This window comes from Cribrihabitans pelagius (genome assembly GCF_048820915.1).
Taxonomy (GTDB): Bacteria; Pseudomonadota; Alphaproteobacteria; order Rhodobacterales; family Rhodobacteraceae; genus Cribrihabitans_A; species Cribrihabitans_A pelagius.
The window spans coordinates 1-82,280 of the sequence record NZ_JBMERR010000012.1; the positions used below are offsets into that span (position 1 = coordinate 1).

The following is an 82,280-nucleotide window of genomic DNA, read 5'->3' on the forward strand; positions in this document are numbered from 1 at the left end:
CGCCAGCACCTCGCCATCTTCATCGACAACACAGATCGACACGGATTTGACGGACACGTCCAGACCAACATAATGCAACATGGTCGTTCTCCTTCACGGCTGGTTTTGCTGAGGCCGATCTTATCGGGCCTCGTTCGCCCTGGGAGAGCGGCCGCCGCAAACACACCATGTCATTCGTTGGCCTGTTCGAATTGCAGCTTTGTTGTGTGAAATAGGTTCCGGCTCACCTGAGGTATTGTACACGTCGACGGCAACGGCGATGCTGCAAAGATGGCCACCGAAATCGAGTTCTCTTTTGCAGCACTGAATGATTCAGCGCGACGGCACATTCGCGTGTTTCAGATACACCAGTTCCTTGATCGTTTTGCGATGGGACTGACAGTCGCCGTTGTTGCTCTGGCATTGACTGACCGTGGCATGGACCTCTTTCAAATCTCGCTTCTCTTCGGAGTCTACTCGCTCACGACGATGGCAATGGAGCTGCCGTTTGGCGGGCTCGCCGACAGCATTGGCCGCAAGCCGGTCTTTTTGACGGCGGTCGTCGCCAGCTTGATTTCGCTCGTGCTCTTTCTCTCGACGAGTGATTTCTATGTTCTGGCGCTTTCCTTTGCATTCATCGGTTTTGGACGCGCGCTTCGATCGGGCACGCTTGATGCGTGGTTTGTCGAAACTTTCAAGGCCACCGCGCCTAATGTGGATGTCCAGCCCGCACTGGCCAAAGCGCAATGGGCCAATGCCGTAGGGCTGGCCATTGGCGCCGTCTTGGGAGGCCTACTGCCCGATATTTTGGGCCTGGCCGCGAAAAGCCTTGGGTTCAGCATCTATGATGTGTCCTACGTGGCAAGCTTCGGTGTAATGTTGGGCGTGTTTGTTTTCACGATGTTGGCCATTGTCGAAAAACCGCGTCCGATGAACGTCACTGCTCTCATGCACGGCTTCGGTAATGTCCCAACGGTGATAAAGGACGCGAGCCTTTTGGCTCTTAAACATCCCGCTCTGTCGATACTTCTGGCGGCGTTGGCGTTCTTTCTGATGGCAACCAACCCTGTCGAGGTGATCTGGCCGACCCACGCAAAACCCATGTTAGATGAGGGTTACGCAAACACGGTCATCGGTGTCGTCACTGCGACCTATTTCTTCTCCATCGCTTTCGGCGCATCTCTGTCTCCGCACATCAGCCGGATCTTCAAGCGGCGGCACGTCATGACGCTGGCGGCGACCTTTGCTTGCTTGGCAGGCGTTCAGATCGCATTGGCATTGCAAGGCAGTATCATCGGCTTTGTGACAGTATTCGTCCTGTACTCTGTGATCCTTGGTGTCAGCGAAACGCCCGCCAGCAGCATTCTGCATCGCTGTGTGGAAGACCGTCAGCGGTCGACCATGCTATCTCTGAGATCGCTGATACAACAGTTGGGGGCCGCATTGGGCCTGGTGTTGGCCGGAACTGTCGCTGAAATTTACTCTACACCTATCGCATGGACTGTCGGTGCGGTGTTTCTTTTCACTGCAGTGTTACTGATCTTGGTGTTGGTCAGACGGCTGGCTGTAGAAGCCGACAGCTGACATTAGTGCGCGATGCAGCATAGATTAAGCTGCACCGAAGCGGTCATCGGCTCCGAACCCCGGTATCGCTCATGTGCACAACGAAATGCAAAGGGCTGGGGCGCTGCGGCGCCCCTTTGTCCTTCGGGGTCTCAGTCGCTAAAAGACTCGGCCCGGAAGGGCTTTTGCCGGCGTGGAACAAGGCCGAAGGCCGCTGCTCACCGCCGCCGCGCCCCATCGCGGCGGCGATTTGGCCAAAGCTGGCCGGTCCTTCGGAAAGGCGCACGGACTCGGCGGGGATAGACTGCCAGCCACTTCCGTCGGGATCGCCCCCGCACGTCGGCAACGCGCGGCTCTGCGCGTGCAGGCCCAGGCCGTTTTCTATCGGCGTGCAAATGCGCTTCGTGAACACTTTCTGGTCACGCTGCGGCCGGTGCGGAGACCCCAGCGCACAAGAGACCGGCGGCAGGTTGCTCCGCCGCCGGCCATTTCGCGTGCATGGTGCGCCGCCTTACTGCTGCAGCGCGGCCGGCTCCACATCGGCAATCTCGCCCCAATTGGTGTCCGCCTTCTCAATGAAGCCGGGGATGTCGCCTTCCCAGCGGTCCTGAATGTCTTCGGAGATGTTCAGGTACAATTCGCCGTCGACAATCTTCCACACGGTCGGGTCACCGTCGAACTTGAAGCCCATCGCCGCGCCAAAGGCGCAGTAGCCGCCGTATTCCGGCAGGTAGGCGTCCGGGTTCTTCTCGAACGCCGCCTTGTTCTCTTCCGAGGCAAAGCGGTAGGTGGCCTCCTCATGGGTGCTGGTGATCTGCCAGTTGCCCTTCTGCGGCGCCCCTTCGGTGAAATAGGCGACCGGGTCGTAGCCCTGAAGCGCCAGTCCGGTGGAGGAGGCGTTGAGTTCGACCCCCGCTGCCATGGCCGACGCCGCCAGCGATGCGGAAAGCGCAAGACCGCCCAGCAGTGTTTTGAAGTTTGACATAGGTCCCGTCCTTGTCTGACCGGCCCGCGCGCATGTCAAATGGGATGCGCCCGCGGCCGTGTTACACTCTCTCGTGCAGCGGTAATTGCCGGCACGGACCCGATGTGGGCGAAGTGCCGTTCACGTTCAAAGCAACTCAATTTGACTGTGCGGTGAGCGGGGCAGCCCTGTGCAGCCGCGCGCAGAATAAAAGCGCCCCGGGGCGGGGCGCTTCCAAGATGGCCGACAGGAGCAAGGGGGGGGGGGTTACTTCTGCCCGATCCGCGGCTCCGTGCCCGCGCGCAGCCGGGCGATGTTGGCGTTGTGGCGGACAAAGACGGTGACCGCCAGCACCGCCGCCAGCGCCACCACCTCCGGATAACCCAGAAGCCAGCCCCAAAGCGGCGCCGAAGCGGCCGAAACCAGCGCCCCCAGCGAGGAGATCCGGCTCAGCGCCGCCGCCGCCAGCCAGGTGAGGCAGGCGGCAATGCCCGCAGGCCACGCGAGCGCCAGCATCAGCCCCAGGAAGGTCGCCACGCCCTTGCCGCCCATGAAGCCCAGCCAGACCGGGAAGCAGTGGCCGAGGAAGGCGGCAAGCCCCGCGATCTGCGCCGCATCGCCGCCGGCCAGGGAACGGGCCAGCAGCACCGCCGCCGCGCCCTTGCCGCCATCCAGAAGCAGCGTCAGCGCCGCGGCGGCCTTGCTGCCGGTGCGCAACACGTTGGTGGTGCCGATGTTGCCCGAGCCGATCTGGCGCAGGTTGCCCAGCCCGAAGGCACGGGTGACCAGCAGGCCAAAGGGCACCGAGCCCAGAAGATAACCCGCGCCGGCCCAGAACAGCAGCAGCGCGGGGGCGGTCTCAAAAAGCGGCATCAATCTCTCCGGTAAACAGTTTCGCCCGCCACATAGGTAGCCAGCACCCGGCCCTGCATGCGCTGGCCGTCAAAGGGGGTGTTCTGCGATTTCGAGCGCAGCTTGAAGCGGTCCAGCACAAACGGCACATCCGGGTTGAACAGCACCAGATCCGCGGGCGCGCCCGCGGCAAGCCGCCCGCTTTCCAACCCCAGCCGCCTGGCCGGGTTCAGCGCCATCGCGCGGAACAGCGCGGGCAGGTCCAGATGGCCTGCATGGTAGAGCCGCAGCGCCGCGGGCAGCAGCGTCTCCAGCGCCACGGCGCCGGCCGCAGCCTCCTCGAAGGGCAGGCGCTTGCTCTCCTCGTCCTGCGGCGTGTGCATCGAGCTCAGCGTGTCGATCAGCCCGCTCTTCAGCGCGTCCACCACCGCCAGCCGGTCGTCCTCGGACCGCAAGGGCGGCTTCACCTTAAAGAAGCTGCGGTAGCCCGCCACGTCCAGCTCGTTCAGCGTCAGGTGGTGGATCGAGGTGCCCGCGGTGATATCCAGCCCGTTGGCCTTGGCGCGCTCCAGTGCCGGCAGGGCGCGCGCAGTGGTGATCTGGTCGGCGTGGTAGCGCGCGCCGGTCATCTCCAGAAGCGCGATGTCGCGGTCGAGCCCCATCCGCTCCGCCATCGGCGAGACCGCGGGCAGTCCGTAAAGGGCGGCAAGCTTGCCGCTGGTGGCCGCGGCACCCTTGCTCAGCCCCGGCTCCTGCGGATGCGCGATCACCAGCGCGCCGCAGGATTTTGCATAAGCCAGCGCCCGGCTGAACACCTTGGTGTCACTCACTACGTGATCGCAGTCGGAGAACGCCACGGCGCCTGCATCCATCAGGAAGCCGATCTCGGTCATCTCCCGCCCCGCGCGCCCCTTGGTCAGCGCCGCCATCGGCAGCACGTTAACCGGCGTGTCGGCCTGGGCGCGGCGGGTGACGAATTCCAGCGTCTCCGGGCTGTCGATCGCAGGCGATGTGTCGGGGCGGGTGACGATGGTGGTGACCCCGCCCGCCGCCGCTGCCAGACCGGCGGATTTGTAGCTTTCCTTGTGCCGCTCGCCCGGCTCGCAGACCTTGACGCCGATGTCCACGATGCCCGGCGCGAGGCACTTGCCGCGGCAGTCGACATGGGTCACGTCTTCTGACCTGATGTTTCGCGCGCGCAACATTTGGTCAGCATCGCTGTCTCTTTCACCGCGGGCGGCAATGCGGCCGTCCTGCACCAGCAGAAAGCCGGGCGCGTCGCTGCCGCTTTCGGGGTCGATCAGACGGGCGTTCAGAAAGAGGGTGGTCATTGCGGCGGGGTCCTCTCGAACTGTCCGGCTTGGTCAAATTTCCGGGCTTGGCTACTGCGCGGCATTCAGAACACCAGCGCCCAGATGAGCACCGCGATCAGCGCCATCACTATTGCGAACAGCGTGGCGCCGATGCGGCGCGCCTTTTCGCGGGCGGCGCGGGGCGGCAGGGGAGGTGCGGAATAGAGTTCGGCGCTTTCGGTGCTCAGCGGCGCCGACTCCCAGTTGGTTTGCCGCTCGCCATACGTGCCCTTGAGGGTGATGCTCTGTGCCGGCGTCAGCCGGACTTCGCGGCCGGCAAAGGCGCGGGAGCGGATCAGCAGCACGTGGCCCTCCAGCGCCTCCAGCATGGCACGGTCTTCTTCGACCTGCGTCTGCGGCACGCCGAGGCCCTCGGTCAGGTAGCCCGCAAGGCCGATGTCCTCCAGATCCTCCGCCGGAAAGATCTCGACCTGCTCCATGTCCGGTTCGATGCCGGAATTCTCCAGCCCCAGCACCTGCGCCAGCGCGCCCGGTTCCTTTAGGAAGGCAGCCTGCTCGGGGCGCATCTCCAGCGCGAACAGCCGCACCACGCCGCGCTCGCCTGCCGGGATATGGATGACCTCTGCCATTGCCCTGCCTCCGCCTCAGACCGCTTTTGCCTGGCTTGCGGCCTGCCGCTCAGTGCGCAGGTTGCGCGCCAGCAGGTCCATCGCCGCCATCCGCACCGCAACGCCCATCTCCACCTGCTCCTGGATCACCGAGCGGTTGATGTCGTCGGCGATGGTGCCGTCGATCTCTACCCCGCGGTTCATCGGACCGGGGTGCATGACGATGGCGTCGGGCTTGGCGAGCGCCAGCTTCTCGGCGTCGAGCCCGTAGCGGTAGAAATATTCGCGCTCGGACGGGATGAACCCGCCGTCCATGCGCTCCTTCTGCAGGCGCAGCATCATCACCACGTCGACGTCTTTCAGGCCCTCGCGCATGTCGTCAAAGACCTCCGCACCGAACTCGGCGAAATGGCCGGGCACCAGGGTGGGCGGGCCGATCAGGCGGATGCGGTTTTCCATCTTGCCGAGCAGGATCAGGTTGGAGCGCGCGACGCGGGAATGCGCGATGTCGCCGCAGATCGCGATGTTGAGCCGGTGCAGCCGGCCCTTGGCGCGGCGGATCGTCAGCGCATCGAGCAGGGCCTGCGTCGGGTGCTCGTGCCGCCCGTCGCCCGCGTTCAGCACCGCGCAGTTCACCTTCTGCGACAAGAGGTCCACCGCGCCGGAATGCGGATGCCGCACCACCAGGAGATCCGGGTGCATCGCGTTCAGCGTCATCGCGGTGTCGATCAGGGTCTCACCCTTTTTGATCGAGCTCGCCTGCATCGCCATGTTCATCACATCCGCGCCCAGCCGCTTGCCCGCCAGCTCGAAACTGGCCTGGGTGCGGGTGGAGTTTTCGAAGAACATGTTGATCTGGGTGAGCCCGGCCAGTGCGTCGGAATGCTTTTCCGGCCGCCGGTTGAGGTCGACGTAGCTGTCCGCCAGATCGAGGACCGCGGTGATCTCCTGCGGCTTCAGCGGCTCGATTCCCAGAAGGTGGCGGTGTTCGAAGGACATGGGGGCGGCTCCGCGTGATTTGCGGGGAGTTATAGGCGGGCCAGGCGCTTGCGGCAAGGCGCTGGGCGCGGCGGGCGCGCTGCGCCGCAGGCGGCAGGAGCGAGGGGTCGGCCCGTCGCGCTCCCCGGAGTATTTCTTACAAAGAAGAATGGCTTGATTGTGAAGGGGCGGGGTCCGAGAGGTGTTCCGCTCGGCCTGCGGGCGGGGTAGCTTGTGCGCATGGAATCGGCATTGGATTACTGGAGCGCCCGGGCGCTGTTGGAGTGGCAGGCGGAGCTGGGCGCGACCGAGGCGCTGGGCGATGCGCCGGTGGACCGCTATGCGCTGGAACAGGCCGCCCCGAAGCCGAAGCCCGGCGCGGCTCCGCCCCGGCCTGCGAAGCCCAAGCCGGTGGACCCGGCGATGGCGGCGCAGAAGGCGGCGCGGGCGGCCGCCTCGCTTGACGCCTTGCAGGCGGCGCTAGCGGGGTTTGAGCATTGCGAGCTGAAGAAGGGCGCGCGCAACCTGGTCTTTGGTGACGGCACTCCCGGCGCGCGGGTGTTGATCGTGGCGGAAGCGCCCGGGCGCGAGGAGGATCTGGAGGGCAAGCCGGTGGCGGGCCGGGCCCTGGACCTGCTGGACCGGATGCTGGCGGCCATCGGCCTCAGCCGGGCCGAGAACGTCTACCTTACCAGCGTGCTGCCCTGGCGGCCGCCGCAGAACCGCGATTTGCTGCCCGCGGAGATCGCGATGCTGACGCCCTTCCTGGAGCGTCACGTCGAGCTTGCGGCGCCGCAGGTGGTGGTGCTGATGGGCAACCTTGGCTGCCAGGCGGGGCTTGGCAAGCGCGGCATCACCCGGCTGCGCGGGCAATGGGGCAAGGCCTGGGGCAAACCTGCGCTGCCAATGCTGCCCCCCGCGGAGCTGATGGCGCAGCCGCGGTTGAAGCGGCTGGCCTGGGGCGATCTGTTGGAGCTGAAGGCGCGGCTGGGAGCCCTGACCTGAGGAGGTAGCTATGAAGATCCTTGCCTTTTCCGACCTGCATCTTTCCGCCCCGCATGCGGCGGCGATCGTGGCCGCCAGCGCGGGCGCCGACCTGGTGATCGGTGCGGGGGATTTCTGCAACATGCGGCAGGGGCTGGACCGGGCGGTGGCGATGCTGGCCGGGCTCAAGGCGCCCATGGTGGCTGTGCCCGGCAATGGCGAAAGCGCGGAGGAGCTGCGTGCTGCCGGGTTTCCGGACACCACGGTGCTGCACGGTGAAGGAACGGATTTCGAAGGGGTGCGCCTGTTCGGCCTTGGCTACGGGGTGCCGGAGACGCCGTTTGGCGGCTGGTCTTGCGATCTGGGCGAGGTGGAGGCAGCGGCGATGCTGGCGGCCTGCGATCATGCGGATATCCTGATCTCCCATTCGCCGCCCAAGGGTGTTGCCGATATGACCTCGGGCGGGGTCTCGGTCGGTTCCAAGGCGGTGCGGGCGGCGGCGGAGCGGGTGCAGCCGCAGCTTCTGCTCTGCGGCCATGTGCATGACTGCTGGGGCAGGCGCGGGCGTATCGGCGGCACCGAGGTGGTGAACCTCGGCCCCGGCATCACCTGGTTCGAGGTGGCGCCATGATCGATCCGGTCACGCTTCTGGCCTTCATCCCGGCGGCGCTGGCGCTCAACCTGACGCCGGGGGCGGACATGATGTTCTGCCTGGGCCAGGGGCTGCGCTCGGGGCGGCTGCCGGCGGTGGCGGCGAGCGCCGGGGTGGCGGCGGGCGGCATGGTGCATGTGACGCTGGCGGGGCTGGGGCTCGGCGCGGCAGTGGCCGCGATGCCGGGGCTGTTCGATGTGATCCGCTGGGCCGGCGTTGCTTACCTGCTCTACCTTGCCTGGGGGGCGCTGCGGCATGGGCCCGCCAAGGGAAAGGCGCTGGCGGTGCCTGCGCGGCGCGCCTTCCGGGCCGGGTTCTTCGTGAACCTCACCAACCCCAAGGTGATCCTGTTTGTGCTGGCCTTCGTGCCGCAGTTCGTGCGCCCCGAAGCGGGGCCGGTGCTGGCGCAGTTCCTTGTCTTTGGCGCGGTGCTGGCGCTGGGCGGTTTTGCGGTGAACGGGCTGGTCGGCGTCTTTGCGGGCCACGCCGGGCAGCGGCTCACCGGGTCGCCTGTCTTTGCGCGCTGGCTGGGCCGCGTTTCGGCCGGAATTTTTGCAGGGCTGGCGCTGCGGCTGGCCATCATGGAAAGGGCGTGACAGGAAATGTCCCGGATTGACGAGAGCCTGGAATTCATCCCGGTGCGCATCGCGGTGCTGACCGTATCCGACAGCCGCACGCTGGAGGACGACCGCTCGGGCCAGGTGCTGGCGGAGCGGATCGAAGGCGCGGGCCATGTGCTCGCCGACCGCCGCATCATCGCCGACGAGCGCGCGGAAATCGCGGCGCAGCTGCGCGCCTGGGTGGCGGATCCGGAAGTGGATGCGGTGATCTCCACCGGCGGCACCGGGCTTACCGGGCGCGACGTGACGGTGGAGGCGCACCGCGACGTCTATGAAAAGGAGATCGACGCCTTCGGGACTGTCTTCACCATCGTGTCGATGCAGAAGATCGGCACCTCGGCGGTGCAGTCGCGCGCCACTGCCGGTGTGGCGGGCGGCACCTATCTGTTTGCGCTGCCCGGCAGCCCCGGCGCCTGCAAGGATGGCTGGAATGAAATCCTGTCAAAACAGCTCGATTACCGGCACCGCCCCTGCAATTTCGTGGAAATCATGCCAAGATTGCAGGAACATTTGCGGCGGAAGTGATCCGCGCGTGCGTGTAAGCCCGTACATTCGCAGGGGCCCCGGCGGATCGCATCGCGGGCGCTGCCGCTTGCCGCAGGGCCGGGTGCCGGGAAACCGGCCCCGGGAGGGGCGCCACCGGAAGGGAGCCAGATGCGCTTTTTGCGACGCAGTGTGACAGGAGTATTCCTCGCCGCGGTGGCGGTGGGGCTGATGCTGTTTGCGGCCCGGCTGGTGTTTGACGCGATCGAGGCGCAGCTCGGCGCCGAAGACCGGGTGCCTCCCGCGCGCGAGCGGGTGTTTGCGGTCAACGTGGTGACCGCGGAGCTGGGCACGGTGGCGCCCGAGCTCACCGCCTTTGGCCGGATCGAGAGCCGCCGGACGCTGGAGCTGCGCGCGGCGGTTTCGGGCCGCATCGTCAAGCTGGCGAAGAGTTTCGAGGAAGGCGGCCGCGTCGAGGCGGGCGAGGTGCTGGTGCAGATCGACCCGGCGGATGCGCAGGCGGCGCTGGACCGGGCCGAGGCGGACATGATGGACGCCCGCGCCGAGGCGCGCGATGCGGAGCGGGCGCTGGCGCTGTTGCAGGATGAACTGCGCGCGGCAGAGGATCAGGCCGCCCTGCGCGAGCGCGCCTTTGCCCGGCAGGAGGATCTGCAGGGGCGCGGCGTCGGCACCGCCGCGGCGGTGGAAACCGCCGAACTGGCTGCCGTGCAGGCGCGTCAGGCGGTGATCTCGCGCCGGCAGGCGGTGAGCCAGGCCGAGGCGCGCGTGGATCAGGCGGCCACCCGGGTGGCGCGGGCGCGGATCGCTCTCGGCGAGGCAAAGCGCGAGCTGAAGGACACCACCCTCACCGCCGCCTTCAGCGGCACGCTGCAAGCGGTCAGCCTGGTCGAGGGGCGGCTGGTCTCGGAGAACGAGAAGCTGGCGGAGCTGGTCGATCCGGGCCTGCTGGAGGCCGCGTTCCGGGTCTCCACACTGCAATATGCGCGGCTGCTGGACGAGGACGGCCGGCTGATTCCCGCCCCGGTGCGGGTGACGCTGGATGCGGCCGGCGCGGGGCTCACCGCCACCGGGCAGCTGTTGCGGGTGAGCGGTTCAGCCGGGGACCGGCAGACCGGCCGCATGGTCTATGCCGCTCTGGACGCGGCGCCGGGGTTCAAGCCCGGGGATTTCGTCACCGTCGCGGTGACCGAGCCGGAGGTCACCGCGGTTGCGCGTCTGCCGGCTTCGGCGCTGGGCTCGGACAGCACCGTCCTGGTGGTTGATGGCGAGGGCCGGCTGGAGGCGCTGCCGGTGGAGCTGCTGCGCCGCCAGGGCGATGACGTGCTGGTGCGCGGCACCGGGCTGGCCGGGCGCGAGGTGGTGACCGGGCGCACGCCGCTTCTGGGCGCTGGCATCCGGGTGCGGGTGCTGCGCCAGGGCGCCGAGGTTCAGCTGCGCCCCGGCATGATCGAGCTCGACACTGCGCGAAGGGCGCGGCTGGTGGCGCTGGTTGAAAACACGGGCGGGCTGGAGCCTGCTGAAAAGGCGCGGATGCTGCGCCAGCTGGACGCGGCTCAGGTGCCCGCCAAGCTGGTGGCGCAGCTCGAAGCGCGGGCGGGGGGCTAGGCGATGGCGCGCGCGCTGCCGCCCCGGGCTGGCGGGCTGTTCAGCTATTTCACCCGCCACCGCACCGCGGCCAACCTGCTGCTGGTGCTGCTCCTGGTGTTGGGTGCCGCCGCGATGCCCAACATGCGGGCGCAGTTCTTTCCCGATGTGATCGTCGAAAATGTCAGCGTCAACGTCGAGTGGGAGGGTGCGGGCCCCGGGGATGTGGACAGCGGCATCGTGCAGGTGCTGGAGCCGGTGCTGCTGGCGGTCGACGGCGTGTCGGAGACTTCGGCGGTTTCGCGCGAGGGCGGGGGCTCGCTCACCCTGGAATTCGAGCCGGGCTGGGACATGTCGCGCGCCGCCGCTGACGTGCAGAGCGCGGTGGACAGTATCACGACTTTGCCCGAGGAGGCCGAGGAGCCCAAGGTGCGCCGCGGCGGCTGGCGCGACCGGGTGACCGATGTGGTGATCACAGGCCCGGTGGCGCCGCGGCAGCTGGCGCTGTTTGCCGACGAGCTGGTGGTGCGGCTATTCGAGGCGGGCGTCACCCGCACCTCTATCCGCGGCGTGGCGGCGCCGCAGACGGTGGTAGAGGTGCCCTCGGCCAGCCTAATCACCCATGACATCACGATGCGCGAGATCGCCGCCGCCATCGCCGCCGAGGCCGATGCCGACCCGGCAGGCGACATCGACAGCGCCAATGCCCGGGTGCGCACCGGCAGCGAGAAACGCGCGCCCGACGCGCTGGAACGCATCGTGCTGCGCACCGACCCCGATGGCTCGGTGCTGACGGTGGGCGATCTGGCGCAGGTGCGCGTCGAAGGCCCGGATCGCAACCGTGCCTATTTCGCGGGCGGCAACCCGGCCGTTTCCATCCGCGTGGACCGCGCAGGCCAGGGCAACGCCATCCGCCTCCAGGCCCAGGTCGAGGACGTGGTGGAGGCGCTGCAGGCGAGCCTGCCCGAAGGCGTGAGCGCCAGCCTGATCCGCACCCGGGCAGAAAGCATCACCGACCGGCTCGACCTCCTGGTCGACAATGGCCTGATGGGGCTGGGGCTGGTGCTGGCGCTGCTGTTCCTGTTTCTCAACAGCCGCATCGCCTTCTGGGTGGCGGCGGGCATCCCGGCAGCGATGTTTGCCGCGGTGGCGCTGATGTATGCGGCGGGGATCACCATCAACATGGTGAGCCTGTTCGGGCTGATCCTGACGCTTGGCATTGTGGTGGATGACGCCATCGTGGTGGGCGAGCACGCGGATTTCCGGGTCCGCCGCCTCGGCGAAAGCCCGGTGGAGGCGGCCGAGAACGCCGCCCGGCGGATGGCGATGCCGGTGTTTGCCGCCTCGCTCACCACCATTATCGCTTTTTTCGCGCTGACCCTGGTGGGCGGGCGCTTCGGGGAGCTGATCCGCGACATTCCCTTCACCGTGATTGCGGTGATGGCGGCCTCGCTGGTGGAATGCTTCCTGATCCTGCCCAACCACCTGGCCCACGCGCTGGCCCACGCCCAGGCCCGGCACTGGTACGACGTGCCCAACCGGGTGGTGAACCGCGGCTTCCGCTGGCTGCGTGATCATGCCTTCAGGCCGCTTATGGCAGGCGTGGTGCAGGCGCGCTACGCGGTGCTGGCGGGGATGCTGGTGATCCTGGCCAGCCAGCTGGCGCTGTTCATCGGCGGCGATGTCAAATGGCGCTTCTTCAACGCGCCCGAGCGCGGGTCCGTGACCGGCAATTTCGCCATGGCCGAAGGCGCCAGCCGGGCCGACACGATGGCGATGATGCGCGAGATGCAGCGCGCGGCCGAGGAGCTGGGCGCCGAATACGAGGCCCGCTTTGGCCGCAATCCCTTGAGCTTCGTGATGGCGGAAACCGGCGGCAACGCAGGCTGGGGGCTGGCGGGGGCCGAGACCAAGGATGCGGACCTTCTGGGCGGTATCTCGATCGAGCTGATCGACGCCGACCTGCGCCCCTATTCCAGTTTTGCCTTCGTGGCCGAGCTGCAGGAGCGGGTGGTGCAGCATCCGCTCGCCGAGACGGTCTCGTTCCGCGGCTGGCGCTCGGGGCCGGGGGGCGACACGCTCGACGTGCAGTTCTACGGCGCTCAGGCCGCGGTGCTGAAGGGCGCGGCGGAGGATCTGAAGTCGGCGCTGCTGCGCTTCCCCGAGGTTTCCGCGGTGCAGGACAGCCTGGCCTACGACAAGGAGGAGGTGCTGCTGGACCTCACGCCGCAGGGGCAGGCGCTGGATTTCACCATCGCCGAGCTCGGCCAGGCGCTGCGGGCGCGGCTCAACGGGATCGAGGCCGCGACCTACCCGGACGGGCCGCGCAGCGCGGCGATCCGGGTGGAGCTGCCAAAGGGCGAGCTGACCGCCGATTTCCTCGAACGGATGCTGATGCGCGCGCCGGGCGGCATCTACGTGCCGCTGGCCGATATCGTCTCGGTCAGCCAGCGCACCGGCTTTTCCACCGTGCGGCGCGAGAACGGGCTGCGGGTGATCAGCGTGACCGGCGACGTCTCCGAGGACGATCCGGCCCGCGCCGAGGCGGTGATGGAGGCGCTGAAGGCGGAGATCCTGCCGGAGATCGCCAGCAGGCGGCAGGTGGAGTGGCGGCTGGGCGGCCTTGCCGAGCAGGAGCAGACGTTCCTGCAGGAGGCGGGCACCGGGCTGATCCTCTGCCTTACCGGCATCTACCTGGTGCTGGCCTGGATCTTTGCCAGCTGGGTGCGGCCCCTGGTGGTGATGTCGGTGATTCCCTTTGGCCTCGTCGGCACCATCTGGGGGCATTACATGTGGGAGGTGCCGCTTTCCATGTTCACGGTGGTGGGGCTCTTGGGGATGACCGGCATCATCATCAACGATTCCATCGTGCTGGTCACCACCATCGATCAATATGCCGAGGACCGCGGGCTGATCCCCTCCATCATTGACGGGGCGGCGGACCGGCTGCGGCCGGTGATGCTGACCACGATGACCACGGTGCTGGGGCTGGCGCCTTTGCTGTTCGAACGCTCGCAGCAGGCGCAGTTTTTGAAGCCGACGGTGATCACACTGGTCTACGGGCTGGGCTTCGGGATGCTGCTGGTCTTGCTGCTGGTGCCCGCGCTGATGGCGATGAGCCAGGACGTGCTGCGCCCGGCGGCGGCGCTGCGGCGGGCGCTGCGCGGCGGCGGGTCAAAGGGGAGCGCGCGCACCGCAGGGGGGCTGCGCTGGCTGGTGCTGGGCACCGCGCTGGCCGAACTGGCCTGGCTCACGCTGACTCTGGGCTGGGCGATGGCCACCGGCGCGCTGAACCCGGCCCTGCGCGGGCTGGCGCCGGTAATGGCGCGGGCCGAACCGGTGACGGCGGGCTTGCTGCTGTTCCTCGCGGGCGCGCTGGTGATCGCGCTGCTGGCCTATCTGGGCGGCGGCCTCGCCTACCGCATGAGCGCGCGCCAGCGGGCCTGAGCCAGCCGCGCCACCGCCGCCACCTGGTCGAGCAGGTCGAAACCCGGTGCCTCCAGCGTGGCGACGGGCACCCAGGCAGCCTGAACCGCATCATCCTGCGGCCGCGGTGTGCCGGAGGCGTAATCGCACAGCACCGCGGCCAGCAGGTAATGGCTCTGCACCGCGCCCGCCGCGTCGCGGGTGATCACGTCGATATTGGTGAGGTACTCCAGCGGGCGGGCGGTAACCCCGGTCTCCTCATGGAGTTCGCGCGCGGCGGCCTGCATCGCGGTCTCGCCTGCCTCCACGTGACCGCCGGGAAAGCCCCACCAGCCCGCCATCGGCGCCTTGCCGCGCTGCACGAGAATCACCTCGCCGTCCTCCGGGCCGCCATCGCCGGAAGGCCGGCGGCAGACCACCGCTATGGCGCCCAGCACCGGTCGTTGTGCGGCTGCCGGGACGGCGGCGGGGGCGTTGCCTTGCGCGCTCATCCGGCGCTGCAGCCGCGGATATCCACGGAGCGGTCGCGGCCCAGCACGGTGATGCGCAGGCGGGAGCGGTCGAGTGCGGCTGCAGCGGCGCCGTCCGCAGGCAGGAACTCGGTCTCGGCCACCAGGGTGCCGCCCTCACGGCGGGAGCTGGTGCTGCCTGCGTGGAAATGCGGCGTGCCGGGCTCGATCACCGCGACCTCCTCGCCTCCGGCCGGGGGCATGGCAATGCGGGCGGTGACGCTGAGCCCATAGCGCGAGGGGCGCACCGCGCAGGCGGCATCGCGCACCCCGGCCTCGCGCGCCGAGAAGGGCCGGCTGGCAAGCGCCGCCGCGATCGCAGGGTTGCGCCCCGCGCCCGGGTCGAGCGTATGGTCGAAGGCGAGCTCGGCCGGGACGCAGACATCCTTGCACACCCCCAGCTCCATCCGCCCCCTGAGCCGCACCGGCGCGCCGGGGTGGGCGGGCGTGATCTCCACCGGCAGCACCAGCGCATCGTGATAGCCTAGTGTGCGCACGCCCGCGGTCAGGAACACTTCGGGCGCGGGCCAGGTGAAGGCGGCAGCGGCGACGTTCTGCGAGCCTTTCCAGCTGAAGGAAGGCGGGATGCCGGCCTCGCCCGGTGCGCGCCAATAGGTCTTCCAGCCCTCGGCCAGGGTGATTTTCAACGCGCTCTGATAGGTGCCGCGGGCGGTCATGCCGCCGTCCAGCACCTCGATTCGCACCAGGTCCCCCCCGGGCAGGCCTGCGGCGCGGGCGCCCGAGGCGGGCAGCAGGGAAAGGCAGACGGCCGCGACTGCGGCGGCGGCCCGGGTCAGCGCAAGGGTCAGCTTCTGTCTCATGTGTGCATTGATGCGCCGGACGGGCGGATTTGCCAAGCCGCGCCGCGGTCATCTTTCCGTGTGCGCGGGGAGGATTTGCCGGGCGGGATTTGCAGGGCCGGGCGGGGCTTCGCGGAAGATTTGACGGGCGCGCCCGGGCGGACCGCCGCCGCGGCCCTTGCGCGCGGGCCTGCCGGGCGGCATGGTGGGGGCAGGCAGCGGAGTAACGGATGCGCATGGAACTGACTGGTAAGCTCTTGATTGCAATGCCCGGGATCGGCGATCCCCGCTTTGAGCACGCGGTGATTTTCCTGTGCTCGCAGGGCGAGGACGGCGCGATGGGGCTGATCGTCAACAAACCCGCGGCCGGTGTGGCGCTGGGCGAGCTGCTGGAGCAGCTGGATATCGGCGGAGAGGACAGCCCGGCGGCGGCGCTGCCGGTGCGTTTTGGCGGGCCGGTGGAGACCCAGCGCGGGTTTGTGCTGCATTCGGATGACTATGTCTCCGACGTGAGCTCGCTGAAGGTGGCGCCGGGATTCTCGATGACCGCGACGCTGGACATTCTCGAAGACATTGCCCGCGGCGCCGGGCCGGAGCAGCTTCTGGTGCTGCTGGGGTATGCCGGCTGGGGGCCGGATCAGCTGGAGTCGGAGATCGCGATGAACGGCTGGCTGACCACGGATGCGAGCCCTGAGCTGGTGTTCGGCACCGAAGATGACGCGAAATGGGGCGCTGCGCTGAAGACGCTGGGCGTCGATCCGCTCACCCTTTCGGCCAGCGCCGGGCATGCCTGAGCCGCCGGGCCGGGAGCAGGACAGCAGCAACCATTGTGTGACACGGCAGCGGGGGAGCGCTCCCGCCAGGTGTGCGGCCATCAGAAATGGCCTGCACCTGTTGGGCCGGGCGCCGCGCTGACGCGCGGCGGTGTGGTGGCCGGCAAGACCATTTCCCGGGAGGCTAGCGGACCCGGCAGAGGATTGCGGAGGTCTCTGGGCTGGAGCCTGTGCCCGCTGTTGTGCCCGTGGTCTTCCCCGTGCTCCCGGCGGTGCTAGTGCCTGTCCAGGATGAGCTGACAGCATCGTCCGGGCCCGAACCGCCGCTGGCCCTCGGGGGCCTGTCCGGCGGTTGCCGGCGCGGGCCAGATTGGGCCCGGGAAAGATGAGGCGCCGGGTCTGCAGGCGCACCTGAAGTTCTGGACGTGCGGCTTCCCGAAAGGGCAGCCGGTGACTGCAAACAGGGCGCCGGGGAAGGGCGGGCAGTGCAGAAGCGGCTGACCCGCTGAAGACGGGCTCCCAGGGCACCGCTTGCGAAGGGCAAGGCGCCGGCTTCTGTCCCGGCGGTGGCGCGGCAGGGGCGGCAGGGGCGGACCGCCAAAGCTCCGGCCCAAGCCCCTAACCTGAATGGACAGGCCTTTGCCCGGACGGCTGCCGCGGCGGGTTTGGCCCGGCACTTCCGGTCCGCTGCCGGCCCCCGTTGCGCCGCAGGCGCCGCCGCGCGGCGGCGCGGCGCCCGGCCCAACGCTTTGCGGCCTGCCTCTGGCAGGCGGGAAAGGGGCGGGAGCGTTTCCGTTTGCAGCGGGGCGGCCGGGCTGCGGGCGCGCGGCAGCCTGTTCAATCCCGCGGGGCGGCGGCGCGGCGGAGGCGGTCGTTGATGGCGGCCCCGAGGCCGTGCCCGGGCACCGGGGCGACTGCGATCGGCAGGCCCATGGCGTCGAGCCGGTGCAGGTGGCCGAAGAGATTGGCCGCCGCCTCGGCCAGGTCGCCGGTTTCCGAGAGGTTGAGGTCGCAGGGCCCCGCCCCGAAGCCGAGGAACAGTTCGCCATCCGCGGGGCCTGCCGCATCGAGCCGCACCGGTGCGGCGGGGGCGTAGTGCGACAGCAGCTGGCCGGGGGCGGTCAGCGGGTCTTGGATGTCGCGCCGCACCAAATTGCGGCCCAGCACGGCTTCCACGTCTTCGGCTGCGAGGCCGCCGGGGCGCAGCAGCATGGGCTCCGGGCCTGCCAGACCGATGATGGTGGATTCGACCCCGACACCGCAGGCGCCGTCGTCGAGAACCGCGGCGATGCGCCCGCCGAGCCCGGCCTCGACATGCGCGGCCGTGGTCGGGCTGATCCGCCCGGAAGGGTTGGCCGAAGGCGCCGCCACCGGCCCGTCCAGCGCAGAGAGCAGCGCCTGCGCCGCCGGATGCGCGGGCACACGGACGCCGAGCGTCGAAAGCCCCGCCGTCACCAGCGGCGAGATCCCGTGGCCTTCCCGCAGGGGCAGCACCAGCGTCAGCGGGCCGGGCCAGAAGGCTGCGGCGAGCGTCTCGGCTGCCTCGCTCCACTCCACGTAGCGCCGCGCGGCCTCGGCCGAGTGCACATGCGCGATCAGCGGGTTGAAGCTGGGCCGGCCCTTGGCCTCGTAGATTGCGGCCACCGCGCTGCCCTGGCGCGCATCGGCGCCGAGGCCGTAGACCGTCTCGGTCGGGAAGGAGACCAGCTCACCGGCCTGCAGAAGCGTGGTGGCGCGGGCAATACCCTCTGCCGTGGCGGCAAGAATTTCGGTGTTTTTCTGGGTCATGCGGGTGACGCGGCGTTTTGGTTGATTGCACGGGGCGCCCGATTAGGTAATCGGACAAGCCATCGACCATACCGGTCCCGGCCCGGGATGCCAAGCGTCCGGGCCGCACGACCGCCTATCAGGACGCCAAGAGAACACCCATGACTTTCCGTGCCCCCGTTTCCGAATATGAGTTCCTGCTGAAACATGTGATCGGCTACAGCGCGGTTGCGGCGACCGAGCGCTTTGGCGAGGCCTCGCCCGACATGGCCGAAGCCATCCTGAACGAGGCCGGCCGCATGTGCGGCGAGGTTTTGGCGCCGCTGCAGCGCGGCGGCGATCTGCACCCGGCGCATCTGGAGAACGGCGTGGTGCGCACCTCGCCTGGCTTCGGGGACGGCTGGAAGGCCATCGCCGAAGGCGGCTGGATCGGCATGAGCGCGCCGCAGGAGCATGGCGGCATGGGGCTGCCGATGACGGTGACCACCGCGGTGAACGAGATGATGGCGGCGGCCTGCCTGTCGCTGCAACTGGCGCCCTTGATGACCCAGGGCCAGATCGAGGCGCTGGAGCACCACGCGTCGGATGCGCTGAAGGAATTGTATCTGCCCAAGCTGATCTCGGGCGAGTGGTCCGGCACCATGAACCTTACCGAGCCGCAGGCGGGCTCGGACGTGGGCGCACTCAGCTCCAAGGCGGAGCCCAATGGCGACGGCACCTACGCGGTCACGGGCCAGAAGATCTTCATCTCCTGGGGGGACAACGACTTCTGCGGGAACGTCTGCCACCTGGTGCTGGCGCGGCTGCCGGAAGGCGTGCCGGGGACCAAGGGCATCTCGCTGTTCCTGGTGCCCAAGTACCTCCCCGATGAAAACGGCAACCCCGGCAAGGCCAACAGCCTCAAGGTGGTGAGTCTGGAGCACAAGATGGGCCTGCACGGTTCGCCCACCTGCGTGATGCAATATGACGGCGCGACCGGCTGGCTGGTCGGCGAGCCGCATGGCGGCATGGCGGCGATGTTCACGATGATGAACAACGCGCGTCTGGGCGTCGGCGGGCAGGGTGTCGGCGCGGGCGAAGGCGCCTATCAGCAGGCGCTGGGGTATGCGCTGGAGCGCAAGCAGGGCAAGACGCCCTCGGGCACCATCGCCGACCATGCCGACGTGCGCCGGATGCTGATGGAGATGAAGGCGGAGCTGTTTGCCGCCCGCGCCATCATGCTGGCCTGCGCCCAGGCGATCGACATGGCCTCGGCCACGGGTGAGGCGGAGTGGAAGACCCGCGCTGCTTTCCTGACCCCGATTGCCAAGGCCTTCGGCACCGACACCGGCATCCGCGTCGCCGAGACCGGGGTGCAGGTGCATGGCGGCATGGGCTTCATCGAGGAATCGGGTGCTGCGCAGTATTACCGCGACGTGCGGGTGACCGCGATCTACGAGGGCACCAACGGTATCCAGGCGATGGACCTGGTGGCGCGCAAGATGATGGACGGCGGCGAGATGGCGAACCGGCTGATCGACGAGATCGAGGAGCAGGCCGAGCGCGCGCGCCCCACCCATCCGAACATGGCGGAAGCGGTCTGGCAGGCCTGCGAATCCCTGCGCGAGGCGACCGAATGGCTGACCGCGCAGAGCGACATGCAGAACCGCTTTGCCGGTGCCGTGCCCTACCTGCGTGCCTTTGCCCGGGTGCTGGGCGGCCATTTCCACCTCGCCGCGGCGCTGGCCGATCAGGGCGGGCCGCGTGAGAAGCTCGCGCGCTTCTACATCAAGCGCATCCTGCCGGAGCACGCCGCGCTGCTCGCCCATGCGCAGGAAGGCGCCGAGGGCACCATGGCGCTGAGCCTTGATGAGCTGGCCACCGGATGACGTCGGTTCCCGAGGTCTCGCTGCATACGCCCTGGCAGGAACCGCCTGCCCCGGGCGAGGCGATCGAGGTGGCGGAGGGCGTGCTCTGGATGCGCCAGCCGCTGCCGATGAAGTTGGACCACGTGAACATCTACGCGCTGGATGACGGCGGCGGCTGGACCGTCATCGACACCGGTTTCAACACCCGCAAGAGCCGCGCGATCTGGGAAGACCTTATGGCGGGGCCCCTGCGGGGCAAGCCGGTGACCCGTGTCGTCGCCACCCATCACCACCCGGACCACATTGGCCTTGCAGGCTGGTTTCAGAGCGCGCACGGCGCCGAGCTGGTCACCACCCGCACCGCCTGGCTGTTTGCCCGGATGCTGACGCTCGACGTGCAGGAGAGCTGGCCCGAGGAGACCCTGGCCTATTACCGCAGCGCCGGCATGGACCCGGAGATCTACGCAAAGCGCGTGGCGGAGCGGCCGTTCAACTTTGCCGACACCGTCTACCCGATGCCGCTGGGCTTCACCCGGGTCCAGCAGGGCGATGTGATCCGCATGGGCGGGCGCGACTGGGACGTGCACATGGGCAACGGCCACGCGCCGGAACATGCGACCTTCTGGAGCCGGGACGACCACCTGGTGCTGACCGGCGACCAGATCCTCTCCTCGATCAGCCCCAACATCGGCGTCTACGCAACCGAGCCGATGGCCGACCCGTTGGGCGAATGGCTGGAGGCCTGCGAGCGGCTCTCGGCCCTGGCGCGGCCCGAGCATCTGGCGCTCGGCGGCCACAAGCTGCCGTTCACCCGGCTGCCCTTGCGGATGCGGCAGCTGATCGGCAACCACCACGGCGCGCTGGAGCGGCTGATGGAGCACCTGGGCGAGCCGCGCACCGCGGCCGAGTGTTTCGCGCCGCTGTTCAAGCGCCGCATCGGCGAAGGCGAATACGGTCTTGCGCTGGTGGAGGCGGTTGCCCATGTAAATCATCTGTACCACACCGGTCAGGCCGCGCGCTGGCAGCGCGGGGACGGGGCCTGGCTTTATCAGCGCAAGGGGTGAGGCCGCGCCCCGCAGGAGGGGAAGCTATGGAAGACGGAAAGCAACGGGCCCAGCCCGGCGACGAGATCGCAACCACCGCCGAAATCGCGGAGGCCGCGGTGCTGCCTTGCGTGCACGAGGTGCATGCCGACCCCGACGCCTGCGCCGCCCTGACCAAGGTGCCGGAGAAACTTCAGCAGGAGGCGAAGCACAAGAGCCCGGCGCGCTGGGCCTACGAGCGGCTGGTGCTCTATATCCAGAACTTCGAACAGCAGCTGGACGGTGAACACGAGGTGGCGATGGGCTTTGCCAGCGGCGGCACCGGGGTGATGCGGATTGAGGGTCTGGGCTATTTCGATCCCGATATCATCACATTCTACAGCGGCGGGGACGGTGCGCGCAGCCAGCTGGTACAGCATGTGAGCCAGCTGAACGTGCTGCTTCGTTCGGTTCCCAAGGCACAGAAGGAAGCGCCGCCGCGGCGTATCGGCTTCCGCCTCGCCAAGGACCTGACGGCGGAGTGAGCCCGGCGGGCAGCCGCGATTCGCTCTGCATTCCGGTGCCGCGGCGGCAGGCCCGTTGCTGGCCCGTCATTACCCCGTAACGATGGCGTCACGGGTTCGGGAAATCTGCCGGATGCGCCCGAATGACGTGGTGACAGGGGGCGGCAAATCCAGTAAGCAGCGGCAAAATTCGATACGCATGAGGAAATACCAGATGGCTGAACACCAGCATGGCTCCATGGACAGCAGCGTTCAGGAAAAGACCTATGCCAGCTTCATCACCTTCCTGACCCGCGGCTCCATCGCGCTGATCGTGGTGGTGCTGCTCCTGGCGATTTTCGCCGCCTGAGCGGCGCGGCCTGAATTGGGCTGACCCCGGTGTCAGAATACCTTTTGCCAGACCCGCAGGCGCCCGCGGCGCCGCTGCGGGTTTTCTCTGCGCATTTGCGGGGGCGGGCCGCGCTGTGCCTTGGCGCGGGCCTTGTAGCGCTGTCGCTTGCGGGCTGCGCCGCGCCGCAGCAGCCCAATGCCGATGCGGTGGCGCTGCAAAGGGTGGCCTACCGCCATCCGGGCCCGCCCGCGCTCACCCTTTACACAATGGTCAACAACCGCACCGGACGGGGCGGGCACGCCTCTCTGATGGTAAACGCGCAGGAGCGGGTGCTGTTCGATCCGGCGGGTTCCTTCTATGCCGCGGTGGTGCCGGAGAAGAACGACGTGCTTTATGGCATCACGCCCGCGGTAGAGAAGGCCTACCGCGGGGCGCATGCGCGCAGCACCTACCGCGTGGTGGTGCAGCGCGTGGAGGTGACGCCGGAGCAGGCGGCGCAGGCCTACAGGCTGGTGACGTCGAACGGCCGGGTGCCGGGCGCGTTCTGCGCGCAGGCGGTCTCCGGCATCCTGCAGCAGGTCCCCGGCTTCGAGGGCGTCGGGCGGACCTTCTACCCCGAGGCGCTGTCCGAACAGTTCGGCGCGCTGCCGGGGGTGGAGACCGAGGTCTACCGGGAGAACGACAGCGGCGATTTGCAGGAAGGACTCGCCAAGAGCGACGCGGCGCTGCGCGCGGGCGGCTGAGGGCCGGCGGCCCCGGGGCGGGCACCCCTCGGACGATCTGCGGAGATCAGGCCGCGCCGGGAGACCGGGGCGGCTTCTTTGTTTGCGGCCGGTGAAACAGCGGGTGAGTGGGCAAGCGGAGAAGCCGCGATTGACCTGCAAGCAAGTAAGCCGCTCAACCCCGGGAGATAAGCCGCGCGCCGGCGGCGCGGGCGGAGGCGATCCGAACGGAAATGGCTGGCAGTTTATCCCGGCCGATTCCGTATGCCCTGTCGGGGGCGCGCCCAAAGGCAGCCAAATCGCCGCCGCGCGGGCGCGCGCCGGCGATGCGCGGCGGCCTTTCGGCCTTGTCCCGCCCGGGGTGCAGCAGGCTAGAGGATGCGCTCCCGCGCCTGTTGCCCGCGCCTCAGGCGCAGGCAAAGCAGCCTTGGGCCGGGCGCCATGCTGGCGCATGGCGGGGCGCGCGTGGCGGGTGCCGGGGGTGCTCCGCCGCCGCGCGTCAGCCTGCGAGATAGAGCAGAACCAGCGCCACGCCGCCGGTGGCCAGCGCCACCAGCACGTTGCGGCTGATATAGCCGGCCGCGAAGGTCGCGGCGGCGGCGGCGAAATGCGGCAGGCTGGGTTCGCCGCCGGTGGGCGCGGGCCAGACCGCGAGCGGCACCACCAGCGCCGGGATCACCGCCACCGCGGTATAGCGCAGGTGGCGCATCAGCCAGGCGGGGATTTCGCGCCCGCCCATGAAGCCGATGAAGACGAAGCGCAGCACGTAGCTGCCGAAGGACACACCCAGGATCACGGTCCACAGGAGCCAGGCGGGGATCTCGGTCATTCTGCGGCCTCCGGGTTGGGGGTGCGGGCTTCGGCCGCGGCCTTGCGGCGCTCGAGCCAAATCTCGGCCTGGGCGCCCGCGATCATGCCGGCGATACCGGCCACGATCAGCCCGAGGTTATAGGGCAGCGCTGTGGCGGGCAGGGCGGTGGCGACGGCGACGAAACAGGCCACCACGTGGGCGGGCGTCCTCAGCATCGGGCCGATCATCGCAAGGAAGGCCAAGGGCAGCACGAAATCCACCCCCCAGCTCTCCGGGATGCGGGTGCCCGCGAGCGCCCCCAGCACAGTGGCAGACATCCAGACCGGCGCCACGATGCCGCAGGTGCCGAAGAAGTAGGCCAGCCGCTGTGGCAGCGTCATCCTCGGCGCCTTCTCGAACTGCACGATGGAGAGCGCATAAGACTGGTCGACCACGAAATAGGCGGCTATCGCGCGCTGCCACATCGGGGCACCGCCGAGGTAGGGCGTGAGCGAGGCGGAATACATCGCCATCCTGAGGTTCACCGCCAGTGCCGACACCAGGATGATCAGCACCGGCGCCTGCTCCTGCATCAGCTGCAGCGCGGTGAGCTGGGCCGCACCCGCAAACACCGCCATCGAGAACGCCAGCGCCTCACCCGCGTTCAGCCCGGCCTCCGCCGCGAGCACGCCGAAGAGCGATCCGAAGGGCGCGGCCATCAGCAGGAAGGGGGCGCTGTCGCGAAAGCCTTTCCAGAAGGCCGATTTGGGAGTGGTGATTGCCATGCGCGCGTCCTAGATTGCCTGCACCCGGCCTAAGGCGGACGCAGGAGGTTTGCAATTGGTGAGTGCAGATATCATGGCGGAATATCTGATTGCCCCCGATGTTTCCAACCCGCGGCTGACGCGGCAGGTGCAGGGGTTCGACCAGACCGGCGCCGCGCAAGCGATCGCGGTGGTGGAGGAGCGGCCGCTGACCATCTTCCTCAACAGCCGCGAGATCGTCACCGCGATGACCATCGGCGACTACCCGGAGTATCTGGCGCTGGGGTTCCTGCGCAATCAGGGCATGCTGGGCGACGAGGACGAGGTGACGCGGGTCGACTACGACGATGACCTGGAAACCGTGGTGGTGCGCACCGCGGTAGAGACCAGCCACGAGGAGAAGCTGAAGAAGAAGACCCGCACCTCGGGCTGCGCGGTGGGCACGGTTTTCGGCGACATGATGGAGGGGCTGGAAGGGCTGAAGCTGCCCGAGGCGGAGCTGCGCACCTCCTGGCTCTATGCGCTGGCGCATAAGATCAACCGCACGCCCTCTCTGTATCTCGAGGCCGGCGCCATCCACGGCACCGTGCTGTGCCAGAGGGACCGGCCGCTGGTCTACATGGAGGACGTGGGCCGCCACAATGCAGTCGACAAGATCGCGGGCTGGATGCTGTCGGAGCGGGCGGAGGCCGCGGACAAGATCCTTTACACCACCGGGCGGCTGACCTCGGAGATGGTGATCAAGACCGCGCTCATGGGCATTCCGGTGCTGGCCTCGCGCTCGGGCTTCACCGCTTGGGGCGTGGAGATCGCGCGGGAGGTCGGCCTCACGCTGATCGGCCGGATGCGCGGGCAGCGCTTCATCTGCCTTGCGGGCGAGGAGCGGCTGTTGCGGGATATCGACCCGGCGGCGGTGCCCGCAGAGGAGAAGAAACACAGAAGGAAAGGCGCGGATGGCTAACAGGGGAGCCGAATTTCACACGAAATTCGGGCCGGAAAACGCGCGTTTTCCGGCGCCGGAGGAGATGGCATGACGGAACGCAAGCCTTTGGGCGTGATCCTCGCAGGCGGGCAGGCGACCCGCATGGGCGGCGGTGACAAGGGGGCTCTGGTCGTGGGCGGCCGCAGCATGCTCGACCGGGTGATCGTCCGGCTCGGCCCGCAGGTGGAGCGGCTGGTTCTCAACGCAAATGGCGATGCGGCGCGATTTGCCGAATACGGGCTGCCGGTGGTGGCAGACAGCCTGCCGGACTACCCGGGGCCGCTTGCCGGCGTGCTGGCGGGCATGGAGTGGGCGGCCGCGCAGGGCGCCAGCCATATTGTCACGGCCGCCGCCGATACGCCCTTTTTCCCGGAGGATCTGGTGGCGCGGCTGACCCGCGCCGCCGAGCGCGCCTCGACCCCGATTGCGCTGGCCGCGACTTATGAGGGCGGGCGCGCCAATCGCCACCCGACCTTTGGCCTCTGGCCCGTGAACCTGCGGGCGGACCTGCGCGCGGCACTGGAGGGGGGCTTGCGCAAGGTGGTGCTCTGGACCGACAAGCACGGCGCGGCCACTGCGGCCTTTGAGGACGGCGCGTTTTTCAACGTGAACACGCCGGAGGACCTGACCGAGGCGGAGCGCCGCGTTGCCGAGGGGCAGGTATGAAGGTCTATGGCGTCACCGGCTGGAAGAACAACGGCAAGACCGGGTTGATGGAACGCCTGGTCGCGGAGATCACGGCGCGGGGCTTCACTGTCTCCACCGTGAAACACGCCCATCACGCGGTGGACGTGGACCAGCCCGGCACCGACAGCTTCCGCCACAGGCAGGCGGGCGCCTCGGAAGTGGTTCTGGCCTCGGGGCGGCGCATCGCCTTGATGCAGGAGCTGCGCGGCGCGGCCGAGCCAACGCTTGCGGAAATCCTCGCCCGGATGCAGCCGGCCGATCTGGTGCTGGCCGAGGGCTACAAGCGCGAGCCCCACCCCAAGATCGAGGCGCACAGGCAGGCGGCAGGCACCAAGCTGATCGCCAGGGGTGATGCCAGCATCCGCGCAGTGGCGAGCGATGCGCCGGGGGCGCTGGAGCCGGGCGCGGGGCAGGTCGTCTTCCATCTCGACGACACCAGGGCTATTGCCGATTTCATTCTGCATGAGGTGGGGCTGTGAGCGCTTTTCCGGCCCCTCTCTTTGACACTGTGCTGGTGGCCGACTGGACTGCCGGCAAGCGTCGGCCGAAGCGCGAAAGCCGGGACGCGATCTGGCTGGGCGCCGCGCGCAGCGGCATCGCGGAACCCCCGGTCTACTGCCGCAGCCGGCAGGAGGCGGAGGCCTGGCTCTCGGACTTTCTCGCCCGCGAACGGGCCGCCGGGCGGCGGGTGCTTGCGGGGTTCGACTTCCCCTTTGCCTGCCCCCGGGGCTTTGCCCGAAGGATCACCGGCTCGGACAGCCCGTTTGCGCTCTGGGCCTGGCTGGAGGCGCGTATTCAGGACAGCCCGGACGGCAGCAACAACCGCTTCGACGTGGCGTCGGAGTTGAACCGGGCCTTCCCCGGCGAAGGCCCCTTCTGGGGCAAGCCGGAGGAGGGGCGATGGCCCGATATCCCCTACCGCAAGTCCGGGATCACCTACGCAGAGGTAGGCGAACGGCGGCAGGCGGATCTCGCGGCCCAGGCGGCGTCCTCCTGCTTCCAGCTGTTCTTCAACCCGACGGTGGGCAGCCAGATGCTCATGGGGCTGCCGGTCTTGCAGCGTCTGCGGCAGGAACATGGCGTGGCGGTCTGGCCATTCGAAGGCACGGGAGACGCTCCGGCGGTCTTTGCCGAGCTCTGGCCCGGGCTGATCGAGCCCGCGGTCAAGGCCGCCCTGGCGGAGGCGGGGCCGGAGGAGATCCGCGACCGGGTGCAAGTCAGTCTGCTGTCGCAGGCGCTGTCGCGGCTCACGCAGGAGGAGCTGGCGGAGATGCTGGGCGTATGCCCGCCGGAAGCCAAGGAGGAGGGGTGGATCTTGGGCACCGGTCACAAGGACAGGCTGAACGCGCTGGCGGGGGATGCAAGCCAGCCTTTGGCTCCGCCGCCGCTCGGCAACGATTGCTTTGCCTTGCCGGCCGGCGTGGACTGGACCCCGGTGGACGAGGCGCTCGCGCGGCTGAGGGAGCGGCTGCGCCCGGTGACCGGGCAGGAAAGCGTGCCGCTTGCCCAGGCGCTGGGCCGGGTGCTGGCCGCGGATGCTGTGGCGCGCCGCGCCAACCCGCCGCTGCCCAACACCGCAGTCGACGGCTATGGCTTCCGGGGGCCGCTGCCCGAGGGCCCGCATGTTCTGCCGCTGGTCGAGGGCCGGGCCGCCGCCGGGGTGCCGTCTGCGGGCGAGGTTCCGGCGGGCCATGCGATCCGGGTGCTGACCGGGGCGGCGCTGCCCGCGGGCGTGGACACTGTGGTGCTGGAAGAGGACGTGAACAGCAACGGGTGCCGGATAGCCCTCAACGGCCCGCTGAAGCGCGGCGCCAACACCCGCAAGGCGGGCGAGGACGTACGCGAAGGCACGGTGATCCTGTCCCGCGGCCGGGTGGTGACGCCGGCCGATCTGGCGCTGGCCTCGGCTTGCGGGCTGGCGGCGCTCGACGTGCATCTGCCGCTGCGCGTGGGAGTGCTCTCCACCGGGGACGAACTGGTGGAGGCGGGCGCGACAGCGGCGCCGGGGCAGATCTATGACGCCAACAGGCCGATGCTGCTGGGGCTGATCCGGCAGCTGGGCTTCACCGCCATCGACCTCGGCCGGGCACCGGATAACCGGGCTGCGCTGCGGGAGAGGCTGGATGCCGCGGCGGGGCAGGCGGATGCGATCCTCACCTCCGGCGGCGCCTCGGCGGGGGACGAGGACCATGTCTCGGCGCTCCTGCGCGAGGCGGGCGCGCTGCAGCACTGGCGCATCGCGCTGAAGCCGGGGCGGCCGCTGGCGCTGGGTATGTGGCAGGGCACGCCGGTCTTCGGGCTGCCGGGCAATCCGGTGGCGGCGCTGGTCTGCACGCTGATTTTCGCGCGCCCGGCGATGGGGCTGATGGCGGGAGCGGGCTGGCGCGAGCCGCAGGGCTTCGAGGTGCCGGCCGCGTTTGCAAAACGCAAGAAACCCGGGCGGCGCGAATATCTGCGCGCCCGCATCCGGCAGGGCCGGGCCGAGGTCTTTACTTCTGAAGGCTCAGGGAGGATCAGCGGGCTGAGCTGGGCCGAGGGGCTGGTCGAATTGGGCGACGGCGCCGCGGAAATCCGCCAAGGCGACCCGGTGCGCTTTATCCCCTATGGCAGCTTCGCCATGTGAGGGCTGGGCAAGGGAGCCGCTCCCGCCCGTTGCCCGCCCGTCATTTCATGACGGGCAGCCGCCCGTTGGGCCGGGCGCCGCGCTGACGCGCGGCGGGCCATCGCAATCCAGCCCCGTGCCACTTCCTGATCACTACTTTCTGACCGGAAATACCCCCGCCGGAGGCAGCGCCCGCCAGGGCGCTCCCGCCCGATCTACGTCAGTCGAAGGTCCCCGCGACCCGGCCCAGGAGCATGAAGGCGCGCGCCGTGCGGGTGCCGCTGAGGGCGGAGATCTCGCTGTCGGTGGCACCAGCTTCGAACTCCGCGAACATCTGGTCGAAGCGGCGCAGGAAGTGGTGCGCGGCGTCGCGGAAGATCGGGTCCTGCTTCATCCGGGCCGCGGCCAGCGACAGCGAGGCGCGGTCGCGCACGCCGCCAAGCGCCGCTACCGCGCGGCCGCGCGCACCTTGCGCGAACTGGCGCCAGACCTCGGGGCGGGCCATGTCGGGGTGCAGGTCGTCCATATAGATGCCGTCCTGGCTGACCAGGGTGAGCACGTCCTGCGCGGCCTGGATCACCTGCGCCGCCTTGCGGTCCTTGAGAGCGGCGCGCAGGGCGGTGAAGCCCGCCTGGTCCTCGGCGGTTTCCGGGAAGTTCAGGGCGCGGATGAACTGCTCCGTCGGCAGAGGCGGGGCGGTGTCTGCGGCCTCGGTCCCCAGCGCCAGCGAGCCCTGGCCGGCCGCGGCCATCTCGGCGGCGCGTTCGGGGATCGGCGGGCGCGGCGGCATCCGGCGGCTGGTGTGGAAGGTGGCCAGCGCGGTTTCGGTCTTGCGCGCCGCTTCAGCCAGCGCATCGAGTTTGCGGCTGACCGAGGGCTCGGCCACCGCGGCATGCTGCTGTGCCTGGGTGAGGTAGGTCTGGCGCAGCCCGTCGATGGCTGCCTGGAGCTGTTCGCTCTCCTCCCGCATCACCCGGGCCGAGCGGGCCGCCGAGGCCGCGACCCAAAGCATCGCCAGCGGCAGGATCACCGCCAGAAGCACCGTGATCTGATCGGCCCATTGCACCAGCCCGCCGTCTTCGGCGGAGAAGTAGTAGAGCCCGCCCGCGAGCAGCAGCCAGAGCGCGCCGAGCACGATCGCGGCAAGTTCCGCCGCTCCGGGGCCGGAAGCGGCGCCGGCCGGCTCGAAGCCGCGCAGCGGCTGGCCCGCCGGGCTGCCCAGCCCGCCGTGTCCGGTGCCGGGGCCCTGGGCACCGCGGAGGGCGCTGCTGGCGGCCTGGCCAGGCTGCGTCTCCGAGCCGGGACCCTGACCGTGCCCGGGGCCGGTGCCGTCTGGATATGCGCCTGCTGGACTCTGGCCGGACATGGGCCGCTCCCGGTTGCTGCTAGGGGTCAGGAAAAGTCGATCTTCAGGATCTCGTAAGCGCGCTCGCCGCCGGGCGTGCGCACTTCCACACTGTCGCCTTCTTCCTTGCCGATCAAGGCGCGCGCGATGGGGGATTTGATATTGAGCAGCCCGGCCTCGATATTGGCTTCATGCTCACCGACAATCTGCCAGGTCTTTTCTTCGTCGGTGTCCTCGTCCACCACGGTGACCTTGGCGCCGAACTTGATGGAGCCGGAGAGCTTCGCCGGGTTGATCACGTCGGCCAGCGACAGGATGCCTTCGAGCTCCTTGATGCGGCCTTCGATGAAGGACTGCTTTTCGCGCGCCGAGTGGTATTCGGCGTTTTCCGAAAGGTCGCCCAGCTCGCGCGCTTCGGCGATGGCCTGGATGATCGCCGGGCGTTCGACGGATTTCAGGTTTTTGAGTTCGCTCTCCAGGGCGCTGTGGCCCTTGGGGGTCATCGGGATCTTGTCCATAGGTGTGGTCCAGGTCTTTTGTCTGTGCGTTCTTCAGGAAAACCGGAGCCCCGCAGCAGGCAGCTGCGGGGCGTCCGGTTCAGTTGCAAATACCTGACCCAATCCCGGGCCGGATTTCAAGTGGGGGGCGGGGGCCTGCGGCGGGCAAATCCGGCAAAGACGCGGGATTTCACGCCGGCAAAGCGCCCATGCCCCGGAGAATGCGCGGAAAAATGCCGTGGTCCGGGTCGGGCCATCCACAAAAGAAGATCATTCATCATATTGCACCGCCTCGTATTCGACGCCGTTGTCATCGAGGAAATAGAAGCGGCGGCCAGGTTCGTAGTCGGCGTGATTCACTGGCTCGAATCCTGCCTTCTTCACCGCCGCTTCGGTTGCGTCCAGGTCCGCGACCACCACGGCGAGGTGGTTGAGCGCGCCCTTGCGGGAGTAGCGCGGCGCGGCCTCGCCCGGCGCTTCGGCGGGGCGGAACAGGGCCAGGTAGCTGTCGGGGCCGCCCACATGCACGGTGTAGCCGCCGTTTATCGCCGGGCCCTCCCAGCGGATGTGCCAGCCGAAGACCTCTCCCATCCAGGCGGCTGTGGCTTGCGGGTCGGCAACGGTGATGTTGGCATGTTCCAGTTGTGCGCTCATCTGCGGCTCCTTTTCGATGTCTGATGCCTCTTGATACGACTCACGCTAATTTCTAAACCTAACTTGAGCTCAAGCATTTTTTCAGAGGAGGGCGCAGAAGGTGGCGGCGCAGGCAGGGATCTCCATCGGCTATCTGGCTGAGCGCACCGGGCTCGCGGTATCGGCGATCCGCTATTACGAGGCGCAAGGCCTGGTGGAGCCCTGGCGCAACGCAGGCGGGCAGCGGCGGTTTCACCGCGCCGACATCCGGCGCCTCAGCTTCGTGATGATCGCGCAGCAGTTCGGCTTCTCGCTGCCGGAAATCCGCGGTCTGCTGAAAAGCCTGCCCGGCGGGCGCACGCCGACTCCGCAGGACTGGGCGGCGATCTCGGAAGGGTTCCGCGCGCATCTGGACCAGCGAATCGAGACGCTCACCAAGTTGCGCGACAATCTGGACGGCTGCATCGGCTGCGGCTGTCTGTCGCTGCCCAAATGCGCGCTCTACAACCCCGCCGATGCGGCAGCGCAGAAAGGCAAGGGCCCGCGCTATCTGCTGGGCGACCGGCCAGAGGCGGGCAACGGGGCGGAAAACGATGCCTGAATGACGAAAACAGGCGTTCATTTTGCCGCAGAACCCTGTTCTACAGGGGCCTGACGCAGAGTTTGGATTGACCAGCACGGCCGCCAAACGCTAAGCACCCGCGAAAGAAAATTACGCCCTTCCGGTGGGGCCGGTAGCGAAATAGCCAAGGAGCACCTCTATGGCCGAGATTGAACGCGAAGCGATGGAATATGATGTGGTGATCGTGGGGGCCGGCCCCGCCGGTCTCTCGGCCGCCATCCGCCTCAAGCAGCTGGACGCCGATTTGCAGGTGGTCGTGCTGGAGAAGGGCTCGGAAGTGGGCGCGCATATCCTGTCGGGCGCGGTGCTGGACCCCTGCGGCCTCGATGCGCTGATCCCGGACTGGAAGGAAAAGGGCGCCCCGCTGAATGTGCCGGTGGAGGAAGACAACTTCTACATGCTGGGCGAGGCGGGCCAGGTCCGCATCCCCAACTTCCCGATGCCGCCCCTGATGAACAACCACGGCAACTATATCGTCTCGATGGGCAACGTCTGCCGCTGGATGGCGGAGCAGGCCGAGGAACTGGGCGTGGAGATCTTCCCCGGCATGGCCTGCTCGGAGCTGGTCTATGGCGCCAACGGCGAGGTTAAGGGCGTGGTTGCGGGCGAGTTCGGCCGCAATCCCGATGGCACCCCCGGCCCGTCTTACGAGCCCGGCATGGAGCTGCACGGCAAATATGTGTTCCTGGGCGAAGGCGTGCGCGGCTCGCTGTCCAAGGAAGTGATCGCCAAATACGGCCTGTCGGACGGCAAGGAGCCGCAGAAATACGGCCTTGGCATGAAGGAGATCTGGGAGATCGACCCGGCCAAGCACAAGGCGGGCCGCGTCTCCCACACCATGGGCTGGCCGCTGGGCGGCAACGCGGGCGGCGGGTCGTTCATCTACCACCTGGACAACAACCAGGTCTATGTCGGCTTCGTGGTGCACCTGAACTACAAGAACCCGCATCTGTTCCCCTACATGGAGTTCCAGCGCTTCAAGCATCATCCGATGGTGGCGGAGCTTCTGAAAGGCGGCAAGCGCGTGGCTTACGGCGCGCGGGCGATCACCGAGGGCGGCTGGCAGTCGCTGCCCAAGCTGGTGGCGCCGGGTGTGGCGCTCCTGGGCTGTGCCGCGGGCATGGTCAACGTGCCGCGCATCAAGGGCAACCACAACGCGATGCTGTCGGGCAAGGCCGCGGCGGAAGCCGCTTATGCCGCGATCAAGGCGGACCGCGCCGGCGACGAGTTGGCGGCCTACGAGGCGGACGTGCGCGAGGGCGCCATCGGCGAGGACCTGAAGAAGGTGCGCAACGTGAAGCCGATGTGGTCCAAGTGGGGGCTCACCGCGTCCTTGATGCTGGGCGGACTGGACATGTGGACCAACACCTTCGGCTTCTCCCTGTTCGGCACCCTCGGCCACGGTAAGAATGACGCCGAGGCCACCGAAGAGGCCAGCAAGCACAAGGAAATCGACTACCCCAAGCCCGACGGGGTTCTGTCGTTCGACCGGCTGACCAACGTCTCCTTCTCGATGACCAACCACGAAGAAAGCCAGCCCTGCCACCTGCGGCTCGGCAACCTCGACACGCCGGTGCGGGTCAACCTTCCGAAATACGCAGAACCCGCGCAGCGCTACTGCCCGGCAGGCGTCTACGAAGTGGTGGAAAAGGACGGTCAGCCGGAGTTCGTCATCAACTTCCAGAACTGCGTCCACTGCAAGACCTGCGATATCAAGGACCCCTCGCAGAACATCACCTGGACCACACCCCAGGGCGGCGACGGGCCGAATTACCCGAACATGTGATCCGGACCCGCCGGAACCGGCGGTGTTTTGCCGGAAAACAGGGGGCGGCCAGGCGGCCGCCCCATTGCGTGCAGGGGCCGCGCGCACTACGATTTCCCTTGAGCAGTGATATAACACGTAGAGGGAGGCCCCGCGTGCCCCGATCCTTTTTTCGCCCCTTCCGAGGCGCGGCGCTGGCCGCAGTGGCCGCTATCTCCGCCGCAGGGCCCATGGCCGAAGCAGGCGGGCTGGCGGGCTCCTACCTGGCCGGGCGGGCGGCCATTTATGACGGCGATTTCGTCTCCGCCGCGCTCTATTATTCCCAGGCGCTGGCGCGTGATCCGCAGAATCCGGTCTTGATGGAGAACCTGGTGTTCGCGCAGCTGGCGATGGGCCAGATCGACGCCGCGGTGCCGGTGGCCGAGCGGCTGTGGCAGATTGGCGCCCGCAGCCAGGCCGCCAACATCGTGATGGCAGGCAATTTCGCCCGCCGCGGCGACTTCCAGGCGATCCTGGACCGCGACTTGTCGCGCCACGCGATCCACCCGCTTGTCGACGGGCTGCTGGAAGGCTGGGCGCATATGGGCGCGGGCTCGGTCTCCAGCGCGCTGAAACGCTTCGATGAACTGGCAGACGACGGCAGCCTGCGCCCCTTCGTGCTCTACCACCGGGCGCTGGCGCTGGCCTCCGCCGGGGACTACGGCGGCGCCGAGGAGCTGTTTGCCGCGGATGACGGCCAGCTCACCGGGCTCAGCCGCCGCGCCGCCATCGCACGGGTGCAGATCCTGTCGCAGCTGGGCCGGACCGAGCAGGCGCAAACGGTGCTGGGCGAGAGCTTCGGCAGCCGTCTCGACCCCGGGCTGGAGCGGCTTGCCACCGCGCTGGAGGCGGGCGAGACCCTGCCGTTTACCATCGCGCCAAGCGCGCGCGACGGCGTGGCGGAGGTGTTCTTTACCCTCGGCGCGGCACTCAACGGCGATACCGCCGACGACTACGTGCTGATGTATGTGCGCATGGCCGCGGCGCTGAGCCCTGACCATGCGGATGCGATCCTGCTCAGCGCCGGCCTGCTGGACCGGCTTGGCCGCTACGAGCTGTCGGTCGCGACCTATAAGCAGGTGCCCGCGGGCCACCCCGACCATCACGCCGCCGAGCTGGGCCGCGCCGAGGCGCTGCGCCGCGCCGCCAAGCCCGATGCCGCGATCGAGGTGCTGGAGCAGCTGTCGCGCGACTACCCCGACCATGCCGGCGTCTACGTGAGCCTGGGCGACCTGTTGCGCCAGCAGGAGGGCTACGCCGCCGCCGCCCGCGCCTACGACAAGGCGCTGGCCGCCACGCCCGAGGACGACGGCAGCCGCTGGTTCCTGCTCTACGCCCGCGGCATCTGCCATGAGCGGCTCGGCCAGTGGGAGCAGGCCGAGGGTGACTTCCGCGCCTCGCTGGCGCTCGACCCGGACAGGCCGCAGGTGCTGAACTACCTTGGCTATTCGCTGGTCGAGAAAAGCAGCAAGCTGGATGAAGCCTTGGAGATGATCGAGCGCGCCGTCGCCGCACGGCCCGACAGCGGCTATATCGTCGACAGTCTGGGCTGGGTGCTCTACCGGCTCGGCCGCTTCGAAGAGGCGGTCGGGCACATGGAGCGCGCGGTGGAGCTGATGCCGGTGGACCCGGTGGTGAACGACCACCTTGGCGATGTCTACTGGGCCGTGGACCGCAAGCGCGAGGCGGAGTTCCAGTGGAAGCGGGCGCTCTCCTTCATCGACCCCGAAGACAGCGATGGCGAGGCCGACCCGGAGCGGATCCGGCGCAAACTGAAGGTTGGGCTGGACGCAGTGCTGGCGGAAGAGGGCGCAGCCCCTTTGAAGGTGGCCAATGGCGGTTGAGGCGTTTGCGCCCGCCAAGATCAACCTCACTCTGCATGTGACCGGCCGCCGCGCGGACGGCTATCATCTGCTGGATTCGCTGGTGGTCTTTGCCGATGTGGGCGACCGCATCACAGCCGCCCCGGCAGAGGCGCTGAGCCTCTCGGTGGAGGGGCCAATGGCGGCGGGGGTGCCTGCTGACGGGGGCAACCTGATGCTGCGCGCGGCCCGGCTGATGACGGGCGGCAGTCCGCGCGGCGCGGCGCTGCGGCTGGAAAAGCACCTGCCGATGGCAGCGGGCATCGGCGGCGGCTCCTCGGATGCGGCGGCGGCGCTGAAGGCGCTGTCCACGCTCTGGCAGCAGCCGCTGCCCGCAGCCGGAGACGTTCTGGCCCTGGGCGCCGACCTGCCGGTCTGCCTCGCAGCACCAATCCCGCAGCGGATGCGCGGCACCGGCGGGCGGCTGGACCCGCTGCCGCCCCTGCCGGACTGCGGGCTGTTGCTGGTGAACCCGGGCGTCGCGGTGCCGACGCCCGCGATCTTCAAGGCGCTTGCGCAGCGCGAGAACCCGCCCATGCCCGAAGACCTGCCGTGCTGGCAAAGCGCCCGCGAACTGGCGGAGTGGCTGGCGCAGCAGCGCAACGACCTGCAGGCCCCGGCCGAAGCGCTGGCGCCGCAGATCTCCGGCGTGCTGGCCGCGCTTAGACTGACGCAATGCCTGCATGCGGGAATGTCCGGATCCGGCGCCACCTGCTTCGCGCTCTATCCCAGCCGTGCCTGTGCAGAGGCTGCGCAGACCCGGATCGGCAGCACCCGCCCGGAGTGGTGGGCCGCCGCAGGCAGCTTGCTCTGACACAGACCAGGGAAGCGCTCCCGCGCACGGGACAGCGCCTCTCCGAGGCTTGCCCGCCCGAGGGCCGGGCGCCGCGCTGGCGCGCGGCGGGGGCCGCGCGCGGGACCTGATCCTCTTCTTCTTGCCAAAAATATCCCGGGGGTGAGGCCCAGGGGGCCGAGGGGGCAGAGCCCCCCCACTTCCCTGTCAACAGCCCGGACCGAAGAAGGCTTCAGTTCAGCCTGGCGACCACGTAGCCCGCCAGGTCGTGCAGCACCTCGCGCAGCGGATGCTCCGGCAGGACCGCGAGCGCCGCCTTGGCCTTCTCGGCCCATCGGAGCGCGTCCTGGCGGGTTGCCTCCAGCGTGCCGTATTTCGCCATCAGCGTGAGCGCCTGCTCCAGGTCGCCGTCCTGCTGGCGGCCCTTCTCGATGGTGCGGCGCCAGAAGACGCGCTCTTCGTCCGTCGCCTGCGCCACCGCCTTGATCACCGGCAGAGTCAGCTTACGCTCGCGGAAGTCGTCCCCCACGTTCTTGCCGGTGGCCTTGCTGTCGCCCTGGTAATCCAGCAGGTCGTCGGCGATCTGGAAGGCGATCCCAAGCGCGTCGCCGTAAGCGTGCAGCGCCTGCACCTGGGCTTCGGGCGCGCCCGCGATCACGCCGCCAACTTCGGTCGCAGCCGAGAACAGCGCCGCGGTCTTGCCGCGCACCACTTGCAGGTAGATGTCCTCGTCGGTTGCCAGGTTGGAGGCCGCGGTCATCTGCAGCACTTCGCCCTCGGCAATCGTTGCGGACGCATTGGCGAGGATGTCGAGCACCCGCAAGGACCCGGTCTCCACCATCAGCTGGAAGCTGCGGGCAAAGAGATAGTCGCCGACCAGCACGGAACTCTTGTTGTCCCACAACAGGTTGGCGGTGGGGCGGCCGCGGCGCTGGGCGCTTTCGTCGACCACGTCGTCATGCAGGAGCGTTGCGGTGTGGATGAACTCCACCGTCGCGGCGAGCCGGATGTGATGTTCGCCCTCGTAGCCGCAGAGCCGGGCTGCGGCCAGCGTGAGCATCGGGCGCAGGCGCTTGCCGCCGGCCTCGACCAGATGCGCGGTCACCTCGGGGATGCGGGGGGCGTGGCGGGAGGCCATCCGGGTGCGGATCAGCGCGTTCACCTCCTCCAGTTCCTGGCTCAGCGCGGCGGCCAGCATCTCGTGCGGCTTCTTGTTCATGACTTGGTCCATCACATTCCTGCTTGCAAGCCTCGACAATGCGGCGGCCTTGCCCTTAGATCCATCCCATGAAGGAACTCCTGCGCAGCACCGATCCAACCGTCCTGGCCTTTGCCTCAGCCCTTCTTGAGGGAGAGGATATAGACTGCTTTCAAATCGACGTAAACATGAGCGTCCTGGAGGGCAGCATAGGCATTCTGCCGCGGCGGCTGATGGTGCGGGCGGCGGATTATGACGCCGCACTTGTGGTGATGGCGGATAACGAAATCCCGCTGGGCCGGTGACAATGGGACAATGAGCCAGTTTCCGGAAAATGAGTTGAGCCGCAACGGTTTCCTGGGCGGCCGGGTGCAGCTGTGGCAGCCGCTGAAGGGCTACCGTGCCGGGGTCGATCCGGTTCTGCTGGCGGCTGCGGTGCCCGCGCGGGCGGGGCAAGCGGTCCTGGAGCTGGGCTGCGGCGCGGGGCAGGCGCTGTTGTGTCTTGCGGCGCGGTTGCCGGGGCTGGATCTCGCAGGGGTGGAGCTGCAGCCCGCCTATGCCGCGCTGGCGCGGCGGAACGCGGCGGAGAACGGTGCGGCGCTTACCGTCTGGGAGGCGGATCTGGCAGCGCTGCCAGCGGACTTGCGGCAGCGCCGTTTCGACCATGTGATCGCCAATCCGCCCTACTACCGGGCCGGTGCTCACAGCCCGGCGCAGGACGCGGGCCGCCGCACTGCGCTGGGGGAGGCGACGCCGCTGGCTGACTGGATCGGCACGGCGGCGCGGCGGCTGGCGCCGAAGGGGTATCTGCACATGATCCAGCGCGCCGACCGGCTGCCGGAAATGCTCACGGCCTGCGAGGGGCGGCTCGGCTCGGTGGAGGTGCTGCCGCTGGCGCCGCGCGCGGGGAAGGCCGCGGAGCTGGTGATCCTGCGGGCGCGCAAGGAGGGCCGGGCGGCCTTCCGGCTGCATGCGCCGCTGGTGCTGCATGAGGGCGCGCGCCACGACGGCGACGGCGAGAGCTACCGGCCTGAGGTGCGCACCGTGCTGCGCGGCGGCGCGGCGCTGGACTGGCCGTGAGTGGACCCTGAAACGCTTGCCGGAAGGTGCGGCGGGCCGTTGAAAACGCCCTTCTCCGCGGGCGGCTGATATGGGGGGCGGCACCGTCCGGTTCAACCGGTGCGGCATTTGGTGCGGGGGTGCTCTGCCGGCATCCGCTGTTCTGCGCAACAATATGAGCAATGAACGGCCTATACGAATATTTCATGACAAAAATGCTGCGGCTGCGGCGTGACAGGCGGCAGTTCTTGTGCTCCACTCAAAACGTTCAACAATCTAGCTCAATGAAGGAGGAGTGCCATGAGCCTCAGCTCGCACCTGACCGAACTTAAGAAGAAGCACGAGCACCTGAGCATGGAAGTGGAACACGCCCAACGGTCGCCGAGTACCGACGGGTTGCAGATCGCAAAAATGAAAAAGCAGAAGCTCAAACTGAAGGAAGAGATTGAGCGCCTGGCTGCCGAGACAGCCTGAGGTTCCCGCCGGGCCAAGCCCCGGGGTTAGAAGCGGAGGGCCAGCCGGCTGCGGCGGCCCTCTTTTTTGTGCCTGTCCAGTCAGGCGGTGGCGCTGGACCGCGCCGCCACCAGCGCGCCGAAGGTGATCAGCGCCGCCGCCAGCGCCAGGCTCCAGGAGGCTGTGGCGATACCCGCAAGCACCAGGATCAGCGTCGACAGCAGCGGGGCCGCATAAGAGCTGGTGCCGAGCATCTGAATGTCGCCCTGTTTCACGCCGATGTCCCAGACGTAGAAGGCCAGCCCCACCGGCCCCAGTCCCAGCAGCAGCGTCGCGCCCCAGCCCAGGGTGCCCGCGGGCCAGACAGTATCTTCGAGCGCGAAATGCAACCCCCAGGAAGCCGCGGCGGTGGCCAGGCAGAAGACCGCAACCGAGCTGGTCGGCGCATGGCCGACCCGGCGCGACAGGACCGAGTAGCTGGACCAGGTGAGCGCGCAGAGCAGCGCGAGCCCATAGCCCGGCAGGTATTGCGCCTGAAACCCCTCGCCGCCGCCGGAAATGATGGTGGCAGCACCGCCAAAACCCAAGGCCGCACCGATCAGATGGCCGGGCTTCAGCCGCTCGCCCGGCAAGAGGCCGGAAAACAGCACGATCAGCAGCGGCCAGAGATAGGCAATCAGCCCGGCCTCGGCCGCAGGCGCCAGGCGCAGGGCGGAGAAGTAGAGCGCGTGATAGCCGAACAGGCCAACGGTGCCGAAGGCGTAGACCTTCATCGGAACTGCGCGCAGCTGCCCCAGCTTGCCGGCGGCGGCGGTCCAGATCAGCCCTAGGGTGCCGCCGATGGTGAAGCACAGCGCATTCAGCAACAGCGGCGGCGCCGGTTCCGAGCCAACGGTGAGCAAGGCAAGCAGCGACCACAGAAGGACAGCAATGAAGCCGGTAGCGGTCGCGCGGGTCTTGGTCATGGCGGGGGAATGTCCTCGACTGGGATGATCTCAAATGCTTCCGAGACGTAGGCGGTTTTCGCGATCTCGGCAACAAACCAATCGCGGAAGGCGGCGATCTGGGGCCGGGATTCGGTGCCCGGCGCGCAGAGGAAGCGGAAATGCGCCTTGGTCTCAATCGCAGTCTTGAAGGGGGCGACCAGGCGGCCTGTGTGAAGGTCCGTCACCGCCATGCCGCGCCGCCCCAGCGCCACGCCCGCGCCTGCCAGCGCCGCGTCGATGGCATGGTCGGCCTGGGAAAAATGCGCGCCATGGGTGGGGGTGAAGTTGATGCCCTGGCTGCGGAACCAGGCGGGCCAGTCGCAGGGCGGGTCCAGGAAGGCCACCGATTCATCAAAGATCAGCGGTGCCTCCACCAGGCTTCCGGGCGTGGTGTAGCGCTCTGCCAGTTCGGGCGTCATCACCGGTGTCATCCACTCCGGCGGCACCTCGACCGAGTAGAATTCGCCCTCCTCGCCATAGCCGAAACGAATCGCCACATCGATGTCGTCGCGCTGGAAGTCGAGTATCCGCAGGGTGGCGGAGAACCTGAGGTCGATCTCCGGATGCGCGCGGGCGAACTCGTACAGCCGCGGCGCCAGCCATTTGGCGGTGAGCCCGGGGCCGGCCGTCACCGTCAGCGTGGTGTTGTCCTGCAAACGCCGCGTGGCGCGCCAGGCGGCGGTGAGTGCTGCAAACCCCTCGGTCATGCCGGGCTGCAGGGTGCGGCCCGTCTCGGTCAGCTCCACCGCCCGGTTCAGGCGGCGGAACAGCGCATCTCCCAGGTGCTCCTCCAGCGACTTGATCTGGAAGGAGAGCGCGGCGGGGGTCACGTTCAGCTCCTCCGCTGCCTTGGCAAAGGACATGTGGCGGGCAGCGGCCTCGAAGGCGCGCAGGGCGGTGAGAGGGGGCAGGCGGTCGCTCATGGTCACTTAAGTACAGCTTAACTGAGTTGGTGAAAACTCTCGTTTGTAAGCTTTCCGGGCTGGGGGCATATTGGTCACAGGTAAGAGATCCTAACTCAAACGGAGGCCGGCATGCTGGAATATTCTGCTCGATCGGACATCAAGGCCGGTCTGGCCCGCGCCCATGAGGCGCGCGGGGCTGTGCTGAAACAGGCATGGAACTGGCTGGTTGCCAGGCGCGGGCTGCGCGGGGGTCTTCGTCCGAAAGTTTCCCGCTGGGCCTGAGCGCTGGGTCCTTACGGGATAGGAAAAGGGCCGGTCCCGATGGACCGGCCCTTGCCGTTCTGGCTGTTATAACAGCTTAGACGAAGAACTGCGCGCCGTTGGCGGAGATCGTCGAGCCGTTGACGAAGCCCGCGTCGTCGGAGGCCAGGAAGGCCACGCAGCGGGCGATTTCCTCGGGCTCGCCCAGGCGGCCGGCCGGGATCTGGCTGATGATCGACTCGCGGACCTTCTCCGGCACCGCCATCACCATTTCCGTCGCGATATAGCCGGGGCAGACCGCGTTGGCAGTGATCCCTGCGCGCGCGCCTTCCTGCGCCAGCGATTTCACGATGCCGAGGTCGCCCGCCTTGGTCGCGGCATAGTTCACCTGTGCAAACTGCCCCTTCTGGCCGTTGATCGAGGAGATCACGATGACGCGGCCGAACTTGCGTTCGCGCATGCCGGGCCAGACCGGGTGCACGGTGTTGAAGACCCCGGTCAGGTTGGTGTCGATCACCTCGTGCCACTGTTCCGGGGTCATCTTGTGGAAGGGGGCGTCGCGGGTGATGCCGGCATTGGCGACCACGATGTCGATCGGGCCCAGGTCTGCCTCGACCTTGGCGATGCCGGCCTTGCTTTCGTCATAGCTCGCGGCGTTCCACTTGTAGGTCTTGATGCCGGTTTCCTCGGTGAACTTGGCGGCCGCGTCGTCGTTGCCCGCATATGTCGCGGCGACCTGACAGCCCTGTTCCTTCAGCGCCTTGGAAATCGCTGCGCCGATGCCGCGGGAGCCGCCGGTGACGAGTGCGATACGTGCCATTAGAGAATCCTCCTCATATTTCCCTTGGTAATCTTGCTATATTCTTGGTTGTGTTTGCGCAACTATATTGCGCGCCCATACTTGCTGCGCTGCCGCAAAAAAATGCCGCACCCCGCCCCTTAGCGCGGGCGTGTAACAAAAAAAGGACGCCCGATGGGCGTCCTTCGATATCAGCGCTGCGCCGCAATTCAGGGACGCTCCACGCACATGGCGACACCCATGCCGCCGCCGATGCACAAGGTGGCGAGCCCTTTTTTGGCGCCGCGCCGCTTCATCTCGAACAGCAGCGTGTTCAGCACCCGGCAGCCGGAGGCGCCGATCGGGTGGCCGATGGCGATGGCGCCGCCGTTCACGTTGACGATCGCCGGATCCCAGCCCATGTCCTTGTTGACGGCGCAGGCCTGGGCGGCAAAGGCTTCATTGGCCTCGACCAGGTCCAGATCGGCGACCGACCAGCCGGCCTTCTCCAGCGCCTTGCGCGAGGCATAGACCGGGCCCACGCCCATGATCGCCGGATCCAGGCCGGCGGTCGCGTAGGAGGCGATGCGGGCCAGCGGCTCGATGCCGCGGCGCTCGGCTTCATCGGCACTCATCAGCAGGGTGGCGGCGGCGCCGTCATTGAGGCCGGAGGCATTGGCCGCGGTGACCGTGCCGTCCTTGGTGAAGGCAGGGCGCAGTTTCTGCATCGCTTCCATGGTGGCGCCGTGGCGGATGTACTCGTCCTGGTCCACCACGGTCTCGCCCTTGCGGTGCTTGACGGTGAAGCCCGCGATCTCGTCGGCGAACTTGCCCGCCTTCTGCGCCGCTTCAGCCTTGTTCTGCGAGGCAACGGCAAATTCGTCCTGCTGGTCGCGGGAGATCTGCCACTGCTCGGCCACGTTTTCGGCGGTCTGGCCCATGTGGTAGCCGTTGAAGGCGTCCCAGAGGCCGTCACGGATCATCGTGTCGATGTATTTCATGTCGCCCATCTTGTGGCCCGCGCGCAGATGCGCGGCATGGGGGGAGAGGGTCATGTTCTCCTGGCCGCCAGCCGCCACGATGGAGGCATCGCCGAGCTGGATGTGCTGGGCGCCAAGCGCGACCGCGCGCAGGCCCGAGCCGCAGACCTGGTTGATGCCCCAGGCGGCGCTTTCCTTGGGCAGGCCTGCGTTGATGTGGGCCTGGCGGGCCGGGTTCTGGCCCTGGGCCGCGGTGAGCACCTGGCCGAGGATGGTTTCCGACACCTCGGATTTGTCGATGCCCGCGCGCGCCACCACCGCTTCCAGCACCGCGGCGCCAAGGTCGTGGGCCGGGGTGTTGGCGAAGGCGCCGCCAAAGGAGCCGACGGCGGTGCGCGCGGCGGATGCGATTACAACATTGGTCATTGATCTGGGTCCTCTGCCATCAATTGTCTGACGGAAAAGCGGCAGCGCGCCGTGCAGGGCATCGGGCGCAGCGGCCGGGTTTCCTCCCTTATCCGGATGCAGGCATAACGCGTTGCTGCACCTGCAGCAATGGACAGGGTGTCTCATGCCGCGTGGCGGTGTCAACCGCGGCAAGCGAAGCAGGGGCGGGGAAATCCGCCAAGCGGCGGTGCGGGGGCAGTTTGCCGGGCGTATGGGAACGCCTCTGGCACGCGCGCCTTGAAACGCGCGCGGCTTCCGGCGGGAGTATTTTTCCAAAGAAGAAGCGGCGGCTGCGCGGGGAAGTCCAAGGGCTTTGCGCGGCGTACCGGCAGAAGGGGCTTTGCTGCCGGTACGCGGCTGGCGGCACGCGGCATCCGGGAAAAGGCGGTGGCGAGGGCGGAACGCGCGGCCTGGCTGGCACGGCTGCCTGCTGCAGGCTTGCAGGAAAGAGGAGAGTTGCGCGCAAGCCGCGGAGGAGGACGGCAGGCTGCATCTGCCGCCGCGCTGGCCGGGGCAATAACGGAGCAGTACCGGGGCGGTGCCGGGGCTGCCCCGCCGGCGCGGCGCGTGCGGGCCCTTGGTCCTGCGTCTAGCTGCCGCTGCGCTGTTTCAGTGACTCGACCCAGGGCGGCGTTACCGAGGGGGCGCCATAGAGGAAGCCCTGCAGGCAGTCGACGCCGATGGAAACCAGAAACTCGGCCTCCTCCGGCCGTTCAACCGATTCGGCGACGGTGAGCATGTCGAACTGCTTGGCGATGCTGACCAGCGCCCGCACCACCGCCTGGTTGTCGTGATTGGCGTGCACGCCGCGCACGAACTGGCCATCGATTTTGACCGCATCGAAGAAGAACTGGCGGAAGTGGCCGATCGCCGTGGTCCCGGCACCGAAATTGTCCAGTGCGAAAGCGATGCCGTGCTGCTGCATCCGGCCCATGAAATCGGTGACCAGCTCGGGCGCGGCCATGGCGGAGCTTTCGCCGATCTCCAGCACCAGCCGCTCTCCCAGGGTGGAATCGCGCTTGAGGATGCGCTCCAGCACCCGGGTCCAGGGCTCATAGCCGATCGAGCGCGCCGACATGTTGACCGACAGGCGGATGCCGGGGAACCGCTCCAGCGCCTGCAGCCCGTGTTTCAGCGCCAGGCAGTCGAGCTCGCGGCCAAGTTCCTTGTCTTCGACCAGATGGAAGAAATCGCGGGCCGGGATCACCCGGCCGGTGGCGTCCAGCACCCGGATATAGCCTTCGTAGAAGGCGGTGCCATGCGGCGGCATCGCCTGCATTACCGGCTGGTAGGCCAGCACGGTCTGATTGTGGCGCACCGCCTCCGCCACCATGTCGAGCGTCGAGCGGTCGCGGGTGGTCACCGCCGCGCTGAGCGGGTTGTCGGCCCCTTCGGGCATGTCTGCGGCATGGAGGCGCTTGCTCATCGGTGTTAGGTTCCCTGTTCCGGCCCGGGCAGGCCGCAGTATGCGGCTGCCTGCACTCTGGCGCAAAAGGGTTGCCGTGGAATTAAGCGCAGCATTTTTGTCAAATTTTCCGCAAGGCCGCGCCGGGCCCGCCGCGGGGCGGCTCAGCGGCGGGGAAAGCCCGGAGTGCCTGCGTCTTCGGGGTGGCGCGCAAGATGCCTGGCCTTGATCGTGCCGGAGGTGTCGCGGCTGCCGTCGTGGCTGTAGCCGGGCGGTGCCAGCGCGTACGCCAGACGCTGCCGCCAGCTCAGCCCCGGCTGGCGCATGTCGGCGAACATGCCCGCCCATTCGTGGAAGGCCACCCGCAGCGGGTTGAAGCTGGCAATGTTGCGGACCAGGCCGAAATCCGGCTTGTCGCGGTCCTGCTCGGGCACGAAGGTGCCGAACATCTTGTCCCAGATGATGAAGACGCCCGCGTAGTTGCAGTCGAGGTACCGCGGGTTGCGGCCGTGGTGGGCACGGTGGTGGCTGGGGGTGTTCATCACCGCCTCGAACCAGCGCGGCAGGCGGGAGATCGCCTCGGTATGAATCCAGAACTGGTAGATCAGGTTCAGCCCGCCCACGAAGAGCACCAGCGCCGGGTGGAAGCCCAGGAGCACCATCGGCGCCTTCACAATGATCATGAAGGTGAAGGTGCCGGTCCAGGTCTGCCTGAGCGCGGTGGTCAGGTTGTAGTGCTGACTGGAGTGGTGATTGACATGCGAGGCCCAGACCCAGCGCACCCGGTGGCCCAGCCGGTGCACCCAGTAGTAGCGCAGGTCGTCGAGCACGAAGCAGAGGACGAGCGCCCATGCCGAGGTGCCGAGGTCCAGCGGTGTGAGCCGCCAGAGGAACATCAGGAACCCCCAGGCGAGGAAGCCGAGCAAGAGCCCTTCGGCGACGCTGCCCGCCCCCATAATGAGCGAGGTGGCAGCATCCCGCGTCTCGTACCGGCCGCCGCGTTTCTTGAGGGTGATCCACAGAATCTCGGCCAGGATGGCGGCGATGAAGAAGGGCACCGCAAGCTGGGTGGCATCGGGGAAGGTGAGGGCGTCCGTCATGCGCGGGCTCCGGATGCGGGGGCAGGGGCAGGGCGCTGGCAGGCCGGTGAGAGGCAGGCCGAAGGCAGGCGGGCAAGCCAGGCGCCGCGCTCCTGATCCGTGAGCCGAATGGTGACGCCGGGGGCGGCGAAATCAGCAAACACCACCCGCAGCCCGGCCGGGACAGCGGATATACGCGCGCCCTCTAGGCTGTGCGCGGCGGTGTCGGCGCCGAAGGCCCAGAGCAGGCCTGTGTCGGCAGCAGCGGCATTCGGCCCGGCGCCCGTGCGGGGCAGCAGCAGCGCCGCGTCCCTTGCGGCATTGACCAGAACCTCGCCAGGGCCGGCTTCGGGGCAATGGCGCAGCCAGGCGCGGCGGGCGCTTCCGGCGTCCAAAACCGCCCGCTGCGACCAGCCGGTCAGATGCAGCAGGACGGCAATTGCAGAGATCCCGCCGGCCACCAGGGCCAGCAACAGCAACAGTGGCATGATGTCCTCCCGCCGCCAGAGTGGCGGCGGGGCCGGCCGCCTGTCAAAGGTGGCGTGGGGTCAAGCTGGTGCCGCCGGGGTGCCGGGCCGGGTATAGCCGCATGAAGCGGGTTGGCAAGGCACAGCCAAATAAGCAAGCAAAGCGCAGCCAAGCGGGGTCAGCCAAGCAGGGTCAGCCAAGCGGGGTCAGCCAAGCAGGGTCAGCCAAGCAGGGTCAGCCAAGCAGGGTCAGCCAAACTGGGTCAGGCTGGCGGGGTCAGCGGGCGGACTCAGCCGGCGAGCGGCACCTGCGGCGGCTCGGCCAGCACCTCCATCCGCACCACGCGTTCGACAAAGGGCACCAGCCCCTCGGGGCCGGAGGCGCGGTCCTTCAGGTGGATGCAGAGATCGGGGCGCTGCTCGGCAATGATTCCGATCAGGTCGCCGCGGATGCGGTCGTCGAGCCCGGCGCCCATGATCACGCATCTGATACGGGGCTCGGTCTCCAGCTGACGCACCACCTCGGCGTGGTCATGCGCGCCCAGCCATTCGATCGGCAGATGCTCCAGCTCGCGCGCCACATTGCCAATCACATGCGGCAGCTTGCCGATCAGCAGCACAACAGGTTTCATCTTTCGCTTCTCCTCTTTCCGCGGCGGAGGCGGGCGGCAGCGAGGCTGCCCGCCAAACCAAGAGGATAGTGCGATTTGCCGGCGGGTCAGCCCGGCGGCGGGTGCCGGGCGCGCCGCCACGGCAGGGGCGGCAGGCGCGGTTCAGCCCTCGATCATCTTTGAAACGATCGCCTTGGCGCTCTCCGAGTTCCACTCGGCATCGCCCAGCAGCCGGGCCACCTCATGGCCGTCGCGGTCCAAGAGCACCGTGATCGGCAGTCCGATCACCGCCATCTCGCGCGCCAGCGCCTGTTTCGGGTCCTGGTGGCGGGGCAGATTGGTGACGCCGATCTCGTCAAAGAACTTCTGGATGCCGGCGGGCGTGTTGCGCCCCGTCGCGATGGTGAGCACTTCGAAGTCAGCGCCGCCCAGCTCTTCCTGGAGTTCGGCCAGCTGCGGCATCTCCTTGCGGCAGGGCGCGCACCAGGTGGCCCAGAAGTTCAACAGAACCACCTTGCCCTGATAGTCGGCCAAAGTCGCGGTGCCGGCCTCATCGGCCAATTGGAAGGCCACTTCGGACACCGGTTTGGGCTCGGAATGCACCACCAGTTTTCTCATGTCCCCCTGGCGCAGCGCCTCCAGTGCGGGACCATCGGCGGCAAATGCCGCATTTGCACCCACGGCAAGGGCCATATAAAGGGTGAGCTGACGAAACAGACGCATTTTATCTCCGGGGTTTCACCACAATGACAGATCAATCCTCGAACCAGATGTGGGGCGGCCGCTTTGCCGCCGGCCCGGACGCGATCATGGAGGCGATCAACGCCTCGATCGGGTTCGACAAGCGGATGGCTGCACAGGACATCGCAGGCTCCAGGGCCCATGCGGCGATGCTCGCCGCCACGGGTGTGATCAGCGATACCGATGCCGAAGCCATTCGGGAAGGGCTGCTCACCGTTTTGTCAGAGATCGAGGGCGGAACTTTCGAATTCTCCACCGCGCTGGAGGATATCCACATGAATGTGGAGGCCCGCCTGAAGGAGATCATCGGCGAGCCCGCGGGCCGTCTGCACACCGGCCGCTCGCGCAATGACCAGGTGGCGACCGATTTCAAACTGTGGGTGCGCGACCAGCTGGACGCGGCCGAAGCGGGCCTGCTGGCGCTGATCCGCGCATTGCTGACCCAGGCCGGGGCGGGCGCCGATTGGGTGATGCCGGGTTTCACTCATTTGCAGACCGCGCAGCCGGTGACCTGGGGCCACCACATGATGGCGTATGTGGAGATGTTCGGCCGCGATCTGTCCCGGGTGCGCGATGCGCGGGCGCGGATGAACGAATGCCCGCTGGGGGCGGCGGCGCTGGCCGGCACGTCCTTCCCGATCGACCGGGAGATGACGGCAAGCGCGCTGGGCTTTGACCGCCCGGCGGCCAACTCGCTGGATGCGGTGTCGGACCGCGATTTTGCGCTGGAGTTCCTGTCCTGCGCCTCGATCTGCGCCATGCACCTCAGCCGCTTTGCCGAAGAGCTGGTGATCTGGTCCTCGGCGCAGTTCCGCTTTGTCACCCTGTCGGACCGCTTTTCCACCGGCTCCTCGATCATGCCGCAGAAGAAGAACCCCGACGCGGCCGAGCTGATCCGCGCCAAGGTGGGCCGCATCTTCGGCGCAAACACCGCGCTGATGATGGTGATGAAGGGGCTGCCGCTGGCCTATTCCAAGGACATGCAGGAAGACAAGGAGCAGGTGTTCGACGCCGCCGACAACCTCATGCTGGCGCTGGCGGCGATGGAGGGCATGGTGCGCGACATGACCGGCAACCGCGACAGCCTGGCGGCGGCGGCCGGCTCCGGCTTTTCCACCGCGACCGATCTGGCCGACTGGCTGGTGCGGGTGCTGAAGGTGCCGTTCCGCGATGCCCACCACGTGACCGGGACCTTGGTGGCGATGGCCGAGGCGCGCGGCTGCGACCTGCCGGAACTGTCGCTTGCGGACATGCAGGGCGTGCACGAAGGGATCACCGAAGACATCTTCACTGTGCTGGGGGTGGAAAACTCGGTAAACTCGCGCCAGTCCTATGGCGGCACCGCGCCCGATCAGGTGCGCGCTCAGGTGGCACGCTGGCAGGAGATCCTGGGCTGAGCGCCGGAGGAATTGTGCCGGGGAGCGCCTGGGAGAATATCCGGCCGCGCATCCTGGCAGATAAGGGAGACACGCCGATGACCCGTTTGCTGCTGGTCCTGGGAACAGCCCTCGCACTCAGCGCCTGCGGCGCCGATGGCGAGCCGGTGCGCCCGAGCCTCAACGCAGGCATCGGTGTGGGCGGCGGCGGTGTGCATGCGGGCGGCAGCGTCGGCCTGCACAAGGGGCCGCTCAACGTCTACCTCGGGTTCTGAGGGCGCTTGCGCGCTTGAGATTGCCGGAAAGGAGAGCGGGATGAAACCGGCGATTGCGATACTTGCCCTGCTGGCTCTGGCGGCCTGTGAGAACGGCGGGGCAGGGGCAGACCGGGGGCAGGACGCCCCGGCCGGCGGCGTGAGCGTCTCCGGTTATGCTCGCATCGGAGCATCGCACACATTCTGACTGGGACCTGCCTCCTGTCGGCTGAGACCGGAGGCAACGGGTGGCTCCCGCGCCTGAAGATGCTCCCTGCGGGATCATATTGCAGCCTTGGGCCAAGCGCCGTGCTGACGCCCGGCGCGGGATGTGCCCTGTCGAAGGGGAAGCGGGTTGAAATTGCGCGCTGACAGATTTCCGGACGGTTTTCCGCTGCGACGCGCTTGAGGAGCAGAATTGCCCTCAAGCGCCTTGTCCAGTCGTATCCAGATAGCGCGTCAAGGGTGAACGGCGTTGCGCGGCCCTTTACCCGCTGGCGGGCCGTAGCGCCCGCCGCGCGCCAGCGCGGCGCCCGGCCCAACGGGAGCGGGGGCATCTGTGATGCGCCTCGCGACGGGCGGGAGGGGCCGCCATGGGCATAACGCCGCGCCGCCGGACCACCGGAATCATTTGATCCATCCGACCCTTTTGCCCTAAACGCGGGCCATGGATCACTTTCTCTACCGCGACGGCGCGCTCTACGCCGAGGATGTTCCCGTCACCGAGATCGCCGCGGCGGTGGGCACCCCCTTCTACGTTTATTCCACAGCCACTCTGCTGCGCCATTTCCGCCTCTTCGACGAGGCGCTGGAAGGCACCGATCACCTGGTCTGCTACGCGATGAAGGCGGCCTCCAACCAGGCGATCCTGAAGACCCTCGCACAGGCGGGCGCGGGGATGGATGTGGTAAGTCAGGGCGAATACCTGCGCGCCAAGGCCGCGGGCGTGCCGGGGGAGAAGATCGTCTTCTCCGGTGTCGGCAAGACCTCGGAGGAAATCCGCACCGCACTGAGCGGCGGCATCCGCCAGTTCAATGTCGAAAGCGAGCCCGAGATGGAGGTGATCAGCGCCATCGCGGTCGAGCTGGGCACCGTCGCGCCCGTCACCATCCGCGTGAACCCGGACGTCGACGCCAAGACCCATGCCAAGATCGCCACCGGCAAGTCCGAGAACAAGTTCGGCATCCCGATCTCCCGCGCGCGGGAGGTCTATGCCCGCGCTGCCGCCCTGCCGGGGCTGGAGGTGATCGGCATCGACGTCCACATCGGCTCGCAGCTGACGGAGCTGGAGCCGTTCCGTCTCGCCTACCAAAAAGTGGCCGAACTCACGGAAACCCTGCGCGCCGAAGGCCATGACATCCGCCGGCTCGACCTCGGCGGCGGCTTGGGCATCCCCTACGAGCGCTCCAACACCGCGCCGCCCCTGCCGGTGGAATACGGCCAGCTGATCAAGGAGACGCTGGGCCATCTGAACTGCGAGATCGAGATCGAGCCGGGCCGGCTGATCGCGGGCAACGCCGGGCTGATGGTTTCCAGGGTGATCTACCTGAAGCAGGGCGAGGGCCGCGATTTCCTGATCATCGACGGCGCCATGAACGACCTGATCCGCCCCGCCATGTACGAAGCGCACCACGACATCGTGCCGGTCGCGGAACCCGTGCCGGGCGTGGAGAGCCAGCCCTATGACATCGTCGGCCCGGTCTGCGAGACCGGCGACACCTTTGCGCGCCAGCGCGCCATGCCGCCGGTGGCGCCGGGGGATCTCATCGCCTTCCGCAGTGCCGGCGCCTATGGCGCGGTGATGGCGAGCGAGTACAACTCCCGCCCGCTGATCCCGGAAGTGCTGGTGCACGGGGATCAATTTGCGGTCATCCGCCGGCGCCCGGACTTTGACGAAATGATAAACCGCGATACCATCCCCGAATGGCTCTGACGCGTTCCGGCGCGGGCCATCGGCAGGGGAGCCCCGCATGGCCCGCAACATGGACCGCAACATGGACCGTACCACGGCCCGCAATCTCGGCATCGGCGACGCGCTGAAGCGACTGAGGCGCCCCCTGGCCCTGACCCGGGCCGGGATGGCGGCGGAGCGGAGCTTGCGCGCCTTCTGGCCGCTGGTCTCGGTGCTGATGGCGGCGCTGGCGGCGCTGATGCTGGGGCTGCACGAGCTCCTGCCGGTGGAGGCGGTCTGGACGGGCACCGTTGCCACGGTGCTGGGCGCACTGGCGGCGCTGGGCTGGGGCCTCTGGCGCTTTCGTTGGCCCAGCCGGGCGGCAGCGCTGGCGCGGCTGGACGAGACTCTGCCGGGCCGGCCGGTCAGCACGCTTCTGGATCAGCAGGCCATCGGCGCGGATGACCCCGCCTCGGCGGCGCTTTGGCAGGCGCATCGGCGTCGCATGGCCGAGGCCGCGCGCCGCGCCCGTGCGCCTGCGCCCGATCTCAAACTCGCGGCTGCCGACCCCTTTGCCCTGCGCTACGTGGCGGCGCTGGCGCTGGTCGTGGCACTGCTGTTCGGCTCCTTCTGGCAGGTGGCCTCGGTCCGCGGGATTGCGCCCGGCGGCAATGGCACGGCGCTGGGCGGGCCCGCCTGGGAGGGCTGGGCGGAGCCGCCCGCCTATACCCGCCTGCCGGTGCTCTACCTCAACGACCAGGCGGCAGGCCCGCTGGAGCTGCCCGCGGGCAGCGCGGTGACGCTGCGCTTTTACGGCAAGACGGGGGCGCTGACGCTGGCGGAGACCGTCTCGGGCCGCGCGGGCGAGGTGCGGCCGGCCGCCGCGCCGATGCATGAATTCGAGGCCGCGCGCTCCGGCACCCTGGAGATCGCAGGCCCCGGCGGGCGCAGCTGGCAGGTGGCGGTGATCCCCGACCAGCCGCCCAAGGCCGCCGCCGCAGGCGATCCCGAGCTGGATGCGGGCGGCGAGACCGCGATTGCCTATTCCGCCAGCGACGATTACGGCGTGGCGGGCGGCACACTCACCATCACGCTGGACCTTGCCGGCGCCGAGCGGCGCCACGGGCTCATCATCGACCCGGACGCCCGCGACCACATCGTGGTCGACCTGCCGCTGCCGATCTCGGGCAGCCGCAAGGCCTTTACCGAAACCCTGATCGAGGATTTCGCCCAGCACCCCTGGGCCAACCTGCCGGTCACCTACCGCTTCACCGTGCGTGACGAGGCCGGGCAGGACTTCACCGCGCCTGCCTATAACGCGCCGCTGGTCGCCCGCCGGTTCTTCGACCCGCTGGCGGCGGCGGTGGCGGAGCAGCGGCGCGATCTGTTGTGGTCGCGCGCCAATGCGCCGCGGGTGGCGCGTATCCTGCGCAGCCTGTCGCACCGGCCCGAAGGCGTCTTCCGCGACTACGGCGACTACCTGCGGCTGCGCAGCATCCTGCGGCGGCTGGAAGGCTATATCTCGGAGCACTCGCTCCCCGCGCCGCGGCAGGAGGAGGTGGCGGCCGCGCTCTGGGATCTGGCGCTGCAGATGGAGGAGGGCGACATGGGCGACGCGCTGGAGCGGATGCAGCGCGCCCAGGAGCGGCTTAGCCAGGCGATGCGCGACGGCGCCAGCGACCAGGAGATCGCCCGCCTGATGCAGGAGCTGCGCGAAGCCACGCAGGACTACTTGCGCCAGCTCAGCCGCCAGGCCGAGGCCGGCCCGGAGCAGCCGGGCGGCGGCGACCAGAACACGATGACGCTGAGCCAGGACGACCTGCAGGCGATGATGGACCGCATTCAGGAGCTGATGGAGCAGGGCCGCATGGCCGAGGCCGAACAGGCCCTGCGCGAGTTCCAGCAGATGATGGAGAACATGCGGGTGACCCGCTCCCAAGGCGGGCAGGGCGGTGATGCGGGCCGCGAGGCGATGGAGGGGCTGGCGGAAACCCTGCGCGAGCAGCAGGGGCTGTCGGATCAGGCCTTCCGCGATCTGCAGGAACAGTTCAACCCCGGCGCCCAGAGCGGCGAAAGCCAGGGCAACGAAGGCCGCGAGGGCGGTCTGGGCCGCGGCCAGAGCCATCAGGACGGCGGCCAGCAGGGCACGGGCCGCGGCAGCGATGCCGGCCGCGGCGAGGGCGGCAGCCGCCAGAACCGCGGCCCGGACGGCAGTTTCCAGGAACCGGACGCGGGCAGCCTCGCGGATCGTCAGGAGGCGCTGCGCCGGCAGCTGCAGCGCCAGCAGCAGGGCCTGCCCTTTGCGGGCGGCGAGGCGGGCGATGCCGCGCGCGAGGCGCTGGACCGCGCAGGCCGCGCCATGGACGGTGCCGAGGACGCGCTGCGCGGCGGCGATCTGGCCGATGCCATCGGCCGTCAGTCCGAAGCGATGGAGGCGCTGCGCGAAGGCATGCGCAGCCTGGGCGAGGCGCTGGCGCAACAGCAGCAGGGCCAGCCGAACGGGCAGGGCCAGCCCTCGGCCACGGCGCGCGGCGACCGGATGGACCCGCTTGGCCGCAGCAGCCGCGGTACATTGGACGGCGGCGAAGTTGGCGAAGGCCAGGCCTACCGCCGCGCCTGGGATCTGCTGGAGGAAATCCGCCGCCGGGCCGGCGACCGCGAGCGCGGCGATAGCGAACGCGGCTATCTGCAGCGGCTGCTCGACCGCTTCTGACTCCGGCCGGGTGCGCCAGCCGGGCGGATGGCGCGCAAGGGCTGCAGCCCGGCGGCTTCCGGGGCAGGCCGGCCGAGCCGGAAATCTGGCGCTTCGAGGGGGCTACTACGCCGCGGTGAGGGATTTCACCTGCACGTCCAGCCACAGCCGCAGCTGATCGACCCAGGCAACATAGCTCTCAAGCGCGCTGCCGGCCTGCGGCAGACGCTCGGCGATCACCGGCGCATTGGCATAGACCATCACCAGCGCCAGCATCACCAGAAGCGACAGGGTGAAGCCGCGGGCAAAGCCGCCCTGGCTGCGGCGCCGGCCCCCGGCCTCGGCCGCCCCGGCTGCGGCGGCGCTTTCGCCCGCGCGCAGGGTGGAGTTGATCTCTTCGATGTCGGGCAGCAGGTCGCGGCGGGAGCCGGACGCGGCGGCCTCGGTCTCCAGCCCGTTGCGCTGCCAGGTCCGGTCCTGCGCTGCGTCCGCGGGCCGGTCCCCGCGGGGGCTGCGCGCTATCCGTTCCGGGTGCTCACTGCGGTCCGGACGGCGCGGGCGCGCGGGCGGCTCGCCGGGCATGGCGTCGAGACCGAGATCGGGCTGGGTTTCCAGCGCCTCCGCCTCCGCCTCCGCGGCGCGCAGGGCGGCCTCGCGGGCGGCTTCCTCGCGCAGGATGTCCGAAAGATCCGGGTCAAGCCCGCGCGGCCGCGGGGCAGGCGGCTCGATTGCGGGCCCGGCAGAGTTCCCGGCGGCGGAGTCCGGCAGGGCGGTTTCCGGCGCGGGCGCGGCCCTTTCCTCCTGCTCCGGTTCGGCGTGCTCCGGGAGCGGGCTGCCGGGCTGGCCCGGCCCTGCCTCCGCTTCCTCCGCGGCGCCGGGCTGGAACCAGGTCTGGTCGCATTCCGAGCACTGCACATCCCGGCCCTCGGCAGGAATGACGTCATCCGGCACTTCGTACTGGGCGGCGCAATTCGGACAGGTCAGGCGCATCGTGCTCTCCTCGGCGCGGCGCCCGGGCGGCCGCCGGCAGGTTGTTTTCCAGCGATCATAGGTAGTTCCGCCCCGCCATAAAAGGCCCAATCGCGCCCGCGCCCGGCCGCCCTCCGCCGCGGCGGCACACCCGCAACAGCGCCCCATTGAAACTGCCGGGGCCTTGGGGCACAACGGCACGGCATGACAAGGGGGCAGCGGTGATCGAGCTGGACGAAGTGGGCTACAATTACGGCGGCGGCGAGTTGCTCTCCGGCGTCTCGGTGCGGCTGGCGCCGGGCTCGTTCCACTTCCTGACCGGCCCCTCCGGCGCGGGCAAGACCACGCTCCTTAAGCTTTGCTATGGCGCGCTGACCCCGACAGCAGGGCGGGTGCGGGCCTTCAACATGGACGTGAAGGGGCTGGACCGCGACCAGATGGCCTATCTGCGCCGCCGTGTCGGCGTAGTGCACCAGGACTGCCGCTTCCTCGACCATCTGCCGGTGATCGAGAACATCGCCCTGCCGCTCACGGTTTCGGGCCGCGGGCTGTCGGAAGAAGACGCCAACCTCCGCGAGCTGCTGAACTGGGTCGGCCTTGCCGAGCGCGCCGATGCGCTGCCGCCGGAGCTGTCCGGCGGCGAGCGGCAGCGGGCGGCGCTGGCGCGCTCCTTGATCCTGTCGCCCGACGTCATCATCGCGGACGAGCCCACCGGCAACGTCGACTGGGAGATGTCGCAGCGGCTCTTGCAGCTTTTGGTGGAACTGAACCGGATGGAGAAGACCATCCTGGTGGCCACCCACGATTTGTCGCTGATCCGCGCCGCCAAGAACCAGGTGCAGGCGCGGGTGCTCAGGATTTCGGGCGGGCGGCTGCATTCGGCGGGGGCCGACCTGTGAGCGGCGGCGGGCTCGCGCGGCTGCGCCAGCTGATCCTGGGCGATGCCCAGGCCGACCGGGTGGTGCCGCCGAGCGGCTTCACCGCGCATCTCACGCTGTTTGCCGCGGGCGCCATGGCTTTCCTTGCGGTCTTTGCGCTGGCGCTGTCGCTGGCCTCGGGGCGACTGGCGGACCGCTGGGCCTCGGAACTGGCGCGCGCCGCCACGCTGCGGATCAACGCGCCCGCCGAACAGCGCGCGGCGCAGACCGAGGCGGCGCTGGAAATCCTGCGCCAGACGCCGGGCGTCGCCGAAGCGCGGGCGCTGAGCGCCGAAGAACAGGCCGCCCTGCTCGCGCCCTGGCTCGGCTCCAGCTTGCCGGCCAAAGACTTGCCGGTGCCGCAGCTGATCGAGGTGACGGCGGATGATCCGGGCTATGACGCCGCCGGGCTCAGGCTGCGGCTGCAGGCCGAGGTGCCGGGCGCGGTGCTGGACGATCACGCCCGCTGGCGCGCGCCTCTGGTCGATGCGGCCCGTGCGCTGCGCCGGCTGGCCTGGGCCTCGATCCTGCTGATCGGCGGCGCCACCGCGGCGATGATCACGCTTGCCGCCAATGCCGCCCTGGCCGCCAATGCCCAGGTGATCGAAGTGCTGCGGCTGGTTGGCGCGCTCGACAGCTATATCGCCCAGGCCTTCGTGCGCCGCTTTACCCTGCGGGCGCTGATGGGCACCGCCGCCGGGGTGGTGCTGGGGATGGCCGGGGTCTGGCTGATGCCTGCCGCCTCGGAAGAAGGCGGCTTTCTCACCGGGCTTGGTTTTCAGGGCTGGGGCTGGCTGGCGCCGCTCATGATCCCGCCGCTGGGCGCGCTGGTGGCCTTTGCCGCCACGGCCCGCGCGGCCCGCAAACGTTTGGGGGAACTCTCGTGACATCCGCATTCCAGTGGCTGCGCTCGGCCCTGTTCGAATTCCAGATCTACCTGGCAATGCTGGTCATCGGGCTGGTCTTTGCGCCCTGGGCGCTGGTTTCGCGCCGCGGGGCACGGGTTGCCTGCAAGAGCTATTGCCGCTGGGTCCTGTGGAGCGCGCGCTGGATGGTCGGCATCCGCAGTGAGGTGCGCGGCCCGGTGCCCGGGGGCGAGGTGATCATCGCCGCCAAGCACCAGAGTTTCCTCGACATCCTGATTATCTTCAATGCGGTGCCCTCGGCCCGCTTCATCATGAAGCGCGAATTGCTGTGGACGCCGGTGATCGGCATCTACGCCAAGCGGCTGGGCTGTGTGCCGGTGAACCGCGGCAAGCGCGGCGCCGCCATCGCGCGCATGGTGAAAGGCGTTGCCGCCGAAAGCCGCGAACCCGGCCAGCTGATCATCTATTCGCAAGGCACCCGCGTGGCGCCGGGGGTGAAGCAGCCCTACAAGGTCGGCACCGCGGTGCTGTATCAGGCGCTGGAGCAGCCTTGCGTGCCGGCCGCCACCAACGTGGGCCTGTTCTGGCCGCGCAAGGGGCTGATGCGCAAGCCGGGACTGGCGGTTGTGGAGTTCCTGCCGCCGCTGGAGCCGGGGCTCGGCCGCAATGAATTTATGGCGTTGCTGGAAGAGCAGGTCGAGCGGCGCTCGGATGCATTGATGCGGGAAGCGGGGTTTGAGCCTGATGGAATATATCAGCAATCTTGACGAGCTGGAGGCGCTCTACGGGGAACCGGGAGCGCCTTCCTTACGCAAGGTGGCGGCGCGGATGACGCCGGCCTACCGGGAGTGGATCCTGGCCTCAAAACTCTGCGTGCTGGCCACAGTTGGCCCCGAGGGCACCGACGCAAGCCCCCGCGGCGATGACGGCCCCGTGGTGGCCGAGCTCGACCCCGGCACGCTGGCGCTGCCCGATTGGCGCGGCAACAACCGGATCGACAGCTTGCGCAACATCGTGCGGGACGGGCGGGTGTCGCTGATGTTTCTGGTGCCCGGCTCGAACAATGTGGTGCGCGTGAACGGCAGCGCCCGGCTCACCGGCGATGCGGAGCTGCGGGCGCGGTTCGAACGCGCAGGCAAGCAGCCCGCCACGGTGATCGTGATATCAATCGCGGAAATCTACATGCAATGCGCCCGCGCGCTGATGCGGGCCGGCACCTGGCGCGGTGCGGATGAAAGCGCAGGCCTGCCCAGCATGGGCGCGGTGCTGGCCGAGATGACCGAAGGCGCGGAAGGCGGCGCGTCCTACGATGCCGCCTGGGGTGCACGGGCGGCCAAAACGATGTGGTGAGGCCCGCGGCGGCGCGGGCCAAGGAAATTGCAATTTCCTTGTAAAAAGTCCTGCAAAGACTTTTGTCTGCCGCCCGCGGGCGTGCAGACAGGCCGGGTTTAGCTCAGGAAATCAGCGCGCCAATCAGGATCTGCGGCTCCACATCGGTGAAATTCGCAATATCCGCCATTACCGGCCCGGAGGCCTTCATCGCGGCCTTCATGTCCTCCTGCGTGGCAAAGAGCAGCGTTGCCACCGCGTGGTAGGGCGCGGGCGTCTCCGGCCCGCCGGAGAGCCCCCGGACCGCAATGGCCCGCTCGAGGTACTGACCCATATGCCGGCCCACAAGCTCCATATGCGTCTGGGCGTAATAGGCATGGTCAAAGCGGCTGTCTGGAAGGGCGGGGTAGAAGACTTGCAGTGACACGGTCATGGCGGTGCTCCTCCTGGCTGTGGTCCCGGACAGTAGAGCCGGTGCCGCACCTCGCGCCAAGGAAAACGTGCTCGATGGGGCGGGCTCGCCCGATCTGCCGGGCAGGCGGGCCTCTCGCCTGAAAGCGAAAAGCCGCGCACCGGCGGCGCGCGCGGGGGCGAACCGAAGGGGAAAGATTGGCAGTTTATCCCGGCCAGATCCGTACACCCTCTCGAGGGACCACCCAGCCGCAGCCAAATCGCCGCCGTGTGGGGGCGTGGCCTGCGATTCGCGGCGGCCTTCGGCCTTGTCCCGTGCTGGGGAGATTCAGGGCGAACCGGACATCCGGCGACCCGGAAAGGAAAAAGGCAGCTCCGGGGGAGCTGCCTTTCAGTGCGCCTGCGCCGGATCAGCTGTGAATGGCGCCGCTGCCGCAGGCGAGGGCTGCCTCGCGCACCGCTTCCGAGTAGGTCGGATGCGCGTGGCATGTCAGCGCCACATCCTCGGCCGAGGCGCCGAATTCCATCGCCACGCAGAGCTCGTGGATCAGGTCGCCTGCTCCGGGGCCGATGATCGCGGCACCGAGAATGCGGTCGGTTTCCTTGTCGGCAATGATCTTCACGAAGCCGCCCTCGGCCTGGTGCACCGCCTTGGCGCGTGCGTTGCCCATGAACATGAATTTGCCGGTCTTGATCTTGCGGCCCTCGGCCTTCAGCGCATCCTCGGTGGCCCCCACGGTCGCCACTTCCGGGGTGGTGTAGACCACGCCCGGGATCACGCCGTAGTTCACATGGCCATGCTTGCCCGCGATTACCTCGGCCACGGCCATGCCCTCGTCTTCGGCCTTGTGCGCCAGCATCGGGCCTTCGATCACGTCGCCGATGGCATAAACGCCCTTCACATTGGTGGCCCAGGTCTTGTCCGTGGCGATCTGGCCGCGCTCGGTCATCTTGACGCCAAGCGCGTCGAGACCCAGCCCCTCGGCATAGGGTTTGCGCCCGGTGGCGACCAGCACCACGTCGGCGTCTAGGGTTTCTTCTTCGCCGCCCTTCTTGGCCTGGTAGGTGACCTTGGCCTTGCTCTTGGTGGTCTCCACGCCCTGCACCGCGGCGCCCATGATGAACTTCAGCCCCTGTTTTTCCAGGATCCGCTTGAAGCCGCGCTGCACGTCCTTGTCCATTCCGGGGCAGACCGCATCGAGGTATTCGACCACGGTCACATCGGCGCCGAGGCGGGCATAGACCGAGCCCAGCTCCAGCCCGATCACGCCCGCGCCGATTACCACCATCTTCTTGGGGATCTTCGGCAGCTCCAGCGCGCCGGTGGAGGAGACCACCTGCTTCTCGTCGATCTCCACGCCGGGGATCGAGGCGGGGACCGAGCCGGAGGCGATCACGATGTTCTTGGCCTCGTGGGTGTCGTCGCCGACCTTCACCTTGCCAGCCTCGGGGATCTCGGCCCAGCCCTTGATCCAGTCGATCTTGTTCTTCTTCATCAGGAACTCGACGCCGCCGGTGTTCTGGCCGATGACCTCGTCCTTGTAGGCCTTCATCTGGTCCCAGTCGACCGAAGGGGATTTGCCCTTCAGGCCCATCTTGGCAAAGTTGTGCTCCGCCTCGTGCAGCAGGTGGGTCGAGTGCAACAGCGCTTTGGAGGGGATGCAGCCGACGTTGAGGCAGGTGCCGCCGAGGGTCTCGCGGCCCTCCACGATGGCGGTTTTCAGGCCCAGCTGGGCGCAGCGGATGGCGCAGACATAGCCGCCGGGGCCGGCGCCGATTACGATCACGTCATAAGAGGCCATTGTCAGGTCCTTTCTTCAGATTTGGCGTGGTCCAAGCGGGGTGAGTCCCCTGCACCCCATAGGCTGCGGGCCTACACCGGCTTGGAATGGTTTGACAGGAAGAGTTTCGGCCCGGGAGCGATGCGCCGGGCGCAGGACGGGGAGGGGGCGCTGCCCCCGGCCCTGGCGGGCCTCCCCCGGAGTATTTTCGGCAAGATGACAGGTCATAGGAGCGCCGCCATCAGCATGAGGGCGGTGGCGAGGTAGCCGGCGCTCCAGATCAGGCTGCGCCAGGGCACCCAGCCGAAGGCATAGGCCGGGACGTAAGCGAGGCGCGCGCCGAGGTATGCATAGGCGCAACCCGTGGTGAGGGGCGAGCTCTTGTCTGCCAGCGTGACCGCGAGGCAGGCGATGGTGAAGAGGATCAGCCCTTCGAAGTGGTTGTTCATCGCGCGGTAGAGCCGCGCGGTGCGGCGGGAGACCTGATCCTGCAAATCGCCGCCCAGCCGGTCCCGGTCGCGGGGGCCGAGCGTCTTGCCCTGGCCAAGCTCCAGGTTGGCAGGCACCGCCATCAGGGCGATCTGGGCCACCTGCAGGAGCGCAGCGAGGGTGAGGGCGGTGAGTTCGGGGGTCATTGGTGCCCTTGCCAGTAAGACTCGATCATCCAGAGGCGACCTGCGGTTTCCGCTTTGATCGCGTCTATGAGGTGCTGGTAGCTCTCCGAATCCATCGTGGTCCAGTTTGTATTACCGCATGTGCGAATTGCCGCTTTCAGGCCGGGCGGGCCATGCCGCTTCAATTCGGATAACAGCACGCGATCAATGGGCGGATGCATGGCATCAATCTTTGACGGTGTCTGCCCCAGCTGGTCCTGGAGACAGCGGAAGTCACTCAGGTAGAGTGACTTTAGAAAAACGTTGATCAGCTTGGCGGCACGGCCGTGCGAGAAACCCGCGAGGCCGGAGGCTTCTGCACAACCGATTAGTTGCTGACGCCAGCGCGCGTGGCAATCGTCGAACTCCAACGGTTCGGGCAAACTGCCCATCCCGATACAAAAGCGCTCACACCCGGCCGCGCGAAGCAGCTGTGCAGCTTTTCCCACGGTGAGCCCCTTCATCTGACGGTTTGCGGCCCGGCCCGCTGCCCAAGCAGCGAACCGGAAACGATGTTCAGACGGTTTGTAGGCGTCTAGGGACAAAGCTGCACCGTGCTACTGAACCTGCGTCCGCCTTACAGATCCATCAGCAGGCGGCGCGGGTCTTCCAGCGCTTCCTTGACGCGGACCAGGAAGGTCACGGCGCCTTTGCCGTCGACGATGCGGTGGTCGTAGCTCAGCGCCAGGTACATCATCGGGCGGATCTTGATCTCGCCGTTGATCACCATCGGGCGCTCCTGGATTTTGTGCATGCCGAGGATGCCGGACTGCGGCGGGTTCAGGATCGGCGAGGACATCAGCGAGCCGTAGACGCCGCCGTTGGAGATGGTGAAGGTGCCGCCCTGCATCTCCGCCATCGACAGCTTGCCGTCGCGGGCGCGCTTGCCCTTCTCGGCGATCGCCTTCTCGATTTCGGCAAAGGACATCGTGTCGGCGTCGCGGATCACCGGCACCACCAGGCCCTGCGGAGTGCCCGCGGCAACGCCCATGTGCACGAAGTTCTTGTAGACGATGTCGGTGCCGTCGATCTCGGCGTTGACTTCGGGCACTTCCTTCAGCGCATGGCAGCAGGCCTTGGTGAAGAAGGACATGAAGCCGAGGCGCACGCCGTGCTTCTTCTCGAACTGCTCCTTGTACTGGTTGCGGAGTGCCATCACCTCGGTCATGTCCACCTCGTTGTAGGTGGTCAGGATCGCGGCGGTGTTCTGGGCGTCCTTCAGGCGCTTGGCGATGGTCTGGCGCAGGCGGGTCATCTTCACCCGCTCCTCGCGCGCGGCGTCATCGGCCGAGACCGGGCCGCGGACCTGGGCGGCAGGGGCGGGGGCTGCGGCGGCGGACGCGGATTTCGCGGCGGCGACGGCGGCGGCCACGTCTTCCTTCATGATGCGGCCGTCGCGGCCGGTGCCCTTCACATCGGCGGCGTTCAAGCCGGCTTCGGCCATCGCCTTCTCGGCAGAAGGCGCGTTGGCGACGTCCTTGCCTTCGGCAGCCGCGGGGGCAGGCTCAGCCGCGGCTTCGCCGTTGCCGGACTTGGCGGCGGGCTTGGCCGCGCCCGCGCCGCCCGTGATCACGCCGAGCTTGGCGTCGGCGGTCACGGTTGCGCCCTCTTCGGCGCTGATTTCCGCCAGCACGCCGGCCGCGGGTGCCGGCACCTCGACGGAGACCTTGTCGGTTTCCAGCTCACAGAGCATCTCGTCCTGTGCGACGCTGTCGCCGACCTTCTTGAACCAGGTGGAGACGGTGGCCTCGGTTACCGATTCCCCGAGCGCGGGCACCATGACGTCCGTGCTGGCGCCGGCTTCGCCTGCATCTCCGGTGCCGGAGGCTTCGGGCTCAGCAGCGGGGGCTTTTTCGCCGCGCGGCTTCACGACTTCAGGGCCTGCAGCGTCGGACTCGGCAATGTTGGCGAGCAGCGCATCGGCGCCGACGGTTTCGCCTTCGCCCGCGACGATGTCCTCCAGGCGGCCGGAGGCCGGGGCGGGCACCTCGACGGTGACCTTGTCGGTCTCCAGCTCGCAGAGCATTTCATCGGCAGAGACCTGATCGCCCGGCTTCTTGAACCAGGTGGCAACCGTTGCTTCGGTCACGGATTCGCCCAGGGCGGGCACGCGCACTTCGGTGGTCATATCAAATACTTCCTCAGATGCTCAGCGCTTCGTTCACGAGCGCCTCTTGTTGGGCTTTATGTTCGCTGGCCAGGCCGGTTGCGGGCGAGGCCGAGGTCGCGCGGCCGACATAGATCGGCCTTGTGTGCTTGGCGCCGATCCGGGTCAGCACCCATTCGATGTTGGGCTCGATGAAGGTCCAGGCGCCCTGGTTCTTGGGCTCTTCCTGGCACCAGACCATTTCCGCCTGCTTGAAGCGTTCCAGCTCCTTCACCATGGAGATCGCAGGGAAGGGATAGAATTGCTCTATCCGCATCAGGTAGACGTCGTCGATGCCGCGGGCGTCGCGCTCTTCCAAGAGGTCGTAGTAGACCTTGCCCGAGCACATCACGACGCGCTTGATCTTGTCGTCCGGCACCAGCTGGGTGTCGGAGTTGCCGTGCTGGGCGTCATCCCAGAGCACCCGGTGGAAGCTCGAGCCGGTGGTGAACTCCTCGGTCTTGGAGACCGCGAGCTTGTGGCGCAGCAGCGACTTCGGCGTCATCAGCACCAAGGGCTTGCGGAAGGTGCGGTGCAGCTGGCGGCGCAGGATGTGGAAGTAGTTCGCGGGCGTCGTGCAGTTCGCGACGATCCAGTTGTCCTGGCCGCACATCTGCAGGAAGCGTTCCAGGCGCGCAGAGGAGTGTTCCGGCCCCTGGCCCTCGAACCCGTGCGGCAAGAGGCAGACGAGGCCCGACATGCGCAGCCACTTCGACTCACCCGAAGAGATGAATTGGTCGAACATGATCTGGGCGCCGTTGGCGAAATCGCCGAACTGCGCTTCCCAGAGCGTCAGCGCGTTGGGCTCGGCCAGTGAATAGCCGTATTCAAAACCCAGCACTGCGTATTCGCTCAGCGCGGAATCGATCACCTCGTATTGCGACTGGCCGGCGCGGATGTTGTTGAGCGGGTAGTAGCGTTCCTCGGTCTCCTGGTCGACGATGCCGGAGTGGCGTTGCGAGAAAGTGCCGCGGGTGGCGTCTTGGCCGGCCAGGCGCACCGGGTAGCCCTCCAGCATCAGCGAGCCGAAAGCCAGCGCTTCGCCGGTGGCCCAGTCGATGCCTTCGCCCTTCTCGAACATCTTGGCGCGGGCATCGAGGAAGCGCTTCACGGTGCGGTGCACCGGGAAGCCTTCGGGCAGGCGGGTCAGCGCCTGGCCGATTTCCTTGAACGTCTCCGGCTCGACTGCAGTGCGGCCGCGCTGGTAGTCGGCGTCCTGCTTGTCCAGATGCGACCAGCGCCCGTCAAGCCAGTCGGCCTTGTTGGGCTTGTAGTTCTTGCCGGTCTCGAATTCCTCGTTCAGCATCGCCTGGAAGGCGGCCTTCATGTCCTCGATCTCGCCTTCGGGGATCAGGCCATCCTTCACCAGCCGCTCGGTATAGAGCGACAGCGTCGTCTTGTGGCCCTTGATCTTCTTGTACATCAGGGGGTTGGTGAACATCGGCTCATCCCCCTCGTTGTGGCCGAAGCGCCGGTAGCAGAAGATGTCGAGCACCACGTCCTTGCCGAACTTCTGGCGGAACTCGGTTGCCACCTTGGCGGCGTGCACCACCGCTTCCGGGTCGTCGCCGTTGACGTGGAAGATCGGCGCCTCGACCACCAGGGCGTTGTCGGTCGGGTAGGGGGAGGAGCGCGAGAAATGCGGCGCGGTGGTGAAGCCGATCTGGTTGTTCACCACAATGTGCATGGTGCCGCCGGTGCGGTGGCCGCGCAGGCCCGAAAGCGCAAAGCACTCCGCCACCACGCCCTGGCCCGCAAAGGCCGCATCGCCGTGCAGCAGGATCGGCAGCACCGAGGTGCGGCTCTTGTCGCCGAGCTGGTCCTGTTTGGCGCGGACCTTGCCCAGCACCACCGGGTTCACCGCTTCCAGGTGCGAGGGGTTGGCGGTCAGGCTGAGGTGCACCTCGTTGCCATTGAACTCGCGGTCGGAGGAGGCGCCGAGGTGGTATTTCACGTCACCGGAGCCGTCCACGTCCTCGGGCTTGAAGCTGCCGCCCTGGAATTCGTGGAAGATCGCCCGGTAGGGTTTCTGCATCACGTTGGCGAGCACCGACAGGCGGCCGCGGTGCGGCATGCCGATCACGATGTCCTGGACGCCAAGCGCGCCGCCGCGCTTGATGATCTGCTCCATCGCCGGGATCAGGCTTTCGCCGCCATCCAGGCCAAAGCGCTTGGTGCCGGTATACTTGACGTGCAGGAACTTCTCGAAACCCTCGGCCTCGACCATCTTGTTGAGGATCGCCTTGCGGCCCTCGCGGGTGAAGCGGATCTCCTTGTCGTAGCCCTCGATCCGCTCCTTCAGCCAGGCGGACTGCTCGGGGTCGGAGATATGCATGTATTGCAGCGCGAACGTGCCGCAGTAGGTGCGCTTCACGATGCTGACGATCTGGCGCATGCTGGCGACCTGCAGGCCGAGCACGTTGTCGATGAAGATCGGGCGGTCCATGTCGGCCTCGGTGAAGCCGTAGGTTCTGGGGTCCAGCTCCGGGTGCGGGGTCTCGGCGCGCATGCCCAGCGGGTCGAGGTCGGCGGCCAGGTGGCCGCGGAAGCGGTAGGCGCGGATCAGCATCAGGGCTCGGATCGAATCCAGCACCGCGCGCTGCACGTCCTTGTCGGAGATCTCGACGCCTTTCTCGGCCGCCTTGGCCTTTATCTTCTTGCCCGCAGCCTCGGCCTCGACCGGGTCGGGCCACTGGCCGGTGAGCGCGCCGGTCAGCTCGTCCGCGGGGGCGGGCGGCCAGTCGGGCCGGGCCCAGGAGGGGCCGGTGGCCTCGGCCTTCACGTCCAGTTCGGTGTCGCCCATGCGGCGGAAGAACTCGCCCCAGGCGGCGTCCACTGCATTCGGGTCATTGGCGTACTGGGCATAGAGCTGCTCCAGATACTCCGCATTGTGCCCCTGCATGAAAGAGGAGGCGTGGAAGAGGTCGTTGGGGCTTTGGTCGGTCATGAGGTTACCTCTAGCGGATTAGGACCGTATGGGTTTTGGCCGGGGCCACGCCCCGCAATCTGGGCTGCGGGGGTATTCATTCTGTTAAACCGCGCCTGCCTGCGGGAGGGCGGCGGCCGCAATAGACCGGCCCGGGGCATCAGACAGAAGCGCCCGGCGGGGACCGCCGGGCCGTGCCTGCCGTGCAGATGCCCCGCAGGCACGCGGTCTTACTTGCCGATCGCCTTCAGCACGGCTTCGCCCAGGCCCGCCGGACTTTCGGCGACGACGATGCCTGCCGACTTCATCGCCTCGATCTTGTCCTCGGCGCCGCCCTTGCCGCCGGCCACGATGGCACCGGCATGGCCCATGCGGCGGCCCGGAGGGGCGGTGCGCCCGGCGATGAAGCCAGCAACCGGCTTCGAACGGCCCTTCTTGGCTTCGTCGGCCAGGAACTGCGCGGCTTCCTCCTCGGCGGAGCCGCCGATCTCGCCGATCATGATGATGCTCTCGGTCTCGTCATCGGCCAGGAACCACTCCAGCACGTCGATATGCTCGGTGCCCTTGATCGGGTCGCCGCCGATGCCCACGCAGGTGGACTGGCCGAGGCCGACATCGGTTGTCTGTTTCACGGCCTCGTAGGTCAGCGTGCCGGAGCGGGATACAACCCCGACCGAGCCGCGGCGGTGGATGTGGCCGGGCATGATGCCGATCTTGCAGGCATCGGGGGTGATCACGCCGGGGCAGTTCGGGCCGATCAGGGTGGACTTGGAGTTCTCCAGCGCCCGCTTCACCTTCATCATGTCGAGCACCGGGATGCCCTCGGTGATCGCCACGATCACTTCCATCTCGGCGTCGATCGCCTCCAGGATCGAGTCGGCGGCAAACGGCGGCGGCACGTAGATCACCGAGGCGTTGGCTTCGGTCTTGGCCTTGGCTTCATGCACGGAGTTGAACACCGGCAGGTTCAGGTGCGTCTGGCCGCCCTTGCCGGGGGTCACGCCGCCGACCATCTTGGTGCCGTAGGCGATGGCCTGCTCGGAGTGGAAAGTGCCCTGCGAGCCGGTAAAGCCCTGACAGATGACCTTGGTGTTTTCGTCGATGAGGACTGCCATGATGTCGGTTCCTTCAAGCGGTATGTGTCTGTTGGTTCTGTGGGGTGGCCAATGAACGGCCGTCGAAGCGGATTTTTTCGAGGGTGGCCCGCCCCAAGACCACACTGGGAAGTATTCGAAAGCCGCCGCGGAACTCGTAGTTTCCGCGCCGGAGTTTCTGGCGCAGCAGCGGCCAGCCCCTGGGCCGGTGCCGGGTCGGGCCGATGGCGTGTTCGCCGGGGGCCTCGTTGCCCTGTTCGGCAAGCGCAGGCTGGACCTGATAGACCTTGATGCCGCGCGCAGGCTTGGAGGCATCGAAGTTGAACAGGAGGTTGTCCAGCGTGATCTCGAACGGGCGGCTGTCCAGCAGATGCTGCGCCGCCCGGCGCGAGATCGCGTAGGCCGCGCCGCCCGCATGGCGCGACAGCAGCCTGCGCACCTCGCGGCCCATGTGGGTGAAGCCGCCCTTGCCAAGAGCCACCTGCAGTTTTTTAGCCCGCCAGCGCTCGAACTTGACGATGCCGGCATCTTGCGGCCACCAGGACAGGTCGTTCAGCCAGGCGCCGGTGTCGGGCGACAGGAAGACGTCGTCCTCCAGGATCAGCGCCACGTCGGCGTCCGAGGCCAGCAGCGCCTCCCAGGCCTTGGCATGGCTGAGCGTGCAGGCCATGTCCTTGGTCTGGAAATAGCCCCAGTTGCCCTCGGAGCGGCACTGCTTGAGCATCTCCTCGCGGCTGACTTGGGTGCTGTCCACCGCATCGATGCGCACAGCAGAAAGCCCGGCCTGATCCAGCTCCCGCTGCATCAGCTCCGCCCGGCCCGTGGCCTGCCGCAAGCCTATGAGGTAGACAGCTGCTTTCATGGGGTCAGTCCCTCAGTCCTTCACTTTCAAATCTGAGCCCGCCGTTCCGGTGCCGCTAGCATTCGCCCACTCGGAGTTGTAGATGCCCTTTGAAAGGCCGCAGCTCTTTTTGGCGATGCCGGTGTTTATGTTGGTGAGGACTGCCAATTAAGGGGCTCCCGGGCTATCTCTTGGAGATTGTGTAATAGGCCACGCCACCACGGGCGCCGCCCTCAATGCCGAACTTGGTGCGGCCAATTTTTACTTCGTACCATTTGCCGCCGCCGATCGCGCTCTTGCGAAGGCGGGCAACACCGCCGGTTTTGCCTGCAAAGCCTGATGCAATGCTTAGGATCTCCGCTTGGGAGGGCGAAGCCGCGCCTGCAAAAGATACCCTGCAATACCGCCCCGGATCGTATTCAGCGCCGGCTCCCCTTATACTGTTCGCCGAGTACACCGTTGTTTGAGCAGCACTTTCGATGGCGTATTGCTCCAGCACCGGGGCATTGTTTATGCAAACTTCCCGGAAAATGTCTGCTTCGCGAGAGGGGGCAGGCCCAACGTAAGATGCTGCAATTCCGGTGTGCGCATCGTCGGCGCCTGCTGCCTGAAAGCTGTTTGCCACAGGGGAAATTGCGGCGGGCGCCGGTTGCGAGAATGCGGATGGAATGAAGGTGTCAGTGGCAGGGTCATATCTCCCGCCAGCAGCCGGCGATGCAGTTGCGCCCGGGGCACTTTGGTCCGGGGCCTCGTAATCCGTTGGACCAACGCTCAGCGGGCTTGTTCCAGCGGTGTAACCGCTGGAACAAGCCGCGCCCATCAGTGAGAGGCACATTACCGGAAGAAAGCCGAACCGCATACCGATCAGCCCTTCACCGCCTTCACGATCTTCTCGGCGCCGTCCTTCAGGTTGTCGGCAGCAATCACGTCGAGGCCGGAGGTGTTGATGATCTCCTTGCCTTTCTCGACGTTGGTGCCCTCAAGGCGGACAACCAGCGGTACCTTCAGGCCGACTTCCTTCACCGCGGCGACCACGCCCTCGGCGATCACGTCGCAGCGCATGATGCCGCCGAAGATGTTGACCAGGATGCCTTTGACGTTGGGGTCGGAGGTGATGATCTTGAACGCTTCGGTCACCTTCTCCTTCGTCGCGCCGCCGCCCACGTCGAGGAAGTTGGCAGGCTCGGCGCCATAAAGCTTGATGATGTCCATGGTCGCCATCGCGAGACCCGCGCCGTTCACCATGCAGCCGATCTCACCGTCGAGCGCGATGTAGTTCAGGTCGTACTTGGAGGCTTCCAGCTCCTTGGGGTCTTCCTCGGTGGTGTCGCGCAGCTCGGCCATGTCGGCGTGGCGGTAGATCGCGTTGCCGTCAAAGCTGAGCTTGGCGTCAAGCACCTTCAGGCTGCCGCCGTCGGAGACGATCAGCGGGTTGATTTCCAGCATCTCCATGTCCTTCTCGACGAAGGCCTTGTAGAGCTGGCCCATCAACTGCACGCACTGCTTGATCTGCGCGCCTTCCAGGCCCAGCGAGAACGCGATGCGACGGCCGTGGAAAGCCTGGTAGCCGCTGGCCGGATCGACCGAGAAGGAGAGGATCTTCTCCGGCGTGGCTTCCGCCACTTCCTCGATGTCCATGCCGCCTTCGGTGGAGCAGACGAAGGAGATGCGCGAAGTCTGGCGGTCGACCAGCAGTGCCAGGTACAACTCGCGTTCGATGCCGGAGCCGGCCTCGATGTAGATGCGGTTCACCTGCTTGCCCGCCGGGCCGGTCTGATGCGTGACCAGAGTGCGGCCCAGCATCTTCTTAGCTTCCTCAGCGGCTTCCTCGACCGATTTGGTCAGGCGCACGCCACCCTTCTCGCCCGCGCCGGCTTCCTTGAAGGAGCCCTTGCCGCGGCCGCCTGCGTGGATCTGTGCCTTCACCACCCAAAGCGGGCCGTCCAGTTCACCCGCTGCGGTCTTTGCTTCTTCGGCTCTCAGCACCACCCGTCCGTCGGACACCGGGGCGCCATAGCTGCGAAGAAGGGCTTTGGCCTGATATTCGTGGATGTTCATCTGAAACTGTCCCGTCTGGCTGCAATTGTCGGGCACAATAGGCCGTCTTCGGAACGCGGTTTAAAGGGTTTTCCGGCGCCGCGGTTAAAAATGGCGGAGATTTGCCGGTTTTGTGATCACGCTTTTCGGGGGTGTGATCACGAATTTCCAAAGCCTTAACCGAGGGTGATTCGGAGGAGCCGTGATGGCGCGGCCCCGGCATTTCGGCACCTGAAAGCGGCATCGCCCGGGAGGCGGTATCGCGCTGCGGCAAGACGCAAAAGGCCCGCGCAGGAGCGCGGGCCTTCCAGATAAAGCAGTGGCTGCCGGCTTATGCCAGCGAGGCGTCGATGCCCTTGCAGGCCTCGACCAGGCCCTTCACCGCGTTCACCGAGTTGGTGAACATCGATTGCTCGTCCGAGGTCAGCTCGATCTCGATGATGCGCTCGATGCCGCCGGCGCCGATCACGGTGGGCACGCCCACATACATGTCCTTCACGCCCAGCTCGCCGTCGCAATAGGCGGCACAGGGCAGCACGCGCTTCTGGTCCTTGAGGAAGGCTTCGGCCATCTCGATCGCCGCGGTGGCAGGCGCGTAGAAGGCGGAGCCGGTCTTCAGCAGACCGACGATCTCGGCGCCGCCGTCACGGGTGCGCTGCACGATGGCGTCGAGCTTCTCCTGGCTGGTCCAGCCCATCTTGACCAGATCGGGCAGCGGGATGCCGCCAACGGTGGAGTAGCGCACGGAGGGCACCATGGTGTCGCCATGGCCGCCCAGCACGAAGGCGGTGACGTCTTTCATCGAGACGTTGAATTCCTCGGCCAGGAAATGGCGGAAACGGGCCGAATCCAGCACGCCGGCCATGCCGCAGACCTTGGCATGGGGCTGGCCCGAGAATTCGCGCAGGGCCCAGACCATCGCGTCCAGCGGGTTGGTGATGCAGATGACAAAAGCGTCCGGCGCGTGGTCGCGGATGCCTTCGCCCACGGATTTCATGACCTTGAGGTTAATGCCCAGGAGGTCGTCGCGGCTCATGCCCGGCTTGCGCGGCACGCCCGCGGTCACGATGCAGACGTCGGCGCCAGCGATGTCCTCGTAGGACTGGGTGCCCTTCAGCTTGGCATCGAAGCCTTCCGAGGGACCGGACTCCGCGATGTCCAGCGCTTTGCCTTCCGGGGTGCCTTCGGCGATGTCGAACAGGACGACGTCGCCGAGTTCCTTCAGGGCTGCAAGATGTGCGAGGGTGCCGCCGATCTGACCTGCGCCGATAAGGGCGATTTTGGGTCGTGCCATTGGATGATTTCTCCGGTCCGGTTGAAATTGCCTGATGACCTACGGCGTAACGCCTTTCCGCGCAAGTGTTCTGCGCTGCGGCGCCGCGCGGCGGGCGGCGGCCGGGCCGGTCCCGGGGCTGCGCCTTTGCGGGCTTGAGACGGTTTGCAGGCGGTCTCCGCGCGGATGCCTGACGGGCGTCAGGGAGGACACAGGCGGGCTCCGGTATGATTTCCAGTGGCGGAGCGGGGGCACGGTCCGGCGCGCTGCCGTCAGGACCGCGAGGGTGCAGGCGGTGCGGCACGGACTGCGGCGGCCCGCCCGTCTGACCCGGGCGGCCGCCGCACCTGTATGGCCCTTCGGCCTGCCTCATCTGCTGCGGCCCGGCCTGCTTTGCGCCGGGGCCAACTTGTTCCAAACGCCTCAGGCGTCGCTTTCCGCTTCCGGCAGCGCCTCGGCCAGCACCTCATACGATTGGCCGGAGGCGACCAGGCAGGTGATGCCGGCGGGCGTGGTCACGGTGATCGTCCAGCTGCCGGTATCGGCGGAGGCAAATGTCTCCATCACCAGGCCGCGCTGGCCCATGCCTATGCTCTGGCGGCTTTCACCGTATTTGTCCGCCAGCCGCTGCAGCACCTTGTCGCGCGGCGCGCAATTGCGCTCCTGTGCCGCGGCGGGCCCGGCGGTGAGCGTCAGAAGGGACAGCAGCACCAGCCCCAAAGTCAGGTTCATCATTGTTTTCAGCATTGCGTCTTACCCTTCTCCCGAGCGGCCGGACGGGGCAGGGCGCCTCTACGGGCGGCCCCGGCCGCCCCGAGCGGGCCGGTGTGGCGTCTAGTCCAGGAAGCGGGCACCTGCCCGCGGGCAGCAGCTGCGCCAAGTGGCGGCAGAGAGCCTGTGGCTTGATGTCCTCCAGCATGCCAATGAGGTGCTGAGATAGGGTTAACCCGGCGGCCGCCGGAGATTTCTCATGAAACTCAGGGCCTTGCCGCAACAGTTCGCGAGCGGTGCTGCACTGCGGCAGAATTGACCTTGAAAGTTTGCATTCGATTCGATAGCGGTTTGAGCAACAAAATAACCAAAGGAGTGGCTTCATGGATCCGCGCGCGCGCCCTTACCGTTCGGTTTTGTACATCCCCGGCTCCAAGCCGCGCGCGCTGGAGAAGGCCAAGACCCTGCCGGTGGACGCGGTGATCTTCGACCTGGAGGATGCGGTCTCTCCCGACGAGAAGGCGAACGCGCGCGCAACCCTGGCAGAGGCGCTGGCGGCTGGCGGCTATGGCGCGCGGATGCGGATCGTGCGGATCAACGGGCTCGACACGGAGTGGGGCCGCGCCGATGCCGAAGCCGCGGCACAGATGGCGTGTGACGCCATCCTGTTGCCCAAGGTGTCCTCGCCTGCCGATCTGGACGCGCTGGCGGAGATCACCGGCGGCACGCCGCTCTGGGCGATGATGGAGACGCCGCGCGGCATGCTGAACGCCGCCGCCATTGCCGCGCACCCGAAGCTGCGGGGCATGGTGATGGGCACCAATGATCTGGCCAAGGAGCTGCAATCGCGCAGCCGCCCCGACCGGCTGCCGATGATGGCGGGGATGGGCCTGTGCCTGCTGGCCGCCAAGGCCGAGGGGCGCGTCATCGTCGATGGGGTCTACAATGCCTTCAAGGATGCCGAGGGCCTCGCCGCCGAATGCGAGCAGGGCCGCGACATGGGGTTTGACGGCAAGACGCTGATCCACCCGGCGCAGGTCGAGGTTGCCAACGCCGCCTTTGCCCCGGCGGAAGAGGAGGTCGAGACCGCCCGCCGCCAGATCGCCGCCTTCGAGGAAGCCGCGGCCGCAGGGCAGGGCGTGGCGGTGGTCGATGGCCGCATCGTGGAAAACCTGCATGTCGCCGCGGCGCGGGAAATCCTTGCAAAAGCGGATGCAATCGCTGCGCTTTCCGCCTAGCTGTTGACGCGGACACCAGCGAGGGGAGAATGACATGGCGCTTTTGATTGCAGGGCTTGTGCTGTGGTGGGGCGCGCATCTGTTCAAGCGGCTGGCGCCCGGTCCGCGCGCCGCGATGGGCAATGCCGGGCGCGGCGCGGTGGCACTGGTGCTGCTGGTGAGCGTCGTCTTGATGGTGCTGGGCTACCGCTCGGCCGAGGTCTACGACCTGGCCGCACCGCCGCCCTTCCTGCGCCATATCAACAACCTGATGGTGCTGATCGCGATCTATCTGATGAGCCCGGCACCCAGGAAAGGCGCGCTGCTGAGCGGTATGCGGCATCCGATGCTGGCGGGCGTCAAGCTCTGGGCGGTGGCGCACCTGCTGGTCAACTGGGACGCGGCCTCCTTCGTGCTGTTCGGCGGGCTTCTGGCTTGGGCGGTGACCGAGGTCATCGTCATCAACCGCGCCGAGCCCGAGTGGTCTCCGCGCCCCAAGGGCAGCCTTGCCAAGGACGGCATGTTCCTCGCGGCCTCGGTCGTGCTTTACGGTGTGATTGGCTACATTCACGGGCTGATCGGCCCCTCCCCCTTTCCAGGATAAATGACCCATGAAACTCTACCGCTTCCTGTCCGAGGACGACACCTCGGCCTTCTGCCACAAGGTGACCGACGCGCTGAACAAGGGCTGGGCGCTGCACGGCAGCCCGACCCAGGCCTTTGACCCTGTGAAGGGCGTGATGCGCTGCGGCCAGGCCGTGGTGAAGGAGGTGGCGGGCACCTATACCCCCGAGACCAAGCTGGGAGAGCACTGATGCCCGAGGCCCGCACCGCCGCCAAGACCAACCCCGGCCGTTTTTTCGAGGACTACCGTGTGGGCGAGGTGATCCGCCACGCGGTGCCGCGCACCGTCTCCGGCGGCGAGCGGGCGCTGTATCATGCGCTTTACCCTGCGCGCCATGCGCTCTATTCCTCCGACGAGTTCGCCCGCACCTGCGGGCTGCCCGCAGCACCGCTCGACGATCTGGCCGCTTTCCACGTGGTTTTTGGCAAGACGGTGCCGGATATCTCGCTCAATGCGCTGGCGAACCTGGGTTACGCGGGCGGGCGCTGGCTGAAGCCGGTCTACCCGGGCGACACGCTGCGCGCGGAATCCGAGGTGATCGGCCTCAAGCAGAACTCCAGCGGCAAGTCCGGCGTCGTCTACGTGCGCACCCGCGGGCTGAACCAGCAGGGTGACTGCGTGATCGAATACGTGCGCTGGGTGATGGTGCGGAAGCGCGACCTTGAGGCCCCGGCGCCGGAAACCGTGATTCCCGAGCTGGACAAGGTGATCCCCGCCGGTCAGCTGGTGATGCCGGAGGGGCTGGATTTCACGAATTATGACTTCACCCTCGCAGGCGAGCCGCACCGCTGGGGCGATTACGCGGTGGGTGAGACCATCGACCATGTGGACGGCGTCACCATTGAGGAAGCCGAGCACATGATGGCGACCCGCCTGTGGCAGAACACTGCCAAGGTGCATTTCGACACGACGGCGCGCCCCGATGGCACCCGGCTGATCTATGGCGGCCATGTGATCTCCTTGGCGCGCACGCTCAGCTTCAACGGGCTGGCGAATGCGCAGATGATTGCGGGCCTCAATGGCGGCGCGCATGCCAACCCCTGCCTGTCGGGCACGACCGTGCGGGCCTGGTCCGAGGTGCTGGACAAGGCCGATACAGACGCGCCGGGCGTCGGCGCGCTGCGGCTGCGGCTGGTCGCCACCAAAGGCGGTGCACCGTTCCAGCTGAAGGGCGAGGACGGCAAATACCTGCCGGATGTGCTGCTGGATCTGGATTACTGGGCCTTGATGCCGCAATAGGCGCGAAAACCTGCCTCCGGGGGGCTGGTACCGGGGGCAGTTAACCCAATCTTTACTTCTTTAAGGCGAAAATATACAACCTATGGGGGCGGAATCTCATAAGGTGGCATATGCAGGACCGGCACTACCTCGAGAATGAATTGTCGGAGCTGATCCGGACCGACCCCTCGGTCTGGCAGTTCATCCAGGAAGGCTCGCTGGACGGGATCTGGTACTGGGATCTGGAGAATCCTAACCAGGAGTGGATGAGTCCCGAGATGTGGCGCCTGTTCGGAGTGGATCCGGCCAGCATGCGCCACGATCCGGCGGAATGGCAGGACCTGATCAACCCGGACGATCTGAAACAGGCGCTGGAAAATTTCCACGCCCATTGCGCCGACCCCGATCACCCCTACGACCAGATTGTGCGCTATACCCATGCCGATGGCTCCACCGTTTGGGTGCGCTGCCGCGGCATTGCAATCCGGGATGAAAGCGGCACGCCCATACGAATGCTGGGCGCGCACAACGACCTGACCGCGGTGAAGCGCGCGGAGCAGGCGGAGAAGGCCGGGGCGGTGATCGCGACGGAGGAGCTGCGGGCCTTCTCTTATGCACTCTCCCACGATCTGAAGGCGCCCGCAAACACCGTGCTGATGGTGCTGAAGGAACTGGGCGAGCATCTGGATGGCCAGCTCGACGAGGACGGGCGGGAAATGCTCGGCATCGGACTCAAGACGGTGATGCGGATGCGCAGCCAGATCGATGCGCTTTTGAACTTCACCCATGTCACCGAGAACCGCCAGAGGCACGAGGAGCTGGACCTCACTGCGCTGACGCGGGAACTGATCGCCGACCTCAGGGGCGACATCGCCGAAGCCAAGGCGGAAATCCAGCTGGGCGAGCTGCCGGTCTATTCCGGCAACCCGGTGCAGATCCGGATGCTGATCCAGAACCTCCTGAGCAACGCCATCAAGTTCAGCCGCCCCGGGCAGCCGCCGCTGGTGCGCATCAGCGCCACGCCGCTGGACGAAGCGGGCGGCCTGCGGCTGATGGTGGCGGACAACGGCATCGGCATCGCGGCGGCCGACCGCGAGAAGATCTTTGGCATGTTCCAGCGGCTGCATGTCTACCAGGACTACCCCGGTTCCGGACTGGGGCTGTCGATGTGCCGCCGCGTCGCCCGAAACCACGGCGGCAGCATCACCGTCGCGGACACCCCGGGCGGCGGCACCACTTTCATTGCCGACCTGCCGGGAAAACACCCATGACCGTTCAAAGCTCAGATATTCCGGCCATCGGCCGCGTCGTTGTGGTCGATGACGACCGCGCCGATCAGCTCTTCTACCGGCGCATCATCCGCCGTTCGAAGCTGGCGGATGACATTATCATGTTCGACTACGCCGAGGAGGCGCTGGAGTTCCTCTCCGGCGATGACTGCCCGCCGGTTGACGTCATCCTGCTCGACATCAACATGCCGCGGATGAACGGCTTCGAGTTTCTGGAGGAGGCCAGCCGCCGCCTTGGCCCGGACCTCGGCAATACCCTGGTGGTGATGCTGACCTCCTCGCTGGACCCGCGCGATCTGCAGCGGGCACAGCGGTACGAGGCGGTGAAAGGCTACCTCAGCAAGCCGCTGACGGTGGATTGCCTGGAGAAGATATCTGCCCTGCTGGCGGGCAAGCTGAAACGGGAGGCCAATTCGGGGCTGCTGCTGCACCAGTGACCGGAAGCAGCCGCGGTTCTGGCACAAATGTGATGACCCGCGCCGCAATTCCCGCCTACTCTCAGCTCATGCGGGTCCTGCGGCATCTGTTCTTTTCCCTGATCTTCCTGGCACCGCTCAAGGCGGCTGCCTGCGATCTGGCGCTGGTGCTGGCGGTGGATGTCTCCGGCTCGGTTGATTCCGGCGAATACCGCGCCCAGATGGACGGGCTGGCGGCTGCGCTGCGCGATGGCATTGTGGCGGAGGCACTGGTGCGCGGCCAGGCGCAGCTGATGCTGCTGCAATGGTCCGGCAGCGCCCGCCAGGAGGTGACCCTGCCCTGGACCGAAGTGCAGAGCTTTGCCGGGCTGGAGGCCTTGGCACAGCGCATCGAGTCGGCGCCGCGGCCTTGGCGCAACTATTCCACCGCGGTGGGGGAGGCGCTGGCGCTGGGGCTTGCGCAATTCGCCGCAGTGCCCGGCTGCCGCCGCCGGGTGATCGACATTTCCGGCGACGGCCCCTCCAACGAGGGGATGGAACCGCGCGTCCTGCACCCGGCCCTGCGCGCCGCAAACGTCACAGTGAACGCCATCGCCATCGAGCAGAGCGAGCCGGACCTCACCGCCTATTTTTATGAGAACGTGATCCTGGGGGAGGGGGCTTTTGTGATCACCGCGGCAAGCTTTGCGGGCTACCCCGAAGGCATCCGCAAGAAGCTGTTGCGGGAGGTGGCGCGGCAGACCGCGGCGCTGCCGGCGAATGGCGGGACTTTGCGGTAATTTGCAGGCGGGATATTGATTCTGTAAAGAATTTCCAATCCGGGAATTTGTGATCACTATGCATCTGGGTGTGATCACATCAATCGGCGTTTTCGCGCTAACAGGACAAATAACCGCGGATTTTTACCCTTCGTTCGGGTGACAGTCCGCAAAAATCGGCTAAAACGTCGTCAGCCAACCGGAAAGGAGCCAAAATGGCCGATGTTAATCGGGGCAACCGCCCGCTTTCGCCACATTTGCAGGTCTACCGTCCGCAGCTGACTTCCATCACGTCGATCCTGACGCGGATCACCGGCAATGCGCTGATCGTTGCGGCGCTGCTGATCGCCTGGTGGTTTCTCGCCGCCGCCGCCTCTGCCGAAAGTTTCGCCACCGCCAACGCCGTGCTGACCAGCTGGTTCGGCGATCTGGTGCTGAGCCTCTCGGTGCTCGGCCTGTGGTATCACACGCTGGCGGGCGTGCGGCACCTGATCTGGGACAACGGCTACATGCTGGACCTGCAAGATGCCGAGAACCTGGGCTGGATCGTCATCATCGGTTCCGTGGCCCTCACCCTTTTCACCCTCATCATCGTCTGAGCCGGGGAGATTGACGCGATGCGCTTTCTGACTGACCGCAAGCGGGCTATGGGCCTGGGCAGCGCCAAATCCGGCACCAGCCACCACTGGTCGATGCAGATCAGCTCGATCGGGCTGCTGATCCTGGTGCCGCTCTTCGTTTTCACCTTCGGTCCGGCGCTGGGCGGATCTTATGAGGAGATCACCGCTTATTATTCCCGCCCCTTCCCGGCGCTGGTTGCCGCGCTGACCATGTGGGTCGGCATGATGCATTTCAAATCCGGTGCCCAGATCATGATCGAGGATTACGTGCACGGTCTTGCAGGCCGTCTGACGATCATCCTGGTGAACTGCCTGTCCTATGCAGTGGCCGCCGCCAGCGTTTATGCGCTGGTGCGCCTGGCCCTCTGACGAACCCCGAGGTTTTTTCTATGGCTGCTTACGAATACGAAACTCACGAATACGACGTGGTTGTCGTCGGCGCCGGCGGTGCCGGGCTGCGCGCCACCCTCGGCATGGCCGAGCAGGGGCTGCGCACCGCCTGTGTGACCAAGGTGTTCCCGACACGCTCGCACACCGTGGCGGCGCAGGGCGGCATTGCCGCCTCGCTCTCCAACATGGGCCCGGACCACTGGCAGTGGCACATGTACGACACTGTGAAGGGCTCCGACTGGCTGGGCGACACAGATGCAATGGAATACCTCGCCCGCGAAGCCCCCAAGGCGGTCTACGAGCTGGAGCATTACGGCGTGCCGTTCTCGCGCACCGAGGAGGGCAAGATCTACCAGCGCCCCTTCGGCGGCCACACCACCGAGTTCGGCGAAGGCCCCGCGGTGCAGCGCACCTGTGCCGCCGCCGACCGCACCGGCCACGCCATCCTGCACACGCTTTATGGCCAGAGCCTCAAGAACAACGCCGAGTTCTATGTCGAGTATTTCGCCATCGACCTGATCATGTCCGAGGACGGGCAGTGCCAGGGCGTGGTGTGCTGGAAGCTCGATGACGGCACCATGCATGTCTTCAGCGCCAAGATGGTGGTGCTGGCGACCGGCGGCTACGGCCGCGCCTATTTCTCTGCCACTTCGGCGCATACCTGCACCGGCGATGGCGGCGGCATGGTGGCGCGTGCTGGCCTGGCGCTGCAGGACATGGAGTTCGTGCAGTTCCACCCCACCGGCATCTACGGCTCCGGCTGCCTGATCACCGAGGGCGCGCGCGGCGAGGGCGGCTACCTCACCAACTCCGAGGGCGAGCGCTTCATGGAGCGCTACGCGCCCCAGTACAAGGATCTGGCGCCGCGCGACTACGTCTCGCGTTCCATGACGATGGAAATCCGCGAAGGCCGCGGCGTGGGCGAGCATGGCGACCATATCCACCTGAACCTCTCCCACCTGCCGGCCGAGGCGCTGGCGGAGCGGCTGCCGGGGATCTCGGAGTCGGCCAAGATCTTTGCCGGCGTCGATGTCACCAAGGAGCCGATCCCGGTTCTGCCCACCGTGCATTACAACATGGGCGGCATTCCGACCAACTACTGGGGCGAGGTGCTGAACCCGACCGAAGACGACCCGACCGCAACCGTGCCGGGCCTGATGGCCGTGGGCGAGGCGGGCTGCGCCTCGGTGCATGGCGCCAACCGCCTGGGTTCCAACTCGCTCATCGACCTCGTGGTGTTTGGCCGCGCCGCCGCGATCCGTGCGGGCAAGGTGGTGGACGCGGATGCTTCGAACCCGGTGCTGAACCAGGCCTCTGTCGGCAAGGCGTTCGACCGTTTCGACGCCCTGCGCCACGCCAACGGCGGCACCCCCACCGCCGAGCTGCGGCTGGAGATGCAGCGCACCATGCAGGAAGACGCGGCGGTGTTCCGTACCGACAAGACGCTGAAGGAAGGTGTTGAGAAGATGACCGCGATCGCGGGCAAGCTCGATGACCTCAAGGTGACCGACCGCTCGCTGGTGTGGAACTCCGACCTGATGGAGACGCTGGAGCTGACCAACCTGATGCCCAACGCGCTGGCCACCATCGTGGGCGCCGAGGCGCGCAAGGAAAGCCGCGGCGCCCATGCGCATGAGGATTACTCGACGCGCGACGACGACAACTGGCGGGTGCACACGGTTTCCCATGTGAACGGCAAGGACGTCACCCTCAGCTACCGCCCGGTGATCACCGATCCGCTCACCACCGAAGACGAGGGCGGCATCAGCCTGAACAAGATCGCGCCCAAGGCGCGGACGTTCTAAGGAGAGGCATCATGGTTGAATTTACGCTCCCGAAGAACTCCAAGATCACCACGGGCAAGACTTGGCCCAAGCCGCAAGGCGCGGCCAATGTGCGCAAGTTCCAGATCTACCGCTGGAACCCGGATGACGGGCAGAACCCGCGGGTCGATACCTATTTCGTCGACATGGACAGCTGCGGCCCGATGATCCTGGACGCTCTGATCAAGATTAAGAACGAGATCGATCCGACGCTGACCTTCCGCCGCTCCTGCCGCGAAGGCATCTGCGGCTCCTGCGCGATGAACATCGACGGCATCAACACGCTGGCCTGCATTTACGGCATGGACGAGGTCAAGGGCGACGTGAAGATCTACCCGCTGCCGCACATGCCGGTGGTGAAGGACCTGATCCCGGACCTGACACTTTTCTATGCCCAGCATGCCTCGATCATGCCCTGGCTGGAAACCAAGACCAACCGTCCGGCGAAGGAATGGAAGCAGTCGATCGAGGACCGCAAGAAGCTCGATGGCCTCTATGAATGCGTGATGTGCGCCAGCTGCTCCGCTGCCTGCCCGAGCTATTGGTGGAACAGCGACCGCTATCTCGGCCCGGCGGCGCTGCTGCACGCCTACCGCTGGATCGTGGACAGCCGCGACGAGGCGACGCCGGAGCGGCTGGACGATCTTGAGGATCCCTTCAAGCTCTACCGCTGCCACACCATCATGAACTGTGCCAAGACCTGCCCCAAAGGGCTGAACCCCGCCAAGGCGATCGCGCACATCAAGAAACTGATGGTCGAACGCACGCTCTGATCCGCAAGGCTCTGCCGGTGCGGCCCCTGCCGCGCCTCCACGATTGATCGCGCCCCGGTTTCCTGCGAAACCGGGGCGCATAACGTTCCGGCCCCCCCTGAGGGGAGGGCGCAGGGCAGGCGGAGGACATGTGCATGAACAGGCATTTTCTGGCCCTGGCGGCGGCGGCGCTGCTCGCGGGCTGTATCACGGCGGGCGACAGCGACCGGCTCGGCGCCCAGCTCGCCGCCTCCGACGCGCGGCTGCCGGGCTGTATCGCTGCGGCCGGGATCACCGGGAGCTACCGGGTCCAGACGCAGGTGCTCGGCCATGGGGCGGGCGCCACGGTGCTGCGCCGGGTGGAGCCGGGGGCGGGTGTGAGCGAGGCGCAGGCGGCCCAGGCGACATCCTGCATCAACGCCTGAGCCGCGCCGCCCTTCGCGGCGGCTGTTGCCGCCCCGCCACCCTTGCAGGGGGTGTTTCCGGCCTGTTGTGAAGCCCGCCGCGCCGCCCTAGGCTCGCGTCATGCAACCTGTCCTCTACGCCGTCCTGCTTTCGGCCGCCGCCGGCCTGTCGATGCCTCTGGGCGGCCTGCTGGCCGTCTACGAGCACATCCGTAACCCGGTGGTGCGCGACGCGGTGCTGCACGCGGTGGCGGCCTTTGGCGGCGGCGCGCTGGCGGCAGCGGTGGCGCTGGTGCTGGTGCCCGAGGCGGCGGAGGCGCTGCCGCCGCTCGCGGCCGTGGCGCTGTTCCTGGCGGGCGGCGTGGCTTTCTACCTGGTCGATGGCCTGCTGGAGCGGCGCGGTGGCAGCTGGGCCCTGCTGCTGGCGATGATGCTCGACTTTCTGCCCGAGGCGATGGCGCTGGGGGCGATGCTGGTGGACCAGGCCGGGACCGCCTATGTGCTGGCGGTCATGATCTTTCTGCAGAACGTGCCTGAAGGCTTTGCCGCCTTCCGCGAGCTTTGCCGCAAGGACCGCCCGGCCTGGCCCGTGCTCGCGGGCTTTGCCGGGCTCGCGGCGCTGGGGCCGCTCTGCGCGGTGGCGGGCACCCTGTGGCTCGCGGAGGCGCCCGGGGTGCTTGGGGCGGTGATGATCTTTGCCGCGGGCGGCATTCTCTACCTGCTGTTCCAGGATATCGCCCCCAAGGCGCGGGGCGAGGCCAGCAACGCCCCGGCGCTGGGGGCGGTTGCAGGCTTTGCCTTGGGGCTGGCGGGGCATCTGCTGGCGGGTTAGGGCCGCGCTGCGGCCAGGGTCCGCATTGGACCCGGCGCGCGGCCCCCTTGCAGCCTCATCCGGCGCGCAGGGTTGCAGCAAGGCGCGTTATCGGGCCGGGAGGACGCCGAAAGAGACCGGCGACGACCCATGAAGAGCCTGACCCGGCATCCTGCAGCCGCCGCGCAATCCGGGACCGGGGCTCGCGCCGCCGCTGCCCGTGCCGCGCTGGAAGCGCCGAAGCCGGCTTGCGCCTATTGCCGTCCCGAAGCTGCGCCGGAAGCCGCGGCCGCCAAGCCCGCGTCAAAGAGAGGCCCGCTGGCCGGGTGCTCCCCGTGTCACCGGCTGTCCCGTTGCGGCGCCGCACCGGGGCGCCTAGATAGGGGCCATGCCGGTGCTTCTGCTTCTCCTTCTGGCCGGGGTGCTCGCCTATCTCTTCTGGCGCCGCCGCACCACCAGCCTCACCCGCCACTGCCGCTGGCGCCAGGAGCTTGCGCAGGCGCAGTGGCGCTGCAGTGCCTGCGGCGCGGTGGAGCCGGGCACGGCCCCGCCCCGCATCTGCCGCAAGCCGCAATAAACCGGACAAAACAGGCCAGGCAAAACCTCCCGCGCCCGCAGGCGCCCCGGCTGCGCCGGCGCGCCTTCTGTGCGGCCTTGGGGGGGGGGGGGGGGGGGGGGGGGGGGGGGGGGGGGGGGGGGGGGGGGGGGGGGGGGGGG

The 82,280-nt window shown here is 67.7% G+C and carries 84 protein-coding genes; 47 read left to right on the forward strand and 37 right to left on the reverse strand.

Features of this window, described 5'->3' with window-relative positions:
- Positions 1-270 precede the first annotated feature (270 nt).
- Complete coding sequence (locus tag ACOHX0_RS11825) at positions 271-1,563, forward strand: MFS transporter (RefSeq protein WP_420676952.1); 1,293 nt, start codon at positions 271-273, stop codon at positions 1,561-1,563.
- A gap of 490 nt (positions 1,564-2,053) precedes the next feature.
- Here ACOHX0_RS11825 and ACOHX0_RS11830 read toward each other — a convergent pair whose 3' ends face one another.
- The 5 genes from ACOHX0_RS11830 to ACOHX0_RS11850 all read right to left on the reverse strand — a co-directional run bounded on the left by ACOHX0_RS11830 (position 2,054) and on the right by ACOHX0_RS11850 (position 6,278).
- The gene (locus ACOHX0_RS11830; protein ID WP_420676953.1) at positions 2,054-2,527 is read right to left on the reverse strand and encodes a YHS domain-containing (seleno)protein; all 474 of its coding nucleotides are present in this window, start codon (positions 2,525-2,527) and stop codon (positions 2,054-2,056) included.
- A gap of 246 nt (positions 2,528-2,773) precedes the next feature.
- Positions 2,774-3,379, reverse strand: a complete 606-nt coding sequence (gene plsY, locus ACOHX0_RS11835) for a glycerol-3-phosphate 1-O-acyltransferase PlsY (protein ID WP_420676954.1) — start codon at positions 3,377-3,379, stop codon at positions 2,774-2,776.
- Complete coding sequence (pyrC, locus tag ACOHX0_RS11840; RefSeq protein WP_420676955.1) at positions 3,379-4,689, reverse strand: dihydroorotase; 1,311 nt, start codon at positions 4,687-4,689, stop codon at positions 3,379-3,381. Before pyrC ends, plsY begins: the two co-directional genes overlap by 1 nt.
- A 65-nt stretch (positions 4,690-4,754) precedes the next feature.
- Positions 4,755-5,300, reverse strand: a complete 546-nt coding sequence (locus ACOHX0_RS11845; protein WP_420676956.1) for a hypothetical protein — start codon at positions 5,298-5,300, stop codon at positions 4,755-4,757.
- 15 nt (positions 5,301-5,315) lie between these two features.
- Positions 5,316-6,278: an aspartate carbamoyltransferase catalytic subunit gene (locus ACOHX0_RS11850; RefSeq protein ID WP_420676957.1), complete on the reverse strand. Its 963-nt coding sequence runs from the start codon at positions 6,276-6,278 to the stop codon at positions 5,316-5,318.
- A gap of 219 nt (positions 6,279-6,497) precedes the next feature.
- Here ACOHX0_RS11850 and ACOHX0_RS11855 point away from each other — a divergent pair, with 219 nt between their 5' ends.
- The 6 genes from ACOHX0_RS11855 (at position 6,498) to ACOHX0_RS11880 (ending at position 14,048) form a co-directional block, all read left to right on the forward strand.
- A complete protein-coding gene (locus ACOHX0_RS11855; RefSeq protein WP_420676958.1) occupies positions 6,498-7,262 on the forward strand; it encodes a uracil-DNA glycosylase in 765 nt (254 codons plus the stop codon).
- A gap of 10 nt (positions 7,263-7,272) precedes the next feature.
- Complete coding sequence (locus tag ACOHX0_RS11860; RefSeq protein ID WP_420676959.1) at positions 7,273-7,872, forward strand: metallophosphoesterase family protein; 600 nt, start codon at positions 7,273-7,275, stop codon at positions 7,870-7,872.
- A complete protein-coding gene (locus ACOHX0_RS11865; RefSeq protein ID WP_420676960.1) occupies positions 7,869-8,489 on the forward strand; it encodes a LysE family translocator in 621 nt (206 codons plus the stop codon). Before ACOHX0_RS11860 ends, ACOHX0_RS11865 begins: the two co-directional genes overlap by 4 nt.
- Before the next feature lie 6 nt (positions 8,490-8,495).
- Entirely contained in the window at positions 8,496-9,038 is a 543-nt protein-coding gene (gene moaB / locus ACOHX0_RS11870; RefSeq protein WP_420676961.1) for a molybdenum cofactor biosynthesis protein B, read from the forward strand.
- A gap of 129 nt (positions 9,039-9,167) precedes the next feature.
- On the forward strand, positions 9,168-10,622 hold the full coding sequence (locus ACOHX0_RS11875; protein ID WP_420676962.1) for an efflux RND transporter periplasmic adaptor subunit: 1,455 nt from the start codon (positions 9,168-9,170) through the stop codon (positions 10,620-10,622).
- 3 nt (positions 10,623-10,625) lie between these two features.
- Positions 10,626-14,048 carry an efflux RND transporter permease subunit gene (locus tag ACOHX0_RS11880; protein WP_420676963.1) on the forward strand — a complete coding sequence of 1,141 codons (3,423 nt, stop codon included), beginning with the start codon at positions 10,626-10,628 and terminating at the stop codon, positions 14,046-14,048.
- Here the strand turns inward: ACOHX0_RS11880 and ACOHX0_RS11885 are convergent.
- Entirely contained in the window at positions 14,018-14,518 is a 501-nt protein-coding gene (locus ACOHX0_RS11885) for an NUDIX hydrolase (protein WP_420676964.1), read from the reverse strand. The genes ACOHX0_RS11880 and ACOHX0_RS11885 overlap by 31 nt on opposite strands.
- Positions 14,515-15,357, reverse strand: a complete 843-nt coding sequence (locus ACOHX0_RS11890) for a protein-disulfide reductase DsbD domain-containing protein (protein WP_420676965.1) — start codon at positions 15,355-15,357, stop codon at positions 14,515-14,517. The genes ACOHX0_RS11885 and ACOHX0_RS11890 overlap by 4 nt, the downstream gene beginning before the upstream one ends.
- Before the next feature lie 215 nt (positions 15,358-15,572).
- On the opposite strand from ACOHX0_RS11890, the gene ACOHX0_RS11895 reads away from it, so the two are divergent.
- Positions 15,573-16,130, forward strand: a complete 558-nt coding sequence (locus ACOHX0_RS11895) for a YqgE/AlgH family protein (protein ID WP_420676966.1) — start codon at positions 15,573-15,575, stop codon at positions 16,128-16,130.
- 816 nt (positions 16,131-16,946) lie between these two features.
- Here ACOHX0_RS11895 and ACOHX0_RS11900 read toward each other — a convergent pair.
- On the reverse strand, positions 16,947-17,897 hold the full coding sequence (locus tag ACOHX0_RS11900; RefSeq protein WP_420676968.1) for an L-threonylcarbamoyladenylate synthase: 951 nt from the start codon (positions 17,895-17,897) through the stop codon (positions 16,947-16,949).
- A gap of 140 nt (positions 17,898-18,037) precedes the next feature.
- Between ACOHX0_RS11900 and ACOHX0_RS11905 the strand changes: the two genes are divergently transcribed.
- The 5 genes from ACOHX0_RS11905 (at position 18,038) to ACOHX0_RS11925 (ending at position 22,343) form a co-directional block, all read left to right on the forward strand.
- On the forward strand, positions 18,038-19,744 hold the full coding sequence (locus ACOHX0_RS11905) for an acyl-CoA dehydrogenase (RefSeq protein ID WP_420676970.1): 1,707 nt from the start codon (positions 18,038-18,040) through the stop codon (positions 19,742-19,744).
- A complete protein-coding gene (locus ACOHX0_RS11910; RefSeq protein ID WP_420676972.1) occupies positions 19,741-20,787 on the forward strand; it encodes an MBL fold metallo-hydrolase in 1,047 nt (348 codons plus the stop codon). The genes ACOHX0_RS11905 and ACOHX0_RS11910 overlap by 4 nt, the downstream gene beginning before the upstream one ends.
- A gap of 26 nt (positions 20,788-20,813) precedes the next feature.
- Positions 20,814-21,290, forward strand: a complete 477-nt coding sequence (locus ACOHX0_RS11915) for a DUF6173 family protein (protein WP_420676974.1) — start codon at positions 20,814-20,816, stop codon at positions 21,288-21,290.
- Between the two features lie 193 nt (positions 21,291-21,483).
- Entirely contained in the window at positions 21,484-21,618 is a 135-nt protein-coding gene (locus ACOHX0_RS11920) for an aa3-type cytochrome c oxidase subunit IV (protein ID WP_420676975.1), read from the forward strand.
- A 95-nt stretch (positions 21,619-21,713) separates the two neighbouring features.
- Positions 21,714-22,343, forward strand: coding sequence for a hypothetical protein (locus ACOHX0_RS11925; RefSeq protein ID WP_420677149.1), 630 nt, complete (start codon positions 21,714-21,716; stop codon positions 22,341-22,343).
- A 478-nt stretch (positions 22,344-22,821) separates the two neighbouring features.
- Here the strand turns inward: ACOHX0_RS11925 and ACOHX0_RS11930 are convergent, their stop codons facing one another.
- Positions 22,822-23,151, reverse strand: coding sequence for an AzlD domain-containing protein (locus ACOHX0_RS11930; protein WP_420676977.1), 330 nt, complete (start codon positions 23,149-23,151; stop codon positions 22,822-22,824).
- The gene (locus ACOHX0_RS11935) at positions 23,148-23,897 is read right to left on the reverse strand and encodes an AzlC family ABC transporter permease (protein ID WP_420676979.1); all 750 of its coding nucleotides are present in this window, start codon (positions 23,895-23,897) and stop codon (positions 23,148-23,150) included. The genes ACOHX0_RS11930 and ACOHX0_RS11935 overlap by 4 nt, the downstream gene beginning before the upstream one ends.
- 73 nt (positions 23,898-23,970) lie before the next feature.
- On the opposite strand from ACOHX0_RS11935, the gene ACOHX0_RS11940 reads away from it, so the two are divergent.
- The 4 genes from ACOHX0_RS11940 to ACOHX0_RS11955 all read left to right on the forward strand — a co-directional run bounded on the left by ACOHX0_RS11940 (position 23,971) and on the right by ACOHX0_RS11955 (position 28,168).
- Positions 23,971-24,837, forward strand: coding sequence for a formate dehydrogenase accessory sulfurtransferase FdhD (locus ACOHX0_RS11940; RefSeq protein WP_420677150.1), 867 nt, complete (start codon positions 23,971-23,973; stop codon positions 24,835-24,837).
- A 69-nt stretch (positions 24,838-24,906) separates the two neighbouring features.
- On the forward strand, positions 24,907-25,524 hold the full coding sequence (gene mobA / locus ACOHX0_RS11945) for a molybdenum cofactor guanylyltransferase MobA (protein WP_420676981.1): 618 nt from the start codon (positions 24,907-24,909) through the stop codon (positions 25,522-25,524).
- A complete protein-coding gene (gene mobB, locus ACOHX0_RS11950) occupies positions 25,521-26,024 on the forward strand; it encodes a molybdopterin-guanine dinucleotide biosynthesis protein B (RefSeq protein WP_420676983.1) in 504 nt (167 codons plus the stop codon). The genes mobA and mobB overlap by 4 nt, the downstream gene beginning before the upstream one ends.
- Positions 26,021-28,168 carry a molybdopterin-binding protein gene (locus ACOHX0_RS11955; RefSeq protein ID WP_420676985.1) on the forward strand — a complete coding sequence of 716 codons (2,148 nt, stop codon included), beginning with the start codon at positions 26,021-26,023 and terminating at the stop codon, positions 28,166-28,168. Before mobB ends, ACOHX0_RS11955 begins: the two co-directional genes overlap by 4 nt.
- 199 nt (positions 28,169-28,367) lie before the next feature.
- Here the strand turns inward: ACOHX0_RS11955 and ACOHX0_RS11960 are convergent, their stop codons facing one another.
- From ACOHX0_RS11960 to ACOHX0_RS11970, 3 genes are all read right to left on the reverse strand, one after another.
- Complete coding sequence (locus ACOHX0_RS11960) at positions 28,368-29,513, reverse strand: hypothetical protein (RefSeq protein ID WP_420676987.1); 1,146 nt, start codon at positions 29,511-29,513, stop codon at positions 28,368-28,370.
- Between the two features lie 26 nt (positions 29,514-29,539).
- On the reverse strand, positions 29,540-30,010 hold the full coding sequence (greA, locus tag ACOHX0_RS11965) for a transcription elongation factor GreA (protein WP_420676988.1): 471 nt from the start codon (positions 30,008-30,010) through the stop codon (positions 29,540-29,542).
- 249 nt (positions 30,011-30,259) lie between these two features.
- Positions 30,260-30,643, reverse strand: a complete 384-nt coding sequence (locus ACOHX0_RS11970) for a VOC family protein (protein ID WP_420676990.1) — start codon at positions 30,641-30,643, stop codon at positions 30,260-30,262.
- Positions 30,644-30,743: 100 nt separating this feature from the next.
- Here ACOHX0_RS11970 and soxR point away from each other — a divergent pair, with 100 nt between their 5' ends.
- The 4 genes from soxR (at position 30,744) to ACOHX0_RS11990 (ending at position 35,724) form a co-directional block, all read left to right on the forward strand.
- Positions 30,744-31,223, forward strand: a complete 480-nt coding sequence (gene soxR, locus ACOHX0_RS11975; RefSeq protein ID WP_420676991.1) for a redox-sensitive transcriptional activator SoxR — start codon at positions 30,744-30,746, stop codon at positions 31,221-31,223.
- 160 nt (positions 31,224-31,383) lie between these two features.
- A complete protein-coding gene (locus tag ACOHX0_RS11980) occupies positions 31,384-33,030 on the forward strand; it encodes an electron transfer flavoprotein-ubiquinone oxidoreductase (protein ID WP_420676992.1) in 1,647 nt (548 codons plus the stop codon).
- A gap of 134 nt (positions 33,031-33,164) precedes the next feature.
- Positions 33,165-34,892 carry a tetratricopeptide repeat protein gene (locus ACOHX0_RS11985; RefSeq protein ID WP_420676993.1) on the forward strand — a complete coding sequence of 576 codons (1,728 nt, stop codon included), beginning with the start codon at positions 33,165-33,167 and terminating at the stop codon, positions 34,890-34,892.
- Positions 34,882-35,724, forward strand: a complete 843-nt coding sequence (locus ACOHX0_RS11990) for a 4-(cytidine 5'-diphospho)-2-C-methyl-D-erythritol kinase (RefSeq protein ID WP_420676994.1) — start codon at positions 34,882-34,884, stop codon at positions 35,722-35,724. The genes ACOHX0_RS11985 and ACOHX0_RS11990 overlap by 11 nt, the downstream gene beginning before the upstream one ends.
- Before the next feature lie 211 nt (positions 35,725-35,935).
- Here ACOHX0_RS11990 and ACOHX0_RS11995 read toward each other — a convergent pair whose 3' ends face one another.
- Positions 35,936-36,934 carry a polyprenyl synthetase family protein gene (locus tag ACOHX0_RS11995; RefSeq protein ID WP_420676996.1) on the reverse strand — a complete coding sequence of 333 codons (999 nt, stop codon included), beginning with the start codon at positions 36,932-36,934 and terminating at the stop codon, positions 35,936-35,938.
- A gap of 56 nt (positions 36,935-36,990) precedes the next feature.
- Here ACOHX0_RS11995 and ACOHX0_RS12000 point away from each other — a divergent pair, with 56 nt between their 5' ends.
- From ACOHX0_RS12000 to ACOHX0_RS12010, 3 genes are all read left to right on the forward strand, one after another.
- Positions 36,991-37,206: a putative signal transducing protein gene (locus ACOHX0_RS12000; RefSeq protein ID WP_420676997.1), complete on the forward strand. Its 216-nt coding sequence runs from the start codon at positions 36,991-36,993 to the stop codon at positions 37,204-37,206.
- Between the two features lie 10 nt (positions 37,207-37,216).
- On the forward strand, positions 37,217-37,981 hold the full coding sequence (locus ACOHX0_RS12005; RefSeq protein ID WP_420676999.1) for a tRNA1(Val) (adenine(37)-N6)-methyltransferase: 765 nt from the start codon (positions 37,217-37,219) through the stop codon (positions 37,979-37,981).
- A 279-nt stretch (positions 37,982-38,260) separates the two neighbouring features.
- Positions 38,261-38,434 carry a YdcH family protein gene (locus ACOHX0_RS12010; protein WP_420667624.1) on the forward strand — a complete coding sequence of 58 codons (174 nt, stop codon included), beginning with the start codon at positions 38,261-38,263 and terminating at the stop codon, positions 38,432-38,434.
- 80 nt (positions 38,435-38,514) lie between these two features.
- On the opposite strand, the gene yddG is transcribed toward ACOHX0_RS12010, so the two are convergent.
- Both yddG and gcvA read right to left on the reverse strand, forming a co-directional pair.
- On the reverse strand, positions 38,515-39,378 hold the full coding sequence (gene yddG, locus ACOHX0_RS12015; RefSeq protein WP_420677001.1) for an aromatic amino acid exporter YddG: 864 nt from the start codon (positions 39,376-39,378) through the stop codon (positions 38,515-38,517).
- The gene (gcvA, locus tag ACOHX0_RS12020) at positions 39,375-40,322 is read right to left on the reverse strand and encodes a transcriptional regulator GcvA (protein WP_420677002.1); all 948 of its coding nucleotides are present in this window, start codon (positions 40,320-40,322) and stop codon (positions 39,375-39,377) included. Before gcvA ends, yddG begins: the two co-directional genes overlap by 4 nt.
- Positions 40,323-40,433: 111 nt before the next feature.
- Between gcvA and ACOHX0_RS12025 the strand changes: the two genes are divergently transcribed.
- On the forward strand, positions 40,434-40,586 hold the full coding sequence (locus tag ACOHX0_RS12025; protein ID WP_420677004.1) for a hypothetical protein: 153 nt from the start codon (positions 40,434-40,436) through the stop codon (positions 40,584-40,586).
- 76 nt (positions 40,587-40,662) lie between these two features.
- Here the strand turns inward: ACOHX0_RS12025 and phbB are convergent, their stop codons facing one another.
- The 7 genes from phbB to ACOHX0_RS12060 all read right to left on the reverse strand — a co-directional run bounded on the left by phbB (position 40,663) and on the right by ACOHX0_RS12060 (position 47,055).
- Positions 40,663-41,385 (reverse strand): acetoacetyl-CoA reductase, encoded by a 723-nt coding sequence (gene phbB, locus ACOHX0_RS12030; protein WP_420677005.1) that lies wholly within the window; start codon positions 41,383-41,385, stop codon positions 40,663-40,665.
- 188 nt (positions 41,386-41,573) lie between these two features.
- Positions 41,574-42,749, reverse strand: coding sequence for an acetyl-CoA C-acetyltransferase (locus tag ACOHX0_RS12035; RefSeq protein ID WP_420677006.1), 1,176 nt, complete (start codon positions 42,747-42,749; stop codon positions 41,574-41,576).
- A 610-nt stretch (positions 42,750-43,359) separates the two neighbouring features.
- Positions 43,360-44,196 (reverse strand): EAL domain-containing protein, encoded by an 837-nt coding sequence (locus ACOHX0_RS12040; RefSeq protein ID WP_420677008.1) that lies wholly within the window; start codon positions 44,194-44,196, stop codon positions 43,360-43,362.
- 143 nt (positions 44,197-44,339) lie between these two features.
- Positions 44,340-45,275: a sterol desaturase family protein gene (locus tag ACOHX0_RS12045; protein ID WP_420677010.1), complete on the reverse strand. Its 936-nt coding sequence runs from the start codon at positions 45,273-45,275 to the stop codon at positions 44,340-44,342.
- Positions 45,272-45,742, reverse strand: coding sequence for a hypothetical protein (locus ACOHX0_RS12050; RefSeq protein ID WP_420677011.1), 471 nt, complete (start codon positions 45,740-45,742; stop codon positions 45,272-45,274). The genes ACOHX0_RS12045 and ACOHX0_RS12050 overlap by 4 nt, the downstream gene beginning before the upstream one ends.
- Positions 45,743-46,011: 269 nt before the next feature.
- A complete protein-coding gene (locus ACOHX0_RS12055) occupies positions 46,012-46,353 on the reverse strand; it encodes a hypothetical protein (RefSeq protein WP_420677012.1) in 342 nt (113 codons plus the stop codon).
- Between the two features lie 141 nt (positions 46,354-46,494).
- On the reverse strand, positions 46,495-47,055 hold the full coding sequence (locus tag ACOHX0_RS12060) for a TlpA disulfide reductase family protein (RefSeq protein WP_420677013.1): 561 nt from the start codon (positions 47,053-47,055) through the stop codon (positions 46,495-46,497).
- Between the two features lie 23 nt (positions 47,056-47,078).
- Between ACOHX0_RS12060 and argH the strand changes: the two genes are divergently transcribed.
- From argH to ACOHX0_RS12080, 4 genes are all read left to right on the forward strand, one after another.
- Complete coding sequence (argH, locus tag ACOHX0_RS12065) at positions 47,079-48,470, forward strand: argininosuccinate lyase (protein WP_420677015.1); 1,392 nt, start codon at positions 47,079-47,081, stop codon at positions 48,468-48,470.
- 77 nt (positions 48,471-48,547) lie between these two features.
- On the forward strand, positions 48,548-48,724 hold the full coding sequence (locus tag ACOHX0_RS12070) for a hypothetical protein (protein ID WP_420677016.1): 177 nt from the start codon (positions 48,548-48,550) through the stop codon (positions 48,722-48,724).
- A gap of 646 nt (positions 48,725-49,370) precedes the next feature.
- Positions 49,371-50,636 (forward strand): diaminopimelate decarboxylase, encoded by a 1,266-nt coding sequence (gene lysA, locus ACOHX0_RS12075; RefSeq protein ID WP_420677018.1) that lies wholly within the window; start codon positions 49,371-49,373, stop codon positions 50,634-50,636.
- A 61-nt stretch (positions 50,637-50,697) separates the two neighbouring features.
- Positions 50,698-53,307, forward strand: a complete 2,610-nt coding sequence (locus ACOHX0_RS12080; protein ID WP_420677151.1) for a TIGR02302 family protein — start codon at positions 50,698-50,700, stop codon at positions 53,305-53,307.
- Between the two features lie 105 nt (positions 53,308-53,412).
- Here the strand turns inward: ACOHX0_RS12080 and ACOHX0_RS12085 are convergent, their stop codons facing one another.
- Positions 53,413-54,276: a zinc-ribbon domain-containing protein gene (locus ACOHX0_RS12085; protein ID WP_420677020.1), complete on the reverse strand. Its 864-nt coding sequence runs from the start codon at positions 54,274-54,276 to the stop codon at positions 53,413-53,415.
- Between the two features lie 200 nt (positions 54,277-54,476).
- Between ACOHX0_RS12085 and ACOHX0_RS12090 the strand changes: the two genes are divergently transcribed.
- The 4 genes from ACOHX0_RS12090 to ACOHX0_RS12105 are packed head-to-tail and all read left to right on the forward strand — an operon-like array spanning position 54,477 to position 57,388.
- Positions 54,477-55,154 carry a cell division ATP-binding protein FtsE gene (locus ACOHX0_RS12090; protein WP_420677022.1) on the forward strand — a complete coding sequence of 226 codons (678 nt, stop codon included), beginning with the start codon at positions 54,477-54,479 and terminating at the stop codon, positions 55,152-55,154.
- Positions 55,151-56,059 (forward strand): cell division protein FtsX, encoded by a 909-nt coding sequence (locus ACOHX0_RS12095; protein WP_420677024.1) that lies wholly within the window; start codon positions 55,151-55,153, stop codon positions 56,057-56,059. Before ACOHX0_RS12090 ends, ACOHX0_RS12095 begins: the two co-directional genes overlap by 4 nt.
- A complete protein-coding gene (locus ACOHX0_RS12100) occupies positions 56,056-56,805 on the forward strand; it encodes a lysophospholipid acyltransferase family protein (RefSeq protein ID WP_420677026.1) in 750 nt (249 codons plus the stop codon). Before ACOHX0_RS12095 ends, ACOHX0_RS12100 begins: the two co-directional genes overlap by 4 nt.
- Entirely contained in the window at positions 56,783-57,388 is a 606-nt protein-coding gene (locus ACOHX0_RS12105) for a pyridoxamine 5'-phosphate oxidase family protein (RefSeq protein WP_420677152.1), read from the forward strand. The genes ACOHX0_RS12100 and ACOHX0_RS12105 overlap by 23 nt, the downstream gene beginning before the upstream one ends.
- A 103-nt stretch (positions 57,389-57,491) precedes the next feature.
- On the opposite strand, the gene ACOHX0_RS12110 is transcribed toward ACOHX0_RS12105, so the two are convergent.
- The 13 genes from ACOHX0_RS12110 to ACOHX0_RS12170 form a co-directional block, all read right to left on the reverse strand.
- A complete protein-coding gene (locus ACOHX0_RS12110) occupies positions 57,492-57,800 on the reverse strand; it encodes an EthD family reductase (RefSeq protein WP_420677027.1) in 309 nt (102 codons plus the stop codon).
- 388 nt (positions 57,801-58,188) lie between these two features.
- Positions 58,189-59,580, reverse strand: a complete 1,392-nt coding sequence (lpdA, locus tag ACOHX0_RS12115; protein WP_420677029.1) for a dihydrolipoyl dehydrogenase — start codon at positions 59,578-59,580, stop codon at positions 58,189-58,191.
- A gap of 203 nt (positions 59,581-59,783) precedes the next feature.
- Positions 59,784-60,194, reverse strand: coding sequence for an MAPEG family protein (locus ACOHX0_RS12120; protein ID WP_420677031.1), 411 nt, complete (start codon positions 60,192-60,194; stop codon positions 59,784-59,786).
- Positions 60,191-60,676: a hypothetical protein gene (locus ACOHX0_RS12125; RefSeq protein WP_420677032.1), complete on the reverse strand. Its 486-nt coding sequence runs from the start codon at positions 60,674-60,676 to the stop codon at positions 60,191-60,193. The genes ACOHX0_RS12120 and ACOHX0_RS12125 overlap by 4 nt, the downstream gene beginning before the upstream one ends.
- 113 nt (positions 60,677-60,789) lie before the next feature.
- Positions 60,790-62,340 (reverse strand): 2-oxoglutarate dehydrogenase complex dihydrolipoyllysine-residue succinyltransferase, encoded by a 1,551-nt coding sequence (gene odhB, locus ACOHX0_RS12130; protein WP_420677033.1) that lies wholly within the window; start codon positions 62,338-62,340, stop codon positions 60,790-60,792.
- A gap of 13 nt (positions 62,341-62,353) precedes the next feature.
- Entirely contained in the window at positions 62,354-65,305 is a 2,952-nt protein-coding gene (locus tag ACOHX0_RS12135) for a 2-oxoglutarate dehydrogenase E1 component (protein ID WP_420677034.1), read from the reverse strand.
- A gap of 209 nt (positions 65,306-65,514) precedes the next feature.
- Positions 65,515-66,399 carry a succinate--CoA ligase subunit alpha gene (sucD, locus tag ACOHX0_RS12140; RefSeq protein ID WP_420677036.1) on the reverse strand — a complete coding sequence of 295 codons (885 nt, stop codon included), beginning with the start codon at positions 66,397-66,399 and terminating at the stop codon, positions 65,515-65,517.
- Between the two features lie 13 nt (positions 66,400-66,412).
- Positions 66,413-67,240 carry a glycosyltransferase family 25 protein gene (locus ACOHX0_RS12145; protein WP_420677038.1) on the reverse strand — a complete coding sequence of 276 codons (828 nt, stop codon included), beginning with the start codon at positions 67,238-67,240 and terminating at the stop codon, positions 66,413-66,415.
- 12 nt (positions 67,241-67,252) lie between these two features.
- Positions 67,253-67,387: a hypothetical protein gene (locus ACOHX0_RS12150; RefSeq protein WP_420677039.1), complete on the reverse strand. Its 135-nt coding sequence runs from the start codon at positions 67,385-67,387 to the stop codon at positions 67,253-67,255.
- A gap of 16 nt (positions 67,388-67,403) precedes the next feature.
- The gene (locus ACOHX0_RS12155; protein ID WP_420677040.1) at positions 67,404-67,844 is read right to left on the reverse strand and encodes a hypothetical protein; all 441 of its coding nucleotides are present in this window, start codon (positions 67,842-67,844) and stop codon (positions 67,404-67,406) included.
- 239 nt (positions 67,845-68,083) lie between these two features.
- Entirely contained in the window at positions 68,084-69,277 is a 1,194-nt protein-coding gene (gene sucC, locus ACOHX0_RS12160; RefSeq protein ID WP_420677042.1) for an ADP-forming succinate--CoA ligase subunit beta, read from the reverse strand.
- Positions 69,278-69,587: 310 nt separating this feature from the next.
- Positions 69,588-70,550, reverse strand: coding sequence for a malate dehydrogenase (gene mdh, locus ACOHX0_RS12165; RefSeq protein ID WP_420677044.1), 963 nt, complete (start codon positions 70,548-70,550; stop codon positions 69,588-69,590).
- Between the two features lie 402 nt (positions 70,551-70,952).
- Entirely contained in the window at positions 70,953-71,276 is a 324-nt protein-coding gene (locus tag ACOHX0_RS12170) for a hypothetical protein (RefSeq protein WP_420677046.1), read from the reverse strand.
- Between the two features lie 347 nt (positions 71,277-71,623).
- On the opposite strand from ACOHX0_RS12170, the gene ACOHX0_RS12175 reads away from it, so the two are divergent.
- From ACOHX0_RS12175 to ACOHX0_RS12240, 14 genes are all read left to right on the forward strand, one after another.
- The gene (locus tag ACOHX0_RS12175; RefSeq protein WP_420677047.1) at positions 71,624-72,478 is read left to right on the forward strand and encodes an HpcH/HpaI aldolase/citrate lyase family protein; all 855 of its coding nucleotides are present in this window, start codon (positions 71,624-71,626) and stop codon (positions 72,476-72,478) included.
- A gap of 34 nt (positions 72,479-72,512) precedes the next feature.
- Complete coding sequence (locus tag ACOHX0_RS12180; protein WP_420677049.1) at positions 72,513-73,061, forward strand: NnrU family protein; 549 nt, start codon at positions 72,513-72,515, stop codon at positions 73,059-73,061.
- Positions 73,062-73,068: 7 nt separating this feature from the next.
- Positions 73,069-73,272 (forward strand): DUF1737 domain-containing protein, encoded by a 204-nt coding sequence (locus tag ACOHX0_RS12185; RefSeq protein WP_420677051.1) that lies wholly within the window; start codon positions 73,069-73,071, stop codon positions 73,270-73,272.
- Complete coding sequence (locus ACOHX0_RS12190; RefSeq protein ID WP_420677052.1) at positions 73,272-74,321, forward strand: MaoC family dehydratase; 1,050 nt, start codon at positions 73,272-73,274, stop codon at positions 74,319-74,321. The genes ACOHX0_RS12185 and ACOHX0_RS12190 overlap by 1 nt, the downstream gene beginning before the upstream one ends.
- A 110-nt stretch (positions 74,322-74,431) precedes the next feature.
- Complete coding sequence (locus tag ACOHX0_RS12195) at positions 74,432-75,571, forward strand: sensor histidine kinase (RefSeq protein WP_420677054.1); 1,140 nt, start codon at positions 74,432-74,434, stop codon at positions 75,569-75,571.
- Positions 75,568-76,026: a response regulator gene (locus ACOHX0_RS12200; protein WP_420677055.1), complete on the forward strand. Its 459-nt coding sequence runs from the start codon at positions 75,568-75,570 to the stop codon at positions 76,024-76,026. Before ACOHX0_RS12195 ends, ACOHX0_RS12200 begins: the two co-directional genes overlap by 4 nt.
- Positions 76,027-76,094: 68 nt before the next feature.
- Positions 76,095-76,784: a DUF1194 domain-containing protein gene (locus tag ACOHX0_RS12205; RefSeq protein ID WP_420677153.1), complete on the forward strand. Its 690-nt coding sequence runs from the start codon at positions 76,095-76,097 to the stop codon at positions 76,782-76,784.
- Between the two features lie 194 nt (positions 76,785-76,978).
- Positions 76,979-77,362 carry a succinate dehydrogenase, cytochrome b556 subunit gene (sdhC, locus tag ACOHX0_RS12210; RefSeq protein WP_420677056.1) on the forward strand — a complete coding sequence of 128 codons (384 nt, stop codon included), beginning with the start codon at positions 76,979-76,981 and terminating at the stop codon, positions 77,360-77,362.
- Positions 77,363-77,380: 18 nt separating this feature from the next.
- On the forward strand, positions 77,381-77,752 hold the full coding sequence (gene sdhD / locus ACOHX0_RS12215; RefSeq protein ID WP_420677057.1) for a succinate dehydrogenase, hydrophobic membrane anchor protein: 372 nt from the start codon (positions 77,381-77,383) through the stop codon (positions 77,750-77,752).
- Positions 77,753-77,772: 20 nt separating this feature from the next.
- The gene (sdhA, locus tag ACOHX0_RS12220; RefSeq protein WP_420677058.1) at positions 77,773-79,578 is read left to right on the forward strand and encodes a succinate dehydrogenase flavoprotein subunit; all 1,806 of its coding nucleotides are present in this window, start codon (positions 77,773-77,775) and stop codon (positions 79,576-79,578) included.
- Between the two features lie 11 nt (positions 79,579-79,589).
- Complete coding sequence (locus tag ACOHX0_RS12225) at positions 79,590-80,369, forward strand: succinate dehydrogenase iron-sulfur subunit (RefSeq protein ID WP_420677059.1); 780 nt, start codon at positions 79,590-79,592, stop codon at positions 80,367-80,369.
- Positions 80,370-80,503: 134 nt separating this feature from the next.
- Entirely contained in the window at positions 80,504-80,773 is a 270-nt protein-coding gene (locus tag ACOHX0_RS12230; RefSeq protein ID WP_420677060.1) for a hypothetical protein, read from the forward strand.
- A gap of 100 nt (positions 80,774-80,873) precedes the next feature.
- Positions 80,874-81,584 (forward strand): ZIP family metal transporter, encoded by a 711-nt coding sequence (locus ACOHX0_RS12235; protein WP_420677061.1) that lies wholly within the window; start codon positions 80,874-80,876, stop codon positions 81,582-81,584.
- Positions 81,585-81,951: 367 nt separating this feature from the next.
- Positions 81,952-82,140: a hypothetical protein gene (locus tag ACOHX0_RS12240; RefSeq protein WP_420677062.1), complete on the forward strand. Its 189-nt coding sequence runs from the start codon at positions 81,952-81,954 to the stop codon at positions 82,138-82,140.
- The last annotated feature ends 140 nt before the right edge of the window (positions 82,141-82,280 follow it).

Excerpts from the sequence above, each read along its gene's own strand:
- ACOHX0_RS12190 (WP_420677052.1), top strand. The coding sequence starts at position 73,272 with ATGCCCGAGGCCCGCACCGCCGCCAAGACCAACCCCGGCCGTTTTTTC.
- ACOHX0_RS12175 (WP_420677047.1), top strand. The coding sequence starts at position 71,624 with ATGGATCCGCGCGCGCGCCCTTACCGTTCGGTTTTGTACATCCCCGGC.
- ACOHX0_RS12005 (WP_420676999.1), top strand. The coding sequence starts at position 37,217 with ATGAGCCAGTTTCCGGAAAATGAGTTGAGCCGCAACGGTTTCCTGGGC.
- sdhA (WP_420677058.1), top strand. The coding sequence starts at position 77,773 with ATGGCTGCTTACGAATACGAAACTCACGAATACGACGTGGTTGTCGTC.
- moaB (WP_420676961.1), top strand. The coding sequence starts at position 8,496 with ATGTCCCGGATTGACGAGAGCCTGGAATTCATCCCGGTGCGCATCGCG.
- odhB (WP_420677033.1), bottom strand. The coding sequence starts at position 62,340 with ATGACCACCGAAGTGCGCGTGCCCGCCCTGGGCGAATCCGTGACCGAA.
- pyrC (WP_420676955.1), bottom strand. The coding sequence starts at position 4,689 with ATGACCACCCTCTTTCTGAACGCCCGTCTGATCGACCCCGAAAGCGGC.
- ACOHX0_RS11875 (WP_420676962.1), top strand. The coding sequence starts at position 9,168 with ATGCGCTTTTTGCGACGCAGTGTGACAGGAGTATTCCTCGCCGCGGTG.
- ACOHX0_RS11865 (WP_420676960.1), top strand. The coding sequence starts at position 7,869 with ATGATCGATCCGGTCACGCTTCTGGCCTTCATCCCGGCGGCGCTGGCG.
- ACOHX0_RS12185 (WP_420677051.1), top strand. The coding sequence starts at position 73,069 with ATGAAACTCTACCGCTTCCTGTCCGAGGACGACACCTCGGCCTTCTGC.
- ACOHX0_RS12000 (WP_420676997.1), top strand. The coding sequence starts at position 36,991 with ATGAAGGAACTCCTGCGCAGCACCGATCCAACCGTCCTGGCCTTTGCC.
- ACOHX0_RS12145 (WP_420677038.1), bottom strand. The coding sequence starts at position 67,240 with ATGAAAGCAGCTGTCTACCTCATAGGCTTGCGGCAGGCCACGGGCCGG.
- ACOHX0_RS11930 (WP_420676977.1), bottom strand. The coding sequence starts at position 23,151 with ATGACCGAGATCCCCGCCTGGCTCCTGTGGACCGTGATCCTGGGTGTG.
- ACOHX0_RS11940 (WP_420677150.1), top strand. The coding sequence starts at position 23,971 with ATGGCGGAATATCTGATTGCCCCCGATGTTTCCAACCCGCGGCTGACG.
- ACOHX0_RS12010 (WP_420667624.1), top strand. The coding sequence starts at position 38,261 with ATGAGCCTCAGCTCGCACCTGACCGAACTTAAGAAGAAGCACGAGCAC.
- ACOHX0_RS11990 (WP_420676994.1), top strand. The coding sequence starts at position 34,882 with ATGGCGGTTGAGGCGTTTGCGCCCGCCAAGATCAACCTCACTCTGCAT.
- ACOHX0_RS12120 (WP_420677031.1), bottom strand. The coding sequence starts at position 60,194 with ATGACCCCCGAACTCACCGCCCTCACCCTCGCTGCGCTCCTGCAGGTG.
- ACOHX0_RS11845 (WP_420676956.1), bottom strand. The coding sequence starts at position 5,300 with ATGGCAGAGGTCATCCATATCCCGGCAGGCGAGCGCGGCGTGGTGCGG.
- ACOHX0_RS11860 (WP_420676959.1), top strand. The coding sequence starts at position 7,273 with ATGAAGATCCTTGCCTTTTCCGACCTGCATCTTTCCGCCCCGCATGCG.
- ACOHX0_RS12205 (WP_420677153.1), top strand. The coding sequence starts at position 76,095 with ATGCGGGTCCTGCGGCATCTGTTCTTTTCCCTGATCTTCCTGGCACCG.
- ACOHX0_RS12025 (WP_420677004.1), top strand. The coding sequence starts at position 40,434 with ATGCTGGAATATTCTGCTCGATCGGACATCAAGGCCGGTCTGGCCCGC.
- ACOHX0_RS11935 (WP_420676979.1), bottom strand. The coding sequence starts at position 23,897 with ATGGCAATCACCACTCCCAAATCGGCCTTCTGGAAAGGCTTTCGCGAC.
- ACOHX0_RS12040 (WP_420677008.1), bottom strand. The coding sequence starts at position 44,196 with ATGAGCAAGCGCCTCCATGCCGCAGACATGCCCGAAGGGGCCGACAAC.
- ACOHX0_RS12240 (WP_420677062.1), top strand. The coding sequence starts at position 81,952 with ATGCCGGTGCTTCTGCTTCTCCTTCTGGCCGGGGTGCTCGCCTATCTC.
- ACOHX0_RS12105 (WP_420677152.1), top strand. The coding sequence starts at position 56,783 with ATGGAATATATCAGCAATCTTGACGAGCTGGAGGCGCTCTACGGGGAA.
- ACOHX0_RS12045 (WP_420677010.1), bottom strand. The coding sequence starts at position 45,275 with ATGACGGACGCCCTCACCTTCCCCGATGCCACCCAGCTTGCGGTGCCC.
- ACOHX0_RS11970 (WP_420676990.1), bottom strand. The coding sequence starts at position 30,643 with ATGAGCGCACAACTGGAACATGCCAACATCACCGTTGCCGACCCGCAA.
- ACOHX0_RS11850 (WP_420676957.1), bottom strand. The coding sequence starts at position 6,278 with ATGTCCTTCGAACACCGCCACCTTCTGGGAATCGAGCCGCTGAAGCCG.
- sucD (WP_420677036.1), bottom strand. The coding sequence starts at position 66,399 with ATGGCAGTCCTCATCGACGAAAACACCAAGGTCATCTGTCAGGGCTTT.
- ACOHX0_RS11890 (WP_420676965.1), bottom strand. The coding sequence starts at position 15,357 with ATGAGACAGAAGCTGACCCTTGCGCTGACCCGGGCCGCCGCCGCAGTC.
- ACOHX0_RS11905 (WP_420676970.1), top strand. The coding sequence starts at position 18,038 with ATGACTTTCCGTGCCCCCGTTTCCGAATATGAGTTCCTGCTGAAACAT.
- ACOHX0_RS11885 (WP_420676964.1), bottom strand. The coding sequence starts at position 14,518 with ATGAGCGCGCAAGGCAACGCCCCCGCCGCCGTCCCGGCAGCCGCACAA.
- lysA (WP_420677018.1), top strand. The coding sequence starts at position 49,371 with ATGGATCACTTTCTCTACCGCGACGGCGCGCTCTACGCCGAGGATGTT.
- ACOHX0_RS12200 (WP_420677055.1), top strand. The coding sequence starts at position 75,568 with ATGACCGTTCAAAGCTCAGATATTCCGGCCATCGGCCGCGTCGTTGTG.
- ACOHX0_RS11830 (WP_420676953.1), bottom strand. The coding sequence starts at position 2,527 with ATGTCAAACTTCAAAACACTGCTGGGCGGTCTTGCGCTTTCCGCATCG.
- ACOHX0_RS11995 (WP_420676996.1), bottom strand. The coding sequence starts at position 36,934 with ATGGACCAAGTCATGAACAAGAAGCCGCACGAGATGCTGGCCGCCGCG.
- ACOHX0_RS12225 (WP_420677059.1), top strand. The coding sequence starts at position 79,590 with ATGGTTGAATTTACGCTCCCGAAGAACTCCAAGATCACCACGGGCAAG.
- yddG (WP_420677001.1), bottom strand. The coding sequence starts at position 39,378 with ATGACCAAGACCCGCGCGACCGCTACCGGCTTCATTGCTGTCCTTCTG.
- sdhC (WP_420677056.1), top strand. The coding sequence starts at position 76,979 with ATGGCCGATGTTAATCGGGGCAACCGCCCGCTTTCGCCACATTTGCAG.
- mobA (WP_420676981.1), top strand. The coding sequence starts at position 24,907 with ATGACGGAACGCAAGCCTTTGGGCGTGATCCTCGCAGGCGGGCAGGCG.
- ACOHX0_RS11900 (WP_420676968.1), bottom strand. The coding sequence starts at position 17,897 with ATGACCCAGAAAAACACCGAAATTCTTGCCGCCACGGCAGAGGGTATT.
- ACOHX0_RS11960 (WP_420676987.1), bottom strand. The coding sequence starts at position 29,513 with ATGTCCGGCCAGAGTCCAGCAGGCGCATATCCAGACGGCACCGGCCCC.
- ACOHX0_RS12070 (WP_420677016.1), top strand. The coding sequence starts at position 48,548 with ATGACCCGTTTGCTGCTGGTCCTGGGAACAGCCCTCGCACTCAGCGCC.
- ACOHX0_RS11980 (WP_420676992.1), top strand. The coding sequence starts at position 31,384 with ATGGCCGAGATTGAACGCGAAGCGATGGAATATGATGTGGTGATCGTG.
- ACOHX0_RS12085 (WP_420677020.1), bottom strand. The coding sequence starts at position 54,276 with ATGCGCCTGACCTGTCCGAATTGCGCCGCCCAGTACGAAGTGCCGGAT.
- ACOHX0_RS12230 (WP_420677060.1), top strand. The coding sequence starts at position 80,504 with ATGAACAGGCATTTTCTGGCCCTGGCGGCGGCGGCGCTGCTCGCGGGC.
- sdhD (WP_420677057.1), top strand. The coding sequence starts at position 77,381 with ATGCGCTTTCTGACTGACCGCAAGCGGGCTATGGGCCTGGGCAGCGCC.
- ACOHX0_RS11825 (WP_420676952.1), top strand. The coding sequence starts at position 271 with ATGGCCACCGAAATCGAGTTCTCTTTTGCAGCACTGAATGATTCAGCG.
- ACOHX0_RS12195 (WP_420677054.1), top strand. The coding sequence starts at position 74,432 with ATGCAGGACCGGCACTACCTCGAGAATGAATTGTCGGAGCTGATCCGG.
- phbB (WP_420677005.1), bottom strand. The coding sequence starts at position 41,385 with ATGGCACGTATCGCACTCGTCACCGGCGGCTCCCGCGGCATCGGCGCA.
- plsY (WP_420676954.1), bottom strand. The coding sequence starts at position 3,379 with ATGCCGCTTTTTGAGACCGCCCCCGCGCTGCTGCTGTTCTGGGCCGGC.
- ACOHX0_RS12035 (WP_420677006.1), bottom strand. The coding sequence starts at position 42,749 with ATGACCAATGTTGTAATCGCATCCGCCGCGCGCACCGCCGTCGGCTCC.
- ACOHX0_RS12125 (WP_420677032.1), bottom strand. The coding sequence starts at position 60,676 with ATGAAGGGGCTCACCGTGGGAAAAGCTGCACAGCTGCTTCGCGCGGCC.
- mobB (WP_420676983.1), top strand. The coding sequence starts at position 25,521 with ATGAAGGTCTATGGCGTCACCGGCTGGAAGAACAACGGCAAGACCGGG.
- argH (WP_420677015.1), top strand. The coding sequence starts at position 47,079 with ATGACAGATCAATCCTCGAACCAGATGTGGGGCGGCCGCTTTGCCGCC.
- ACOHX0_RS11910 (WP_420676972.1), top strand. The coding sequence starts at position 19,741 with ATGACGTCGGTTCCCGAGGTCTCGCTGCATACGCCCTGGCAGGAACCG.
- ACOHX0_RS12235 (WP_420677061.1), top strand. The coding sequence starts at position 80,874 with ATGCAACCTGTCCTCTACGCCGTCCTGCTTTCGGCCGCCGCCGGCCTG.
- sucC (WP_420677042.1), bottom strand. The coding sequence starts at position 69,277 with ATGAACATCCACGAATATCAGGCCAAAGCCCTTCTTCGCAGCTATGGC.
- ACOHX0_RS11915 (WP_420676974.1), top strand. The coding sequence starts at position 20,814 with ATGGAAGACGGAAAGCAACGGGCCCAGCCCGGCGACGAGATCGCAACC.
- gcvA (WP_420677002.1), bottom strand. The coding sequence starts at position 40,322 with ATGAGCGACCGCCTGCCCCCTCTCACCGCCCTGCGCGCCTTCGAGGCC.
- greA (WP_420676988.1), bottom strand. The coding sequence starts at position 30,010 with ATGGACAAGATCCCGATGACCCCCAAGGGCCACAGCGCCCTGGAGAGC.
- ACOHX0_RS12050 (WP_420677011.1), bottom strand. The coding sequence starts at position 45,742 with ATGCCACTGTTGCTGTTGCTGGCCCTGGTGGCCGGCGGGATCTCTGCA.
- ACOHX0_RS11855 (WP_420676958.1), top strand. The coding sequence starts at position 6,498 with ATGGAATCGGCATTGGATTACTGGAGCGCCCGGGCGCTGTTGGAGTGG.
- ACOHX0_RS12110 (WP_420677027.1), bottom strand. The coding sequence starts at position 57,800 with ATGACCGTGTCACTGCAAGTCTTCTACCCCGCCCTTCCAGACAGCCGC.
- lpdA (WP_420677029.1), bottom strand. The coding sequence starts at position 59,580 with ATGGCCTCTTATGACGTGATCGTAATCGGCGCCGGCCCCGGCGGCTAT.
- ACOHX0_RS11920 (WP_420676975.1), top strand. The coding sequence starts at position 21,484 with ATGGCTGAACACCAGCATGGCTCCATGGACAGCAGCGTTCAGGAAAAG.
- ACOHX0_RS12060 (WP_420677013.1), bottom strand. The coding sequence starts at position 47,055 with ATGCGTCTGTTTCGTCAGCTCACCCTTTATATGGCCCTTGCCGTGGGT.
- mdh (WP_420677044.1), bottom strand. The coding sequence starts at position 70,550 with ATGGCACGACCCAAAATCGCCCTTATCGGCGCAGGTCAGATCGGCGGC.
- ACOHX0_RS12180 (WP_420677049.1), top strand. The coding sequence starts at position 72,513 with ATGGCGCTTTTGATTGCAGGGCTTGTGCTGTGGTGGGGCGCGCATCTG.
- ACOHX0_RS11895 (WP_420676966.1), top strand. The coding sequence starts at position 15,573 with ATGGAACTGACTGGTAAGCTCTTGATTGCAATGCCCGGGATCGGCGAT.
- ACOHX0_RS12055 (WP_420677012.1), bottom strand. The coding sequence starts at position 46,353 with ATGAAACCTGTTGTGCTGCTGATCGGCAAGCTGCCGCATGTGATTGGC.
- ACOHX0_RS12080 (WP_420677151.1), top strand. The coding sequence starts at position 50,698 with ATGGACCGTACCACGGCCCGCAATCTCGGCATCGGCGACGCGCTGAAG.
- ACOHX0_RS12135 (WP_420677034.1), bottom strand. The coding sequence starts at position 65,305 with ATGACCGACCAAAGCCCCAACGACCTCTTCCACGCCTCCTCTTTCATG.
- ACOHX0_RS11880 (WP_420676963.1), top strand. The coding sequence starts at position 10,626 with ATGGCGCGCGCGCTGCCGCCCCGGGCTGGCGGGCTGTTCAGCTATTTC.
- ACOHX0_RS12170 (WP_420677046.1), bottom strand. The coding sequence starts at position 71,276 with ATGCTGAAAACAATGATGAACCTGACTTTGGGGCTGGTGCTGCTGTCC.